113 protein-coding genes and 5 pseudogenes (1 of these 118 cut by a window edge) are annotated in these 115343 nt (G+C 42.0%); 83 read left to right on the plus strand and 35 right to left on the minus strand.

Annotation, left to right across the window (positions count from 1 at the left end; translation table 11 throughout):
- Positions 1-58 precede the first annotated feature (58 nt).
- Positions 59-1090: an IS30 family transposase gene (locus tag LC20001_RS02225; protein WP_169925059.1), complete on the plus strand. Its 1032-nt coding sequence runs from the start codon at positions 59-61 to the stop codon at positions 1088-1090.
- Positions 1091-1311: 221 nt separating this feature from the next.
- Positions 1312-2385 carry an IS30 family transposase gene (locus LC20001_RS02230; RefSeq protein ID WP_029507734.1) on the plus strand — a complete coding sequence of 358 codons (1074 nt, stop codon included), beginning with the start codon at positions 1312-1314 and terminating at the stop codon, positions 2383-2385.
- Positions 2386-2491: 106 nt separating this feature from the next.
- Here the strand turns inward: LC20001_RS02230 and LC20001_RS02235 are convergent, their stop codons facing one another.
- The 3 genes from LC20001_RS02235 to LC20001_RS02245 all read right to left on the minus strand — a co-directional run bounded on the left by LC20001_RS02235 (position 2492) and on the right by LC20001_RS02245 (position 5804).
- Positions 2492-3088 (minus strand): TetR/AcrR family transcriptional regulator, encoded by a 597-nt coding sequence (locus LC20001_RS02235; protein WP_010011545.1) that lies wholly within the window; start codon positions 3086-3088, stop codon positions 2492-2494.
- A 231-nt stretch (positions 3089-3319) separates the two neighbouring features.
- Complete coding sequence (locus LC20001_RS02240; protein WP_010011547.1) at positions 3320-4465, minus strand: AI-2E family transporter; 1146 nt, start codon at positions 4463-4465, stop codon at positions 3320-3322.
- A 154-nt stretch (positions 4466-4619) separates the two neighbouring features.
- Complete coding sequence (locus tag LC20001_RS02245) at positions 4620-5804, minus strand: amidohydrolase (RefSeq protein WP_010011548.1); 1185 nt, start codon at positions 5802-5804, stop codon at positions 4620-4622.
- A gap of 69 nt (positions 5805-5873) precedes the next feature.
- Between LC20001_RS02245 and arsC the strand changes: the two genes are divergently transcribed.
- Complete coding sequence (arsC, locus tag LC20001_RS02250; RefSeq protein WP_010011549.1) at positions 5874-6275, plus strand: arsenate reductase (thioredoxin); 402 nt, start codon at positions 5874-5876, stop codon at positions 6273-6275.
- A 76-nt stretch (positions 6276-6351) separates the two neighbouring features.
- Here arsC and LC20001_RS02255 read toward each other — a convergent pair whose 3' ends face one another.
- From LC20001_RS02255 to LC20001_RS02265, 3 genes are all read right to left on the minus strand, one after another.
- Positions 6352-7032, minus strand: coding sequence for a fructose-6-phosphate aldolase (locus LC20001_RS02255; protein ID WP_010011550.1), 681 nt, complete (start codon positions 7030-7032; stop codon positions 6352-6354).
- A gap of 17 nt (positions 7033-7049) precedes the next feature.
- Complete coding sequence (locus tag LC20001_RS02260; protein WP_010011553.1) at positions 7050-9479, minus strand: glycyl radical protein; 2430 nt, start codon at positions 9477-9479, stop codon at positions 7050-7052.
- Between the two features lie 392 nt (positions 9480-9871).
- The gene (locus LC20001_RS02265) at positions 9872-10618 is read right to left on the minus strand and encodes a DeoR/GlpR family DNA-binding transcription regulator (protein WP_010011554.1); all 747 of its coding nucleotides are present in this window, start codon (positions 10616-10618) and stop codon (positions 9872-9874) included.
- Between the two features lie 135 nt (positions 10619-10753).
- Here LC20001_RS02265 and LC20001_RS02270 point away from each other — a divergent pair, with 135 nt between their 5' ends.
- The 3 genes from LC20001_RS02270 to LC20001_RS02280 all read left to right on the plus strand — a co-directional run bounded on the left by LC20001_RS02270 (position 10754) and on the right by LC20001_RS02280 (position 14670).
- Positions 10754-11557, plus strand: a complete 804-nt coding sequence (locus tag LC20001_RS02270) for a glycyl-radical enzyme activating protein (RefSeq protein WP_010011555.1) — start codon at positions 10754-10756, stop codon at positions 11555-11557.
- Positions 11558-11782: 225 nt separating this feature from the next.
- Complete coding sequence (locus LC20001_RS02275) at positions 11783-13138, plus strand: uracil-xanthine permease family protein (RefSeq protein ID WP_010011556.1); 1356 nt, start codon at positions 11783-11785, stop codon at positions 13136-13138.
- Positions 13139-13281: 143 nt separating this feature from the next.
- Complete coding sequence (locus LC20001_RS02280) at positions 13282-14670, plus strand: MFS transporter (RefSeq protein WP_056943268.1); 1389 nt, start codon at positions 13282-13284, stop codon at positions 14668-14670.
- 48 nt (positions 14671-14718) lie between these two features.
- Here LC20001_RS02280 and LC20001_RS02285 read toward each other — a convergent pair whose 3' ends face one another.
- A complete protein-coding gene (locus LC20001_RS02285) occupies positions 14719-14934 on the minus strand; it encodes a DUF2187 domain-containing protein (RefSeq protein ID WP_010011561.1) in 216 nt (71 codons plus the stop codon).
- A 381-nt stretch (positions 14935-15315) separates the two neighbouring features.
- Here LC20001_RS02285 and LC20001_RS02290 point away from each other — a divergent pair, with 381 nt between their 5' ends.
- Positions 15316-16500: an MFS transporter gene (locus LC20001_RS02290; RefSeq protein WP_004562524.1), complete on the plus strand. Its 1185-nt coding sequence runs from the start codon at positions 15316-15318 to the stop codon at positions 16498-16500.
- 48 nt (positions 16501-16548) lie between these two features.
- Here the strand turns inward: LC20001_RS02290 and carB are convergent, their stop codons facing one another.
- Both carB and LC20001_RS02300 read right to left on the minus strand, forming a co-directional pair.
- Positions 16549-19572 (minus strand): carbamoyl-phosphate synthase large subunit, encoded by a 3024-nt coding sequence (carB, locus tag LC20001_RS02295; protein WP_010011562.1) that lies wholly within the window; start codon positions 19570-19572, stop codon positions 16549-16551.
- A 47-nt stretch (positions 19573-19619) separates the two neighbouring features.
- Positions 19620-20696: a carbamoyl phosphate synthase small subunit gene (locus LC20001_RS02300; protein ID WP_010011563.1), complete on the minus strand. Its 1077-nt coding sequence runs from the start codon at positions 20694-20696 to the stop codon at positions 19620-19622.
- Between the two features lie 401 nt (positions 20697-21097).
- Between LC20001_RS02300 and argC the strand changes: the two genes are divergently transcribed.
- The 5 genes from argC (at position 21098) to argF (ending at position 26598) form a co-directional block, all read left to right on the plus strand.
- The gene (gene argC, locus LC20001_RS02305) at positions 21098-22123 is read left to right on the plus strand and encodes an N-acetyl-gamma-glutamyl-phosphate reductase (RefSeq protein ID WP_010011565.1); all 1026 of its coding nucleotides are present in this window, start codon (positions 21098-21100) and stop codon (positions 22121-22123) included.
- A 147-nt stretch (positions 22124-22270) separates the two neighbouring features.
- Positions 22271-23467 carry a bifunctional glutamate N-acetyltransferase/amino-acid acetyltransferase ArgJ gene (argJ, locus tag LC20001_RS02310; protein WP_010011566.1) on the plus strand — a complete coding sequence of 399 codons (1197 nt, stop codon included), beginning with the start codon at positions 22271-22273 and terminating at the stop codon, positions 23465-23467.
- Positions 23468-23525: 58 nt separating this feature from the next.
- Entirely contained in the window at positions 23526-24281 is a 756-nt protein-coding gene (argB, locus tag LC20001_RS02315; protein WP_010011567.1) for an acetylglutamate kinase, read from the plus strand.
- Positions 24278-25414, plus strand: coding sequence for an acetylornithine transaminase (locus tag LC20001_RS02320; RefSeq protein WP_010011568.1), 1137 nt, complete (start codon positions 24278-24280; stop codon positions 25412-25414). The genes argB and LC20001_RS02320 overlap by 4 nt, the downstream gene beginning before the upstream one ends.
- Positions 25415-25578: 164 nt before the next feature.
- Positions 25579-26598, plus strand: a complete 1020-nt coding sequence (gene argF / locus LC20001_RS02325; protein WP_010011569.1) for an ornithine carbamoyltransferase — start codon at positions 25579-25581, stop codon at positions 26596-26598.
- Positions 26599-26649: 51 nt separating this feature from the next.
- Here the strand turns inward: argF and LC20001_RS02330 are convergent, their stop codons facing one another.
- The 7 genes from LC20001_RS02330 to LC20001_RS02360 form a co-directional block, all read right to left on the minus strand.
- Positions 26650-26958: a DUF960 domain-containing protein gene (locus LC20001_RS02330; RefSeq protein ID WP_010011570.1), complete on the minus strand. Its 309-nt coding sequence runs from the start codon at positions 26956-26958 to the stop codon at positions 26650-26652.
- Positions 26959-27137: 179 nt separating this feature from the next.
- On the minus strand, positions 27138-27998 hold the full coding sequence (locus LC20001_RS02335) for a DUF4097 family beta strand repeat-containing protein (RefSeq protein WP_010011571.1): 861 nt from the start codon (positions 27996-27998) through the stop codon (positions 27138-27140).
- Complete coding sequence (locus tag LC20001_RS02340) at positions 27995-28603, minus strand: DUF1700 domain-containing protein (protein ID WP_004562517.1); 609 nt, start codon at positions 28601-28603, stop codon at positions 27995-27997. The genes LC20001_RS02335 and LC20001_RS02340 overlap by 4 nt, the downstream gene beginning before the upstream one ends.
- A complete protein-coding gene (locus tag LC20001_RS02345; protein ID WP_004562516.1) occupies positions 28603-28920 on the minus strand; it encodes a PadR family transcriptional regulator in 318 nt (105 codons plus the stop codon). The genes LC20001_RS02340 and LC20001_RS02345 overlap by 1 nt, the downstream gene beginning before the upstream one ends.
- A 128-nt stretch (positions 28921-29048) precedes the next feature.
- Positions 29049-30209, minus strand: a complete 1161-nt coding sequence (locus LC20001_RS02350; protein ID WP_010011572.1) for a GNAT family N-acetyltransferase — start codon at positions 30207-30209, stop codon at positions 29049-29051.
- Between the two features lie 8 nt (positions 30210-30217).
- Positions 30218-31309, minus strand: a complete 1092-nt coding sequence (locus LC20001_RS02355; RefSeq protein ID WP_010011573.1) for a DUF871 domain-containing protein — start codon at positions 31307-31309, stop codon at positions 30218-30220.
- A 216-nt stretch (positions 31310-31525) separates the two neighbouring features.
- Complete coding sequence (locus LC20001_RS02360) at positions 31526-32452, minus strand: SPFH domain-containing protein (RefSeq protein WP_010011574.1); 927 nt, start codon at positions 32450-32452, stop codon at positions 31526-31528.
- Positions 32453-32680: 228 nt separating this feature from the next.
- Between LC20001_RS02360 and dhaK the strand changes: the two genes are divergently transcribed.
- The 6 genes from dhaK (at position 32681) to LC20001_RS02390 (ending at position 38558) form a co-directional block, all read left to right on the plus strand.
- On the plus strand, positions 32681-33685 hold the full coding sequence (gene dhaK / locus LC20001_RS02365) for a dihydroxyacetone kinase subunit DhaK (protein ID WP_004562512.1): 1005 nt from the start codon (positions 32681-32683) through the stop codon (positions 33683-33685).
- A 23-nt stretch (positions 33686-33708) separates the two neighbouring features.
- Entirely contained in the window at positions 33709-34236 is a 528-nt protein-coding gene (locus LC20001_RS02370) for a hypothetical protein (protein WP_010011576.1), read from the plus strand.
- 23 nt (positions 34237-34259) lie between these two features.
- On the plus strand, positions 34260-34847 hold the full coding sequence (gene dhaL, locus LC20001_RS02375; RefSeq protein ID WP_004562511.1) for a dihydroxyacetone kinase subunit DhaL: 588 nt from the start codon (positions 34260-34262) through the stop codon (positions 34845-34847).
- Positions 34844-35212, plus strand: coding sequence for a dihydroxyacetone kinase phosphoryl donor subunit DhaM (gene dhaM, locus LC20001_RS02380; protein ID WP_010011578.1), 369 nt, complete (start codon positions 34844-34846; stop codon positions 35210-35212). Before dhaL ends, dhaM begins: the two co-directional genes overlap by 4 nt.
- Positions 35213-35694: 482 nt before the next feature.
- Positions 35695-37077, plus strand: coding sequence for a group II intron reverse transcriptase/maturase (ltrA, locus tag LC20001_RS02385; RefSeq protein ID WP_069700543.1), 1383 nt, complete (start codon positions 35695-35697; stop codon positions 37075-37077).
- Positions 37078-37727: 650 nt separating this feature from the next.
- Positions 37728-38558 carry a Cof-type HAD-IIB family hydrolase gene (locus LC20001_RS02390; protein ID WP_010011817.1) on the plus strand — a complete coding sequence of 277 codons (831 nt, stop codon included), beginning with the start codon at positions 37728-37730 and terminating at the stop codon, positions 38556-38558.
- Between the two features lie 16 nt (positions 38559-38574).
- Here the strand turns inward: LC20001_RS02390 and LC20001_RS14655 are convergent, their stop codons facing one another.
- Complete coding sequence (locus LC20001_RS14655) at positions 38575-38700, minus strand: hypothetical protein (protein WP_010011818.1); 126 nt, start codon at positions 38698-38700, stop codon at positions 38575-38577.
- Positions 38701-38843: 143 nt separating this feature from the next.
- On the opposite strand from LC20001_RS14655, the gene LC20001_RS02400 reads away from it, so the two are divergent.
- Positions 38844-39407 (plus strand): TIGR01440 family protein, encoded by a 564-nt coding sequence (locus LC20001_RS02400; RefSeq protein ID WP_056943352.1) that lies wholly within the window; start codon positions 38844-38846, stop codon positions 39405-39407.
- 173 nt (positions 39408-39580) lie between these two features.
- Here the strand turns inward: LC20001_RS02400 and LC20001_RS02405 are convergent, their stop codons facing one another.
- On the minus strand, positions 39581-41029 hold the full coding sequence (locus LC20001_RS02405) for a DDE-type integrase/transposase/recombinase (protein ID WP_099267101.1): 1449 nt from the start codon (positions 41027-41029) through the stop codon (positions 39581-39583).
- Between the two features lie 175 nt (positions 41030-41204).
- Here LC20001_RS02405 and LC20001_RS02410 point away from each other — a divergent pair, with 175 nt between their 5' ends.
- A complete protein-coding gene (locus tag LC20001_RS02410) occupies positions 41205-42071 on the plus strand; it encodes an SPFH domain-containing protein (protein WP_056943369.1) in 867 nt (288 codons plus the stop codon).
- A gap of 14 nt (positions 42072-42085) precedes the next feature.
- Here LC20001_RS02410 and LC20001_RS02415 read toward each other — a convergent pair.
- A protein-coding gene (locus LC20001_RS02415; RefSeq protein WP_086989537.1) for an IS5-like element ISLpl3 family transposase occupies positions 42086-42861 on the minus strand; the annotation gives its coding sequence in 2 pieces (ribosomal slippage) (positions 42086-42537 and positions 42537-42861; 777 coding nt in all).
- Positions 42862-42952: 91 nt separating this feature from the next.
- Positions 42953-43312: an AP2 domain-containing protein gene (locus LC20001_RS02420; protein WP_056943377.1), complete on the minus strand. Its 360-nt coding sequence runs from the start codon at positions 43310-43312 to the stop codon at positions 42953-42955.
- Between the two features lie 338 nt (positions 43313-43650).
- Here LC20001_RS02420 and LC20001_RS02425 point away from each other — a divergent pair, with 338 nt between their 5' ends.
- A complete protein-coding gene (locus LC20001_RS02425) occupies positions 43651-44973 on the plus strand; it encodes an IS1380 family transposase (protein WP_099267102.1) in 1323 nt (440 codons plus the stop codon).
- Between the two features lie 315 nt (positions 44974-45288).
- Positions 45289-45915, plus strand: a complete 627-nt coding sequence (locus LC20001_RS02430) for a recombinase family protein (RefSeq protein WP_010011865.1) — start codon at positions 45289-45291, stop codon at positions 45913-45915.
- Between the two features lie 273 nt (positions 45916-46188).
- Here LC20001_RS02430 and LC20001_RS02435 read toward each other — a convergent pair whose 3' ends face one another.
- On the minus strand, positions 46189-46725 hold the full coding sequence (locus tag LC20001_RS02435; protein ID WP_003677674.1) for a dihydrofolate reductase family protein: 537 nt from the start codon (positions 46723-46725) through the stop codon (positions 46189-46191).
- 394 nt (positions 46726-47119) lie between these two features.
- Between LC20001_RS02435 and LC20001_RS02440 the strand changes: the two genes are divergently transcribed.
- The 13 genes from LC20001_RS02440 (at position 47120) to LC20001_RS02500 (ending at position 57162) form a co-directional block, all read left to right on the plus strand.
- Positions 47120-48076 (plus strand): hypothetical protein, encoded by a 957-nt coding sequence (locus LC20001_RS02440; protein WP_010011863.1) that lies wholly within the window; start codon positions 47120-47122, stop codon positions 48074-48076.
- Between the two features lie 4 nt (positions 48077-48080).
- The gene (locus tag LC20001_RS02445; protein WP_010011862.1) at positions 48081-48767 is read left to right on the plus strand and encodes an NAD-dependent protein deacylase; all 687 of its coding nucleotides are present in this window, start codon (positions 48081-48083) and stop codon (positions 48765-48767) included.
- A 65-nt stretch (positions 48768-48832) separates the two neighbouring features.
- Complete coding sequence (locus LC20001_RS02450; RefSeq protein WP_010011861.1) at positions 48833-49120, plus strand: chorismate mutase; 288 nt, start codon at positions 48833-48835, stop codon at positions 49118-49120.
- A 33-nt stretch (positions 49121-49153) separates the two neighbouring features.
- Positions 49154-49636 carry an NUDIX hydrolase gene (locus tag LC20001_RS02455; protein WP_010013330.1) on the plus strand — a complete coding sequence of 161 codons (483 nt, stop codon included), beginning with the start codon at positions 49154-49156 and terminating at the stop codon, positions 49634-49636.
- 291 nt (positions 49637-49927) lie between these two features.
- Complete coding sequence (locus LC20001_RS02460; RefSeq protein WP_010011858.1) at positions 49928-50395, plus strand: Rrf2 family transcriptional regulator; 468 nt, start codon at positions 49928-49930, stop codon at positions 50393-50395.
- A 67-nt stretch (positions 50396-50462) separates the two neighbouring features.
- Positions 50463-50786, plus strand: a complete 324-nt coding sequence (locus tag LC20001_RS02465) for a hypothetical protein (protein WP_010011857.1) — start codon at positions 50463-50465, stop codon at positions 50784-50786.
- Positions 50787-50807: 21 nt separating this feature from the next.
- Positions 50808-51650, plus strand: coding sequence for a DUF72 domain-containing protein (locus tag LC20001_RS02470; protein ID WP_010011855.1), 843 nt, complete (start codon positions 50808-50810; stop codon positions 51648-51650).
- Between the two features lie 18 nt (positions 51651-51668).
- Positions 51669-52223: a DNA-3-methyladenine glycosylase I gene (locus LC20001_RS02475; RefSeq protein WP_010011853.1), complete on the plus strand. Its 555-nt coding sequence runs from the start codon at positions 51669-51671 to the stop codon at positions 52221-52223.
- Between the two features lie 111 nt (positions 52224-52334).
- Positions 52335-54365, plus strand: coding sequence for a methionine--tRNA ligase (gene metG / locus LC20001_RS02480; protein WP_010011852.1), 2031 nt, complete (start codon positions 52335-52337; stop codon positions 54363-54365).
- 206 nt (positions 54366-54571) lie between these two features.
- Complete coding sequence (locus LC20001_RS02485; protein ID WP_010011851.1) at positions 54572-55345, plus strand: TatD family hydrolase; 774 nt, start codon at positions 54572-54574, stop codon at positions 55343-55345.
- A complete protein-coding gene (gene rnmV / locus LC20001_RS02490) occupies positions 55342-55914 on the plus strand; it encodes a ribonuclease M5 (RefSeq protein ID WP_010011848.1) in 573 nt (190 codons plus the stop codon). The genes LC20001_RS02485 and rnmV overlap by 4 nt, the downstream gene beginning before the upstream one ends.
- The gene (gene rsmA, locus LC20001_RS02495; protein WP_010011847.1) at positions 55907-56797 is read left to right on the plus strand and encodes a 16S rRNA (adenine(1518)-N(6)/adenine(1519)-N(6))-dimethyltransferase RsmA; all 891 of its coding nucleotides are present in this window, start codon (positions 55907-55909) and stop codon (positions 56795-56797) included. Before rnmV ends, rsmA begins: the two co-directional genes overlap by 8 nt.
- Positions 56798-56904: 107 nt before the next feature.
- Entirely contained in the window at positions 56905-57162 is a 258-nt protein-coding gene (locus LC20001_RS02500; RefSeq protein WP_003677658.1) for a Veg family protein, read from the plus strand.
- A 94-nt stretch (positions 57163-57256) separates the two neighbouring features.
- On the opposite strand, the gene LC20001_RS02505 is transcribed toward LC20001_RS02500, so the two are convergent.
- The 4 genes from LC20001_RS02505 to citD (LC20001_RS02520) form a co-directional block, all read right to left on the minus strand.
- Complete coding sequence (locus LC20001_RS02505) at positions 57257-57514, minus strand: hypothetical protein (protein ID WP_010011846.1); 258 nt, start codon at positions 57512-57514, stop codon at positions 57257-57259.
- Between the two features lie 131 nt (positions 57515-57645).
- Entirely contained in the window at positions 57646-59202 is a 1557-nt protein-coding gene (gene citF, locus LC20001_RS02510; protein WP_010011845.1) for a citrate lyase subunit alpha, read from the minus strand.
- A gap of 12 nt (positions 59203-59214) precedes the next feature.
- Positions 59215-60126: an aldolase/citrate lyase family protein gene (locus tag LC20001_RS02515; RefSeq protein WP_010011843.1), complete on the minus strand. Its 912-nt coding sequence runs from the start codon at positions 60124-60126 to the stop codon at positions 59215-59217.
- A complete protein-coding gene (citD, locus tag LC20001_RS02520) occupies positions 60123-60422 on the minus strand; it encodes a citrate lyase acyl carrier protein (RefSeq protein WP_010011841.1) in 300 nt (99 codons plus the stop codon). Before citD (LC20001_RS02520) ends, LC20001_RS02515 begins: the two co-directional genes overlap by 4 nt.
- Positions 60423-60666: 244 nt before the next feature.
- Between citD (LC20001_RS02520) and LC20001_RS02525 the strand changes: the two genes are divergently transcribed.
- From LC20001_RS02525 to LC20001_RS02540, 5 genes are all read left to right on the plus strand, one after another.
- On the plus strand, positions 60667-61533 hold the full coding sequence (locus LC20001_RS02525; RefSeq protein WP_010011840.1) for a LysR family transcriptional regulator: 867 nt from the start codon (positions 60667-60669) through the stop codon (positions 61531-61533).
- Positions 61534-61536: 3 nt separating this feature from the next.
- On the plus strand, positions 61537-62583 hold the full coding sequence (gene citC / locus LC20001_RS02530; protein ID WP_010011839.1) for a [citrate (pro-3S)-lyase] ligase: 1047 nt from the start codon (positions 61537-61539) through the stop codon (positions 62581-62583).
- Positions 62584-62606: 23 nt separating this feature from the next.
- Positions 62607-62720, plus strand: a complete 114-nt coding sequence (locus tag LC20001_RS14715) for a peptide-methionine (S)-S-oxide reductase (RefSeq protein WP_220094100.1) — start codon at positions 62607-62609, stop codon at positions 62718-62720.
- 72 nt (positions 62721-62792) lie between these two features.
- The gene (locus LC20001_RS14755; protein ID WP_425319777.1) at positions 62793-62993 is read left to right on the plus strand and encodes a peptide-methionine (S)-S-oxide reductase; all 201 of its coding nucleotides are present in this window, start codon (positions 62793-62795) and stop codon (positions 62991-62993) included.
- Positions 62994-63221: 228 nt separating this feature from the next.
- Positions 63222-64544 (plus strand): IS1380 family transposase, encoded by a 1323-nt coding sequence (locus tag LC20001_RS02540; RefSeq protein ID WP_099267102.1) that lies wholly within the window; start codon positions 63222-63224, stop codon positions 64542-64544.
- A 277-nt stretch (positions 64545-64821) separates the two neighbouring features.
- On the opposite strand, the gene LC20001_RS02545 is transcribed toward LC20001_RS02540, so the two are convergent.
- From LC20001_RS02545 to LC20001_RS02560, 5 genes are read right to left on the minus strand one after another with little or no spacing between them, the layout of a single operon-like run.
- A complete protein-coding gene (locus LC20001_RS02545; protein ID WP_010011834.1) occupies positions 64822-66216 on the minus strand; it encodes an oxaloacetate decarboxylase subunit alpha in 1395 nt (464 codons plus the stop codon).
- A gap of 22 nt (positions 66217-66238) precedes the next feature.
- Positions 66239-66361 (minus strand): OadG-related small transporter subunit, encoded by a 123-nt coding sequence (locus LC20001_RS14660; protein ID WP_010011833.1) that lies wholly within the window; start codon positions 66359-66361, stop codon positions 66239-66241.
- A gap of 19 nt (positions 66362-66380) precedes the next feature.
- A complete protein-coding gene (locus LC20001_RS02550; RefSeq protein ID WP_010011832.1) occupies positions 66381-67502 on the minus strand; it encodes a sodium ion-translocating decarboxylase subunit beta in 1122 nt (373 codons plus the stop codon).
- Positions 67503-67533: 31 nt separating this feature from the next.
- Entirely contained in the window at positions 67534-67917 is a 384-nt protein-coding gene (locus LC20001_RS02555; protein ID WP_010011831.1) for an acetyl-CoA carboxylase biotin carboxyl carrier protein subunit, read from the minus strand.
- A 10-nt stretch (positions 67918-67927) separates the two neighbouring features.
- Entirely contained in the window at positions 67928-68263 is a 336-nt protein-coding gene (locus LC20001_RS02560) for a hypothetical protein (RefSeq protein ID WP_010011830.1), read from the minus strand.
- Positions 68264-68651: 388 nt separating this feature from the next.
- Here LC20001_RS02560 and LC20001_RS02565 point away from each other — a divergent pair, with 388 nt between their 5' ends.
- The 8 genes from LC20001_RS02565 to LC20001_RS02600 all read left to right on the plus strand — a co-directional run bounded on the left by LC20001_RS02565 (position 68652) and on the right by LC20001_RS02600 (position 75386).
- A complete protein-coding gene (locus tag LC20001_RS02565; RefSeq protein ID WP_056943325.1) occupies positions 68652-69995 on the plus strand; it encodes a CitMHS family transporter in 1344 nt (447 codons plus the stop codon).
- 28 nt (positions 69996-70023) lie between these two features.
- Positions 70024-70719, plus strand: a complete 696-nt coding sequence (locus LC20001_RS02570; protein ID WP_056943324.1) for a GntR family transcriptional regulator — start codon at positions 70024-70026, stop codon at positions 70717-70719.
- A gap of 43 nt (positions 70720-70762) precedes the next feature.
- Entirely contained in the window at positions 70763-71056 is a 294-nt protein-coding gene (gene citD / locus LC20001_RS02575) for a citrate lyase acyl carrier protein (RefSeq protein ID WP_010011828.1), read from the plus strand.
- Between the two features lie 2 nt (positions 71057-71058).
- The gene (gene citE, locus LC20001_RS02580) at positions 71059-71970 is read left to right on the plus strand and encodes a citrate (pro-3S)-lyase subunit beta (protein WP_010011827.1); all 912 of its coding nucleotides are present in this window, start codon (positions 71059-71061) and stop codon (positions 71968-71970) included.
- Positions 71951-73501: a citrate lyase subunit alpha gene (gene citF, locus LC20001_RS02585; RefSeq protein ID WP_425319778.1), complete on the plus strand. Its 1551-nt coding sequence runs from the start codon at positions 71951-71953 to the stop codon at positions 73499-73501. The genes citE and citF (LC20001_RS02585) overlap by 20 nt, the downstream gene beginning before the upstream one ends.
- A 92-nt stretch (positions 73502-73593) precedes the next feature.
- Complete coding sequence (citX, locus tag LC20001_RS02590; protein WP_099267103.1) at positions 73594-74130, plus strand: citrate lyase holo-[acyl-carrier protein] synthase; 537 nt, start codon at positions 73594-73596, stop codon at positions 74128-74130.
- 7 nt (positions 74131-74137) lie between these two features.
- Positions 74138-75007 (plus strand): triphosphoribosyl-dephospho-CoA synthase CitG, encoded by an 870-nt coding sequence (citG, locus tag LC20001_RS02595; RefSeq protein ID WP_010011823.1) that lies wholly within the window; start codon positions 74138-74140, stop codon positions 75005-75007.
- A 97-nt stretch (positions 75008-75104) separates the two neighbouring features.
- On the plus strand, positions 75105-75386 hold the full coding sequence (locus tag LC20001_RS02600) for a TerC family protein (RefSeq protein WP_056943323.1): 282 nt from the start codon (positions 75105-75107) through the stop codon (positions 75384-75386).
- On the opposite strand, the pseudogene LC20001_RS02605 reads toward LC20001_RS02600, so the two are convergent.
- Positions 75383-76261, minus strand: a pseudogene (locus tag LC20001_RS02605) (IS982 family transposase). The gene LC20001_RS02600 and the pseudogene LC20001_RS02605 sit on opposite strands and share 4 nt — an antisense overlap.
- 105 nt (positions 76262-76366) lie before the next feature.
- Between LC20001_RS02605 and LC20001_RS02610 the strand changes: the two are divergent.
- A pseudogene (locus tag LC20001_RS02610) lies at positions 76367-76744 on the plus strand (TerC family protein); the annotation flags it as partial.
- Between the two features lie 232 nt (positions 76745-76976).
- On the opposite strand, the pseudogene LC20001_RS14760 reads toward LC20001_RS02610, so the two are convergent.
- A pseudogene (locus tag LC20001_RS14760) lies at positions 76977-77174 on the minus strand (YhcH/YjgK/YiaL family protein); the annotation flags it as partial.
- Between the two features lie 137 nt (positions 77175-77311).
- Here LC20001_RS14760 and LC20001_RS02620 point away from each other — a divergent pair.
- From LC20001_RS02620 to LC20001_RS02630, 3 genes are all read left to right on the plus strand, one after another.
- Entirely contained in the window at positions 77312-78340 is a 1029-nt protein-coding gene (locus LC20001_RS02620; RefSeq protein ID WP_169925060.1) for an IS30 family transposase, read from the plus strand.
- Between the two features lie 272 nt (positions 78341-78612).
- Positions 78613-79287: a helix-turn-helix domain-containing protein gene (locus LC20001_RS02625; RefSeq protein ID WP_035456673.1), complete on the plus strand. Its 675-nt coding sequence runs from the start codon at positions 78613-78615 to the stop codon at positions 79285-79287.
- The gene (locus tag LC20001_RS02630) at positions 79284-80177 is read left to right on the plus strand and encodes an IS3 family transposase (protein WP_099267105.1); all 894 of its coding nucleotides are present in this window, start codon (positions 79284-79286) and stop codon (positions 80175-80177) included. Before LC20001_RS02625 ends, LC20001_RS02630 begins: the two co-directional genes overlap by 4 nt.
- A gap of 77 nt (positions 80178-80254) precedes the next feature.
- Here LC20001_RS02630 and LC20001_RS02635 read toward each other — a convergent pair whose 3' ends face one another.
- Positions 80255-81280, minus strand: coding sequence for an IS30 family transposase (locus LC20001_RS02635; protein ID WP_056943364.1), 1026 nt, complete (start codon positions 81278-81280; stop codon positions 80255-80257).
- Here LC20001_RS02635 and LC20001_RS02640 point away from each other — a divergent pair.
- The 20 genes from LC20001_RS02640 to LC20001_RS02730 all read left to right on the plus strand — a co-directional run bounded on the left by LC20001_RS02640 (position 81272) and on the right by LC20001_RS02730 (position 103172).
- The gene (locus LC20001_RS02640; RefSeq protein ID WP_204773050.1) at positions 81272-81955 is read left to right on the plus strand and encodes a PTS system mannose/fructose/sorbose family transporter subunit IID; all 684 of its coding nucleotides are present in this window, start codon (positions 81272-81274) and stop codon (positions 81953-81955) included. The genes LC20001_RS02635 and LC20001_RS02640 overlap by 9 nt on opposite strands.
- Positions 81956-82040: 85 nt before the next feature.
- On the plus strand, positions 82041-82583 hold the full coding sequence (locus tag LC20001_RS14550) for a Gfo/Idh/MocA family protein (RefSeq protein ID WP_235804478.1): 543 nt from the start codon (positions 82041-82043) through the stop codon (positions 82581-82583).
- Between the two features lie 38 nt (positions 82584-82621).
- The gene (locus LC20001_RS14555; protein WP_225358950.1) at positions 82622-82984 is read left to right on the plus strand and encodes a hypothetical protein; all 363 of its coding nucleotides are present in this window, start codon (positions 82622-82624) and stop codon (positions 82982-82984) included.
- Between the two features lie 102 nt (positions 82985-83086).
- On the plus strand, positions 83087-84454 hold the full coding sequence (locus tag LC20001_RS02650; protein ID WP_099267106.1) for an IS4 family transposase: 1368 nt from the start codon (positions 83087-83089) through the stop codon (positions 84452-84454).
- Between the two features lie 371 nt (positions 84455-84825).
- Positions 84826-85398, plus strand: a complete 573-nt coding sequence (locus LC20001_RS02655; RefSeq protein WP_056943371.1) for an HTH domain-containing protein — start codon at positions 84826-84828, stop codon at positions 85396-85398.
- A gap of 66 nt (positions 85399-85464) precedes the next feature.
- Positions 85465-86838 carry an IS701 family transposase gene (locus tag LC20001_RS02660; RefSeq protein WP_145955951.1) on the plus strand — a complete coding sequence of 458 codons (1374 nt, stop codon included), beginning with the start codon at positions 85465-85467 and terminating at the stop codon, positions 86836-86838.
- 1 nt (position 86839) lies between these two features.
- Positions 86840-88165: a BglG family transcription antiterminator gene (locus LC20001_RS02665; RefSeq protein WP_040473047.1), complete on the plus strand. Its 1326-nt coding sequence runs from the start codon at positions 86840-86842 to the stop codon at positions 88163-88165.
- Between the two features lie 21 nt (positions 88166-88186).
- On the plus strand, positions 88187-90103 hold the full coding sequence (locus tag LC20001_RS02670; protein ID WP_056943322.1) for a PTS fructose transporter subunit IIABC: 1917 nt from the start codon (positions 88187-88189) through the stop codon (positions 90101-90103).
- Between the two features lie 23 nt (positions 90104-90126).
- On the plus strand, positions 90127-91089 hold the full coding sequence (locus LC20001_RS02675) for a ketose-bisphosphate aldolase (protein ID WP_010009389.1): 963 nt from the start codon (positions 90127-90129) through the stop codon (positions 91087-91089).
- 262 nt (positions 91090-91351) lie between these two features.
- Positions 91352-92593 (plus strand): ROK family protein, encoded by a 1242-nt coding sequence (locus LC20001_RS02680; protein WP_010009387.1) that lies wholly within the window; start codon positions 91352-91354, stop codon positions 92591-92593.
- 111 nt (positions 92594-92704) lie between these two features.
- Complete coding sequence (locus tag LC20001_RS02685; RefSeq protein WP_010009386.1) at positions 92705-93370, plus strand: transaldolase family protein; 666 nt, start codon at positions 92705-92707, stop codon at positions 93368-93370.
- 9 nt (positions 93371-93379) lie between these two features.
- Positions 93380-94036 (plus strand): DUF4867 family protein, encoded by a 657-nt coding sequence (locus LC20001_RS02690; protein ID WP_010009385.1) that lies wholly within the window; start codon positions 93380-93382, stop codon positions 94034-94036.
- Positions 94037-94051: 15 nt separating this feature from the next.
- Entirely contained in the window at positions 94052-95386 is a 1335-nt protein-coding gene (locus LC20001_RS02695) for a hypothetical protein (protein ID WP_010009381.1), read from the plus strand.
- Between the two features lie 14 nt (positions 95387-95400).
- Entirely contained in the window at positions 95401-96273 is an 873-nt protein-coding gene (locus tag LC20001_RS02700; protein WP_010009380.1) for an NAD(P)-dependent oxidoreductase, read from the plus strand.
- A gap of 13 nt (positions 96274-96286) precedes the next feature.
- The gene (locus LC20001_RS02705) at positions 96287-98314 is read left to right on the plus strand and encodes an alpha-glucosidase (RefSeq protein WP_010009379.1); all 2028 of its coding nucleotides are present in this window, start codon (positions 96287-96289) and stop codon (positions 98312-98314) included.
- Between the two features lie 101 nt (positions 98315-98415).
- Positions 98416-99294 carry an IS982 family transposase gene (locus LC20001_RS02710; RefSeq protein WP_010500113.1) on the plus strand — a complete coding sequence of 293 codons (879 nt, stop codon included), beginning with the start codon at positions 98416-98418 and terminating at the stop codon, positions 99292-99294.
- A gap of 37 nt (positions 99295-99331) precedes the next feature.
- A complete protein-coding gene (locus tag LC20001_RS02715; protein ID WP_056943372.1) occupies positions 99332-100075 on the plus strand; it encodes a sulfite exporter TauE/SafE family protein in 744 nt (247 codons plus the stop codon).
- Between the two features lie 138 nt (positions 100076-100213).
- Entirely contained in the window at positions 100214-101245 is a 1032-nt protein-coding gene (locus LC20001_RS02720) for an IS30 family transposase (protein WP_004270929.1), read from the plus strand.
- Between the two features lie 143 nt (positions 101246-101388).
- On the plus strand, positions 101389-102789 hold the full coding sequence (locus tag LC20001_RS02725) for a glycoside-pentoside-hexuronide (GPH):cation symporter (RefSeq protein WP_010009378.1): 1401 nt from the start codon (positions 101389-101391) through the stop codon (positions 102787-102789).
- A gap of 59 nt (positions 102790-102848) precedes the next feature.
- A complete protein-coding gene (locus LC20001_RS02730; protein ID WP_010009376.1) occupies positions 102849-103172 on the plus strand; it encodes a hypothetical protein in 324 nt (107 codons plus the stop codon).
- A 233-nt stretch (positions 103173-103405) separates the two neighbouring features.
- On the opposite strand, the pseudogene LC20001_RS02735 reads toward LC20001_RS02730, so the two are convergent.
- Together LC20001_RS02735 and LC20001_RS02740 are read right to left on the minus strand one after the other, a co-directional pair.
- Positions 103406-103513, minus strand: a pseudogene (locus tag LC20001_RS02735) (mannonate dehydratase); the annotation flags it as partial.
- A gap of 56 nt (positions 103514-103569) precedes the next feature.
- Positions 103570-104748, minus strand: a pseudogene (locus LC20001_RS02740) (IS256 family transposase).
- Positions 104749-104847: 99 nt separating this feature from the next.
- Between LC20001_RS02740 and LC20001_RS02745 the strand changes: the two are divergent.
- The 11 genes from LC20001_RS02745 to LC20001_RS02795 all read left to right on the plus strand — a co-directional run.
- Entirely contained in the window at positions 104848-105501 is a 654-nt protein-coding gene (locus tag LC20001_RS02745) for an SLC13 family permease (RefSeq protein WP_225359001.1), read from the plus strand.
- Between the two features lie 378 nt (positions 105502-105879).
- A complete protein-coding gene (locus LC20001_RS02750) occupies positions 105880-106059 on the plus strand; it encodes a hypothetical protein (protein ID WP_010009368.1) in 180 nt (59 codons plus the stop codon).
- A complete protein-coding gene (gene tnpB, locus LC20001_RS02755; protein ID WP_003679178.1) occupies positions 106049-106408 on the plus strand; it encodes an IS66 family insertion sequence element accessory protein TnpB in 360 nt (119 codons plus the stop codon). The genes LC20001_RS02750 and tnpB overlap by 11 nt, the downstream gene beginning before the upstream one ends.
- A 47-nt stretch (positions 106409-106455) precedes the next feature.
- Positions 106456-108009 carry an IS66 family transposase gene (gene tnpC, locus LC20001_RS02760; protein WP_035457925.1) on the plus strand — a complete coding sequence of 518 codons (1554 nt, stop codon included), beginning with the start codon at positions 106456-106458 and terminating at the stop codon, positions 108007-108009.
- A gap of 389 nt (positions 108010-108398) precedes the next feature.
- Complete coding sequence (gene istA, locus LC20001_RS02765; RefSeq protein ID WP_099267108.1) at positions 108399-109961, plus strand: IS21 family transposase; 1563 nt, start codon at positions 108399-108401, stop codon at positions 109959-109961.
- Positions 109948-110706 carry an IS21-like element helper ATPase IstB gene (gene istB / locus LC20001_RS02770; RefSeq protein ID WP_003680852.1) on the plus strand — a complete coding sequence of 253 codons (759 nt, stop codon included), beginning with the start codon at positions 109948-109950 and terminating at the stop codon, positions 110704-110706. Before istA ends, istB begins: the two co-directional genes overlap by 14 nt.
- Positions 110703-110888, plus strand: coding sequence for a hypothetical protein (locus LC20001_RS02775; RefSeq protein WP_056943351.1), 186 nt, complete (start codon positions 110703-110705; stop codon positions 110886-110888). The genes istB and LC20001_RS02775 overlap by 4 nt, the downstream gene beginning before the upstream one ends.
- Before the next feature lie 268 nt (positions 110889-111156).
- Positions 111157-112695, plus strand: coding sequence for an L-lactate permease (locus tag LC20001_RS02780; RefSeq protein ID WP_010009366.1), 1539 nt, complete (start codon positions 111157-111159; stop codon positions 112693-112695).
- 165 nt (positions 112696-112860) lie between these two features.
- Positions 112861-113727, plus strand: a complete 867-nt coding sequence (gene ispE / locus LC20001_RS02785; RefSeq protein ID WP_010009364.1) for a 4-(cytidine 5'-diphospho)-2-C-methyl-D-erythritol kinase — start codon at positions 112861-112863, stop codon at positions 113725-113727.
- A 201-nt stretch (positions 113728-113928) separates the two neighbouring features.
- Positions 113929-114756, plus strand: coding sequence for a pur operon repressor (purR, locus tag LC20001_RS02790; RefSeq protein ID WP_010009362.1), 828 nt, complete (start codon positions 113929-113931; stop codon positions 114754-114756).
- 4 nt (positions 114757-114760) lie between these two features.
- Positions 114761-115343 carry the 5' portion of a VanZ family protein gene (locus LC20001_RS02795; RefSeq protein ID WP_010009360.1) on the plus strand. Its footprint extends 557 nt past the window's final position, so the window shows 583 of its 1140 coding nt (coding positions 1-583); the start codon lies at positions 114761-114763; its stop codon lies beyond the right edge, outside the window.

The following is a 115343-nucleotide window of genomic DNA, read 5'->3' on the forward strand; positions in this document are numbered from 1 at the left end:
ACAAATCTCTGTTATCATTGATGTTCCTACACAAACAATGAAAGAGGTTATTGTCTTGATGCAAGAACAGAATACCACAGTCAGAAAAAAAGGTCAGCACCTAACTTCGTTTGAACGAGGCAGAATTGCTACGCTGCACAGCCAAGGCTATTCCAATCGTGCAATTGCCAGAGCGCTTAATGTTTGTCATCAAACAATCAATAATGAATTGTGCCGCGGCGAGATCGACCAAGTAAAAAAAGTGAATGGTCAACGCCAATATTACGCTGTATACTCACCAGAAACAGCACAAGCTAAGTACGAAGCTAATCGAGCCCACTGTCATCGACCTTTGAAACTCGTCGGTGTCGCTGATTTTATCGACTATTTTACGACTCATTTGCGTCAAGATGGTTGGTCGCCTGATGCAGCAGTAGGACGGGCCCAACTTGAAGGCTTATATCAACCTGAGGAGATGGTCTCGACCAAGACGCTATACCACTATATTGATGCCCAGTTACTTGAAGTCCGTAATCTTGATCTACTCGAAAAAACGCGCCACCGTGCTAAACATCATCACTCGATCAAGCACAAGCGTCTGGCCGGACGGAGTATTGATGAACGGCCTAAAAGTATCGACCAGCGCCAAGAGTTCGGCCATTTCGAATTGGACACCGTGGTGGGCAAGCGCAACGGTCAAGAGAGTGTGATCTTAACGCTGATCGAGCGTCAATCCCGCTGCCAAATTCTACGTTTGATCGATGGTCGTGATGCCGATTCAGTCAACTATGAGCTGGCCAAGATCTGTCAAGAATACGGATCAATCATGAAGTCAGTTACTGCCGATAATGGCGCTGAGTTCTCGGAAGTTGGCGCTGTACTTACCGGTGTCGCTGACCTTTATTATGCCCATCCATATCGTTCCTCTGAGCGTGGGACTAACGAAGCGCATAATCGAATGATCCGCCGCGATGTACCCAAGGGTCTATCCATGGATATTTTGGGTCCTCATGATATCCAAGCAGTTGAGTCAAAGCTAAACAATTTACCGCGCCGGCAAACTGGCTATCAAACACCCAAAGAGCTTTTCTCCGCTGCTTCCGCCGGTTAAGTTAAGTCCATAAAATATGAATATTAATGAAAATACTGATTTAATAGGATTTATCGTGTGGCTAATTTGTTCTTGCAATTTGGGACCATAATTTATTATGGCATGGTCTCTCTAAATTACAATCGCGCGTTTTATAATTAAGTTAGCCACCAAGCCAAAATGGTAAAAAAAAGACACCAAGACGAAAAATTCAGGTATCATTGAAGTTCCTACAACAAACAATGAAAGAAGTTTTCGTCTTGATGCAAGAACAGTCTATCACACCACGCCCAAAAGGTCACCATTTATCGGAAATCGAACGCGGTCAAATCGCCGCTTGGCACATTGAAGGATGCTCAGCACGGCAAATAGCGATTCGATTAGGCGTCTGCCACCAGACCGTCAATAATGAGCTCAAGCGTGGTCGAGTCACGCAAGTTAAACGCGTTAATAATCAGAAACACTACTTTGAAATTTACAGCCCTGAAGCCGCTCAGAATCGCTATGAAATAAAGCGGCAAAACTGTGGACGTCCATTAAAATTTAGCCAAGTGACGGCCTTCTTAGCCTACTTTGATGATAAGTTCTGCCATGAGGGCTGGTCGCCGGACGCTGCTGTTGGTTATGCCCGTAAGCACCGGTTATTTAAGCCGGCCAAAATGGTCTGTACGAAGACTTTGTACAACTATATCGATGCGCAACTATTGGAGATCCGTAACCTTGATCTGCTGGAAAAAACAAAACGCCGGACGACCCAACACCACTCGCACCAACATCAGCGCCTACTCGGTCGTAGTATTGAAGAACGGCCAAAGCGAGTAGAAACGCGCCACGAGTTTGGTCATTTTGAGATCGATACTGTCATTGGCAAACGTGCTGGTAGCGAGAGTGTCCTATTAACGTTTACCGAACGTAAAACGCGCTATGAGATTGTCCGCTTGATCGAGGGTAAAGACGCTGAATCTGTGGCTTATGCCATGCAAAATATTACGGCTGAATTCGGTGACGTTATGCGGACAGTTACGGCGGATAACGGAACAGAGTTCACCACGCTAACGGCTGCGCTTGAGGGTGTTGCCGAGACTTATTATGCCCACCCTTATAGCTCGGCCGAACGCGCCACTAATGAGGTCCACAATCGTATACTCAGACGTTACTTTCCTAAGGGGCAATCACTCGATCTAGCTACACCCAGTCTGGTCCGTCAAGCTGAATCTCGGCTCAACCATCTCCCGCGCCGCTTACTTAAGTTCTGTACACCAGCTGAAGTATTTCGAAAGGAATTAGCACGTGCGCGCAAAGGCCGAGCCGCCTAATCCTGATCCACCTGGAACTCCCATGAGCCCTTTCGTCTGTGTGCTTTATCGGCACTGGCTAACTTACTATTGCAATTTGCGTCTAAATTACAATTGCTTTAGGCTGCTAGAGTGTCATATCGACTTCATTGGTCAAGCTAGCCACTTGACTGGTGGCGTTGAAAATTCGGGTGACGCGCGCCTGCCAGAAATCGTCGGGAACTTCTTCGGCGAACATGATCTGCAAGACTAAGATCATTTGATGGGCTAACACTTGTGCCGTTAACGAATCAGTTAGACGTTGCTCGATCAAGGCCGCTTGGATCTGCGTTTCATAAGTGGCCCACATTTGTAAGCGGCGATTGCCTAGCTCTGGATTGCGAATAACGTTGGCCATTAATTGGCGCATCGCTTCTAGCGCACCTTGAGTGGCCTCATCAGTTGGCAATTCTTCAGTGAATTGGTGAAAGGCCGGCCACAGATTTGCGATCGATGTTTGTTGCTGAATTAAATGACGAATTCCGCTAAGCAGAATGGTTTCGTTATGAAACATAATGTCATCTTTACTTTTGAAGTAGGTAAATAGCGTTTTTGGTGCGATACCGGCTTGCTTGGCGATCTCGGCAACAGTTACTTTATCGAAGCCCTTCTGATCGAATAGATCCATCGCGACGGTAACGATCTCTTGACGCTTGAGCGCTTTTTTGCGTTCGCGCAGTCCCATAAATAATGCCCCCAATTGTTTATATAATAAAGTGGACGGCTACGTATTAACAGCCCAAAGGCAGGTTTCCTAGCTAACACGTAATCACATTACCAAATTATACAGCAGAAGGGTAATTCATGTACAAATTCTGAGTAGATTTAGCAAAATATAGGCAAATTCTCATTGACTTCCCATTCTAGCGCAAGGCTGAAAAAGCACTAATTTAAGTTGCAACTTTTTTAAGATACACTAAGCTTCGTCGTCAGTGTGTGGATGATACCAGCTTGAGCGCTTACGATACCAATTGAACAAGCGACTGATGATGATCTTTAGCACCGCATAGCCGGGAATCCCTAGAATAACGCCGACTAAGCCAAATAATTTTCCGGCTGTTAATAAAACGATTGCGATTGTCACTGGGTGCATCGCCATATTGCTGCCCATGACTAGTGGTGAGATCACTTGTGTTTCTAGTAACCATTCGATGAAAAAAACGACGATGACGGCGATAAACATTTGTAATGAGGTCAACGCACCTAAAATTAAGGCGGGAATCATCGCCAGTGTTGAACCCAAATAAGGGATTAAATTCAATGGTCCCGCTAATAAACCAAGCACCAGCGCAAATCTTAACCCAATCACGCTGTAGCCGATCATAAAAATGATCGAGACGAAAAAGGCAACTGTCAATTGGCCTTGAATGTATTGGCCAACTTTGGTACTGATCTCATTGAGTAAATCCAATAAAGTTGCTTGGTAGCGTTCCGGTAATAATTTAGCGATGTACTTAGGAAAATTAGGGCCATCTTTCAACATAAAAAATAGCAAAAAGGGTGCCGTTGCGATAGTGATCACAACGTTGCCGACAGTGCTGAGAATTGAGCCGAGTTGGGAGAAAGTACCATCGACTAAGTTACCGCTTTTGCCACCGAAGAAAGCAGTTAGATCTTTACCAATTTGATTCATGTCGATAAAATCGGGCCAGTGTTGTTCATCGGCAATATTAGTTACGATTTTAGTCAGCTCACGCCAGTATTGGGGTGCGGCACTGGCAAAACTACTGATCTGCTGCTGAACGGCAGGAATAAATCGCCGCATGCCGAGACTGATCAAAATAACTAATACGATGAATAAAACGCCGATCGTCAATGAACGGTTAACGTGCCAATGACGTTCCAATAAGTTGACGAGGGGAACGAGTAAATAGTACAGAACACCAGCGACAATGATCGGCGGGGCAACAATGGCTAGAAATTGCCCCACCGGCTCTAGTATCCAAGTGAGTTTGCTGGCGATCCAAATGACGAGTAAACCGAGTAAAATATTTAATAAGTAAATCGTTGCTTTGTTATTCAGAAAAAGTCGGTTAAACCAGCTCGTTGGTTTATTAGGCATAAAGTGCGCCTCCTTGGTTAAACGATGAGTGACTAATTGTAGCTCTATCATAGCATTATTGCTGTAATAACACAGCTAAAGCGCTGGTATCAAACCAGAGTAGATCAAAAAAGCGTTCATAGTATGAACGCTTTTCTAGCCTGGCCGTAATTAATTAGGCGGATAAATAATCTAGTGCCACCGTACCGGCTGCCTTGGCCGCAATCAGCAGGCTCTTTTCATTGAGTAGGAAGTCAGGGCTGTGATGGGGATGATTGGCGTGATCATCTGGCATGCAACCGACGTAGAAAAAGCAGCTCGGGACTTGTTGTGCATAATAAGCGAAGTCCTCTGAAGGGTCTTGCGGGCCGTAATCGGTAACGGTGCTGATCTCCGGTAAATTAGCTTGCTCAAGAACGCTGACAACATGCTGGGTCAATTTTGGCTCGTTGACTAAGACGGGGTAGTTGTCGTCATAGTCGAGTTGCGCGGTCACGCCAAACATCGCTTCAACGCCGTGAATGATTTGTCCCACTTGTGCCCGAACTAGTTGGCGCGTACTTTCTTGCATCACGCGCACGTCACCCTTGATGGTGATACTTTCTTTGATTGCGTTGAAACTGCCGGCGCCATCAAATGAGCCAATCGTAACGCTAGCAGTATCGAAGGGATTGATCCGCCGCGCAACGATCGTTTGTAGCGCGGTGACGAAGTAACTGCCAGCAACGATTGCATCATTAGCTAATTGCGGCATTGAGGCGTGACCACCTTTACCGGTAAACTTAACTGTGAAGTTAGAACGGCCGGTTTGACTTTCACCTAAATGGTAACCGATCGTGCCGGTGGGCATGGAAGTCATCACGTGGAGGCCGATCACATTAGTGACATCACTCAAGCAGCCAGCAGCAATCATGCCTTTAGCGCCACCGGGCGACACTTCTTCAGCTGGCTGATGTAAAATGCGTAATGAGCCATGTAGTTGTGCCTTCAGTGCAATTAAATTTTTGGCTAGTACCATTAAATAAGCTGTATGGGCATCGTGTCCGCAAGCGTGCATGACGCCGGGGTTTTGTGATTTAAATGGTAACTGATTAGCTTCTTGAACCGCCAAGGCGTCAAAATCTGCGCGCAAAGCGAGTTTTGGGCCTGGATAACCCCCAGCAATATCAACGACGATACCATAGCCATCACCGCAATCACTTACCTGACAGTCAAGGCCCTGATAAAATTGTTTAATATAAGCTGCGGTTTCTTTTTCATGAAATGATAGTTCTGGGTGCGCGTGCAAATGACGCCGAATTGTGATCATTTCATCTTCAGCAGCGTCTAGACGTTGCATTAGTTCTGTTTGTAAAGTCATTTTTGTCATCCTTTCATTGAGCTTTCTTTTCCAATATAGCATAATGAAAGCAAAAAGGAGTTGAGTGCTATGCCGCAAATTTATTTTCTCTGTACCGGCAATTCTTGTCGCAGTCAAATGGCGGAAGGTTTTGCCCGACAATATTTTGGTCAGCAGTGGCGAATCGCTAGCGCCGGGATCGAAACTCATGGGCTCAATCCGCGCGCAGTGCAAGTGATGGCTGAAAAAGGGATCGACATCAGCCAATATCATTCCAAACTGATCGATATTGACTATTTGAACAGCAGCGATTTAGTGGTCACCTTATGTGGTGATGCGCGCGATCGTTGTCCCGTTACGCCACCGACAGTTAAAAAGCAACATTGGCCGCTACCTGATCCAGCACAGGTGCAAGGCAGTGAAGCGGAAATTTTAACCGTTTTTCGTCAGGTGCGTGATGAGATCGAACGGCGTGTACAAGCGTTAGTTTAATTTAAAATAAGACTAAAACAACTTTGAATGAAAAAGGCGACCGCGGTATTTCTGCCGCTGGTCGTCTTTTTTATAGTTATAGATCATGAATAGTTTGTTGTGGCCCATAAATGCTTTCCCAATCACTGGTGAAAGCTTTAACGGCTTGATCAATAGCAGGCATTTGCAACGCAGCTTGAATAATATCGACGCCCATTGTGGCTGCCTGTGCACCATTTTCGAATGCGGTGTTGACTTGACCGATATTGTGAAAACTAGCTGCTAAAATTTTAGTATTAGCATTGTTTTGTTGAATTAGTTTGGCAAATTCAGCTACAGCAGTAGCGGCATCTAAATTCATATTTTCCATCCGATTGTAATAGGGGGCAATATAATCAGCGCCAGCGGCAATTGCCAAGTAGCCTTGGAATTTAGTGTAGATTGCAGTGGCAGTCACATGGTGGCCTTCAGCCTTTAATTGTTTAATGACCTGTAAACCAAGTTCGGTAGTTGGCACTTTAATGTAGACGGATTCATCGATGTTTTTTAAAATGGTGTGCGCATCGGCCAACATTGCTTCAGGTGTTTGACCAACAACTTGAACATGTAGCGTGGCCTTTGGTCCGATAAGTTGGCGGATTTTTCGCATATGTGGGAAAAAGTCAATTTTGCCTTCTTTCTTAACGATCGTTGGGTTAGAGGTTACCCCCGCTATCGGCAGGCACTTGGTGTATCTTTCAATATCAGCTAAATGAATGGTATCAAGCAGAAATTCCATAGTAACAGCTTCTTTCTCTATAATGGTTGTTCAGTCCGAGCGATAATATCGTCTTGGGTTTCTTTAGATAAGCCAACGAAAAAGGCGGAATAACCAGCGACACGAACAATCAAGTCGCGGTAATCGGCTGGCTTTTTCTGAGCGGCAATCAAAGTATCTCGAGACACGATGTTGTATTGAACATGGTAGCCGTGTAGTCGATTAAAGAAGGTCCGCAATAGTGCGATCAGCTTTAAGCAACTTTCTTTGCTACGTAAGATTTGTGGCGACATTTTTTGATTTAATAGTACACCGCCAGTGATATCACCGGTTGATAATTTTGAAACTGATTTGAGAACAGCAGTGGGGCCGTCAATATCCATTGCGTGTTCGGGTGAGCAACCTTCAGCTAAAGGTGTCCGGGCGTTGCGGCCATCAGGTGTGGCTAAGGTGCTGTGGCCTTGACCAACGTTAGCGGAGATCGATGAGGTGCCGGCGTAGCGCAGACCACCAATTGGACCGCGTCCATAGCGCGTATTTTTGTATTTAGCAATTTCATCGATATAAGGTTGGTAAGCAGCAACAATCAAATTATCAACGTAGTCATCGTCATTACCATATTTTGGTGCGTCATTGAGCAACATTTGTTGAATTCGTGCACCTTCAGTGCCAGCAAAATCATTTTGCAATGCGGTCCATAATTCAGTTGGGGTGATTTTGTGTTCATCGAAAACTAGTTTCTTGATTGCAGCTAGGGAGTCCGCTAAGTTAGCAATCCCAACTTGTAAACCACTGATAAAGTCGTAAACAGCGCCGCCTTCCTTGATTGTTTTACCACGACCAATACAATCATCAGTCAACGTTGAACACAGGATATCAGGATAGCCTTGCTCTAAAGCGAGATCGCAACTATTTTCAATGATGACGCTTTGACGAGTGATCTCGCGTAATGATTTGTTCCAGGCAGCGGTGAGCTCGGCATAACTTTGCATAGCTGTAAAGTTACCATAGCCAGGTAATACGCGTTTACCGGATTCTGGATCAACGCCATTATTCATGACGATCAATAGCGTCCGTGGGAAATTAATGAAGCTCATACCGGTGCAACGATAACCCCATTTGCCAGGAACCGCCGTTTCAACACAACCAATCGCGCTATAGTTATAGGCATCTTCTTTCTTGACGCCACGACGGATGAATGAAGGAATGATGATTTCGTCATTGTTAAAGGCAGGCATGCCTAGGCCTTGTTTGATCACTGCAACACATTCAAGCATAAATTTATCGCTAAGCCCTTTATGATACCGTACGGTCAAATTAGGCTGTGGTAAATGTGCTTGTGCGATTGCCCGCAAAATTAAGTAAGAAAGTGGATTGACGGCATCTTTTCCGTCCGGTGTTTGACCACCAATCGTGATATTTTGATAAAGTGGGCTACCGGCGGAAAACTCAGTGTGCGCCCAGGAACGAATTTTATTGATGGTCAGCGTTTTTAGACAGAGATTGGTCAATAATTCAGTTGCTTGGTCAGCAGTAATGATGCCGCTTTCAATATCGTGCTGATAAAAAGGATACAGGTATTGATCCAAACGACCATAGGAAACGGAATGACCATTTGACTCAATCTGTAGTACTAAGTGAACGAGCCAAACTGATTGTATTGCTTCGTAAAAAGTCGTTGCAGGTTCGTAAGGAACTTTCTCTAAAATCTGTGCTAATTTAAGTCGTTCATTTTTACGTTTAGTATCGGTAATTTTTTGTGCCTGTTGCCGAGCCAAAGTAGCATATCGTTGAGCAAAATCTTTGACAGCAGTGATCACTTTTAAACTGGCTTGATAGAAGTAAAGCTTTTTCTGATCGTTGATGTCCGTCAATTCTAGCTGCGCCATTGCGGTTTTAACACGCTGTTCATACCATTCTAGCCCTTTATTGATGACGTTCTTGTAATCGACGGCGATGTGGCCATCACCGGAAGTGATGTTGCCGTCTGCACCGATGATCCCTAAATCGTAGAATAAGCGACTTTCTGGTGGAAAGGCTGCGTAACCACGATCTTCAAGCGTGTTGTTTTGCCAGAAGGGCGCAATTTCACGTAATTGTTGCTTGGTTTCCTCAGTGATGTAAAAAACATCGCCGGGCCGTTTTTCAAACTGATCTAGTTCAGCGATCACCCAATTCATTGAATATTCAGGATAAATCGGTGCCCAGCGATTTTGCCGTGCTTGGTTGCCGGCTAGTAAAGTATCAGGTTCAATATAGATCGACATGTGTTCTAAAATATTGACTAGTGTTTCTGCGCGTAAAACATCGACTTGTTCATGCTGATGTGCTTTGTAGGCTTGGGTGGTGAGAATAGCGCGTTCTGCATCAACGTAGGGCTTAGCATCAAGGATCGTTTCCCGGTAGCGGGCCATCCGCGGACTTAAGCGACCAAAGTGTCTTTCAACTGTTTTTTCAGCAACTTGCATTTTAGTTTCTCCTATCGAACGAAGCTTAAATATCTTCTAACGAAACAAAAATAACATGATTATAATTAAAATGCAAAATAAAAAAGAGTGGCGTGTGAGCAGGATTCACTCTCAAGACTGGCTAAAAAGCCACGGAATACGCTAGATGTTACTCCATCAGGCCTACAGTTGAATTTAAAATTATTTTTTTGCGTAGTAGCGACTTTAGTTATAATACAAAAAACACCGATGAAAAATGATTCACTTTTCATCAGTGTTTTTGCTGGTAGATACGATTCAATTTTAAATTATCGAAATTATCGGTTACGCACCGGCACCCAACTAATTTTATCTTTGTACGCTTAATCACCAAACCTGAAAAAAATCTGGAAGCGGCCTTAGCGTGTTTTAAATTAAACCAGGTGTAATTTAATTTTTTGTTGTTTAAGTAAGTTAACGGTAGCAGTGGGAATTTGTGGGTCTGTGATGACTGCAGCAATTGCGGAAAGTGGCAATTGTTTAACGACGCCTAACGTTTTGAACTTACTAGAATCGGTTAGAATAATCGTTCGATCAGCTTGTTGGGCCATAGCTTGAACGATCTCAGCGCGCATTAAATCATTGCCGAAAAAGCCGGTGTCAGCGGCAAAACCATCGGTGCCGATGAATAATTGTTTAACGTGAAAATTGGGCAGTAACATTTTAGCTAGTGGTCCAACAACGACTTCGGCGCTAGGCTGGTATTTGCCACCGAGTAAAATCGTTTCAATACTATCGAATTTTTCAACAAAGTTGGCAATGAAATAGGAGTTGGTAATGATGGTGACGTGTTTTTTTTGTTGCCCTAATTGCTCAGCTAATAAAGCACAGGTTGAGCCAGACTCGATCATGATCGTTTCATTTTCGGCGACCTGTGCAGCGGCGGTACGCGCAATCTTGATTTTAGTATCGTAGTTTTGGGCTAGACGGAAGCTTAAATTATTCGGATTGTTAATAATAGCGTAACCGTGGCGGCGACGTAATAACCCACGTTGTTCTAAATCAGTCAAATCTTTGCGAATTGTGACTTTAGAAACTTGTAATAACTCGGCTAAACGATTAACTTCAATTTTTTTATTCTGGTTAACGAGCTCCAATAATTGTTCACTGCGTTTTGACATATTGACCTCCTGATCAAAACTTATTCACTTTATTTTAGCATAAATTTGCATTTAAAAAAGTTTCGTAAGAAATATAAATATTTACGTTAGAATATTTTGATGCTATGATATAAGCGAAAACGGAGGTGCGTAATGATGAAAACAACACAAAAGGCTGCTCCTAGTAAAGGTTTAATTTTTAATATCCAAAAGTTTAGCTTAAATGATGGTCCAGGTATTCGCACGGTTATCTTTTTTAAAGGTTGTCCGCTACGTTGTCAATGGTGTGCTAATCCAGAGTCACAATCTGGAAAGCCGGAGTCCATGTATGATGAACAAAAGCAAGCACCAACCATGATTGGCGAATACAAAACGGTGGCTGAGATTATGGCAGTGATCTTACAGGATCGCGATTTTTATGCTGAATCTGGTGGTGGGGTTACTTTTTCTGGTGGTGAAGTTTTGTTTCAGGCGCCGTTTGCCATTGAGTTGGCTAAAGCAATCCATGCAGCGGGGATCAGTGTGATCTGCGAGACAACTGGTTATGCGGCCCCAGCCGTATTTCAAGAATTTATGCAGCAAATGGATTTTATGTATTTTGATTGCAAACATTGGAATAGCGAGCAACATCGACGCGGTACTGGTGGCGGTAATGAGTTGATCCTCAAAAACTTACAGACGGCACTTGCCGCGCGGCAACCTTTAACGGTACGCATTCCGGTTATTCCACATTTCAACTATACAGCAGCCGATGCACATAAATTTGGTGAGCTGTTTCAGCATATCGGTGTGACTGCTGTAGAATTATTGCCATTTCATCAATTTGGGTTAAAAAAATACCATGATCTCCAACGTGATTATGCTCTAAAGAATGTTAGTCAATTGCAAAGCGACGATTTATTACATTATCAGACAATACTGGCCGATTATGGGGTGACAGCAACAATTAATGGTTGGTAAATCGATCAATCAAGATTTTTCAGAAAAGTGTACTAAATAAGCACTAGTTGCGCAAAGAATTGATACTATAACCGAACATTAAGTGCAAATTTGTTCTTGAATATTCCTAACTATAGTCATATACTGTTTTCAACCTATTTATTCGCTTATTACCGATGATAAACGAATAATAAAACTTTTTATAGGCTCTAATAGCGTAGAAAACGAACAATGGAGGGAATTATTTTGGCAAGCGAAAAAAATTTAATTGTCGGACCTGATGAACCATTGAAGAATCATACTGCAGCATTATTAGGGTTGCAGCATGTGTTGGCAATGGATGTATACGTACCACCATTCATCATTGCTGGTTTATTGGCAATGAGTATGGATGCTAAAATGGGTCTAATTCAAGCAACTTTTTTTGCGGCCGGAATCGGAACAATTTTACAAACAAAGTTTTTCATGAAGATGCCGATGACACAAGGACCATCATTTGTGCCAATTGGGGCAATTGCTGGAATCTACTTAGCTAATGGTGGTGGTCGTAACGGCTTAGCAACAGTGTTTGGTTCGTTATTAGTTGGCGCTGTTTTAGTGATCCTATTCGGCTTAACTGGTTTTTTCCAAAAAATCATTCGTAAATTAGTGCCGTCATTGGTCGGGGGTACGATCATTACCGTAGTCGGTCTGTCACTGATTCCCTCAGCACTAAACGATAATATTTTTCAAGCTAGCGGTAACTTGAATCAAAACGTTTTGCTTGGCGTACTTACCGCCGCTATTTTGGTTTTATGTGTGGCAATCAGCCTGCGGTTTCCGCGGTTAGAACGTGTTTTTAAAGTGAGTTCGATCATCATTGCCTTACTTGGTGGGTCGCTGATTGCGGCGGCAATGGGCCGCTTTTCGTTTAAAACGGTGATCGATGCCCAGTGGTTTAGCTGGCCACATTTTGCGGTCACTAATTATGGTTTTCATTTCTCATTGTCAGCCATTTTAACCATGGTCGTGATCTATGCGGTACTATTGACGGAAACTTCTGGTACTTGGTTTGCCATGAGTGCCGTGTTGCATAAACCAATGTCCGATAAGCAATGGAATCGCGGTATTATCGGTGAAGGGATCAGTTGCTTGATTGCTGCTTTAGCTGGAGCCACACCGGTAACTGGTTATTCGACGAATGCCGGCGTGGTTTCGATCACTGGTGTTGCCAGTAAAAAAGCCTTTATTGCGGCGGGGATTTGGTTTATCGGTTTTAGCTTTATCGGTAAATTAGCGGCTTTCTTAGCCGCAATTCCTGCAGCAGTTATTGGTGGGGTTTTTGCAATTATTTGTTCAACCATTATGTTAAGTGGCTTGCAGGTGATTCGGCAGCAAGAGTTTGCTGAACGTGATCTGTACATCTTAGGTATTCCGATTATTATGACGCTGGCGTTGATTTTGATCCCCAGCCAACTAACGAAGGAAGCACCCCAGCTGATTCAATATTTGTTGAGTTCACCAATTGCCGTGAGTGCCTTGTTAGCAATCCTCTTGAATCAAGTCTTGCCTAAGAAAATGCCCGCTAAGACTGCTGGGCCAGTTGAAGATGAATTGATTTAGTTTTATAATAGTTACATTAAAGTGAATGAGTTTTGTTTTAAGTTAGTGACGTCACACTTGGAATGAGTGTGACTTTTTTTATTTTAAAATATTTCTGTTAGGCTTTAACGGATTATTAATTATTTTGAAAGCTGGGATGACAAATGCAGCAGCGTCTTTCCCGGGCGACAGTTTTAAGTATTATCGCTACGGGTTTATTGAGTTTTATGGGTACTTTAGTTGAAACGTCATTAAATGTGACCTTTGCGACATTGACTAAGCAAATGCAGGTTAATTTAGCCACGATCCAGTGGCTGACGACTGGTTATTTGCTGTTAACAACATTGACGATGATTGCTTCGGCACATTTGATCAAACGCTATCCGGTCAAAATGCTATTTTTGATTGCGATCACGTGCTTCACACTGGGTGATTTACTTAGTGCGGTGGCACCAAGTTTTCCAATTATTTTGTTGGGACGCTTGATTCAAGCTTTTTCTACAGGGTTATCGATTCCGTTGATGTTCCACATTATTTTGACGTCGGTACCACCACGGCGCTTAGCCACTTATAACGGAATGGCGGCAATGCTGATTGCATTGGGACCGGCGTTAGGGCCGACATATGGTGGTTTGTTAACGGCGACTTGGTCGTGGCGGATAATTTTTTGGCTATTGTTACCGTTGATCGTAATCGTCTTTTTTCTTGGTATTTTTAATCTCAAGCTCCAACCCTTTGCCAAGGAAGATCGCTTTGATTTCTGGGGTTTTGGCTTGTTGGCTTTAATTTTGTTTTTGGTTGATTATACTTTTAACCGGGCCGCTAAGGTTGGTTTTCTTAGCTGGAATTTCTGGGGCTTACTACTGATCAGTGTACTTTTGATGGTTGGCTTTTACGTTTATAATCGCCATTCTAGCCGTCATTTAGTGGATTTCTCAATTTTTAAAAATACCATCGTTAGTTGGCATTTATTAGGCTACTTTTTATTGCAATTCATCAATATTGGCTTGTCGTTTGTCATTCCGCAGGTGGCGCAATATATTCTTGGTCAAAATGCCTTTGTTGCCGGGATGATCTTATTGCCTGGCGCACTATTAGGTGTGGTGGTGGCGCCACTTGCTGGTCGCTGGATGGATCGATTGCAGACGCCATTACCGATCGTAGTTGGTCACGTCATTTTTCTGATTGGTGCAGCACTATTTATTATTTATGATCAGCAGTTGACCGTCGCATTATTGATCGGTTTTTACTTCCTGTTGCGGTTAGGCTTCAACTTAGCGTTTGGCAATACGATCAGTCATGCCAGCGTACAAGTCCAACCAAAACAAAAGGCGGATATCAACGCTACTTTCAACATGACGCAGCAATACGCGGGTTCGTTAGGTACCAATATTTTTGCTGCAATCATCGGAGTCTATCAGTTGCAGCACATTAATTTGCGCATTAGCACAGCCCAAGGCGCCTTAACGGACTACTGGTTGATCGCTGTTTTGGCGATCATTGGTCTGTTTGCTGCTTGGATCAGTTACCGGCAAACGATACAGAAAAAGTAAAAATCGGCAGTACAACGAATAATTTCGCTGTACTGTCGATTTTCTTTTTTAACTCACTTTTTTCAATTGTTTCAAACTCACGACGATTTTATCATGTAAGGCTTTAACGTTTAGTTCATCACGGGCATCATAATCGGTGATCGTCAGTAAAGCGGCGTTTTCGTAGACTTTTTCGATGCGACCTTTAAATGGGGCTTGCATATCTTCGGTGGCTTTAACGGTGACGATCATACCAACTTTTGCATTGCTTTTGCTCACTGTCATTGCGGTGACCTCCTATGCTAATTTTTCATCATTAGCATAGCGGCAACTGATTTATTTGGCAAGCGAAAAGATTGTGCAATTTAAATCAGCCAAAACGTTAGGTGCGGCGTGGTGGATTTGAATTATTATTATCGTGATTTTCATGAAACTATTGCTGTACTAATATTGTAGTGCAATCTGTTTTTGAGTTATACTAAGCATTGTTGCTAAATTATGCCAGCTAAGCAGAACGATTTAGCGACAGTTTTTTAAAATGGAGGTTGTAGCGTCGTGTTGAGCAAGCGATTATTTCATTGGTTAATTATGCGCATTGAAAACCCCTTTTCGGTATGATCGGAATTTTAGTGAGTTAAAAATTTTGATTGCAGAGAAGGTATTGATTTGAATTCAGAAAAAACATTGTCTGGTAAAACAGTTCTATTAATGGCAATTGCTGCTGGTGTTATTGTGGCGAATCTCAATTATATTCAGCCAATTGAGGGGTTGATCGCAGCTAGTTTCCATGTTTCGAAAGCAACCGTGGGGATAGTTGCGATGTTGACGCAATTAGGTTACGCGTTTGGTTTATTGTTGATCGTACCACTAGGCGATTTGTTTAATCGTTATCATTTGATCCAAGCAATGCTGGTTTTATCGATCATTGTTTTATTAGTAGCTTTCTGGTCGCCATCAATCGTTGTTTTTGGTATTGCGTCGTTGCTAGTAGGTGTTACTTCAGTCGCGCCACAAATTATCATCCCTTATGCAGCTTCTTTAGCACCGGCTTTGCATCAAGGTAAAGTGTTGGGCAATGTGCTAAGTGGGTTGCTAACGGGGATTTTATTATCGCGCTCAGTTAGCGGTTTGTTAGGCAGTGTTATGCGCTGGCAATTTGTTTATTTGTTCGCAGCTGCGGCTGGCGTCATTTTACTAGTGGTCCTGCATCGTTATTTACCCCGCGACTCCCGGCAACAGCCTAACTTACAGTATTTAAAGGTTTTAGGGTCGTTACCCACATTATTGCGGCAACAACGCTATCTGCAAAGTGCTGCGATCAATGGCTTTTGTTTGTTTGGCGTTTCTAATGTCTTGTGGTCAACGTTAGCTTTTTACCTGGCGGCCCAGTATCATATGGGCAGTGATGTTGCTGGATTATTAGGTTTACTGGGAATTACAGGGGTATTATTTGCTTCGATCATTGGTCAGTTAGTTGATCGTTATTCGCCACGGTTAACAATTAGTTTAGGGATTGTCTTTTCAACGGTTGCTTTTCTTGTTTTTGCAGTCTTAGGCCACTTTTTTATTGGCTTGATGGTGGGGATCGTTTTGCTGGATCTAGGGACGCAATTCAGTCAAGTTTCTAATCAGGCAATCGTGCAGTCGTTGAATCGTAAAGCTAGCAGTCGTAATAATTCAATTTTTATGTTTAGTTATTTTTTAGGCGGTGCGCTAGGGACTTTCTTTAGTACATTTGCCTGGAGCCACTATGGTTGGGGCGGCGTTTGTAGTGTAGCCGCAATTTTTCTGGTGATTGCAGTTTTAGGACATTTGATTTTGCGTGAGCCTAAGCAGTTGCGCAACGTGTAATAGCATAAAATGAACCGCACATCCAAAAAGGGTGTGCGGTTCATTTTGTTAATTCACTGTTAGTGCGGCAAGTAGCGTATCCTTGGCGGTGAACAGCGGGATATTCTGACTGAGAGCAAAATAGTTCAGCGGGTCAGCGGCAGTTTGGTGATCGTTGGTATTGGCTACCAACGCCACTTGTTCTGCCGCCACTTCGGGAACTGTATCGGCAGTCAGGACTTGCGGTACTAACTGGGCGTGCGCAATTTCTTGAAGTACAGTCGTATCTGCAGCTAGGGTAGGTGTTAGCAAGACGAATTGCCCAGCGTGACTGCCATGAAAATGATAACTGTCGGTCAATGCTTTGCCTAGCGCCGTGGCGTAATCGTTGGCAATACCGATCGATTCGCCGGTGGATTTCATTTCTGGACTCAACGCAGTACTGATGCCCGGTAACTTAGTGAAGGAGAATACCGGCGCTTTAATGGCAACTAAGTTCGGTGGTGTCAACAACCCTGGTGTTAGGCCTAATTCTGCAAAGTTTGCACCCAGGATCAAACGCGTCGCAATTTTAGCTAAATGCAATTTAGTCACTTTGCTCATAAAAGGTACTGTCCGACTAGCCCGGGGGTTGACCTCGATGACGTAGACTTGATCAGCAACGATAAATTGAATGTTCATCATGCCAATACAATGGACGTTTTGCCCGATTTTAGTGGCGATCGATACGATCTCAGCTTGTTGCGCTGCAGTCAAGCGCTGCGGTGGGTAAACGGCGATCGAGTCGCCAGAATGAATGCCCGCACCTTCGATATGTTCCATGATACCGGGAATAAAGACATCGTGACCATCGCTGAGAATATCGACTTCGCATTCTAACCCTTGAACGTAATGATCAATCAGGATCGGCTGCTCTGGTGCCGCGTGTAAGGCGTTGGTCAAATAATGAGCCAATTCCGTTTTGTCATGAACGATCGCCATTGCCCGGCCACCGAGGACAAAGCTTGGCCGTACCATCACGGGATAGCCGATCTTAGCGGCAATTTTGCTGGCTGCTGCTAAGCTAGTAGCAGTGTTACCGGCCGGCTGTTTCACGTTTAAGTGTTGTAAAAGAGCTTCAAATTGATGGCGGTCCTCAGTTTGTTCGATGCCATGTAAGGAAGTACCAAGAATTTTTAGCCCGTTGGCCACTAAACCTGCAGTCAAATTGATCGCTGTTTGACCACCGAATTGGACGATCACACCTAGTGGTTGCTCTAATTCGGCGATGTGTAGCACACTTTCTAACGTTAACGGTTCGAAATATAGTTTGTCGGAGATCGAAAAGTCAGTCGAAACCGTTTCTGGATTGTTGTTAACGATGATCGCGTGGTAGCCAGCTTGTTGAATTGCTTGGACACAGTGAACGGTGGTGTAGTCGAATTCAACGCCTTGGCCGATCCGAATTGGGCCTGAGCCAATTACTAGAATGCTGTTGCCAAGCGGTTGGCTTTCGTTTTCACTGCCAAAATAAGTACTGTAAAAATAAGGCGTGCTGCTGGCAAATTCGCCGGCACAAGTGTCGACCATTTTGTAAACTGGCGCTGATCCGGGCAGCGGTTCAGTAGTGACGGCGCTGATCATCGCATCGTTAAAACCGAATTTTTTGGCGGTGGCGTAATTTGTAGTTAGATCTTGCGCTAATTGTTGCTGCAAGGTGACGATGTGGGCTAACTTGTCCAAGAAAAAGCGGTCGATCTGCGTCAGCGTTTGAATTTTATCCACGCTATAACCAGCGCGTAAGGCCGCAAAAATAACCAGCAATCGATCGTCAGTCGATGTGTGCAAAGCAGCAGCTAGATCTGGTGTGACGGTGCTAGGTTTAAGCTGATTGATCGCTGCTTGGTCGATCTCCATTGATTGCAACGCTTTTAACAGCGATTCTTCGATCGTGCTGCCGATACCCATGACTTCCCCAGTGGCTTTCATTTGTGTGCCTAATTTCCGTTCGGCAGTGTTGAATTTATCAAAGGGAAAGCGGGGGATTTTGGCGACAACGTAATCTAATGCTGGTTCAAAGGCAGCGTAAGTGGTTTTAGTAACGGGATTGCGCAGTTCGCTTAAATTCAAACCAACGGCGATCTTGGCGGCAATCTTGGCGATCGGATAGCCAGTTGCTTTTGAGGCTAACGCGGACGAACGGCTGACTCGCGGATTAACTTCGATCACGTAGTAGTGTTCGCTATTGGGATCTTGAGCTAATTGGACGTTGCAGCCGCCTTTGATGTCCAGTGCATCGATGATATCCAATGAAGCTTGGCGCAAAGTCTGGTATTCGGTATCGTTCAGCGTCTGGGAAGGCGCAAAAACGATCGAATCGCCGGTGTGGATGCCAACTGGATCAAAGTTTTCCATGTTGCAGACGGTGATCTTGTCGCCCAGGTTGTCGCGCATCACTTCGTATTCGATTTCTTTAAAGCCGGCGATGCTCTTTTCAATCAAGCATTCGTTGGCCGGTGACATGCTAAGACCGCGAACCATGATCTTTTGCAATTCTGCCGTATTGGCAGCGATTCCGCCACCAGTACCGCCAAGCGTGTAAGCTGGCCGTACGATAACTGGGTAGCCAATCTCGTGAGCAAAATCCAACGCAGCTTGGACGGCGTGGACCGTTTTGCTGGCGGGAATCGGCTGGCCGATTTTTTGCATCAATTCTTTAAAGCTTTCCCGGTCTTCGGCCTGTTTGATCGTTGCTAGACCTGTGCCAAGTAATTGAATGTTGTACTTGGCTAGTATACCTGCGTCGTCCAATTCAACGGCTAGATTTAGCCCAGTTTGACCACCGAGTGTGGGGAGCAACGCGTCAGGCCGTTCTTTGGCTAGAATCGCGCTGACTGATTCTAAGGTCAATGGTTCTAAATAAACTTTATCGGCAATTTCATCGTCGGTCATGATCGTCGCTGGGTTAGAGTTGATCAAAACAACCTGGTAGCCTTCTTCTTTTAAACTCAAGCAAGCTTGGCTACCAGCATAATCAAATTCAGCGGCTTGGCCGATCACGATCGGACCAGAGCCGATGACAGCAATTTTATGAATATTAGTTAATTTCGGCATTTGCATTCTTCCTTCACGATTTAAGATCAATTTATTCGGTTAAAGCGCTAAGCCACGCTACTTTTCTTCGTTTTATTGGTGTTCATTAGGGTACAAAATTCAGTGAAGAAACCCAGTGCATCCGTTGGACCAGGGTTAGCTTCGGGATGATATTGGACCGAAATTACGGGTAAACTTTCGTGGCGCAGGCCTTCAACGCTGTGGTCGTTTAATTCGTAAGCGGTCATCTGTAAAGGCGTGTCAGCCAATGAATCAGCTGCCACCGCGTAGCCATGGTTTTGGCTGGTTAAAATCGTTTTGCCGGTGGCAATATTTTTAACCGGGTGGTTCAAACCACGGTGGCCGTACTGCAATTTATAAGTTGCGGCGCCATTGGCTAAGGCTAATAATTGATGGCCGAGACAAATGCCAGCGAGCGGGTATTTAGTTTGTAAGGCTTGGATCAGTGGCAAAGCCGCGTGATAATCGGCGGGATCATCGGGACCATTAGATAGGAAGATGCCATCTGGTTGTAAGGCGTCAATGGCCGCTAACGAAGTCGTATAAGGGACAACATCAACGTTACAATGTTGCGCTAATAATTGATCGATGATCGCTTGTTTAGTACCAAAGTCGATTAAAACCACGTGTTGCTGTGCCTGTGGTGTGGTAAAAGTCGCGCGTTCTAGCGGGGATTTTTTTTGTTTGATCATGGTGTAAGCTTCCATAAAAGGAACCGTCAGGGGCTGAGTCGTTAAAATGGCTTTTAATGTGCCTTGTTGGCGAATATGTTTGGTCAATTGACGGGTATCGATACCCTGAATACCTGGGATGTTTTGCTGTTGTAAAAATTCATCCAGATTCATTTGTTGGGCGTAATGATTCGGCAGCTCGGCTAATTGGCGCACGATAATTGCGGAACAACCCGCCACCTTGGCCTGATTGTGCGCAGCGTCAACCCCGTAGTTGCCAATTAAAGGATAAGTAAAGGTGATCAATTGATTAGTATAGGAAGGATCGGTGATCGCTTCTTGGTAGCCTGTCATACCGGTATTAAAAACAACTTCACCAGCAGCGGCAATGTGGGCGCCAAAAGCGTCGCCGGCAAATGTTAAACCATCTTCTAAAGTAAGATAACTTTTCATTCGTTTTCATCCTTTCACATAAAAATGCAAATATATTTTGACTTGATTGTCATCAAGTAAACCGCATTTTAAGTTATAAGTCAACTGAAAAATTCAAAATAAATGTATATTTCTAAATATATACGCATATAATATGCAAATTCAAAAGAATATATGCATAAAAATTGAAAAAAGCTTGCATTTCCAAAATGGCAGGTGTAAGCTGTTGGTCAATGATAGCTTGATTAAAAATTCATTGGAAAAGTATAGAGTGTTTGAAAAAGCGTATATGCGGGTTGACCTTATGTGTTTGAAAGTTATGACTATCAGCAACCTAGTGTAAATGTGATTGAAAAAGCAGATTATTACATATAGCTAAACGCTTTTTCAATACACTCTTAAAATTAAAGGCGGTGAGGGACATGAACGTAGCTTTAGTCGGCGTTACCGGTTATAGCGGTATGGTTTTATATCAATTATTACAACAACATCCTGAGGTGGCGACGGTGCGCTTGTTCGGCCATCCCGACAGTCAACCGCAACCATTAATGGAAGCAGTGCCGAACTTTGTCGCTGATCAAACGCTGATCGAACCATTGGATACCGCCACCGTGATGGCAAGTTGCGATGTGATCTTCTTCGCAACTTCTGCCGGTGTGACCACTGAATTGGCCGGGCCATTTATTGAAGCCGATTTTCCGGTGATCGATCTATCCGGCGATTATCGTTTACAGGATCCGCAGACGTTTACTAAGTGGTACCACAAGCCGGCACCAGCAACGGCCGCGTTGCAAAATAGTCACTACGGCCTAGTTGAGTTCGCTAATGCGGCGGGCCATAATTACATTGCTAATCCGGGTTGTTACGCGACGGCAACGCTGCTTGGCTTGGCGCCATTGGTACAACAGCAGTTGATCGACCCGGCAAGCATCATTGTGGATGCTAAGTCAGGGACGTCTGGCGCCGGCAAGAAGTTAGCTGCCAGCACACATTTCAGTCAAACTGATGAAAACTTACAACTATATAAAGTGAATCAACATCAACACATTCCCGAGATCATGCAACAATTAAAAATTTGGAACGCAAACGTACCAGCAATTCAATTTACCACCACTTTATTACCAATCGTGCGGGGAATCATGGATACGATTTACGCCAAATCAGAGGCTACTGCGGAACAGTTGCAAGCCGCCTTCACTGCGACTTATGCGGATTCTCCTTTTGTCCGGGTATTGCCGGCGGGGCAACTGCCGACTTTGAAGGAAGTCGTTGGGACTAACTATTGTGATTTGGGCATCAGCTACAATCCGGTGACCCACACGGTTCTGGTGATTAGCGTGATCGATAACTTGGTCAAAGGCGCTGCGGGACAGGCGGTGCAAAACTTCAATCAACATTTTGGCTTCGATGCAACCGCCGGCTTACAGTTAGCCACGGTATTACCATAAAATTAATTGTGCAGTGGAGATTAAAGCCATGCTTCAACTTGGCGCCTTTCGCCCTTAGTTGAATGGCCATCGCCACGAACATCAAAAGTTTCTTAGCGGGTTTTGCTAAGAAACTATCATTAATAAGTGAGATAGAGGAGAAATATGATGGAAACAAAATATACAGAGATCCCATTTACTTGGCCCCAAGGTTTTAAAGCCGATGGTGTCCACGCTGGGTTACGTAAAGCAAAATTAGATATGGGGTGGCTGTATTCGGCACAACCTGCGGCAGCAGCCGGCGTCTACACGACCAACCAATTTCAGGCGGCGCCGACTAAGTTGACTAAAAAAACGATCAACCAGCAGCATCAATTGCAGGCGATCGTTTTGAACAGTGCCAACGCCAATTCGTGTACTGGCGCGCAAGGTGAACAGGATGCCGCGCAAATGCAGCAGTTGGCGGCGATTAAATTAGGTTTAAATGCTGACTTGGTCGGTGTGGCTTCCACGGGAATCATTGGTGAACTGTTGCCGATGGACGTGATCGCTGCGGGAATTGAACAGCTACAATTAACGGATAACACTAAGGTCACCGAAGCCGTTTTGACCACCGATACCCACGCCAAAACCGTCGCGGTCACCTGCCAAATCGATGGCAAAACCGTCACGCTTAGCGGTTTTTGTAAAGGCTCAGGGATGATCCACCCGAATATGGCGACGATGCTCGGCTTCGTGACCACCGATGCGGCTATTGATGGCATGTTATTGCAGCAGTTACTCAGCCAAGCCACCGACACCACATTCAACCAGATCACCGTTGATGGCGATACATCGACCAACGATATGGTGACGGTACTTGCCAACGGTGCAGCCGGCAACACGCCATTGACCACTGCTTCAACTGACTATGAGACGTTTGTGGCTGCCTTTACCTATGTGCTCGGTGAATTAGCCAAAAAAATCGCCGCTGATGGCGAAGGTGCAACTAAATTAGTTGCAGTTACGGTCGCCGGTGCTTGGTCTGATTTTGAAGGTCAGCAAGTTGCTAAGGCCATCGTTGGTTCGAATTTAGTTAAGGCGGCCATTTACGGCGAGGACCCTAATTGGGGGCGGATCATGGTCGCTATCGGTCAAACCGATGCTCATTTGGATCTAACTGCAGTCGACGTTACGTTAAACGAATTGCCGTTGATTCAGAATAGCCAAGCAGCCACCACAGAAGTTAGTAAACTGACAGCCGCTTTGGCTGAAAAGGTGATCAATGTGGCCGTCGAGCTACATAATGGCACCGGTCAAGGGCAGGCCTGGGGTTGCGATCTGACCTACGATTACGTCAAGATCAACGCCACTTATCATAGTTAAAGTGGTTAACACGTTTACACTAAAAATTATTTTCAAAATAGCTTAAGGAGAGAGTCATATGAAGCAAATCATCGTGATAAAAATTGGCGGCAATGCAGTCGCCCAGTTGCCGGATAGTTTTTTTCAACAATTAGCCTGCTGGCGCCAACAAGGCCAGCAGATCCTGATCGTGCACGGTGGTGGGCCGAAAATCTCCCAGTTAAGTGAGGAATTACATTTAACAGTTAAGAAAATTGCTGGTGTACGGGTGACCGACGCTGCGACTTTAGAACTGACTAAGGCAGTTTTGCTAGGTTTAGTCCAGCCGGAATTGCTGAGCAAACTGAGTGCGCATGGTCTACCAGTGATCGGCCTGAATGCTGGCTGCAATCATTTATTACAAGGTCATCATTTAGACCAGCCAACTTACGGCGAAGTTGGTGTGCTGGACCAATTAAATACCACTTGGTTAGAACAAATCTTGAGCCGGCAGATCGGCGTATTGGCACCACTGGCACAAACAATCGACGGACAATGGTTAAACGTCAATGCCGACACGGCTGCAGCCGAGATCGCCACCAAATTAAACGCTAGCAAATTAGTTTTATTAACTGATGTGCCGGGCGTGCTATCAGCCGGTGAAGTCTTGCCAGAATTGTCGCAGCAAAAAGCCCACGCCTTGATCGCCACTGATGTGATCAAAAGCGGCATGACACCAAAAATCAAAGCAGCGTTTGCGGCACTGAATCATGGCGTCCAACAAGCATTTATCACCGATGACTTGACCCACACTGGAACCACATTCATTACACAGAAAGCAGGGATCACTCAATGAGTAAATTATTTCCAACCTACGCGCGTTATCCCTTTGATATCGTGAGCGGTCATGATTGCTATTTGACCGATGATCATGGCAATACTTATCTTGATTTCACCAGCGGTATTGGCGTTTGTAACCTTGGCTACAGTAACGCTGCTGTTCAGGCTAGTGTGGCTGAACAAGCACAAAAAATTTGGCACACGTCGAACCTTTATCAAAGTCAATTGCAGGAGCAAGTCGCTACTTTGCTGGTCGGCGACGCGGATAAATTAGTTTTCTTCTGCAACTCTGGTACTGAAGCCAATGAAGCCGCGCTAAAATTAGCGCGTAAAGCTAGTGGTAAAAGCGCAGTGCTAGCTTTTAGCGATAGTTTTCACGGGCGGACGTATGGTGCGTTATCGATGACTGATAATCCGGCGATCCAAGTAGGCTTTGGACCGTTGGTGCCCGATATCCATTTTGCACCATACAATGATGCTGCTGCGTTAACGCAGATCACAACCGATTTAGCGGCGGTAATTTTGGAAGTTGTCCAAGGCGAAGGCGGCGTCAATCCAGCTAGTAGCGAGTGGCTACACCAGGTAGCAACTAAATGTAAGCAGGAACAGGTGCTGCTGATCATCGACGAAGTACAAACCGGCAACGGCCGTACCGGACAACTGTTTGCCTACCAAAATTATGATTTACAACCAGATATTGTGACGACTGCCAAGGGTTTAGCTAATGGGTTGCCGGTGGGGGCTTTGATTGGTAATGCTGACTTAGCCAGTGCATTTACGCCCGGCAGTCACGGCACCACATTTGGCGGGAATAAATTAGCCATGGCAGCGGCTAAAGCAGTCTTGACACAACTGACGCCAGCATTTCTCGCTCAAGTTCAGGCTAAAGCTGCTTATTTGGAACAGTTATTACAAACTGAAATAGCACCTTTATCGCAAGTTACCGGCATTACTGGCTTAGGTCTAATGCAGGGAATCCATTTGAACGTCGCGGTGGGGCCAGTTGTGACCGCGTTGCAGCACGCACAGTTACTGACGCTGTCGGCTAAGCACGATACGCTACGTTTATTACCACCATTGACGATCACAGAAGAACAACTTGCCCAAGGTGTGGCGACGATCAAACAAGTTTTACAGCCAGGTTTTTGACGATGACTGAAACGGCTTGAGTTGAGGAAACGCAGTTGCGGACTTTGCAACTACATACCACTTTCTGCCGCCGTCAAAATGGACAACCGTCTGTAACAGCAGAAATTTATTAGCGTACTTGGCTAATAAATTCACCTTAATTGTGAAATAAGAGGAGGCCAACTATGAATCATTTTGCTAATCAATCATTTCTGAAAGAAATCGACTTTACACCTAGTGAATTAGAATACTTCATCGATTTTGCCCTGCATTTAAAACAGCTAAAGCAACAGCATATTCCGCATCATTATTTGCAAGGTAAAAATATCGCCTTATTGTTTGAGAAAACGTCGACGCGGACGCGGTCAGCCTTTACCGTAGCGGCAACTGATCTCGGTGCGCACCCAGAATTTTTGGGCAAAGGGGATATTCAATTCGGTAAAAAAGAATCGACCGCTGATACCGCTAAAGTATTAGGTTCGATGTTTGATGGCATCGAGTATCGTGGCTTTGCCCAAGATACCGTGGAACAATTGGCGCAATATAGTGGCGTGCCAGTGTGGAACGGCCTAACCGATCAATGGCACCCCACCCAAATGATCGCTGACTTTATGACTTTAAAGGAACATTTTGGTCATTTACCAGGCTTGACCTTAGCTTACGTGGGTGATGGCCGCAATAATATGGGGAATTCATTGTTGGTCACTGCCGCTATGTTAGGCGTCAATATTCATATTGGCGCACCAACCGCCTTGCAACCAAGCGCGACCGTGGTGGCAATGGCGCAAAAAGCTGCCGCTAAAAGTGGCAGCAAAGTATTAGTGACGTCTGATCCTGTCGAAGCCGTTGCTGGCGCTGATGCGATCTATACTGATGTCTGGATCTCGATGGGTGAGGCAGTAGCGCCGCAGGAACGGATCAAGGAATTGTTACCTTATCAGGTCAACGCTAAGTTAGTCGCACAAACTGAAAAAGTCGATACGATCGTCATGCACTGCCTGCCGGCTTACCATGATAAAAATACGGAAGTTGGTAAAGTGTTAGAAGATGAGTTTGGCGTTACTGCCTTGGAAATCACTGACGAAGTCTTTAATAGCGACCAATCAGTGGTTTTCCAAGAAGCAGAAAATCGCCTCCATTCGATCAAAGCAATTATGGCGGCAACTTTAGGTGATCTATTTATTCCAGAGCAACTTTTTAATTAAAAATACCCACCAATGTCAGTAACACGACTGACATTGGTGGGTATTTTTAGGTTAGGCTTCTGCCTCACGTGGTAGCAGGATCGTCTGTTGAGTACCGCTATCATAGGCGAAGATCGTTGCTGGAAAATCACTAGTGTACGTAAATGGAGTATCAAAACTAGCGACGACTTCATGATCTTGCACATAATCATAAGTGACGTTGCCGTGATTGTTACTGATTTCAAAAACCAAAGTATGTGCTAGGGGAAAAACACCCTGCAAATTATTATCAATGATCGCCCAAATTGAATCGATCAATTCACCAGGGATGCTAGCAACGACACCATAAGATGCGAACCGACTTTGCTTACTATCAAACATTAACTCAGCCTTCTTCCTATACCGAATATTGCTCCTAATTCTCTATTATACGCCATTCGCACAAAAAATACCGCGTTGAATGTTTGGTCAAATTCGAAGAATATTTGCTGGATTGAAATTAAAAAACAGGCACACAAAGTTACCTTTCCTTGTGTGTCTGTTTCGTATTTCTAGTACCGCTATTCAATATCGATGTCACCGCTCGCTGAAGTTATTTCTAAGCGATCCGCAGCATTAGGTTCTTGATTGTAGGGAGAACTGTGCTCAGCGTCATGAACGCTGATATCACCGGAATCAGCTTTTAAGCGATAGCCAGTGGTATCACTATTGTTTAGTTCAACGTCGCCGCTGTGGTTAGTCAAACCGATAATACCGCTAAGTTTAGTGTGTTCAATATCAGTATCACCGCTGTTGTTAGTTGCATTAAATTCAGTCAGCGTGCTATTGTCGATCGATAATTCACCGGAGTTTAATTGGCCAGTCACTTTATTTAAAGTCACGTGGGATAAATCGATGTCACCACTGTTGTTTTTAAATTCACCTTGATTTGTTACCGACAATTGGTTGACAGTCATGTCGCCTGAACCAAGAGTGATAGTGGCAGTCTTAGCGGCCACTTGTTGGATCGACAGATCACCACTGTTGAGATTCAAGTCAAGTTGCGCCAATGTTTTTTGGGGTAAGACGATTTTGACATGTGGCTGATGATTGCTGACGAAATCAAAGCCAAAACTAGGTAAACTACTGTTTCGGCTGATAGTTAAAATACCAGCGCTCAAATTGACTTTAGTGGCTTTAACTTCGGGACCGGAAACGGTCACGCTAGCTTGTTGACCGGCGACTAATTCAACATCTGTATCGGTCACGTCTAAATTCAATTGTTTGACTTGACCAAGTTTATGGGTGATTGTTCCATTACGTACGATCCGAAAACCATGGTCAAAAGTAACGCTGTTAACGCCACCCATTAGTGCGCCGATCCCGGCAAAAAGCAGACCAACGATCAAAATCAGGGTTGCCCATTTAGCTATTTTTCTCATACGTGGTCAACTCCTTTCTGGTGGCGTTCTTGGAATTTATGGTAGATAAATTTAATCACGACAACGCCCATTTGGAGCAAGACTTTGACCACCATATAACCGATCAACATGGCTAAAACGCCTGCGCCTAAACCGGCTAACCCCATACCGATGTAGAAAATACCCGTGGCGAAGGACTGGATCAAAATAGCAAAACCACTGATCAAAGCAAAACCGCCCGCAAATAATAATGCGGCAACGACCATCATTGCCGCAAAAATAATTGCGCCTACTACCAATACGCCGGCAATCAACATGAAAATTATGGCGCCGGCTAAGGGAATCGCGATGGGTGAGGCAAAGAGGGCAAGTACAATGATCCAAATCAAACGGGCATTATGCCGCGGTGTTGCGGTAACGGTCTCAGTTTGGCGAATTGAATAATCGGCCAAGGTTTTGCGCGCCAACTGTTGTGGGGTACCCAGTTTAGCCGCGACCGCAGAATAATCAGCTAAATCGGCGTCTAAAATATATTCTTGATAATATTCAAGGACATCGTTAACTTCATCGACATTTAACCCAACTAGTAACTGTTCAAATTCTTTTAAATAATCAGCGGTGGTCATCAAATTTCACCTTCCTTTTTGAGTAGCCATTCAATGTTGTGTTTGTAGTCTTCCCAGTCATGGCGAATTTCGCCTAGTCGTTGCGTCCCCAGTGGTGTAATACGATAGTAGCGGCGGTTGCGACCTTTAAAGGGTTCATCATAGGTTTCTAGCGCGCCATCTTTTTTTAATCGGCGCAGTACCGGATATAGAGTTGATTCTGAAATCGTGATCGTTTGCTGGACCTGTTGGGTGATCGTGTAGCCATAATAATCTTTATCGGCTAACAAGGCTAAGACGCAACCGTCCAGTAATTCCGAACTAACAGGAATATTCATAACTATGCTCCTCACTATATTATATATCGTATAGTATTAATATAAAAATATCATATAGTTAATATAATAATATGTCAAGCAATAAAAAAATCTACCAAATAATTTTTGATAGACTTTTTTAACGTATTTTAAAAATAATCGATCAAGCATGGTGCCTCATGGACTAGCGCTTGATCTAGTTTTTGTGCCACTTGCTGGCTGCCACTGATCTCACCATAATGTAATAAATCAGTTAGGCGCCGATAACCAAAACTAGCTTTAGTTAAGCTTTGAATACTTAATTTGAGTTCGCCTGCGACGGTACTAGTGGCAATTTGCGTTTGGCCCTGTTGACGTTGTAACTGCCAAGTTGCTTGGTTAGCTGGTAAAATATCGTCGCTGACCTGTAAAGTAATCGGCGCAAAATCACAGGTAAATGGGTAACGCTGGAGGAAATCCTTTAAATTAACGATTCGTGCCATCATGTAAGGCACGGTTTTCGCCGTTAGTGCATATGGTTCAGTCAAGCGATCAAGCTGGGCTGCTGTTGGCGCGGCATAACTAAATTGTTGGTAGCTTGTGCCGTGTTTAGTGATAAACAACGCCAATTCTTGGTAAGTCGCACTGTCCACAAATTGCCACTCTTGGACATCGAAGGTTGTGGCCGTGCGTTGATAGATCAAATAGCCCGTCAACTGTTGTTGTGCATCAAAACGTAAGGCAACTTCCCATGCTGGATTTTTAGCACTTAAATACTGCCACCACCAATCAGGGCGCAAGAGCCCGCCACGCTGGCTACTTGGTTGAGCGGTATAAAAATCCTGTAATTGGGGCCAAGCTGTGGCTAAGGGAAGTCGCTGAATTTGACCATGAACATCGATTTTAAGTCGTGGTAAATCCGCGCTCGCTATTTGATAAAGTGTGTGATCAAAGACTTGCTCATAACCGAAGCGCCGATAATAACGGAAAGAAAACGGTGCTAAGCAGGATAGTGTGACGCCTTTAGCCGCCATTTCCGTTAGTGCTGTGCGCAATAATGTGCCGGCACCACCACGACCAGCAAACTCTGGTGCGCTCATCACGTCACCAATACCATTCATTTGATAGATGACTTGATGGAAATTGACCTGAAAGGGAATGATATAAAGACCGCTGACTAAACGTTGTTGTTCCTTTAGTCCGTAGACCCACGCGTGTTGATAACGCTGACTGAAAAAAGCGCGCCGCTGCGGGCTATCTGGCTTGTTAAATGCGTAAAGATACAATTGATAAAAATCTACCTCATCGGTTGTGTTTAAACGATAATTCATAGGCACACCTAGTTGTTAGCGACTAATTTAAAGTCGGCCCATGGTTTTAAGTGTTTTAACAAAATTTGATCGGCAGCGCTGATATGCCCAACCACATTGATGCGGCCATCGTTGGCAAAATCCTGGCGGGCGATTTGCAATTCGCCTTTGTACTGACCGTAATCGTCATTGTCGATCAATAAATCACCAGCATAGATCGGTGTCGTATTGTTGGCGGGAAAGGCAGCATCTTTGTAGATGACACGAGTCATAGTTGAGCGAATGACATAATCAGAGAAGTCACCACGGTACGTCTGACTTTGGTCAAAAAGCACTTTACGTTCAGTGGCGGTGGCTGTTGGTTCTACATCAACGTGCAAAATGGGTTCTGGTGCGAAAAAGGCCTCACTGGCCGCTTTTAATTCGGCTTCACTCGCATAGGCATCACCAATCAAAACATCATCAATCAAGCCGCTAAGCCGTAAATGCTGAACTTGTGTTGAAATTGGTAAGTTACGGTGTTCCTCTAAAGTACTTAATCCGTCAGCCACTGGCCAAGGTCCAAAAGTTGCGCTTGGTGCAGTCACAAAGGCAGCCGTATTGATTGCGTATTGACGGTAGTTTTCGCAACAAGCTTTGAAATAATCGTAGCCTAAGCCGGTAAATTTTTGGGGATAAAAATTGTGTGAGCCCAGCAAATTATCGCGATTTGGTGAATAATCCATGATCGTATCTAGGTAATGGGTTCCTTTAGACATGTTGACTTCAATTTTTAAACCATAGGGATTATGGGTCATCCGTGCTTCTTCTTGGCCGGTAAAGCCTAGATCTAGCCGTACCCCCCAAGCACCTAACTCCTTGAAAAAGCTTAAGTCTTCATATGAAATACCCAGTTGTTCAAAAAGGTTAGGGTTCATATCGACCATTACTTGCATGCCTAAACTATTGGCGTACGTGATCACTTGCTTAAAGTGCGCTATAACTTCTTGTTGGTCACCAGTGATCTCTAATAATGATGTGAAGACACGTTGAAAGCCATACTTGTGTGCTAAATCTAAATAAGCCTGATCCTGTTCAAAAGTTGCACGTTCAGGATAGACGGAAACGCCTAATTTGCTCATAAAAAACTCTCCTTTAGTTATCTGTAACGTTCGCGACCCAATTGTTAGCGGTCAGCTAATACCGCGAAAACTGGGGTTTAATTTAATAATCCGCTTACAGTATAGCATAGTTAGATATCTGTCTAGACCGATTGCCGGCTAATGGAATTTGTTGCTTAGGAAAAAACAAACCCCGGAACAAAGCAGGTGGCTTCGTTTCGGGGTTCACTTAAAATGTTATTTAGTTGCGGCTGCTTTATTCTTAGCTTTATCAACGGTCAATAAATCACCAATTACTGGTAGTTGACCTAAACTATCGGCAGTTGCGTTAGGCAATACAACTGTATTTGCAGGACTCTTTGCTAGATCGCGAAAAGCGTCAATGTTCTGTTGAACAAAGTAGTTTTGCCCGGCGTCAGCCAAGACCACATTTAATTGTTGTGTTTGGTAAACTTGCGCATCAGTAGTTGTCCGGAGCGCAGTTGCTTTAGCGGTAGCAGTGTTGACCAAGACTTGGTTATTCGCTTCGTTGGTCTCCAGCAACGCCTGATTATTCGCTTGATTTTCTAACGTGATCGAGCGCGCTTTACCTTCAGCGCTGGCAATGGCCGCGTCACGTTCACGAGTCGCTTGCAGTAATTTATTCATAGAAGCTTGGATATCGGCTGATGGGTTGACTGAGTCAATGTTGATCCGATCAACATTTAAGCCGTAGCCGGCGGTGACTGATGAAATTTCTTTGAATAATTCTTTGTTGATCTCTTGAGTGCCGTTAAGGACCTCATTTAATTCTTTGTTACCAATGATTCCCCGTAAAGCTGCTCGTGTGTCCTGAACCATTGAACGGACGGAATCTTCGTTTTTAAAAACGAAGTCTTCAATATTAGTCACGTGATACTTTAAGGAAATCTTCACAGAAATTTCTGCGTTATCTTTAGTGATCACCACTTGTTGATTCAGATCGACCGGCGTTTGTGCAGTACCGACAGTAATAATGTGTGAAATAAATGGTTTGATCACGTGGATCCCCGGTTCTAAAATACCATCAAAGCGGCCTAACGTTACGACGACGCCCTTGTTTGGTTGATTGACGATTTTGACCGTCAGTAGTAATAACGCAACCACTAAAATAATAATGATCCCAAGCAAAATCAATGTACCCATAATAAATTCCTCCAATCAGTTATTACCTCCAAGTATACCTGATTTTGCTAGTGAATTGGGTTTCATTTTACCGGAATTATTTTGACCAAAAAAGAAGCGATCGGCGGAATAAATCTGGGAGGTTAGTGATGTTTAAGTTTAATTAAAAGACGGTTGCTTAATCTTGTAACCGAGTTCAGAAAACGGTTATACTGAATGTGAACGTAATCAAAATTGGAGGCCAGATTGATGAAAAAAATTATGAACGATCCACAAAACATTGTGCCGGAAATGGTAGCTGGTTTGGTCCAAGCCTATCCGCAATACGTTGAGCGCTTGCCCGAAACTGAAGCGTTAGTTCGTCATGATAAAGCATCGATGGAAAACAAGGTTGGTGTGATCAGCGGTGGCGGTAGCGGTCATGAACCGACCCATGCTGGCTTTGTTGGTGCCGGAATGCTGTCGGCCGCTGTCGCTGGTCAAGTTTTCACCTCACCAACACCAGATCAGATCTACGCAGCAATCAAGGCTGCTGATCACGGTAAGGGTGTATTTATGGTCATTAAAAATTATTCCGGCGACGTCATGAATTTTGATATGGCCAAGGATATGGCGGATCTTGATGATATTCAAGTAAAATCGATCGTCGTTGATGATGATATTGCGGTTGAGAACAGCACCTACACACAAGGTCGTCGTGGTGTTGCCGGGACAATTTTCATGCATAAAATTATTGGTGCTGCGGCTGATCAAGGTGCTTCGTTGGATGAACTAGAAGCATTGGCTAAAAAAGTTTTACCGAATATCAAAACGATCGCAGTGGCACTATCCGGTGCGACGGTACCAGAAGTTGGCAAACCTGGATTTGATTTAGCGGATGATGAAATTGAATATGGAGTCGGAATTCATGGCGAACCCGGTTATCGTAAAGAAAAGTTACAACCCTCTAAGGCACTAGTTACTGAACTTCTAGGTCGTTTAAAGGCTGAATTTAAGTATCAAGCTGGTGACCATTTTGCTGTTTTGATCAACGGGATGGGGGCAACGCCATTAATGGAACAATATGTCTTTACCCATGATGTGTTGGATCAATTAGCAGCTGAAAAGATTACTGTTGATTTCACTAAGGTCGGCAACTATATGACTTCGTTAGATATGGCCGGTATTTCGCTAACTTTGTTTAAGTTGGCAGACGATGCTTGGTTAAAGGGACTACAATATCCGGTAGATACGATTGCTTGGACGCAGAAATAAACCTAACTTGAGGAGGAAATTTCATGTACACGCTGGAGCCACAATTATTTTCTGGTGAACGCGCGCCAGCAACTAAGGATATCGCGACTAAAATCAATACGCATTTGACGCCATTGACTTTCAGTTTTACCACCGCTGGCGTCACAGCGAGTACTTTGATTTTAACTAAAGCGCAAATTGCACTGCGTGATGAGCGAGGTGTAACTTTTCTGCAAGAATCATGGGATGCGGTTGGTTCGGTGCAACTAGGCTATTTACGCGCGGGTAATTTAGCGGCAGATACCACTGCGCTATGGTTGTTACTTGTGTTTAAGATCGCCGGGCGGCCGTATTACATTGTCAGTCGTGATTTTCAGTCATTACCGCAACTGATTGCAGTCTTGACTGCCCATGATGTTGACTTAGATGACCCGTTGGATCTACTGCCACAGGTGTTGTCAGCGCCTAAACCACTGACGCCACAGTTTACGGCTGATTTATTGGCTGCTTATCCGCAGATGATCCAAGGCACTGACTTTCCGACTAATGCGCGTTGTTTAGCCGAAATTTAATTTAATGAAGGGAAGATCAATTGATGACATTAACTTTAGAAGATACCTTGAAATGGTTGCACGGTTTCGATGCGACTGTAACTGCTCAGAAAGCTTATTTAAGTGAATTAGACACGCCAATCGGTGATGGCGACCACGGTAATAATTTGGCGCGTGGGGCTGCGGCAATCGAAGATGCATTAAGTAAGCAAGCGCCAGCTGATTTAACTGCAGCATTGAAGACGATCGCAATGGCTTTAGTCAGTAAAGTTGGCGGTGCGTCGGGCGCTTTATACGGGACCGCGTTTTTAGAAATGGCTAAAGCTAGTCGCGAGACACAAGATGTTGCTGAACTTTTGGCGGCTGGTTTAGCGGGTATTCAAAAGCGTGGCGGCGCGACAACTGGTGAGAAAACGATGGTTGATGTGTGGGCGCCAGTCGTTGCGGCAGCCAAAGCCGGCAATTTAACTGAACAAGTGATCACAGATGCGGTACAGGCAACGGAACCGATGAAAGCCACTAAGGGCCGGGCGTCCTATGTTGGCGATAATTCGATTGGTCATCTTGATCCGGGTTCAGTTTCCAGTGGCTATCTATTCAGTGAATTATTGAAAGCGGGGGTGACTGCATGAGTTTAGGTATCGTGATCGTTTCACACGTTGATAAGATTGCAGCTGGTGTGCAAACGCTGATCAGCCAAGTCGCCGCTGATGTTTCGGTGACAGTGGCTGGCGGAACTGACGACGGTGGTGTTGGTACTAGCGTCGAAAAAATTCAACAAGCAATCAGCGATAATGCTGGTACCGAGATTTTGGCTTTTTATGATTTAGGTAGCGCCAAAATGAATTTAGAATTAGCACAAGATTTTAGTGATAAGCCGGTGCACTTGTATGATGTTGCGTTAGTCGAAGGTGCCTATACGGCGGCAGCTTTATTGCAAGCTGGTGTGGATCGTTCAGCGGTCGAAGCCCAATTAGCTGACCTAAAAGTAAAATAAATTTTGGCTAGGAGTGTGAAGCTCCTAGTTTTTTTGGTGCGCCCGGCATGGGCGTCAACTAGGTGGTGAAAGTCCACTGCGGGCCGTAGTAGTCGGAACCGCTAGCCAAAGGCAAGGCCTTTATCGTGAGGTGAAGACTGAAGGAAGCCTGATGAGCAAAGTACTGCACCGATGAACAAGAAGCAGCTATAAGGCCGGAAGTAACTGGATAAGGTGGCCAAACACACTGAAGTCCGATACTACCCGAAGTTACGACAGTAAAGCTGACGGTGACATGGTACGAAAGTTGACGTTCTTACCCGGGGAGACCTGTACACACAATCCTGATTTTCTTAGGGAATACCCAAATGACAAGGAAATATGAGTTCAAAGCAAGTCAGAAATGGCTGGTTAAGTGTACAGGAGTCAGCCGAGGTCATAGTAGTGGGTAACCATGAAGGACCAAACAATAATAACTCATATTGCGACTGGAAGTGAAGACGATGCGAAAATCGCAGAAAACAGAACAAGCTGACCGCCAGCGGATGATAGGTCTGGAAGACCAAAGACAAACTGGGGCGCGTAGTATCGCCTCCGGTGAAGGAGAAAAGATGAGTGGCACTCAGTTTCAAGCATTAGTTTTGGCCCGCAACAACCTGAATTTGGCTTATCAACGTGTGGTCAGGAACAAAGGGGCGGCCGGAGTTGACGGTATGACCGTTGATGAATTGAAACCGTACCTGAAAGTACATCGCGAAGAATTACTCGCAGAATTGGCCAATGGGACTTATAAACCGGCACCAGTCAAGCAAGTCTCAATTCCAAAGCCCAACGGTGGAACGCGTAAGCTTGGCATTCCGACCGTGATCGACCGGCTAGTCCAGCAGGCCGTGGCCCAGGTCCTTTCGCCGATATATGAACAGATCTTCGCCAACAATAGTTTTGGTTTTCGACCCCAACGCAGTGCACATGACGCAGTTCAACAGGTCGTTCAGCTAGATAATGCGGGTTATCACTATGTGGTTGATCTGGATTTGAAGGCCTACTTCGATACGGTTAATCATGACATGCTTATGAAGTTTCTCAAGCAGCGAATTAGTGACCGCTGGATACTACGGCTCATTCGCCGTTTTCTGACTAGTGGCACCATGAATGGGCAATTGTTTGAACGCAGTGAGAAAGGCACACCGCAAGGCGGGCCGATCTCGCCACTGTTAGCGAATATTTATCTCAACGAATTCGACCAAGAACTAGCTAGGCGCGGTCATGAATTTGTCCGTTACGCCGATGACTGCAATATCTTTGTTAAAAGTCCACGCGCGGGCCAACGAGTCCTCGCTAGTGTGACTCGTTTTCTCGAGCATGAGTTAAAACTCACGCTCAATCAGGAAAAGACACAAGTGGTCGCCACCAACAGAATGAAGTTCTTAGGTTTTACGTTGGGCCACACTAAAGGCAGGGCTTTTCCCTATCCGGTGTGGTCAGCGAAGCAGCGAGTTAAACAAGCATTGAGGCGGCTGACTAAGCGTAATCGTGGTGTATCCGAAGACCAAATAATGGCAGAGATTCGTCAAAAGATGCGCGGTTGGTTGCAGTATTACAGCTTGGGTAGAATGAAGCGGTTCATCACGGAATTAGATGCGTGGCTGCGGTCACGTATTCGCCAGTACATTTGGAAACAATGGAAGAAAGCCAAAACTAGAGAGAACAACTTGAGCGGATTAGGATTTACGAAAGATGAAGCTAAGCTATCCGCTAACACGCGTAAAGGGTACTGGCGGACAGCGCATAGTAAAACGCTGTGCCGTACCCTAACTAACAAAGAGCTGGAACGTCGTGGACTCATTAACTTGAGTCAGACGCTCCAGCAAATTCAGAGTGCTTAAATTATTGAACCGCCGTATACGGAACCGTACGTACGGTGGTGTGAGAGGACGGTAACTTACAATTACCTCCTACTCGATTGCTGACGTGCGTTAGAATAAAGAGGTGTAGTTCAGAAGTAGCGTCATCTCTTTGCGGCATGCTTTACGCCACAAGAATGGCCACTGTCGCTGTTTTTTTTAACCATACTGGTTAGCAAGTATCAGATATTAACCTTATTTGCCAAACCGTACTTGCTTGCCGATGTCGATTGGACTAATGCCAAGGTATGGCAAGTCCAAGTCGCATCGCCCGTAACATCAAAAATTTTTGGTACAAAATTAATCAATAATTGTGAAGTAGAGCCATGTTTCTTGCGGCATGTTTTACGCCACAAGAATGGCCATCGCCCGTAACATTAAAAATTTTTGGTACAAAAATTAATCAATAATTTTGAAGTAGAGCCATGTTTCTTGCGGCATGTTTTACGCCACAAGAATGGCCATCGCCCGTAACATTAAAAATTTTTGGTACAAAAATTAATCAATAATTGTGAAGTAGAGCCATGTTTCTTGCGGTATGTTTTACGCCACAAGAATGGTCATCGCCCGTAACATCAAAAATTTTTGGTACAAAAATTAATCAATAATTGTGAAGTAGAGGAAGTGGCTCGATGATAAAATTAGTGGTAACCGATATGAATGGGACGTTGCTCAATGCAGCGCAGCAGGTGGATCATACACGCCTTGCTCGGCTACTACAGCGTTTGGCGCAACAGCAAGCCTATTTTGCGGTTTGTAGTGGTAACCAGTACCGCCATTTACGTGAAGTGCTGGCGCCGTTGACGGCTGATAATTTAATTTATGTCGCAGAAAATGGCGCCTCGATTTATTGGCAGGATCAGCAAATCTTTGATGGTGCGTTGACGCAACAACAATTGGCGGACTTTTTAGCGGCGTACCAGGCGCAGGTTCCGGCGTTACAACATGCTTATGTTATTTTAACCGGTAATGAGCGTTCATACACTAATCAAGGGGTAGCACCGGATTTGTTAGCTCAAGCAAGTAAGTTTTACGCCAACTTACAGCCAACTGATTTAACTCAAGTTACTGAGCCGATCAAGAAAATTAGTTTGGCTTATCATGGTGGAGTTGCGGCTGAACATGTCACAGCGTTGAATGATTATTTTGCTGGTAAATTAGTTGCCCATGACAGCGGGTATGGTGTAATCGATGTTGTGCGTGGCGATGTTAGCAAGGCAGCGGCGGTGGCGTTTTTACAGCAACGTTGGCAAATTACCTCAGCTGAAGTTGCTGCGTTCGGCGATGGCGCTAATGATATTGAAATGCTGCAAGTCGCTGGTCAAAGTTATGCGATGCAAAATGCTCCTGACTTTGTTAAAGCCGTGGCGCAACAAGTAACTGAACTTGATGCGGAGCACGCAGGTGTTTTAGCCACATTGGAACAATTATTAGCGGTATCAAAAAAGAGTCAGGAACAATAATTGTTCTTGGCTCTTTTTAATGCCCATTGCGGCGCGTGCCGCGCTTATGTGCGCTTAGTTGATTGGCTTGTTTCTTGAACTTTTCCCAAGTTTGATCACGTTGGGTGCTATTAGTGTTGCGATGCTGTTTGGTGTATTTCATTTTATTCACCTCCAAATAATAGTGTGTTCTATTATACCGCAAACTCAGTACGTGTCTAGCCTAACTTGACCGACTGTATACGACCGCGCATAATGTGGACAAATATGTCTTTTGTTAGTGGCCAAATAAAAGGAGGTAAGCGGATGGTTGATCTAACTGAAATTGCAACGCAGATCAAGCAAGGTGCCAGTGAATTATTAGCTGTTGCTCAGCTAAAGGCCGGCGATGTTTTTGTGGTTGGTTGTAGTACGAGTGAAATTCAAGGGGAACACATTGGTCAAGATTCAAGTCGTGAAGTTGGTCGGGTAGTCGTTAAGACGCTGCAAGACTTGTTAGTACCGCGGAGGATTCATTTAGCAGTTCAAGGTTGTGAGCATTTAAATCGTGCTTTGGCAATTGAACGTGCAGTTGCCGAAGCACATAATTGGGAGATTGTTAGTGTCGTACCAGCATTACACGCTGGTGGTGCAACGCAAATGGCAGCATTCGAGAATTTTAAGGATCCAGTGGAAATTGAGCATATTACGGCACAAGCAGGAATGGATATTGGCGATACAGCAATCGGGATGCACGTTAAATTTGTGCAGATTCCTGTACGTACAAGCATTAAAACAGTTGGCGCTGCTCACACAACTTATTTACGCAGTCGACCCAAGTTGATTGGTGGCGAACGGGCGCAATATAAGGTAACGTCAAAAGTTCTATGAAAACCGTGGTTCAGAAGGTGGTGTAGATGCAACTGTAGAAATCGACTTAAGGATTGAGTGGTCTAGTTGGTTAGTTCTGTACGCGCACAGTATTAATCCGGCCAATCGCCCGTTTCGAGGCAACACAAAGTCAGCTTAGACAAGTTTGATTCTAGTCCTAAACTAATGCTTGCTTATGCAGTTGGTAATTGGCTTTGTGCTAGATCAATCAAGGCCAACCATTTATCGTACATGCGCGGTTTATTGTCCAGCTCTGGTAGGTGTACCGGCACCTTATAATCTAGCGCTTCGTGCGGGCGTAAAAAGTTATAAGCCGCTGAATATAAGGCGGTATAACTGGCTGAACCGGTTGGTGAGTTAAAACCAGTGGCCGACCGATAATTGCCCTTAAAACTACGGTTTAAACGCTCAATTGTTTGTTTCAAGAAACGATACTCTTTACTGATTGGATCTTTGTTGGTCAACCCTACTACTTGCTTGATTTTAAAATTGATCCCTTGTTGAGCAAAATAAAGTTGTGCTACTTGATAAATGGGATTGGCGTCGACTACGAACTGTAGGTCGGCTGGACGTTCGGACATCTTCTGTAGGACTTGATTGATGGCAACGACCGCTGATTCAGTTGTGCGGTTGGGCGTTATATAGTCGGCTAGAATTAGCTTTTTAACCGCGTCGTAAAAGTAAAAGATATAGTTCCACTTACCTTTGACCTTGACGTAAGTCTCATCACCAACTAATTGGTTGGAAAGTTCGTAAGGATAGTTAGCCCAGAATGGTCGAATAACGGTCGCTACCGCCTCTTCGTAGTTGTGAATGGTTTGGTGGGAGATCTTAACGCCGTGAACGTCGTACATGATGGCTGCGGTACGACGGGCCGACAGGCCATAGTTAATGTGATAGGTCAGGGCAAGCCCTAAAACCTCAGGGCTGGCTTGGATCTTACTCAAATCGACCTTGGCTTGAACTGGCGAACTAGCCGCTAAGCCTTTGAGATCGAATTTAAAGTTACGGAAAGTGTAGCGTACTTTGAAGCTAGATGGCTGTTCCTTGAATTGTTTGGCTTCAGCTACGGATAACTGCTTGATTTGTTTTAAACGAAATGAACATTGGTCATTAGGACAACGTAACACATCGAAGTTACTACGGTGGTGATGAGCTTCCAATCGATGTTGGCAGTATGGGCAACGAAGTACCACCGCTTTCTTCTTCTGCGCATCACCATTTTGGAAGCTAAAAGCGCAGATCTTACACTTAAGCTGATTACCTTTACCGTTATTAGCGTATAGATAGTCGCTTGGGGCATTACAGCGTGGGCAACGTTGGTTCTGGAACGTGATCACGGTGCCTTGTCGGCGCCGAATTGGTTTTAGATCTTTGCCGGTTTTGGTCATGTAGTCAATGATCAGTTGCTCATAATTAAGTGATTCTGGACCAATATCGGCTGCTAAAATTGGTAATTTATCGTCAACTTGAAATTGATTAAAGCGTTTATAGGTTGGTTTATCGGTGCTGGGCAAGCGCGAATGGTCAAAAATATCAATCAGCTGGGCCAACAAAAAGATGATCAATGCACGTTGGAACTTGATTATTTGGACTAAATAAGTTAATAATGGTGTAAGCACTCGGATCTCCTTCTTTCTTGGAATTCTTGTTGGTTGCACACCAAGGATAACAGAAGAATTGGTCCGGGTGTTTTTTAATTTCACTTAGATAATACAAAACCATTAGAAACAATAATTAAAACTAGACAAAATCGGGTACGTTTGACAGTACCCAATATAAATGGGGGTCAGAAAAATGAATGAGAAAAAAGCGTGGTATATTAATGGTTATCTCGGAATCGTACTCTTGATCATACTGACGTTGGTTGGCGGTGGATTGATTGTTTTGGGTGTTTTTCAACAGATTGTGTTTAGCATTATTATCGGTATACTGCTTTTAGTGGTGGCGCTATTCTTTTTCAGTGCCTTGACGATTATTGCGCCAAATGAAGCACAAGCGCTGACCTTCTTTGGACGTTACATTGGCTCAATAAATGAAAGCGGCTTGTTCATCACTGTGCCACTGACTAACAAACAACCCATTTCACTACGAGTGCGTAATTTTAATAGCGACATTTTAAAGGTCAACGATGAACAAGGTAATCCTGTAGAAATTGCGGCGGTAATTGTTTTCCGTGTAGTTGATACAGCGAAGGCTTTGTTTAACGTTGATCATTACGAGGAGTTTGTACAAATTCAAAGTGAAGCCGCCGTACGCCATGTGGCTAGTCAATACGCTTACGATACTTTTGCGGATGTTGATGCGATCACTTTACGTGGCAATACGACCGAAGTATCACAAAAATTGACCACTGAATTGGAGGAGCGCTTGCAGGTTGCCGGCGTGGAGATCATCGAGACTCGGTTGACACATTTAGCCTACGCTACAGAAATTGCCAGTGCAATGTTACAGCGGCAACAAGCAGCGGCTATTTTAGCGGCACGGAAGATCATTGTTGAAGGGGCCGTTTCTATGACTGAAGATGCGCTGAGTCAATTAGAAGCAAATGACCAGCTCCAGCTTGATGATGAGCGTAAAATGCGGATCGTGAATAATTTGTTAGTTTCAATCATTACCGATCGAGGAACGCAGCCGGTGATCAATACTGGCGAAACCGACTAGGGTCCGTCTGAAAACTACTTAAGTAAGATGCAAATTGAGGCAATGTAGACCGTAGCCAGATAAACATGAGCGAGCTTATCATAACGCGTTGCAATCCTACGAAAGTTCTTCAACTGATTGAAGAAGTTCTCAATCAAATGGCGCTCACAATAAACGTGGTAATCACAGGTCCACTTGTCTTTGGTATTTTCCTTTGGCGGAATGGTATAGACGCCTGCTTTATCTTCAATATACTGGCGAAGTTTCGCGGTGCCATAGGCTTTATCCGCGATAATATTTGATTGAGAAATATCGAAGCCTTCCAGCAACTCACTGGCAACTTGGCTATCATGTACTTGACCACCTGTTAGGCGAAAACCCAAGGGATTCCCTAATCCGTCAACGAGTGCGTGAATCTTGGTCGTTCGGCCACCTCGACTTAGTCCAATAGCTTGATTTTCGACCATACATTCGGCGTTTTTTTTGCCCCAGTGGCCTTTTGATGCGCTCGAACGATCGTTGAATCTAAGCTCAAGTTTTCCATGTCGGGATCGTCAATCAATTCGAGAAAAACCTGTTCGAACAAGCCTGAACTTACCCAGGCTCGGAAGCGACTATACACCGTTTTCCAAGAGCCATAGCGTTCAGGTAGATCACGCCAAGGAGCCCCGCTGCGCATGAGCCAGAGGATAGCGTTGAGGGCGGTACGGTTGTCTAGGCTTGATGGACGGCCAGTCCGGTATGGCGGGAAGTATCCTTTGATTCGGTCCCACTGAGCATCTTCCAGTTCGTATCGTTTAGGTGTTGTCATCGGAATGCCTCGATTCGTTTTTCCTCAGATTATACCTGAATTTTTAGTTTTCAGACAGTCCCTAGTAAGCTATCGGTAAATAGAAATGGACTTAACTGCTAAAGCTAGCGGTTGAGTCCATTTTGCTATTTTGGGGATGTAGATAGGCGGCTTCGGCCTGGCGCCGTGCTGCAACGGCTTCGTCGTAACTTTTAAAGCTTTTCAATAAAACATAATGGTGATTGACCATTAAACGAGCAAACCAACACTGACGTTTCTGATCGAAGGAAACGCCGATCACACCACTTTTGTTGCGCTTACTTTTGACTAATGAATTTAAGAAGATACCATTAGCGTGTATTAAGTTACTTGGGTTGCCGATACGACGCTGAAAGGCTGCATTTTTGCGACTATTTTCGCGACTTGTAGCTTGGCGTAAGCAACCACAACTCCGAGTTTGACCAGAGCGCAACCGATAGCCATCAACGACGATTTGGCGACCACAATCACAATCACAGAGCTACTGAATATTTCCGTTGGCGACTTTTTTGTCCGCACGTGCGATAACCATCAGCCGACCGAAACGTTGACCCAACATTTGTCGCATGTTTCTCAGTCCTTTTTTTTCATATTATGCCGCTAATTATGCTAAACCTGAATTATGCATATCTTTTCCTAAACCTTAACGAGAATGCTGCTACACCATCGTTTTACCTTTGATTGAGGGTTTCACCAAAATGGTGTACCAAAAAAGCACCTTCCGTGTTATTGTTATAGCGACCAAACAATAACGAACACAGGAGATGCCTCATGACTAACTTACACGAAACCCAACTGCGATTCAACCCTAAAATCAAAATTAAGACTGATGATGTTCAACTTTCAAATAACGCAGGCCTGTTGTTTTACGCCGAATTTAAGCACGCAGCTGGTCTTGACCAAACTATTGATCAAGCGGCGGCACAATTAAGCGAAAAACGTATTGGCCCTCATTATTCTAAAACTAGCTTACTCAATCAAATGCTGGAACTGAATATTGCCGGTTACGGCAATGATGTCGCGGCCGACGCGCTACAACACGACCCAGTCATGAAACAGGTCCATGGGACGACTGATTTAGCACCACAACCGACTATTTCTCGTTTTTTAAGTGCGCTAACTTGTGATGATGTTCTGCACTTGAACCGTTTGATTTTAACCTTGGCGCTCGATTATATCAGGACTAACCATATTGACACGGTCATGCTTGATGTTGATTCGACGCATTGTGATACCTTTGGTCATCAAGAAGCTGCTAGTTTCAATGCGCATTATGGGGTTACTGGTTTCCATCCGCTAGTGGCCTATATCGCGCAGCTGAATTTGCTTTTAGGAATCAAGCAACGTCCAGGCAATCAGTACACCAGCACTGGTGTCAAAGAATTCTTAGCCCCGATCTTTGCGGCTTTTTGCGAATTGCCGTTTGATGTTCAGTTGATTTTACGCGGTGATAGTGGTTTTGCGACGCCTGAGCTTTATACGCTCTGCGAATTTTATGATGTAAAATATGTGATCCGCCTGAAGCGAAACGCCGCTTTAGACCAACTAGCTGATGAATTCACACCAGTAGTGCCCAAGCATTTTGATCAGAATTCGGTCATCTATGGTGAATTCAACTACGCGGCCAAGAGCTGGTCGATTGATCGGCGCGTCCTAGTAAAATCGACGCATCAAGTAGGCGAACTATTCTTTGAACGGCAATATGTGGTCACTAATATGACTGAAGCCGGGGTCAAATTATTGTACTTAGCCTATCAAAAGCGTGGGGCCATGGAAAACTTGATCAAAGAAAGTAAAGCCGGCTTTTTTATGGATAAGACGAATAGCCACACCTTTACTGCCAATGCCGCACGGGCAACTATCAGCGGCATTGCCTATAACTTGATTGCCTTGATGAAGTTAATGGCCTTACCAAAAGAGCAGCGCAACACGACCATTAGTACACTACGCTTTCAAATCTTTCACGTTGCTGGAAAACTAGCCCGTCACGCCGGAAAAATAATCATTCATCTGGCGCAAAGCAACGTCTTTAGCCAGCAGATCGAAGCCTTATTAGCTAACATTCACACGTTAAGCCCCTTAGTGACCAACTAAGAAAATAGCGCAGTTACTTTTAAAATTATTGTGTTTGACCAAGGGATTAGTGGCTACTTTTTTGACGCGATCAAGTATGAAAACTAATCAAACTAACTAAATTAAGTCAAACTTGGCTAGTCATGACTAGCCCAAGTCGTGAATATAGAGAAATTACGTAAAACTGATAATTTGGCCAATCAATTTGATGCATATGCATAATTCAGGCTAAATTATTTTATATAAATGTACTTTTCGGGTACACCTTAAAAGGATAGTTAATTCATTACTTCATCTTATGTAATCATGAGCGGTTTTATATTTAGAGGTGAGAAAATGAGGTATGGATATGCGCGCGTCAGCACAAAAGATCAAAATCTAGCTCGACAAATCGCAATCTTGAATGCTTACAATGTAGAAAAAATATTTAATGAAAAAGAGTCTGGTGCTAAGCTGAGACGACCAATTTTCACTAAAGTCTTGACCTTGTTAAAACCGGGGGATGAATTGATCGTTTCTAGCTTAGACCGTTTAAGCCGTGATGCAGACCATTTAACGTTGTTATTACTGGAGATTAATTTAAAAGGTGCCAAACTTTTAGCGCTTGATGTGCCAGATTTTAACGAAGTGAAAAATCAGAATATTCAGCGTTTATTGCGTTCGATGCTATTAGAAGTTAAAAAATTTATGGCCGCTGAAGAGCGGATGCGAATCTTAGAGCGGCAACGACAAGGAATTGAGTTAGCCAAAAAACGAGGTTCTTACCATGGCCGGCCGTTACTTTATGGGCCAAACGTCCCTGATTCTGAACGGCGCAAAACTTACTTTACCATTAAAGAGCTACTAAAAAGCGGTTTATCAATTACAGAAATCCAACGACAAACAGGTAAAAGTCGTAACTTAATTCGCCGGATCAAAAACGAATGTGATTGCGACGAACAAACCGGTCCATTGAATATCTAATTTTTAAATATTTTAATTATAATAATGACTTTATTTAGTGGGGTATACTTATAATTTGGTCGAATGATTTGAATTTAGAAATAAACAATTAATAGTTGTCTGGTTTTATGATTTGTTGTACTTTTAAGGTGTACCCAAAAAGGACAGTCACTCCAGAAATCACGGCGGTACTAAACATTATAAGTAGAAAAACAAGTATCGTAAAATCAGGACAGCATAAAAGGATCCGCGGAAAACAATTATTGTTTCCGCGGATCCTTTTATGTCGGGTGCTTAATGCTGATCGACCGCGTAAGTTAATTCAACTAGGCGACCGATTTTTTTAGTTGTGATCAAGTTTAATGGGACATCCTTTAAATTCGTATTCAGTAACGGGGTGCCACTGCCAAGTAAGACTGGGGCTATCGAAATGATCAATTTATCGATCTCATGTGCTTTTAGCAGTTCGGCAAATAAATCGGGACCACCAACCAACCAAATGTCGCCGCCTTTTTCTTGCTTTAATTGGCGAACGAATTCGACGACGTCGCCAGCAACAACGGTGGCGCGATCTTCGGTGTCGTGCATTGTGGTTGAGAAAACAAAACTTTGTTTGTCGCTATAGGGATAACTACCAGCGCGCTGTGTCGCTCGCGTATAGGTTTTGCGACCCATGATCACCGTTTCAACCCGGCTGTAGAAATTTTGAAAGGCGCTGTCAGCTTCAGTGGTGTTCAATTGTTGTAGCCAAGTCATGCTGCCGTCGCTTTCAGCGATATAACCGTCGAGACTTTGGATCAAGTATAAAAGAACATTGCGTGTTTCTGCCATAAATTTCACCCCGTTAATTTTCTTTTACTGCTAATATCGGCAATATAAAAACTAATTAAATAGTTCGAATGCACCGATACTTGAAGATAAGTTAAGTATATCACGAAAGCGCTTTGATTAATATATTCAGCGTTATGCGGGTTTAGTATTGAATTATGAAGTAAGCAAATTTTCGGCTACGTCAAAATGCGATAAATCATAAAGAGACGCTTAGTTCACAAGTGGGGGTCGCTTTGCTAGAATAGATACAGGCACATGTTTCTTACGGCACATGCTTTACCGCAAGAATGATCGTAATTTTAAATAAAATAAAAAGTAACAGTTAATATGATGAGCAGGGCTACACCGATTTGGACAGTAATTACACTAATGATGAAGTGAAGGGACGCGCAACATGACAGAAAAATTTGCACCAGCAGTGATGAATTTACTTGATGAAACACAGCAATTAAGCGGTCGAAGAATTCAGGTTGAATTAGGCACAAAACAGGTCGGTTATATTCGTCATGGTCAGTCACGACAGATTGATAATGACGATGGTAGTCTAACCATCGCGGTGACGGATACGACCAATGTTGATTATACGGTCAGCCATGAATTATTGCATTTATTGCTAATGCAGCGCGGCTACCCGCAGATCCGCTTTAACTTGACTACCGGTGAGGAAATGCTGGATCGCCAACTGTGGGCAACGGCAATTGAACTCTATAATGTCGTTAGCCATGTAGTGATCGGTGCCGAGCAACAGCAATTAGGGTTGGTTGATGCTCAGGTGCAAGAACAATATTTAGCCGGCATCTTAGCGGAAGTGCCAGCAGAAGAAAAGGCAGATCGCCTAGTCGTTTTTCGTACCTTGGCTTTATTGGATACCTTAGTTTTTTATCAAGGGGCAACCACTGCGTTTGCGCAAAAATTTGAGCAACGCTATCCTGCGGCTTATCATGGTGCTCAGTCCTTATATCAAGTGATTGCAGCTAAAACGATCGATTCACCATTTAGTTTTCGCCGCGCAGTTGTGAACTTGTTTGCGGCCTTTGATCCTTGGCTTGCTAGTGTTGGTTTGGCAACGACTAACCACAATCAATTGATCACGTTGGATGGCGTCTTTTCTGAACGGCAACAACGTTTAGAAGTACGCCAAGTTTTTGAAATTTTGCATTCAGAGCTAACTGTACGTGAAGGCGGTGGCTCAGCCTATATCGGTTTAGGTAAAAACGACCACCAGAATACCTTTGTGATCACAGCACCAACTGATCAGGATAAAAGTGCCGCCTTTTTCAAGCAAATTTATGGCGAGTCAGTGCAAACGTTTATGCAACAGCAGCAGATTCCATTTATGGAAAGGAAATGAGTTGATGCTAGATCTACAAGCAACGATCAAAGCAGCTAAATTTGTCATGTTTCTTACCGGCGCTGGGGTTTCAACGCCATCAGGTATTCCAGATTATCGCTCCAAAAATGGGCTCTACGCTAATCAGCAATCACCTGAATATTTGCTGAGTACAGAAAACCTACAGCAGCATCCGGCCGATTTTTATCAGTTTGTTAAGGAAAATATGTATTATCCCCAAGCAAAACCGAATGTGATCCACGAAAAGATGGCGGCGATCAGTAACGAAAAAGGCGCGATCGTGACCCAAAATGTAGATGGCTTGCACAAAGCGGCTGGGGCAAAACATGTGGTAGAATTTCACGGCAATTTATATCATATCTATTGTCAAAAATGTCATCAAAACTTCGGTTATCAACAGTATTTAACCAGTGATCGCCATGCCGCTGATGGTGGTATTTTACGTCCAGATATTGTGCTGTACGGTGAGGCTTTGCCGGAACAAGCAATCAGTCAAGCCGTGGCAGCAGTAAATCAAGCGGACTTGATCATTATCTGCGGCACATCATTTCGGGTGGCACCATTTTCATTGTTGGTCAATTACGCCCAGCCTAATGCTCGTGTGATTGCAATTAATGAAGAAAAGTTGGAGCTACCGTTTCCGTTTGAAATGGTCCAAGCTAATGCGGTTGATGTTTTTCAGCAACTCTAACCTTGTTTTGCAGTAGTAAATTGCTTAAAATTATAATTAAATAAATTTTAGATGGAGCGTGTGAAATGTTAGAAGCAGAACGCCAAGAAATCAATGAAATCGATGCCCAATTAACCGCCTTATTTGAAAAGCGGTTAGCAGTGGCACATAAAATCGCAACGGTGAAGTATGAGAATAAAATTCCGCTAACTAATGTTTTGCGCGAACAAGAAGTGATCAGTCAACAAACAGCGGCTTTAGCCGACCCAACCCTGGCTCCTTATCTGACTGACTGGTATCGCAGCACGATGTTGATTGCAAAACAATACCAAGCCCACGTGATCAAAGGGCTGCAAAACGGTAAGTCGGTCTAAGCTATGGTAAACTTTAGATAGAAAGAGTTGTGAATGATGGCTTACAAATACACGCTTGCGTTGTTGCATTATCAGGATCAATTGTTAGTGTTGAATCGGCGCAAGCCACCTTATCCTGGTCAGTGGAATGGAATTGGTGGTAAATTAGAAATAGGTGAGACACCAGTAGCAGCGGCCCAGCGGGAAATCTTTGAGGAAACTGGTATCGCTAATGATGCTTATCAAATGAAAGCAGCTGGTGTGATCGATTGGTTTATTGCTGGTCAGTACGTTGACAGTATTTATTTATATGTTGCTGAATTGCAGCAAATCGATTTAGATGCTTATCCACAACAAATGCGCGAAGGTGTGCTTAACTTTTTCCCAGTAACGTGGCTGACTCAAACCGCTAATTTGGGCATTGTTCCTGATTTTAAACGGTTGATCGCACCTGTATTGGCGGGTAAACAGCAGCGCTACATCACTAATTTTGTTGATGAACAGCTGGTTGATTTTTGGGTGAAGCCGTTAGATTAGTGTGCATTTTCAATACATTCTGGCCTACGTTTCAAAGTTGATTTTTACCGCTAATTTAGCATAAACGTGGTTGAAAAAGTCTTTGGCAACACTGCTTAGCAAGTATCCAATTTGATGCGTGTTCGCTAGACGGAGCTTGCTTTCCAATGTCGATTGAACTAGGCAAAATCCGCCAAGTTCTAGTCGCAGATTATGGCGTGTCACTACGCTAGTCATATTGTCTAGTTAGATTGCACGCTATAATCTGGGCGCTTTTTCAACTCACTTAAAAAATAGAAGGGGAGCGTTGGTATGCGTCTGGATTTTTCAGTTGCTGCGCATAGTTTACTTTATTTAGAACAGAAAAAACCGCGCCTGGTGTCCAGCCGTGAACTGGCTGCTTCCATGACTACTAATCCTGTCATGATCCGCAATATTTTATCTGTGTTGCATAAACAGCATTATATTCGTGGCGTGGTGGGAAAAAATGGTGGTTATCAGCTGGATCGTGAGCTTGCACAGATCAATATTGGTGATTTATATGATTTAACGATTCCACCGACCTTGAGTTATGCGCGGTTTACGACGGGTAATACTGGTGCGGTTGGTGAGGGCAATGATATTAGCCGTAATATTGAAGAAACGTTGACTGATTTATTTACCCTAGCTGATGAAGGGTACCGTGCTTTTTATCATCAGTTTACGATGGCTGACTTAAAACGTGATATTGAACAGCATGGCTATTTCAAATCAATTGCACAGGCGCCCTTTAGTAAGTGATATTCTAGGTGGCGATTAGATAAGATAATGTGTAGAAGGTAAAGGTTAGTTAGTGGGGAGGCGGCATATGGTCCGCGAGGATTTGGTGTTAGCACTACAATTGATCACACAACGGATGCGTAACGTGAGACGGATTCAATTTGTTGTTGACTTTTTATTTGCTTATGTCTTGTTACGGGTAGCGTTCAGTGGGTTGCAGCTGACGATCTTCGCAGTATCCTTTACACGCGGGCGTGCGATGGCAGTGGCTTTTCTACTTGCATTGATCGCGGTGGCACTTAACTATATTCGACGCAATTACCGGCATAATGGGCAACGCGTGGTATCGGCACTAGGTCAGCGTTTAAGTCAGCAGGAACTATGGCTGGTGCAGCAATTTCAACGTTATTGAATTTGTGAATGGAGGGAAACTATGATCACACTGGCATTAACTACTTGGAGTGAACACGGCAGTTTGCTGCATGAAGGTCGTGAACGTAAATTAACTTTACCTGAGTATAGTCAATTTTTACCTTGTGTTGAGTTAGACACCCCATTTTATGGTATCCCGCGGCTAAGTTCTTTTGCAAAATGGGCCGAAGAGACACCGGAACAATTTCAATTTATTGTTAAAGCAAATCAGATCATGACGCGGCATCGCGGTCCGGAGACTGCCGGGGCTTTAAGCGAGCGAGAGGTATTTGACCACTTTAAACAAAATAGTGCACCATTGGTAGCTGCTGGTAAATTAAAAACGATCTTGTTTCAATTTCCACCGTTTTTTGGTGTGACCAAAGAAAATATCAATTACTTGAAAAAAGTACGCGATTATTTAGGCGACTTACCGGCGGCAGTCGAATTTCGTAATCAAGTCTGGTATCAAGAAGCTTACCGGCAGCAGATGCTTGATTTACTGCGCAAGTTGAATTTCAGCCATGTGATCGTTGACGAACCGCAAACACCGACGGGCAGTGCACCGTATTTTCCGGTGGCAACTAATCAGTTGGCTGTTTTTCGCTTGCACGGGCGTAATTTTGCCGGTTGGGCCAACCAAGGTAAGGACTGGCGCAGTCAGCGTACATTATGGCGTTATAGCCGTAATGAATTGCAGAGCTTTATTCCGGACATTCAACGTTTGACTCAGGAAGCCAAAGAAGTCTGTGTGATCTTTAACAACAACTCCGGCGGGGATGCGGCTGATAATGCAGTGATGTTACAGCAAATGTTGCATCTGGAATTTACTGGTCTAGCGCCGCAACAGATGGATCTATTTTAGTGAGGAGACGGCGGTAGCATGGCAGATAAACAACGGTGTAGCTGGGCCAATTCTAGTCCAGCGATGCAAGCGTATCATGATAACGAATGGGGACGACCAACGTATGACGATCATGAATTGTTTGAGCGGCTATGCATGGAAACTTATCAAGCTGGTTTGAGCTGGGCGACTGTACTAAATAAACGGGCGGCCTTCCATCGTGATTTCCATAATTATCGAATTGAAGCCGTGGCAGCGATGACTACAACCGAGATCGACGCGGCAATGCAAGATGCTGCGATTATTCGTAATCGGCGTAAGTTGGAAGCCACCGTCAATAATGCCCAGGCCTTTTTAAGAATAGTTACTGAATTTGGTAGCTTTGCTACGTATTTTTGGACGTTTGTCGGCGCACCGCAGCAAAATACTTGGACGGATTATCGTGATGCACCGGCACAGACACCGACATCAGCGGCCTTAGCCAAAGATTTAAAAAAACGTGGCTTCAAATTTTTAGGCCCAGTGGCGGCTTATGCATTTATGCAAAGTGTTGGGGCAGTCAATGATCACGAAATAAATTGCGCTTGGCGCTGAAACGCGAACTGAATTTAGTTTTCGCGTTTTTTATTACCACCAAAACGCCCAACTACGTTCTTTTATGCTATAATTTTGGTAACTATCTACACAAAAGCGAGGAATATAAATATGGCAGCAGACACTAAACCGACTTTCTATATTACATCACCAATTTATTATCCATCTGGCCGTTTACATATCGGTAATTCATACACGACAATCGCCTGTGACGTTTTAGCCCGCTACAAACGCTTATCCGGCTATGATGTGTTTTATTTGACCGGAACTGATGAACACGGTTTGAAAATTGAACAAAAAGCCGAAGAAATGGGGATCACACCGCAAGAATACGTGGACAACATGGCGGCTGATGTTAAAAAATTATGGCAATTATTGGAGATCTCCAACGATAAGTTTATCCGGACAACAGATGATTATCACGTTAAGGCTGTCCAAAACATTGTTGACCGTTTGATCAAGCAAGGCGATGTTTATTTAGGTGAATATGAAGGTTGGTATTCAGTTTCTGATGAAGAATACTTTACTGAATCGCAATTAGCTGAAGTTTACCGGGATGATAACGGTAAGGTGATCGGCGGCAAAGCACCAAGTGGTCACGAAGTTTCTTTGGTCAAGGAAGAATCTTACTTCTTCAAAATGAGCAAATACGCTGACCGTTTAGTTAAGTATTATGATGAACATCCTGATTTCATCCAACCAGCGTCCCGGAAAAACGAAATGTTGAAAAACTTTATCGAACCTGGTTTGGAAGATTTAGCAATGTCACGGACAACCTTTAACTGGGGCGTTCCCGTCAAAGGTAACGACAAACACGTAGTTTACGTGTGGGTCGATGCGTTGCTCAACTATATCACTGCACTTGGGTACGGCACGCCAGATGATACGTTGTTCAAACGTTATTGGCCAGCTGATGTTCAGTTAGTTGGTAAAGAAATCGTTCGTTTCCATACGATTTATTGGCCAATTATCTTGATGGCGTTGGATATTCCGCTGCCTAAGAAAGTCTTCGGTCATGGCTGGCTGTTGATGAAAGATGGCAAGATGTCTAAATCTAAGGGTAATGTGGTTTATCCAGAAATGTTAGTTGAACGCTACGGCCTTGATGCGTTGCGCTATTATTTGATGCGCGCAATCCCATTCGGTAACGACGGGGTCTTCACGCCAGAAGACTTTGTTTCACGGATCAATTATGATTTAGCTAACGATTTAGGGAATTTGTTGAATCGGACGATCGCGATGATCAATAAATATAATGGTGGTGTTGTACCAGCGGCGTCAGCTAACGTAACGGCAGTCGATGCTGATTTGAAGGCTGTTGCAGCTGAAACTTTGGCTAAATATGAAGCGTTAATGGATGATTTACACTTCTCTGACGCCTTGGATGAAGTTTGGCGCTTGATCAGTCGGGCGAACAAATACATTGATGAAACTGAACCATGGCGTTTGGCTAAGGATGAAACTAAGAAAGCCGAATTGGCCAGTGTATTGGGTCATTTAGCTGAAAGCTTACGTTTGGTTGCCTTATTATTACAACCAGTAATGACCCACGCACCAAAACAGATCTTTGCACAATTAGGTCTTGATTTTGATGATCAGGCAAACCAAGAATTTAGTTTTGGTCATTTTCCAGCTGATACCAAAGTAATTGCTAAAGGAACACCGATCTTCCCACGTTTAGACATGGATGAAGAAGTGAAATACATCCAAGAACAAATGAAGATGACCGTTGGCACTAACAAAAAAGAACAAGAAAAAGCTGACGCACCAACAGGCTGGAATCCTGAAGAGACTGAACTAGCGATGACGAAAAAAGCCATCAAGTTCGACGACTTCGATAAAACCGAATTGAAGGTTGCGGTGATCAAGCATGTACAAAAAGTCGCTGGTGCAGATAAGTTACTGCAATTCCGTTTGGATGCTGGCGATGGCGAAGATCGGCAAATTCTTTCTGGTATCGCTGAATTCTACCCGAACTTCAGTGAATTGACGGGCAAGCACGTGATTATTGTCGCTAATTTGAAACCACGGAAAATGCGTGGCCAGATCAGCCAAGGGATGCTACTTTCTTCTGAAAAAGACGGTAAGATCACCTTATTAACTGTCGATGAATCAATTCCAGCTGGCGCATTAGTCGGCTAAAGTTGTGCGAGTGTGTTGAAAACGCGCCTAGCTATACGTAATAAGCTGCTGTTTCAACCACGTTTCAACTATATTGTCTGAAAAAAGCAAAAAAAGGGCCGCGACAATTACTTACGTCACAGCCCTTTATTTTTTGAAAGTGTTTGAAAAGGGTGTTCAGATCAGAAAGCGTGATTGCGACACTTTTTTATACTTTGGAGGTAATTATGCAAATTTTTGATTCCCATACGCATTTAAATGATGAACCGTTTGCGGGGCAAGAAGCGGCGTATATACAGCATGCTCGTGAACTAGGGGTTACAAAAATGGCCATCGTCGGTTCAGATGCTAATTTAAATCAAGGAGCGCTGGACTTGGCTGCGCGTTTTGATAATCTGTACGCGATCGTTGGCTGGCATCCCGAATACGCTATGGATTATACGCAGCAGGTCGCTGATAAATTGCGCCAGCAGTTACAGCAGCCAAAAGTGATTGCGGTCGGTGAAATCGGCTTGGATTATCATTGGGATAGTGAACACCATACTCAGCAACAAAAAATTTTCCGCGAACAAATTGAGTTGGCACACGAGCTACATTTGCCGATCTCAGTGCATACTCGGGACGCGCTAGCCGATACCTACGAAATCTTAAAAGATGCTCACATCGACGAATATGGCGGTGTGATGCATAGTTTTAACGGTAGCGTTGAGTGGATGAACAAGTTTTTAGATTTAGGGATGATGATCTCGTTTAGTGGGGTGGTCAGCTTTAAAAATGCGCCATTAGTTCACGCAGCTGCAAAAGCTGTACCTGCTGACCGGATGATGGTGGAAACGGATGCGCCGTATCTGACGCCAACACCGTACCGGGGCAAGCAAAACGAACCTGGCTACACACGCTATGTAGTCGAAGCAATTGCTAAGTTACGCAATGAATCAGTTGAAACAATTGCGGCGCAAACTTATGCTAATACCACTAACTTTTTTAAGGTGACACCATGACAGAAAAAATAAAAGAAGTGATCGTGGTCGAAGGCCGTGATGATACGCGCCGCTTACAAGATGTGGTCAATGCGGATACGATTGAAACTAATGGCTCAGAAATTAGTGACGAAACGCTGGCTGAGATTGCGTTAGCACAAGAAAAGCGGGGCGTGATCGTTTTGACCGACCCTGATTTTCCTGGCGAACAGGTGCGCAAGATTATTACCCGTGCAGTTCCTGGCGTTAAACATGCCTTCTTGCGCTCTGGCCAAGCACAACCAGCCGATCATCACAGCAGTTTAGGGGTTGAACATGCTAGTAACAAAGCTATTTTAGCCGCACTAGCCAAGCTGTATACCCCAATGCCAGAAGCACCGGCAGTGATTTCCCGACAACAATTACAACAAGCACGACTAACTGCGGGTGCCAATGCCCGTGCGCGGCGCCAACGGCTTGGCGATATTTTGCACATTGGTTACACCAATAGCAAGCAACTTTACAAACGCCTGCAACTATTTCAAATTTCCACCGCTGATTTTACAGCTGCGGTGGCGCAATTAGATAGAGAGGAACAACTTAATGACTGAAGAACAAAAACCGATCGGTAGTCGCGAGCGCACCAGGGAAATTTTGGCGGCGTACGGCTTAACGTTTAAGAAAAGTCTAGGCCAAAACTTCTTAACGGAACCCACAATTTTACGCCAAATTGCTAGCGCGGCTGAATTAACTACAGCTGATGATGTGCTGGAAATCGGTCCTGGTATTGGTAGCTTGACCGAGCAACTCGCACAAAATGCCCATCAGGTACTAGCCTTAGAAATTGATCAACGCTTGTTACCGATTCTAGCTGATACATTAGCACCTTATGATAACGTGACTGTGCTGAATCAAGACGTGCTAAAAAGTGACCTGGCAACGTTGATCCGTGAACATTTTGACGGCCAACATAAAGTTAAAGTGGTCGCTAATTTGCCCTATTACATCACAACACCAATTTTGTTGCGGTTACTGGAAAGTGGCGTTGCCTTTGATCAAATCGTCGTCATGATGCAAAAAGAAGTTGCTGAACGTTTAGCAGCCGCTCCTGGCAGTAAAGCGTACGGTTCACTATCCGTGGCGGTCCAGTACCAAATGACCGTTAAATTGGCATTTATCGTACCGAAGACGGTTTTTGTACCGCAACCAAACGTGGACTCAGCCATCGTATCACTCACGCGCCACGTGACGCCACCAGCAGTCGCTACTGACGAGAAAGTGTTTGCCCGCTTAGTCCGTGGCAGCTTTGCCCAACGCCGCAAAAGCTTGTGGAATAATTTAACAGCATTGTACGGCAAAGATGCAACCACAAAAGCCGCACTGACTGAAGTTTTAGCAGCCGAAAAAATTGATCCTGGCATCCGTGGCGAACGACTGAGCGTAACCGATTTCGTCCGCTTGGCTAACGCAATTAGCGACCACGCCAAACTTTAATGTTTTTCGCTAAGCTTTTTGTTGCGCTGAATAAAAGCTTGTGGTATAATTGCAAATTCTGCTGATTCGTGATATACTAGTGGTTATCTTAAGAAGAGGTGAAGCAGATGCCAATTACACTAGCGAGCATTAAAGCAAATCTCGATAGTAAAGTCGGAAAGAAAATGATGGTCGTTGCGCAGGCAGGACGGAAGAAAGTTACTAGACGCAAAGGAATTTTGCACGAAACGTATCCTTCCGTTTTCGTTGTCGACTTAGATCAAGACGAAAATGCTTTCGAGCGCGTTTCCTATAGCTATGCCGATCTACTCACAAAAACCATTAAAATTGAATTTGATGATGACAAGCAAACTGCTGCATCCTAAAAAGAATTTTGACTCAGGGCTGAATAAGTTCTGAGTTTTTTTAGTGGCTTGAATTAAGAATAAAATAAAAAAGCCTAGTAACAGGCTTTTTAGCTTACCAGTCACCAAACTTCTCGTTTGCCATTTGGGCAAGTAGCGCTTGATATTTTTCTTTGTCGCCGTTGGAACCGCTACCAAATTCTTGCGTTTCAAGCTGATCAAATCGTTCAGCGAGGTAATACGCGGTCAAATACAAAGTTAATTTCCGCTTAACGATTGCTTCAGGGTCGAGGTCATCAGAGACTTGATGAGAATTGATCACTAATTCTGCGAATTTGTGCGGATCAAGCTGTAATTCATTATTTTGGGCCATATGACGCCTCCTCATATTACTGAATCTTATAATAAAACCATGTTCATTTTACCATATAAACATCGCGTCATCAGTCAAAAACATTTAAAGAACAATCTTCGGCTAATACAATTTTTTCGAAGATAGGTGTATTAAAGTTTTAGCGGCTTTACTTGTTTCACAACATCCAATAACGTACCATCACGAGCTTCAACTACGGCAACGATTTTATCTGCCCATTCAAGTTTGTCAGGAGTACCGACTAAGTTGTAGGCTTTTTCTTTTAGCGCTTCAATGGTTACGTGTGGAATGCCGGCAACATCAAGATTCTTGATCAAATCAGGGCGCAATGGATTAACTGCAATACCGTAATCGGTGACTAATACGTCTACACAATCGCCGGGAGTGGTAACCGTGACTACAGAATCACAGACTGTGGCCATCCGACCACGAGTCAATGGGGTGACGATGATACAACATTTACTACCAGCGGCCGTATCGGGATGTCCACCTGGTGCACCACGTAAAATGCCATCAGAACCAGTAATGACATTGACGTTAAAATTAGTATCGATCTCAAGCGCGGCCAGGACAACAAAATCAAGCTTGTTAGCATAGGAACCTTTATTGGCCGGATTTGCATATTCGTTTAAATCGATTTCGTGATGATTAGGATTGTTAAAGATATGCGTGCTTGCACCCTGATCGAAATCCTGTGTATCTAAAATATGGTCGACTAATCCTTTATCTTGAAGTTTACAAATTGCGCTGCTAGTACCGCCTAATGCAAAACTCATTTTGATGTTCTTAGCAATCATTTTGGCTTCTAAGAATCTATTTACGGCAAGTGAGGGACCGCCAACACCAGTCTGAAAAGAAAAGCCATCCTTGAAGTAGGGGGTTGCGGCGATAACATCAGTTACGTTCTGAGCCATCATCAATTCGCGCGGATTGTCAGTGATGCGGGCTTCCTTTGTGGCAATTTTGGTTGGATCACCAATATTATCGATCACGCAGACACAGTCAACATCGGCCGCCGCAATTGAAGAAGGCAGGTTTGGAAAGGTGGCCAATGTGTCAGTAATAATAACCGTATGGTCGGCATAATGAGCATCTTGAATGCCAAAACCCATAGAACCGCAATTGTTTTTTCCACCAACACATTTAGCGTTACCAAATTCATCTGACGTTGAAGCGGCCAAAAAAGCAATATCAATGTGAACATCGCCTAATTCAACTGCGCGGGCCCGGCCACCATGACTGCGAATAATCGCTGGTTTAGCTAATTTACCTGCAGAAATAACTTCGCCTATTTTACCCCGGACACCGGAAGTTTGAACCCCGGTGATTTTGCCTGCTTCAATATAGTCGGCAATTATTTCTTGTGCATTACCTAATGAAGTTGCGGCAACGGTAATATTCTTTAACCCCATTTCCTCAACTAAAACTTTGGCCACTAAGCTGGCAACGTAATCACCATCTCTAAACTCAGTGTGAAAGGAAAAGGTCATTCCATCATGGGCACCGCATGCGACACACGCTTCACGAATAGAGGCCATTAACTTAGTTGTGCGTGGTTTGATCATGACTTTAGTTGTTGGCGCGTCGTGTTTAACATACTTGCCATCCATATAGTGTTTACCCTGATAAATCTCTTGACCATTTACTAACAGTTCAGCCGGAATTTCTCTATTTACAGCATTTAACATACTACTTTCCCCCTATAGATCACCTTTGTAGACGCCCATTGATTTAGCCAGATCGATAACTCGTTGTGCGTCAACAATAAATGGAATGTCGATCATTTTACCGTCAACTGTGTAGACACCGACACCGGAGTCCGCCTGTTCGTTAAATGAGCGAACTAATTTTTCCGCGTAATGAATTTCTTGCTCGGTTGGCGCAAAGGTTTCGTGTACAAATTGAATTTGTTTTGGATTAATAACGGACTTGCCATCAAAGCCCATTTTGCGATTTTGAATCACTTCGGCTTTGAAGCCAGCCATGTCATCTAAATTAGAGAACATGGTATCAAAGCATTGGACCCCGGCCGCTCGTGCTGCTAATAGCATTTGTGCGCGTGCAGTCAGCATTTCAATGCCACCGACTTCAACCTTAACGTGCATTGCTTTTCGAAAATCGCCGCCGGAGATCGCACAACCGAAGATACGATCAGAGGCAGTAACGATTTCATAAGCATTCATGATGCCTTTAGGACTTTCCAGTGCGGCCATCAAAAGCGTACGGCCTACTTCAACACCGAATTCTTTTTCAGCCTTAAGTACATACTGATCGACCAGTTTAACATCGGCAGCACTTTCACACTTGGCAATTCTGATACCATCGACACCAGCAGCGACAACACAGCGGATGTCTTCTTTCCAATGTGGCGTATCCAGACCATTGATACGTACAATTACTTCAGTATTGCCATAATCGATACTTTTCATGGCATTAAATAGCGAAAAGCGTGCAGCATCCTTCTGATTTTCCGCCACGGCGTCTTCGAGATCCAAAATAATACTTTCACTGCCATAAATATACGCATCTTTGATCAAAGCTGGTCGCTGTGCATTCATGAACATCATCGTTGTTCTTAAGCGAAACTTTTCTGGCTTTTTACGTGTGATCATTTTAGATCCCCCCAAGGAATATTTTTTGTTGATTGACCACAGCTTCTGAATACTGCGCCTTCGACCCTTGCTTTCAACGTACAGTCTAGCGCGCCTTTATCCACAACAACTATTTTGCCATTTTTAACATTCAGATTATTGAGTGTGTCGAGGATCGTTTGTTTGATTTGACGACCAAAACGATTCATGACGCTGCTTTGAATATTTAAGTCGACACCATTAGTAGCCGGCATAACGGTTACTTGCGCATCGCTTGATTCTAAGGTGCCAGCAATTGCACTCTTTTTTATTTCCATAGTTATAAACATTCCTTTCTAGACCTTTGATATTTTCAATCTAGCATTAATAACTAACGATTGTAAAAGTCAAAGTTAACCATGATCGTTATGCCATATTTGAATGGTACTGAGACTGTCTTTTTTAAAGAACAATTGAATTGAATAAAAAGATAGTCTTTCTGCCAAGGCAGGCTTTATTATGATAGTAGTAAGAAAAAACGGTTTATGATTCCTGATCAGAATCTAAAAAGGGGTGTCGATGATGGATGAACGTGATTTTGAGTTATTGTTAGTTCTAAATAAAACGCGAAATATTACGCACGCGGCAGATCTACTGTATGTATCACAGTCATCATTGTCTAAACGTATCGCTGCTATTGAAACTGAATTAGCGACTAAAATACTGATCAGGTCACGGAAAGGGGTCCATTTTACGCCTGAGGGTGAGGAAGTTGTGAAGTACGCGACGTTAGTTAGTGCACGTTTACAAGAAATGCGGCAAAGGATCGATTTTTCAAAAAACATTATCTCAGGGTTTTTGCGCGCCGGCATTTCGCTTAATTTTACGCTATTTCGCTTGTCACCAATTATAAATGAATATCATAAGCGCTTTCCGGAAGTGGGGATGCATATTACGACGGAGCATAGTGCTGAATTACATAAGCGTTTATTGGAGGGAACACTGGATGTTGCGATCATTAGAGGCGAATTTCCTTGGAATGGTGAGCGAATATTGATCGAACGGGAGAATATTTGTGTGATTTGGAATCAAGAATTAAAGGATACGCCATTGCAAGATTTAACTTACATTGGCCGTAAAACTGATCTGGTTTTTGAAAGTCAATTAGTAAAATGGCTGCGTGAAAACCAACTTGAGCCAAAGAATGCTAATGTCTATGTAGATAATATTACGACCTGTGTGGATATGGTTAAGGCAGGTAATGGTTGGTCGGTCGTACCAGAAATCGCATTAGATCACTTTACAGGTGACGTTGTACCATTGAAGTTTGCTAATGGTGAGCCGTTTGTACGCTCGACTTATCTTATGTTTTCGGCGGATATATTGAAGCTACCACAAGTATTTGAATTCATTGAACTAGTTAAGCATTTTAATAAAATGGAGGTTTAACAGATGAACAACTATACAATTTCGACGATCTATCCAAGTGAGAAGCTGGTTAATCAACAAGTTGATGTATTGTTAGAAGCAGCAGGAATCAGTCGCGACAGAAATTTGGATTATACCTGTGGTATTTTTGATGCCAGCGGTCAACTGATTGGTACTGGTAGTTGCTTTGGTAATACGTTGCGCTGCTTAGCTATTCGTCACGACCATCAGGGTGAAAGCCTGATGAATACACTAGTGAGTCACTTAGTCAGTGTTCAGTACGAACGCGGCAATACGCATCTATTTGTTTACACCAAAGTTAAATCGGCCCCTTTTTTTAAAGATTTGGGCTTTACAGAAATCGCACGAGTAGCGGATAAACTAGTATTTATGGAAAATCGTAATGACGGTTTTTTTAATTATTTGCATCAATTGAAACAATCGAAATTAGTATCAAAAAAAATTACTAGTATAGTGGTCAATGCCAATCCGTTCTCATTAGGCCATCAGTTCTTAATTGAAAAGGCTAGTGCGGAAAATGATCTCGTTCATCTTTTTATTGTCAGTGAAGATAGCAGTTTGATTCCGTTTTCGGTAAGAAAAAAATTAGTAGAACAAGGGACTACACATTGGACCAATATTATTTATCATACAACGGGTCCTTATATTATTAGTAATTCAACATTCCCTAGCTATTTTTTGAAAGATGAAGAAACTGTTATTCGTACGCAAGCTGCCTTAGATATTGAACTATTTATCAAAATTGCGCAGCAATTAAACGTGACTAGCCGGTATGTTGGTGAAGAGCCTTATAGCCAAGTAACACATATTTATAATGAAGTTATGTTGGATAAATTGAACCAGGTAGGCATTCAATGTAATGTGATTCCACGCCTAAAAATCGGTAAGGAGGTAGTTAGCGCCTCTAAAATAAGACTTGCTTTAAAGCAGGGAGACTTAGCCTCTGTTAAAGAAATGGTGCCAGCATCAACATATGAATTTTTTCTAACGGATGAAGGTAAAAATATTATCGATAAAATTAAGCAAAGTACGCAAGTTGTACATTATTAACATAACGGAGGGATATATTTAGCATGGAGACTATTTATTTTGTTGGTGGTTGTTTGTGGGGTGTACAAGCCTTTATGCAGACGTTATCTGGTGTGGTCGACCGAGCAAATGGGGCCGACCAACACTTTAGACAGTGACTATGATGGTTACGCTGAATGTGTTAAAACTGATTTTGATCCTGATGTAGTATTTGTAACCCAATTGATGGCATATTTTTTGAAGTTATTGATCCTTGTAGTCTCAATCATCAAGGGGAGGATATCGGCGTAAAATATCGGGCTGGTGTTTATAGTCGACATTTAGTACTTGCAAGCGACTATATTCAAAACCAAGCAAACTATGAACAGATCGTTGTAGAAACATGCCCACCAACCCAACTATGTTGTAAGTGCACCAGAACATCAAAATAGATTAACGAGATATCCTGAAGATTATCGCTATTGTTATATTCCACAACGACTATTAAATAAATATAAATAATCCTGAATTATGCATATCTTTTCCTAAACCTTAACGAGAATGCTGCTACACCATCGTTTTACCTTTGATTGAGGGTTTCACCAAAATGGTGTACCAAAAAAGCACCTTCCGTGTTATTGTTATAGCGACCAAACAATAACGAACACAGGAGATGCCTCATGACTAACTTACACGAAACCCAACTGCGATTCAACCCTAAAATCAAAATTAAGACTGATGATGTTCAACTTTCAAATAACGCAGGCCTGTTGTTTTACGCCGAATTTAAGCACGCAGCTGGTCTTGACCAAACTATTGATCAAGCGGCGGCACAATTAAGCGAAAAACGTATTGGCCCTCATTATTCTAAAACTAGCTTACTCAATCAAATGCTGGAACTGAATATTGCCGGTTACGGCAATGATGTCGCGGCCGACGCGCTACAACACGACCCAGTCATGAAACAGGTCCATGGGACGACTGATTTAGCACCACAACCGACTATTTCTCGTTTTTTAAGTGCGCTAACTTGTGATGATGTTCTGCACTTGAACCGTTTGATTTTAACCTTGGCGCTCGATTATATCAGGACTAACCATATTGACACGGTCATGCTTGATGTTGATTCGACGCATTGTGATACCTTTGGTCATCAAGAAGCTGCTAGTTTCAATGCGCATTATGGGGTTACTGGTTTCCATCCGCTAGTGGCCTATATCGCGCAGCTGAATTTGCTTTTAGGAATCAAGCAACGTCCAGGCAATCAGTACACCAGCACTGGTGTCAAAGAATTCTTAGCCCCGATCTTTGCGGCTTTTTGCGAATTGCCGTTTGATGTTCAGTTGATTTTACGCGGTGATAGTGGTTTTGCGACGCCTGAGCTTTATACGCTCTGCGAATTTTATGATGTAAAATATGTGATCCGCCTGAAGCGAAACGCCGCTTTAGACCAACTAGCTGATGAATTCACACCAGTAGTGCCCAAGCATTTTGATCAGAATTCGGTCATCTATGGTGAATTCAACTACGCGGCCAAGAGCTGGTCGATTGATCGGCGCGTCCTAGTAAAATCGACGCATCAAGTAGGCGAACTATTCTTTGAACGGCAATATGTGGTCACTAATATGACTGAAGCCGGGGTCAAATTATTGTACTTAGCCTATCAAAAGCGTGGGGCCATGGAAAACTTGATCAAAGAAAGTAAAGCCGGCTTTTTTATGGATAAGACGAATAGCCACACCTTTACTGCCAATGCCGCACGGGCAACTATCAGCGGCATTGCCTATAACTTGATTGCCTTGATGAAGTTAATGGCCTTACCAAAAGAGCAGCGCAACACGACCATTAGTACACTACGCTTTCAAATCTTTCACGTTGCTGGAAAACTAGCCCGTCACGCCGGAAAAATAATCATTCATCTGGCGCAAAGCAACGTCTTTAGCCAGCAGATCGAAGCCTTATTAGCTAACATTCACACGTTAAGCCCCTTAGTGACCAACTAAGAAAATAGCGCAGTTACTTTTAAAATTATTGTGTTTGACCAAGGGATTAGTGGCTACTTTTTTGACGCGATCAAGTATGAAAACTAATCAAACTAACTAAATTAAGTCAAACTTGGCTAGTCATGACTAGCCCAAGTCGTGAATATAGAGAAATTACGTAAAACTGATAATTTGGCCAATCAATTTGATGCATATGCATAATTCAGGATAATAGATAAAAATGGTCCAACTGAAAATATTCGTTTTCAGTTGGACCATTTTTATACATGATTTCGCACTAGCCAAGATCAATTGTTACATCAACTTTCTGCACCGGCACATCATAAAATGGATCTTCGCGCCGCCCCAGAAAGTCTTTCGCCTGTTCTGGGAACAAGGCGTACATCAATACATCCTCAGTCGAATGAGCATAGTCACCGATTTCTTTGCGGAACTGCGCCATTTGCGGCTTGATCAAATCAGCGGGTCTGACTGTGATCACATCGGTATCATCGCCAATGATTTTATGACGAATTTCATCTGAAATTGGAACTGGTGGGCGGCCATAATAACCTTTGACATATTCTTTGATCTCTTTGGGTACTAATTTGTAACGTTCACCGCTGATGACATTCATCACAGCCTGGGTACCGACCATTTGTGACAGCGGCGTGACTAATGGTGGAAAACCAAGATCAGCACGAACGTTGGGCACTTCTTCCAAAACTTCTTGATAACGATCCTCTAGGCCTTGTTCTTTTAACTGATTCAGTAAATTAGATAACATGCCGCCGGGCACTTTATACAATAGTGTCCGTGGCTCAGTGTCCTTAACTTTAGGGTTGAGTAAGCCTGCCTTGCGAAAACGATCGCGAACCGGGTTGAAGTGGGCGGCAATTTTTGACAATTGGGTCACGTCTAAGTTTGTGTTGTAGCCGAGATCCGATAAGGCGATTGCCATCGATTCCGTACTGGGTTGACTGGTGCCGCCAGAAAAAGACGAAATTGCCGTATCGATAATATCGGCGCCAGCTTCAACCGATTTCAAGTAAGTCATTTCGGCAATGCCGCTGGTGGCGTGGGTATGCACCTCAAGCGGGACACTAACCGCTGCCTTGATTTCACTGACCAAGGCATAGGCATCGTTGGGTGTTAATACACCGGCCATATCTTTAATGGCAATCGAATCCGCGCCTAGCCTTTCTAGTTCCTGGGCTAATTGAACAAAGTAGGGAATCGTATGAAAGTCACTAGTGGTGTACGAAATCGCTGCTTGGGCTTCGCCGCCAGCTTCTTTAGTAGCTTTAATTGCGGTTTCGAGATTACGCGGATCGTTTAAGGCATCAAAAATACGGATAATATCAATGCCGTTTTCAACTGATTTATGCACAAATTCAGTCACCACGTCATCAGCATAATGTTTGTAGCCGAGTAAGTTTTGCCCCCGAAGGAGCATCTGTAGTTTAGTTTTTTTTACGTGTTGGCGGATCATTCGTAGCCGTTCCCAAGGATCTTCGTTCAGGAAGCGAATGGCCGAATCAAACGTCGCCCCACCCCAAACTTCGAGGGCGTGATAGCCAGCATGATCCATGGTTTCGAGGATCGGTAGCATATCACTAAACGGCATCCGGGTCGCAATTTGACTTTGTTGACCGTCACGTAAAACAGTTTCCATAAAGCGAATGTTTTTCATGAGTTAATCCAGTCCTTCATTTTTATTTAGCGGGGAAGATTTTAATTAAAACTTGTGAGATCAGATAAAGCAGGAAGAGAACTAAAAAGACACCGACCATGCCAAAAAGCATGAGTTCACCTGCTTGGATCAAGGCATTATTCATATTTTGCTCCTAACTTTGACTAACTAAAGAATGACAACAACAGACCACCGGCGACAACGGAGGCAATCTGACCAGAAACATTGGCACCAACGGCATACATCAAGACAAAGTTTTGTGGATCTTCGTCAGTGGCCATTCGTTGAATGACCCGGCTGGACATAGGGAAAGCCGAGATTCCGGCGGCTCCGATCATCGGATTGATCTTCTTTTTGCGGAACAGATTGAGCAACTTGGCGAACAACACCCCGCCGATCGAATCCATCACAAAAGCCACGAGGCCAAAGGCAATGATCATTAAAGTTTGTACGTTTAAAAATTGACTTGCCACGAGCTTGACGGAAATCGTCAGCCCTAACAATATTGATACGATATTGACTAATTCATTTTGGGCTGATTGTGATAGCCGATCTAACACACCACATTCACGTAATAAGTTACCAAACATCAAGAAACCGACTAATGGCAAGGAGATCGGCGCGATAAAGCCGGCAACGATCGTAATGGCGATCGGGAATAAAATCTTAACTGTTTTCGAGACGTCCTCGGCTTTATATGTCATGCGAATCTGCCGTTCTTTCTTGGTGGTGACGGCCTTAATCGCGGCTGGTTGGATGATCGGCACTAACGCCATATAGGAGTAGGCGGCTACCGTGATCGGTCCTAAGAGTTTCGGCGCGAGCTGACCAGAAACGAAGATTGAAGTTGGCCCATCGGCGGCACCGATGATACCGATTGAAGCGGCCTCTTTAATGTCAAAACCGAATAAAACGGCGACGATAACGGTGAAGAAAATACCAAATTGTGCTGCAGCACCGAACAATAGCATAAATGGATTCTGCAATAACGGACCGAAATCGATCATAGCGCCGATGCCGATGAAAATCAGTAAGGGAAAAAGTTCGGTGCTAATGCCAGCACTAAATAAAATATCTAAAACCCCTTTAGATTGATGTCCACCAACAATTTGGGTCAGGACACCACTGCCAGGGATATTAACGAGAATCGCCCCCAAACCCATGGGGACTAATAAAGTTGGTTCATATTCTTTTTTGATCCCTAAGTACATTAGCAAGCCGCCGATCAACATCATCACGATTTCTTGCCAAGTAATTGAAGTGATCCCTTGAAGTAATGTTTCCAAATTATAAGCTCCTCTTCCAAAAATATAACGTCTATTGAATCGTGATCAAGGCGTCGCCAGCATTGACGTTTTCACCGACTGTGACGTTGATCCCAGTCACCTTACCAGCATGATTAGACACCACTTCATTTTCCATTTTCATGGCTTCTAAAATAATCAGCGGCTGATTTTCTTTGACTTCATCGCCAACCTTAACCAAGAGCTTTAAAATCGAGCCGGGCATTGGTGCGGGTAACGTGTCACCAGCGGCATTTTGTGGCGCTGCAGGTGCAGGAGCTGGCGCTGCCGGTGTGACTGGGGTCGGTTGCGGGGCTGATGTAGCTACTGGTACCGCTGGGGCCGGTGTACCACCAATTTCTTCCATTTCAACTAGGTATTCAGTACCATCGATTGTGATTTTAAATTTACGTAACATGTGTTTTCTCCTAATCTATTTTGCGTTGAACTGACTTAACAATAAATTTCTTGTCGGGGGCATCACCAGCAGCGATACTAGTTGCGATCAGGGTCACCAACTTAAATTCAGGATTAAGCTGCTGGATACGTTTAACTTTAAGACGACTAGAACTGTTTTCACCAGCCGCAATCGCTGTTGTAATGATCGAAATAATTCTGTTTTTAGCGTGATCGTCAGAAGGGACAAATTTACCTATATTTAACCAGCTAGGTGAATTTTCAACTTGCGGTTCCACTGTTGTGGTACTAAGAGCTGCGGATACAGATCCTAGTTCCTTTCCAAATAATTTTTTAAAAAATCCCATATCATCACTCTCCATATCATGTTGTATTAATCATTCCTACTTGGTACTATTATATTAAAAAATTCACGAGCATAGCTGATTCTAGATGTTCTTAAGCTGTTCTTTTTATAATGATTGATATCAGCAAAAACATGCAATCGCTTTCTTTGGGAAAATTGATTTAGCGCTGATTGCAAAAATTTATTATTTCACATTTAAATAATCCTTGTTTTATTTGAATGTTAAGTGTTTTCTAAATGTTTTTTTGTCTTAATTAGTGACAAATCAAACATTAGATACGTTACACTGATTATAAATTTTAAAAATATTTCATTTTCATTCCTACTTTGATCATATGGTCACAATGATACTTTTAAAATAAATTTTATTTACGAAGGGAATTACGACAATGTTAATTACAATATTTGCCTACCTGATGGTTATTGTTTTCATGGTTATGATCATGAAGAAATGGATGTCACCATTAAGCGCCTTAGTAGTAGTACCCACAATTTTTACAATTGCCGCAATGATACTAGGTATTGCTAACAAAGGGACATTAGGAAAATGGGTATTAGCTGGGATCGATACAACTTCTCAAACTGGTATCATGCTCTTATTCGCCATTTTATATTTTTCAATTATGTTGGATGCCGGTTTGTTTGATCCAATCACGAAGAAAATGATCCATTTTGCTAAAGGTGATCCGATGAAGATCTTAATGGCAACTGCGATTGTCTCGGCTGCCGTCTCAATGAACGGTGACGGTACCACGACAACATTGATCGTAGTTTCAGCCTTTTTACCAATTTATCAAAAATTAGGTATGAAATTAATGAACTTGGCTGTACTACTGATTTTACAAAATACAATTATGAATTTATTGCCGTGGGGCGGACCAACAGCCAGAGCAATGGCCGTCTTCCATGTTGGCGCCAATATTTTGACCTACTTATTACCAGGAATGATCATTTCGCTACTATATGTTATTTTCATTGTTGCACGGGGAATGGGAAAAAAGGAGCGTGCCCGTCTAGGCGTCACGCAAATGACAGACTTAGAGATCGATGCGTTAGTTAAAGATGATGATCCGGAAAAGGCCAAAATGAAACGGCCTAAGTTGTTTGCTTTTAACGGAATTATGACTTTAGCCTTGATTGCTTTATTGGTTATTGATTCTTTCGTTGATTTGGGCTTACCACCATTGTTATTATTCTTGTTAGGAACAGTTATTGCGTTGCTGGTTAATTATCCTAATCTAAAGGAACAGTCAGCACGGATCGGCGCAAACGGTGGCGATGCAGTTCAAGTCGTTATCTTAGTGTTCGCGGCAGGTGTATTTATGGGCTTATTCCAAGGCTCAGGAATGGCAACTGGCTTGGCCAAAAGTTTAACCACGATCATCCCGCAATCATGGTCTGGTTATTGGGGTCTGATCATTACTGCTTTATCGGCGCCAGGGACATTCTTCCTTTCTAACGACGGTTGGTACTTCGGCGTAATTCCTGTGCTACGGGAAGCTGGATTACAGTACGGCTTTACCGATATGCAAATGGCGTTGGCTTCATTAATGGGTCAAGCGTTCCATTTATTGAGCCCATTAGTTGCCTTCATCTATCTATTACTTCGTTTGACCAAGCTCGATATGGGTGAATGGCAAAAGGCTACTGCTAAGTATGCCGTCGTTGTCTTTGCGATTTTCGTTATTACCGTTTTAGCTTTAGGCCATATGCCGATCCACGTTGCGCAATAACTAAAATAAAACGTAGGGAGTCTAAGCAATGAATGACTTTATCAGAGAAACTAGCAATAACTTGGATTTATCAGATAATCGGCCGCTAAAGGAATTATTGTATGAAGCAATGCGCAAAACAATTATTCTGGGTGAAGTGGCAACCGGTGTCAGAATAAATGAAAAAGAAGTTTCTCGACAAATGAACATTAGTCGGACTCCGATCAGGTATGCGCTAAAACAATTAGAAAATGATGATTTAGTCGATCATGTTCAAGGTAAAGGCGTAATTATCAAAGGAATTAGTATCAAAGACGCTCATGAAATATACGCCATTCGAATTGCTTTAGATACTTTAGCTGAGATCACAGCAATGAATAATATGAGTGAGGCGGATTTTGATGCGATGAACCAATTATTAGTTGAGACTGAACAGGCTAATGAATTAGATGATGTAGATATGGTCATGGAAAAGATCGCTGAATTTAATAATATGCTTTATAACGAAGCAAATATGCCACGATTAAAATCAATTATTTATAAATTACGTGAATACTTGATCTATTTTAGAGACATTGCTATTCGTGCACGCGTTCGACGCGATAAAGCTTTGTTAGAGCATCGAATTATTTATAGCAGTATGCGACTTAAAGATAAGGATGCACTAGAGCGGATCACGCGACAACATTTGGAAGCATCGCAGGTCTTCATTATTAAAGAAATGGAGAAACGTAAAAATAATTAGTTTTAGCGGATTTTTTGTGGATATGTGAAGGGAATGTATATTAATGGAAATCAAAAAGACAGCTACGGCTGGAACTTTAGAATCATCAGATATTCAAATTATAATCGATAAGGGTAGCGATGGAATAAAGATTCAGTTAGATTCTGACGTTAAAAAAGAATTTGGTGAACAAATTGAGTCAGTCATTCGACAAACATTAGTCGCAAACCATATTGACCAAGCTAACGTTAAAGCCGTTGATAAAGGGGCTTTAGATTGTGTCATTAAAGCGCGGACTTTAGCTGCTGCAAATCGTGCGCTTGATACCGCTGATAAACCATCTTGGGAGGTGCTGTAGCAATGGTTGCAACTGAAGAACGACTAAGAAGAACAATGATGTTTGTGCCTGGGAATAACCCGGCTATGCTAAAGGACGCAGGTATCTACGGTGCTGATTCGATCATGTTTGATCTGGAAGATGCCGTTTCGTTAGCTGAGAAAGATGCTGCTAGAATTTTAGTTTATGAAGCACTGACAACCCAAGATTATGGTGATGCTGAGCTGGTTGTACGGATTAATGGTCTGGACACGCCATTTTGGGAAAATGATGTTACGGCTATGGTAAAAGCGGGTATTGATGTTATCCGGCTTCCGAAAACGGAGTCAGCAGCAATGCTTCAACAACTAGAGAAAAAAATTGTTGCGGTTGAAAAACAGTTTGAAATTCCGATTGGCACGACGCATATGATGGCAGCCATCGAATCTGCTAAAGGCGTTTTAAATGCAGCAGAAATTGCTGCGGCTTCCGAGCGGATGATTGGGATCGCGTTGTCAGCTGAAGATTATACGACTGACCTAAAAACACATCGTTATCCTGATGGTGCGGAGTTAGCATTTGCGCGGAATATGATTTTGAATGCCGCTCGTGCTGCCGGTATTGCGGCATTTGATACTGTTTTTACTAATATTGATGATGTTGCAGGTTTTAAACGCGAAACAGAGTACATCCATCAATTAGGTTTTGATGGTAAATCATTAGTGAATCCACGACAAATTCCAATGGTCAATGCAGTTTACGCGCCAACTGTTAAAGAAATAATCAATGCTAAGAATGTTTTGGCCGCAATTGAAGATGCACGGATCAAAGGATCTGGGGTCATTTCATTGAACGGTCAAATGGTAGATCGGCCAGTTGCTTTACGGGCACAACGAGTAATGAAATTGGCAAAGGCATCAGGGTTAGTAGATGAGGATGGTGTTATTCTTGAATAATAATATAAAACGTAATTTATCAGATGATGTTGCAGCTAAATTAGGTTATCAACCCTTTAAGTCTGCGGTGATTCCTGACTCTGTAGTTGAGCGCACAACGCATCAAGTTTCCATTTCAACTGGTGATGATAAGGTGTCGGCGTCAGTCAAAGAGATCGTTGCAAAAACGGTTAAAGATGGAATGACGATCTCGTTTCATCATCATTTTCGCGAAGGTGACTTTGTCTTCAACTTGGTTATGCAAACGATTATTGATCTAGGCATAAAGGACCTAACTTTAGCGCCATCTTCTTTGACCAATGTGATGAACGATATGGTCGTTAAAGCAATCAAAGCTGGTACGGTCACTAATATCACTTCTTCAGGCATGCGAGGTAGCTTAGGCGATGCAGTCTCACATGGTGCGCTAGCTAATCCAGTAATTTTTAGATCTCATGGTAATCGTGCCCGTGCAATTGAACAAGGCGATATTAAGATCGATGTTGCGTTTTTGGGTGTTCCTAATTCTGACCGACTGGGTAATGCAAATGGGATGGACGGTGACGCGGTGTTTGGCTCATTGGGTTACGCGTTGATGGATGCCCAATATGCCAATAAAGTCGTTCTCTTAACTGATAATATTGTGCCGTATCCTAATACACCTGCCTCCATTAAACAGACGCAAGTTGATTATATTATTCAAGTAGACAAGGTCGGTGACCCTGAAAAAATTGGTTCAGGTGCAACGCGCTTCACTAAAGATCCTAAAGAATTAAAAATCGCTGCAACGGTTAACCAAGTTATTACCAACTCACCATACTTTAAAGATGGTTTCTCTTTCCAAACAGGTTCTGGTGGTGCTGCATTAGCTGTTACGCGTTACTTACGGGAAAGTATGAAGCAAAATGATATTCGTGCTTCATTTGCCTTAGGTGGTATTACTAAACCGATGATCGATTTACTTGAAGAAGGTTTGGTTGCTAAAATAATGGACGTACAAGATTTTGATAAAGGTGCCGCTGAGTCAATGCACAATTCAAAGAATCAACAGGAAATTGATGCTTCCTGGTATGCTGATCCATATAACAAAGGGGCGATGGTTGATCAACTTGATGTCGTTATTTTAAGTGCGCTAGAGATAGATACAAAATTTAATGTCAATGTTATGACGGGATCGGACGGTGTTATTCGTGGCGCTATTGGTGGACATCAAGATGCCGCAACCGCTAAATTGACTATCATTTCTGCACCATTGGTTCGCGGACGAATCGCAACCGTCGTGCCTGATGTCACAACTATAGTGACACCTGGTGAATCAATTGATGTTTTGGTTACTGAAGTTGGAATCGCGGTTAATCCTAAACGCCAAGATTTATTAGCAACGTTGCAAAAAGTTCCGGGCTTACCTATCTTTACAATTGAAGAACTTCAACAAAGGGCAAGCAAAATCGTTGGTCAACCAAAACCGATCGAGTACACGGATCGGACCGTGGCTTTGATCGAATATCGGGATGGCACATTGATAGATATGGTGAAACAAGTTAAAGATTAATTATTACGATGGAACGAATTATTAACTTTTACTCGTTTGCGAGTCTAAGTCTAAAAATTCGTTCTTTTATTATTTGAAGCGTGAGGGGTAGGATGATGGAGAATATTTTTAAAACAGGTATCGCACAGTCGCTAACTGACGTGATGAATAGCCGTGATATGCGCAACCAATTACAAAATGAACTAATTCAGCGTTATCCAACGGCAACAGTGCTGGCAATTAAGCTAAATATTCCTGGACCAATCAAAAATAATCAATATTTGATTGATTTATTTAGACAAGGCTATCGAGAATTTAGAAAGCAATTAAGCGATAACGCAGTGCAAGTGATTACTGAAATTGATTGGACACGGGATACTGGCCGCGAATCAATTCTAGTAGTTGATTCAGGAGCACTAGCTTTAAAACAAATCGCAATCGAGTTTGAAGATAACACGAACTTTGGTCGTTTATTCGATATTGATGTGTTGAGTTTAAGCGTAGGTCATTTATCGCGTGCGGATTTAAATCTGCCTGTAAGATGCTGCTTAATTTGTTCGCGACCAGCGAAGGAATGCGCGCGCTCACGCCAGCACAGTATTGAGGAGCTCCAAAATAAAATTTCAGCGATCTATGTCGCTTATAGGTGATTTTATAATGACAAATGAGGTAAGAGCTAAAAAAAATGTCCATAATGCGCTTAAGTCACTTTTATATGAGGTTTCGGTTACACCTAAGCCAGGCTTGGTCGATCCGAGCAGTCATGGTGCGCACCCAGATATGACAGTTTTTACGTTTATCGACAGTTCACTTAGCTTGGAGCAGTATTTTTATGAATGTGCAGCGGCGGGCTTTAACTTTACAGGAACCGATTTAACGCAGTTATTTCGTAAACTCAGACCATTAGGGATTCAAGCTGAAAAAGAGATGTTTTTAGCTACAAAAAATATTAATACACATAAAGGTGCTATTTTTTCAGTAGGCATTGCAGTGGCAGCGGTCGGCTATCTTGAGCAAACAAACAAAGCCTTAGATGCATTTCTGATCAGGACTACGATTCGGGATATGTTAGTTGATTTGATTTCAACAGATTTCAATAATTTAACCGATAAAGCTGAAAATGAGTTGACCGCTGGTGAACGCCACTTTTTAAAGTATGGTAAGTCAGGTATCCGTGGAGAAGCACAGGCTGGCTTTCCGGTGGTCTTTGAGCACGCTTTGCCTTTTTTTAAAGCAAGCTCAGGTCCAATTAATGAGCGTTTACTAGATACATTGATGATTATTGCCAGAAATTCTGAGGACTCTAATCTAATCAAGCGAGCAGGAAATTTAGCCATTTTAGATTGGTTACATGAGCAGATTGATTGCTTTTTTGACTTAGGCGGAAGCCAAACTAGTGCTGGTAAGGCGTTTCTTAGACAATTAGATGTCATTTTTTCGGAAAAGCAGCTCAGTCTGGGCGGCTCAGCTGATTTGCTAATTTTGACCGTTTTCTTGTCACTAACGCTAAGCACTGCTAACCAATAAAATGTACTTACGCGTACAGCAGTTCTAGATAATAAATTTATCGATCAGTAGGAGGTGTTTCAACATCGAATTCCTATCTAAATTATTTTCAATCATTGTGTTGAACTTAATATTAAGTGGTGATAACGCAGTTGTTATTGCGTTAGCAACTAGAAAATTAGGGTCTAATAAACGTAATCAGGCTATTATTATTGGAACAGCAGGCGCAGTTATTTTACGGATAATTTTAATGTTGGTTGCTATTCAGTTATTAGCCATTCCTTTGGTCAAAGTGGTAGGCAGCGTATTGCTATTTTATATTGCTTATGATTTAGTGAAACCTAATTCTGATACAGAAATCGATAAGGTTAAAAGTGGGAATACATACGCGTGGTGCTAGTTCGTCATAAAATCAAAAAAGCCTAAATTGTATACCAATATCGTCAATTCAATCTTTAATTGAAAACCAAATAGACTACGGGTGAGATTGGTTTCAATCCCAAATTGCTGGGCTAAAATTGAAAAGCGTGACTCTATTGTCCGCCGTAACGCCTTGAGTTGACGCTTATTATGCTATTTAGCACCTTTCATATTAGAACGATAAGGCGTCCATAAGTTATAGCCTAGGGCCCTAAAACTGGTCTTGAGTTTTTTCCCAACATAACCAACATCGGCCAAAATATTGGGACAAGGACAACCGCTAATTAGCTCAGGCGCTACCTTAGCATCATGAACTGAGGCTGCCGTGATCACATAATTCAGAATATAGCCATTAGCCGTGACGACCATGTGGGTTTTAAACCCATAAAATGGCATTTTCTTGGTGGCATTATAGCCAATGTTGGCCTTCCCAGCAAAAATTCTAACTCTGAAATTACGAACTTTGGCACATAGTGGGTTGGGTAAACTGTCGATAATCGCTAGGTCGCCCGAATGAGCATAATCCTTAGTGATACCTGAGCGAATGGTATTGACTACTGCCAGTAATTGTTGCGCGCGGCGGTTGAAACGTGAACGTGATACCACCATTTGCCGCGGCATAAGCGCTGCCATCAGATAATAGAAGCGGCGTTGCGATTGAATTCCCAGTGTGACTTGTAAGCACAGTAAAGCTAAAAGTTTAATATCAGTAATTTTAGTATGTTCAACGTTGCGCCGCTCAATGACGCTACGCGGACAATAACGCTGATAAAGCAATGAACATAACTGGTAAAAGTAATGGAAACTAACTTGTAATTCGTGACGATTTTGCTTAAACTTGAGGTGGTTCAACACAGTTATTACTCCTTTTAAGTTTTGTCACTTATGAGTCTAACTGGGTTGGACTTTTTTGTTAAATTTCTAAATGTTACAAACTAGCACCACACGTGGAATACATTTTTAGCAGCAGTATGGACGATTATTATCGCTGATTTAGTGATGAGTTTGGATAATGTATTAGCGATTGCAGGGGCTGCTGATGGAAGTACATTACTGGCTGTTATTGGAATCATGATCAGTATTCCAATTGTGGTTTTTGCTAGTCAGTTTATTGTGATACTAATGAACCGTTTCCCTATATTAATCTGGATTGGGGCACTGTTGGTCGCCTATACTGCTGGATCGATGATCATTGAGGATAGATTAGCAGCCCAATGGTTGAATAATCATATTGCCGGAATCAGTCATACGCATCTGATTCCCATATTGGCCTGTGGCTTGTTGATTGTGGTTAGCTTAGTAAATAAAGCTACAAAGCAACAACATGCAAAAAACTAATCAAGTAGCTGATTTTAGATGCTTACAATACAGTTGGATAGCTTCCCTGATATAAATACAGCGGTGTGAATAATTGAATATAATAAAAGACACCTGTTTAAAGTGAGTCTCTGAAAATTGAATAGTCTAATTTCAGTGAATCATTTCACAACAGGTGCTTTTACTTAGTATGCTACTATGGAAAATTATTAACTTAATGAGTAGAAAATAAGTTAGCTAAAATTATTTTTAATTAGCTGATAAATTCGCTTACAGGTAGTTTTATAACTGCTTTCTTTACAGACACCTGTTTGTGGACATTTAGGCAGGCCTCATGTGCGTCATCTGGAGTTAGGAGTAGATAGTCACCTGTTTGAAGGAGTACATTAGTCGTTTTTCCTGTATATTTTTCATAATAAAGTGCATCTTTTTCAGCTAGCGCGTTTGTTTTAACGGTAAGATTTTTTCGCGCGTTTTATAATCAAGTTAGCCAATTAGATCCAGCTAATTGAAAAAATAAAAAACACCAAGACAAATCTCTGTTATCATTGATGTTCCAACACAAAAATGAAAGAGGTTATTGTCTTGATGCAAGAACAGAATACCACAGTCCGAGAAAAAGGTCACCACCTAACTTCATTTGAGCGCGGCAGAATCGCCACGCTACACAGCCAAGGATACTCTAACCGCGCAATTGCTAGAGTTATCGGCGTTTGTCATCAAACAATCAGTAATGAACTACGCCGTGGTGAGATCGACCAAGTTAAAAAAGTGAACGGTCAACGGCAATATCACCGCGAGTACTCGCCAGAAGCGGCACAGGCCAAATACGAAGCTAACCGAATGTCCTGTCATCGACCTTTGAAACTCGCTGGTGTCGCTGACTTTATCCACTACTTTACGGCCCATTTGCACCAAGACGGTTGGTCGCCTGATGCCGCGGTGGGCCGTGCTAAACTTGAAGGCTTATATCAACCTGAGGAGATGGTTTCGACCAAGACGTTATACCACTATATCGATGCGCAACTACTTGAAGTCCGTAATCTTGATCTGCTCGAAAAAAACCGGCGCCGCACCAAACACCACCATTCACCCAAGCATAAGCGTCTGGCCGGACGAAGTATCGAAGAGCGACCTAAAAGTATTGATCAGCGCCAAGAGTTCGGTCACTTTGAGTTGGATACCGTAGTCGGTAAACGTAACGGCCAAGAAAGTGTTATTCTAACGCTGATCGAGCGCCAATCTCGCTGTCAGATCCTGCGTTTGATTGATGGCCGTGACACCGATTCAGTCAACTACGAACTGGCTAAGATCTGCCAAGAATACGGGCACATCATGAAGTCCGTTACCGCTGACAACGGGGCAGAGTTCGCAGCGGCGGGGACGGTGCTTGACGGCGTTGCCGACCTTTATTATGCCCACCCTTACCGCTCTTCAGAACGAGGCACAAATGAGGCGCATAATCGAATGATCCGTCGTGATGTGCCTAAGGGCCTGTCCATGGATACTTTAGGCCCTAGTGATATCCAAGCAGTGGAAGCCAAGCTAAACAACTTACCACGCCGGCAGTCAGGTTACCAAACCCCAAAAGAGCTTTTCTCCGCTGCCGCTGGCTAAAGATTGAATCTTTAAAATATGAATATCAATGAAAATACTGTCTTGCCGGGATTTATTGCGTGGCTAATTTGTTCTTGCAATTTGGGTAAACTTAAATTTTACAATCTACCAAAAGTAAAAATAATATTGATGTGCTGGTACGTCATGAGGTGACCGCAATTGATCCAGCAACTAAATCGGTAACTGTTAAAAATTTGACTACTGCGATAATCCCTTTGTGGTTGTCAGATGAAATACAATAATTCATCTGATGATTATGGAGGGATTTTTGTATGTCCAGATCTAAGTTCACAGTTCTCGAGAAGCTCAATTTAATTGAAGATTATCAGCAGTCGGGGCTCCCTAGGGCTACTTATGAAAGGCGGCATGGAATCGGTAAAGATACACTTAGAAGTTGGTTGATACGTTATCAAAGAGATGGTCTAGAAGGCCTGCAAGAAGCAAAGAAGAATATTCACTATAGTAAGGAGTTGAAGCATACAGTTGTCTTTGCGTACTTAAATGGAGAAGGTACATTTGGTGAGTTGGCGGACAGATATGGTCTGCGTAACGCTACCCAAGCACAAAACTGGGTTACCAAGTATAATGAGGACAAACCTTTGACGGCATCGCCGTCCAGAAAGCGGGTCCCCACTATGCCTAAGAAGACAACTTTCGAAGAACGAATTGAAATCGTTGAGTACGTAGTCAAACATAAACATTCATACGCTGAGGCCGCAGAGCACTTTCAAGTCTCCTATCAGCAAGCACGATCTTGGGTGCTTAAGGCCAAGAACGGTGGTTATGAGGCCCTCGTCGATAACCGTGGTCATCACAGGGACGAGTCTGAATTGACTGATCTCGATAAGGCAAATCTTCGCATCCGCCAGCTGGAAGCTGAGCTTAAAGATAAAGAATTGGTGGAACAATTCGCAAAAAAATTGCTGGAACTTCAGCGCAAGGGGTGAATAAACAGCATCAACTGGCCTACGTCGCAATCAAAGAGGTCAGTCAAGGCAAGCGCGGTGCGCTTACCAAGTTATTAGCCGTTGTCGGCGTAAGCCGGCAGGCTTACTACAAAGGCTTAAAGCGTGAAGAAACAGCTTGGGAAGTTCGTGATCGTCAACTCAAGGAACGGATACAATACTGGTTTGATTTCCATCATCAGGGCATCGGTGCTGGGAATCTCTTAGTGAATCTACAGCATGATGAATCGATTACGTTTGAAGTGACCTATAAAATGGTTCGGCGTGTGATGCGAGAGCTTGGACTGAGGTGTCAGATTCGAGTCAAGAAACACAGTCGTCAAAAAGCTAGTGAGCAGTACGTCCAAGACAATGTCTTAAACCAAAATTTTGATACGGACGCGCCTAACAAAGTTTGGTTGTCTGACTCGACTGAATTGAGATTCGGCCCGAATGGTGAATACAAAATTCGACTGAGTGGCGTTCTTGATCTCTATGGACGCCTTCTCTTGGCACACAACCTCAGCATTACCGAAACCTCAGCTGCGGAAATCGAAGTGTTCCAACGTGCATTTGATCGTGTTGGAGACGTTCATCCATTGATTCATACGGATCGCGGCTCAGCTTATACATCTGGTGCCTTCAACAACTTTCTAGGCCGTTACGATGTGATACGCAGTATGTCTCGTCCAGGTACACCATACGATAACGCGCCGATGGAACGTTGGTGGAATGAGTTTAAATTGCGTTGGATGGAGCGTCATCCGATGCCTAAGACCCTTCAAGAACTCGAGAAGCTGGTTGAAGAAGGTATTGAATACTTTAATCACCACAACCGTTCGGCACAAAGAAACGGCCTCACTCCAGATGAATACTGGAATGAAGCCGCTTAGAAACAGATTCAATTCCCGAATTGTCAAATCAAGTGCAACACTTGCTAAACTTCACTTATAAGTGGTCTAGGTGGTGGTCATGCGAGTAGCTGCTCAGCCATGAATTCATTGGCTGATTTATAACCAAATAGTTTACGTGGCCGTTGGTTAAGTGCCGCGGTCGCTTGCTTAATATGATCATCACTGAAATGGGTAATTGATTGACCTTTAGGGATAAATTCTCTTAGTAGCCCATTAAGCTGTTCGTTACTGCCCCGTTCTGACGGCGTATAAGGATGAGCAAAATATAGGTTGGTCCCAGTGACCTCACTCAGCGCAGAAAATTCTGCACCATTATCAAAAGTGAGTGACTTAACCACCTCAGCATCAAGTTTATTCACAAACTGTTGAACTGCAGCCTTACAGGTTTCAGCCTGATAGTTGGGGATTCTGATCACGACTTCGTAGCGCGTCATTCGTTCAGTTAGGGTGAGCAGTGCCGGTTGATCGCTGGTTCGCTTGCCTTTGACTAAATCACCTTCCCAATGACCAAATTCAGAACGATCATTAGCCGCTACTGGTCGCTGTTCAATTGAAGTCCCCAAGATCTTTTTATTTTGGCGTACACGACCCGTACGGTGCTTTTGGTGACGTTTGACCTGTTGTGGTAAATCGATATTGGCGACAGCTAGTAACCCACGATCAATGTAACGATAAACAGTGGGTGTTGCGGGGCAATATTCAGCTGGATGGTGACGTTTATAAGCACCGACAAAGCTATCTACACTGTGCACCCGGAACTTAGCTTTAAGCGCAGTGGTCAATTGGTTAAAGAATTCCGGATTATGTTCGAGTAGACTTTTGCGATGGCAATTTAAACGGCGTTGTTCGTATTGAATTTGACCGCTATCGGCAAAATAACGCTGGGTATAAACGCCATAACTGGACATTTGCGTCACGGTGCCGCGCTTGATTTCACGGCTGATCGTGCTGGGATCGCGGGCTAATCTTTTAGCAATCGCCCTGATCGAATAATGATCTTCATAAAGACTCTGGATTTGGCCACGCTCCTCACTTGATAGTTGCTTATAAGATTTTTTGATGGTATCTTTAGATTGGGTCATGAAGTCCGTCCTAACTTATTGGTTTTGTCACTTATAAGTTTAAGGCTTCATGGCCTTTTTGGTCTAGTTATTTTGGTGTTGCACTTACATTGTAAATCCGGCAAACAGATTCAATTTTTTATTATTTCATCTGTCAACTTGACAGGGCCTAGTGCAACCAAAGCAAGTTTGATGGGACCATTTTCTGGGATTGGCGATACCTTATTCTGGGGAATTCTACGGGTAGTTGCTGCAGGAATTGCTATGACATTTGGAACACAAGGCAATATTTTAGCACCAATCGTCTTCCTAATTGTTTATAATGTACCATCATTTTGGTGCCGGTGGGAGCTGACAAAGTTAGGCTATTCTTTAGGCTCTCATTATATTGAGGATATGTATGAATCAGGCATGATGGATATACTTACAAAAGCGGCCAGTGTTTTGGGATTAATTATGTTGGGAGGGATGACAGGTAATTTAGTGACATTTAAATCAAAAATGATTTTCCATCTTGGTGGTGGTCAAACATTACAATTACAATCAATTTTAGATCAGATTTTTAAGGGAATTATACCTTTATCGTTGACACTAGGATGTTTCTATCTATTATCAAAAAAGAATGTAAGTTTTACAGTATTAATGATTGGTGTTATCGTTCTTAGCTTAGTATTGGCTTTCTTCGGCATTGCGTAAATTATTGAAGTTATAGTTAAAATAATGCTATTTAAATTTGAATGCTTAAAATGTAAGTTAGAGTTGTAATTGGTCATAAAGGATGATGTTGAAATTAGGTGTTATTGGAACTAATTGGATTACAGAACAATTTATCCAAGCGACAAAAATAACAGGAAAGTATCAGTTGAATACTGTATATTCAAGGAGTAAGAATAAGGCACAAACAATAGCAAATAAATACCATGCTAAAGAAATTTTTACTAATTTGGAATCCTTTTTTTCTAAAGGAGATTTTGAAATTGTCTGTATTGCCTCACCAAATAGTTTACATTTTAAACAAGCTAAATCAGCTATAGCTGCCGGAAAACACATTATTGTTGAAAAGCCAGCTTTTTCTAGCCCTAGCGAAATGTTGGTCATAAATAATTTATTATTAAAGAATACAGGACTGTTTTTCTTTGAGGCGGCACGTCGTATTTATGAACCTAATTTTAAAGCCGTTCAAGCGGCAGTTACTCAGTTAGATAAATTGCAAGGTGTTACTTTGACATATATGAAATATTCCACTCGATATGATCAAGTGCTTGCTGGCGGTGAACCAAATATTTTTCCCTTAAGTTTTCTGGTGGTGCCCTACAGGATTTAGGTGTATACGATGCTATATCATGGTTTGAAGTGCCAGAGATGGTGTATTATTATACGACATTTTTATCAATTGGTATTGATGGTAAGGGGATAGCTATTCTACGATATAAAGATTTTGATGTAACATTAATGATTGGGAAAACTGCTGCTACTTATCTACAGTCAGAAATCTATGGCTTACATGAAACTATCAGAATAGGTGAAAGTGCCGCTGACATTCATGAAATCAAACTATACAATCGTGATGAAGTGACCTTACTAAGTATGCTACCAACAAATAATCCAATGTTATATGAAGCGCAGGCTTTTAGCAGAATGATTGAAATGAATGATCATATTACTGCAGAAAAGTATTTATATTTGAGTAAACAACTAAACCGTGAAAGTTCAAAACCCAGCTAAACCCTGATTGCACTAAGTTATTTTAGCCCAAAATTAAACACAAGCAGCTCCTTGAAGTATACTTGAGTCGTCTAAACCACGATACAAAGGAGTGCTTGTGCTATGGCTAGTATACCGCAAAATAAAATTGAAAAATCAAGTTTTAAAATAATTACCCAATTTTGTGCCTTGGCGCACCTACCAGCTTTGGTCCGCTTGCTCAATGATCACCGCCATTCTAACGTTTCACTAACTGCAATCTTGATTTGGTTACTCAAGGTTATTTTCCAGCGGCGGACACTTTACCGAGCAGAAGCACCAGGCATGTGTACCAAACGCACGGTCTACAATATCTTGAATGACGGTCGGATCAATTGGCAACGGCTTAGTTGTTTATTGGCACAACGGGTGATTACTGGCCTAGCACAGTGGCTCGACGCCCGCAAAAGTGGTGCGCTGATCATTGATGACACCCTGATCTCACGACTGAATGCGAAACAAACCGAGCTTTTAGCCAACACCTTCGATCATGATCGGCAACGCTACTTAAAAGGTTACCGTGGTTTGACCTTGGCTTGGAGTAACGGCCAGCTCGTGTTGCCAGTCACGACGGCAGTTTTGTCGTCACAGAAAGCACGTAATCGGGTGGGCACACCAGCTAAAACTTTAGATCAACGCACCTTAGCCGGACAACGGCGGGCCCAAGCGATGCGGCCAATGCCAGCGGTCGCACTAGAACTGATCAAGCAAGCGCGGGCAAATGGGCTCAAAGCTAAATATGTGCTATTCGATAGTTGGTTTACCTCGCCTAAAATGTTTGCGGCGTTAAACGACCAAAAGTTGATCGGTATTGGCATGCTTAAACGGACCAAGAAGATCTATTACCGCTATCGTGGCCGCCAATACACCGTCAAAACGCTCTATCAGTACTTACGTCAGTCGCATCGTCAACCACGAGCCGACTATTTATATAGTTGCGTGGTTCAGGCCGCTACCGCAAAGTTACCGTTACGCTTAGTTTTTGTCGCTAAACGCCATTGCGCCAACGACTACCTGGTGTTAGCGACCACAAAAACCAATCTGACCCCGGCAGCGATCATTCAACTTTATAGTCGCCGTTGGCAGATTGAGAACTATTTTAAGGCCGCCAAACAATATTTACGCCTTGATCAGACTCAGATCCAGGATTATGACGGGCTTTGTGCGCATATGGCTGTGACCATGATGACCTATGATCTGTTGGCTTGGCAACAGCGGCGCCAACCAGGCGACCCAACGATTGGCGATATTTTCTATCAATTGGATACCTTACTGCCGATCATTGATCTGGCGACTGCAATCGGCCAGTTACTAGGTGAGTTGACTAACCTAAAGGTGACTAAATCACCTGCAAAAATGACTGCGCAGATCAAGACACTGATTGACCAATTTTTAAATGGCTTATCGATTCAAACTTCGGCGCTGATCACGCTGAGCATGAGCAATAGTTGAAGGTTAATTTTTAGGCTGTAAAGCTTGGTGGACTAAGGGATTACTCGAATTGGAACTTTCACGACTTAGTAAACAAGTAAATCAAGTCTTGTATGATTTACGAAGTTCTGCCGAAATAGAATTTGCTGCAGATATAGACTGCTAATCAAGTATGCAAAACTTATGCTTTTATTTTGTGCTTACCGTAATATGACTTTTATAATTAAACCAGAAACGACATAAGCTCTAAATTCAGAGCTTATGTCGTTTCTGGTTTTAGGACAAAAATTACTTTCCTAGCTTGGGCGGAAGAAAATCATGTTTGTATGGATATGAAATTTACCATAGGATAAACATGTAAGGTAAGTTGTCGAATGGAGGAAGGAAATAACATGAAGGATAAATATGCTAAACTTCTTCTTCAATTACAAAAGAGTAGAGGTGGTATTGGTGGGCAAGCATTGGCAAAAGACTTGAACGTTAGTACAAGAACAATACGAAATTACATTAAAGATTTAAATGAAAACTATTTAACTGAAGGTACGATCACCTCAGACAGCACTAAAGGTTATATTCTAAATGGATCAATTACTAATTTAACAGAAACAGATCAGTTAATTTTTGAACAGCGCGCTTTTTTTATCATTAAGTATTTAATGAGCGAATCTGATGTATCTTATGAAATATTAGCTAATAGATTACATTATTCAGTGCCGACAATTCGTAGCGATATTTATCGTATTCAAAAGATTATTGAATCAGAAAGACGAAACGTAAAACTCGAAGCAATTATTTTTCAAGGTGTATCACTACTTGGCGATGAGTTAGACTGTAGGCTGTTGTTAGATAGCTTTTTCAATCCACAATTATTGAATACTGAACAGTTTTTAATTGATTTTAATTTTTATTTTGATGGTTGGGCAAATATCAGCACTTTACAGCTTTTTAAAAAAATTTGGATATAAAAAGGCACGAATGCCTATTCTTTGCTAAAATGAGTTCGACAAAAAACCACTCAGAAAGAAGGATTCGTGTTGAACTCATTTTATCAAAAATCATCACTTTTAACCACCCTCCACGCCTATTTTTTTGATTTAAAAGCGGCTGGCTTGTCTAAGCCAATGGGCCTTAACTATTTTTGGTTGTGTCTAGCGTTGTTAGTGATCGGTGACCGCCACTCGATCCGCCACTTATTTGAACAATTTCTGGGCCGGGTGACGAAGCATTCTTTGAACACGTTTTATCGGGCTTTGGCAGTGATCGGTGACCACTTGCCACAGTTAGAAGTGCGCAACTTGACGTATTTACTGACCTTGATTCCCACTACTTGTCAGGACTTGCCCTTATTATTGGTTCTGGATGACACGGTCCAACCCAAGTTCGGCCACAAATTTACCGGCGTCAAATATCTATTCGATCACGCCGCACATACGGGTAAGCGGCTCGTCAATGCCCATGATTTCGTTACTTTAGGTCTGATGATCCCAACACAGCGGGACCAAGATGACCAGCCAGTTTATACGTTCTTACCGTTAGCCACGCACCTTTATCAGGCGGAACAGGCGACCAAATACCAGCAAGCGGCGCAAATGATCAAGACGACTTTGAAATCGATCGCCAGCGACCAACAAGTGTTCCTACTGTGTGACAGTTGGTATCCCAAAGCTGAGATCAACCAACTGGTCATGACGCAACCTAATCTAGCTATGATCGCCAATGTGCGTAAAGATACCGCCATGTTTGGCTTACCCAAACGCACCGGTAAGCGCGGCCGGCCGCGGAAATATGGTGACCAGATCCATTTGGGAAATATTGCATTAAATCTTTGTTCGGCCGGAGATCAGATCGGTATAGTGCGGTGTCTGACACGCTTGATGCCCCAGCCAGTTTACATGATCCGCGTACAACGCAAGACGACTTGTCGTCTGTTCATGGCGACGAGCGCGCCCGAAGAATTAGCGGCGATCACAACCGAAACCCTAGCCGTTGATCCGACCCAGCTCACCTATCGGACGCCGGAGACCAGCGCCCCTGCGCCAGCGCTACGAGCGTTGGCCTACTATCAAAAACGTTGGGCGATCGAGACCTATTTTTATGAAATGAAAACATTCTGGCACTTCGGTGATTACGCCGTGCGTTCAGTAGCCAAGATTGAAGCCGATCATCATTTATTGAATACGGCGTATACCTTGATGATCGTATTGCCATTGACCCAACCTAGTTTAGCTTTTTTGGTAACCAAAAGTTTGCGTGAACGCAAACTCTGGTTAAGTCGGCAAATTCAAGCGGCGCTGTTTTTGGCTAGTTTAGCGCGGCAAGTGCAAAGGCGGTTAAAAACAACACCGGCCAAAGTGGTGATTCAGTGGTTGGCTTCTTGTTGGTCGGGGGTCAGTGAAAAGCTGTAAAGTGCTGGCAAATATAGGATCCATTAAAAAATTATGTTCTTATATTTATCGAGAATTAAAGCGTAACAATATCAAATGTGATGTTAAATTATTACGTTCCGTATTAACTTATTTAGTAATTTCAGTTTATCGTAACGAGCATGATCATTTTTTGAATAATACTGTAACAAGTACTATGAATATCAATAAATCGGTGTATGTCTTAGCAGAAGCGTTATTTCATCAAACCGTTAGTCTTATTAGTGAGAATACACTAGTTGTGACTAAAAAAATTGAAAATTTTTATTGGTTTTTGATTAGTCAGGAGTTTAGCAGTACTATCGGTCAGCAGTATTATTCAATCAATTCGGAAATTTTGGATTGGGTTAAGGAAGCATTATCTCAAACGAATAAAATTCATCAGATTGATTTTACAAACGATCAAAAATTATTGACGGATCTGGCATTGCATATTTCGCGTGATATTTTACCATTAAAATTTAATTTCTTTATTGAAAATTCTTATCTCCATCATATTAAGACTGATTATGTTGTTGCCTATCAATATGCAGTGACTTTTACGGAATGTTTAAAGCAAGGAGCAGAAATCACATTACCAGAAAATGAAATCGGTTACTTAGCGCTGCATTTTGCTGCCTATATTGAACGTCATAAGCAGCGGGATATAGATGTAGCAATTATATATGGCGCACATGCGGTATCGGCGAAATTACTAGCTCATCGAATTGAGGAATTATTTTCTAATTTAAATGTTAAGCGAATTGTGCATATTTCAAATATAAAAAAAGTACAAGATATTGATTTTATTATTGCAAGTGATCGAATTGTTGTTGAAACAGAGATTCCATTTGTTTTGGTCAATGATTTGTTAACTAAAAATGATGTGAAGAAAATTAACTTACAAATTAATCAGCTAGTTTTATCCAATGTGTTAAAAAATAGCGTTTTAGTTCATGGACAATTTTCTAATAAAACAGAAGTTATTAAGCAACTTCTAGTTCAGTTAAAGCAACCAGAAATGTTGGACAATGTCATGGAGCGAGAACGGCTCTCTTCAACTGATGTTGGAACATTCACAGCTTTACCGCATCCATTGATTATGAAGACGGATTGCCCGTTCTCTATGGGAATCGCTGTTCTAGATAAGCCGATTCAATGGGGTGAACGTGAAGTGAGTTTAGTCATTTTACCACTACCAAACTCAAACAATCATTTAGAGTATGAACGAGTATTCGGTATTTTACAGAAGATCATTGTTAATGAAGATAATTTAGCTCAGTTAAAGCGTTTACAAGTACCAACTGATTTTATGAAATTAATTTTATAATGGAAATGAGGCGAATTATAAATGGAGATTTCTGAAGTATTAAGTCAAGATAATATTCAACTTGATTTACAGGGGGCAGGTAAGGATGATGTAATACGATCATTGGCTACATTACTCTATCAAAATGGTAGTATTAGTGATTTAGAGGGATATATTAAGGATGTTTGGAAAAGAGAAAAAGAGATTTCAACCGCTGTGGGTAATGGTATTGCGATACCTCATGCAAAGAGTAAGTATGTTAAGAAAACGGCAATTGCATTTGGTCGCTCATTAAGTGGCATTCAATATGGTGAAGAAAAATGTCAATTATTTTTCTTGATTGCTGCCGGTGAAAATGCGTCAAATGAGCATTTAAAGGCACTGTCAAAATTATCTGGTTTTTTGATGGACGATATCTTTCGTGCACATTTAATATTAGCACAAAGCAATGCTGAAGTTCTTGATTTAGTTAATGAAAAAGAAGTAGATGAAAAAACTGATTCATCTGATGTAATTGCAAAGCCAAATGATAGCCAAAACTTTATAGTTGGTGTGACAGCGTGTACAGCCGGGATAGCCCATACTTATATGTCCGCCAAAGCTCTAGAGGATGCTGGTGAAAAACTTGGTATTAAAGTTAAGATTGAAACAGAAGGATCTAGCGGTACCGAAAATGAATTGACAAGTGATGAAATTAAACAAGCAAGTGGTGTTGTAATTGCCGCTGATCGCACGATTGATATGTCACGCTTTAGTGGAAAGCGTGTGTTACAAACTTCGACTAAAGCCGGTATTAATGATGCTGAAAACTTAATTAGAACTGCAAATTCAGCACCAATTTATCAAGGTAATGATGGTGATAATGCAATAATTGAGCAGCAAACCAGTGCAAAATCTATTGGTTTTGGTATCTATAAACATCTTATGAATGGTGTTTCGTTTATGCTACCTTTTGTGGTTGCCGGTGGTATTTTGATTGCAATATCGTTTATGTTTGGTACCGGTTCTGCAGATCCTAAAAGTGCAGATTATAATGCACTAGCTGCTTTTTTAAATATGGTTGGTAGCAAAGCCGCATTTGGATTGATGGTACCTATATTTGCTGGTTATGTTGCATATAGTATTGCTGATCGTCCTGGGTTGGCACCTGGTGCAATTAGTGGTATGGTTGCATATTTAGGTGGTTCAGGTTTCTTAGGTGGGGTAGTTGCTGGATTTTTAGCAGGCTACATCATTTTAGGCCTGAAAAAAGTATTCAGTAAATTACCACAATCTCTGCAAGGATTGAATCCGGTACTATTATATCCAGTTTTTGGTACATTGTTTACAACATTAATTATCCAATATTCAATTAATGGTCCGGTTAGTGGGTTCAATAAGGTATTAACTGCTTGGTTAAGTCATATGGGTGGTACTAATGCTGTATTAGTCGGCTTTATTCTGGGTGGTTTATTAGTGAGTGATATGGGTGGTCCGTTAAATAAGATAACGTATGCGTTTGGTATTCAAATGTTAACTACAGGAGTAAACGCGCCAATGGCAGCAATTATGTGTGGGGGGATGATCCCGCCAATTGCACTAGGACTTGCAACCACAATTTTTAGAAATAAATTCACGTCTCAAGAACGTGAAACGGGTAAAGTTGCATATGTTTTAGGTGCTTGCTTTATTACTGAAGGCGTTATCCCATTTGCCGGTGCAGATCCATTAAGAGTTATTCCAGCAAACATAGTGGGTGCAGGAGTTGGCGGTGCATTATCGATGGCCTTTGGAATCACACTTTCAGCCCCACATGGTGGTATCTTTGTCATTCCAATTGCCATCAATAAACCATTATTATATCTTGGATGTATTTTTGCTGGCGCAGCAGTTGAATGTTTGATTGTTGGTTTGACTAAGAAAAGTGTAGCAACTGATGAAGTTAAAGATACAAAATCAGATGCAGTTTCATTATTTTAGATAATCGAAAGGAAGTACTAGTTATGGTATTAGTTTCAGCAAAGGTATTGGTTGATAAAGCTTATCAGAATCATTTTGCAGTAGGTGCTTTTAATGTTGGCAATAGTGAATTTGTTAAAAATATTCTCGCTGTTGCTGAAGATTTAAAATCACCAGTTATTATGCAGATTCACCCATATGAGTATGATTTGATGGGGAGTGATATTGTTAAATATGTACGCGAGGCCGCTATGACTGCCAATGTCCCAGTGGCGATCCATTTAGATCATGGTCGTGATATCAATGATGTTATGCGAGCTTTGCGCGATCAAATGAATTCCGTTATGATTGATACTTCAGGCTTGCCATTTGCCGAAAATTTAGCAACGACTAAGCAGGTCGTTGATTTGGCACATCGAATTGGTGTCGCTGTTGAGGCTGAACTTGGTAGTATTGGTAATCGTAATGCAACAGCTGATAATAATATGGGTCGTGTTTATACTGATCCAAAAAGTGCAAAAGAATTTGTTGATCAAACGGGAGTTGATGATTTAGCAGTTGCCATTGGTACCGTTCATGGACCATATCCGAGTGGTGATAATGACATTAAAATTGACCGGCTTGATGCGCTAAATGAGGTATTACACATGCCTTTAGTACTACATGGTGGTTCTAATAATCCTAATAATAAAATTAAGGAAGCAATCGCGCACGGGATAGCCAAGGTTAATATTTCAACTGATATTAAGATGCCATATTATCATGCAATTAAAGATACTGTTTTAGCAAAACCAGATCAGTATGAGCCTTGGATCATGACACCAGCAGCCGATGAGGTGCAGAAACAAGTTTTACGTGATAAGATGTTGCTTTTTGGCAGTGATGATAAGGCTAAATTGTATTTTAACGATCCAGAAACATTGAAGCCATTATATCCGTATGATAGCGATATTGTGGATGAAATTATTTATGATCAACAGACTGATGAAACATTAGTTGCTCGGTAATATATCAGTGAAAGCTTAAGAAAAAAGTATGAAATTAAAAGGATGAATGTATAAGAGCAAGCGTAAGCAAATTTTTTACTTACGCTTTTTTGTGTTTTCTTGTTAAAAAAAGTGTATTAATAATGATATGATGGAATATACTAAAGCTAAGTAAAGAGAGAAGGCAAACCTTATTTATAAGATAAAGGGTGTGTCTTATCGTGTAATGTGAATATGAGAAAAGCTTTATCATACATCTCATATATTTATGAGGAGCAGCGATATGATTACTAATTCAAAAAAACGAGTTAAGCGCGAAAATCAATTGCGTATAATCAAATTATTACAATGTAAAAAAAAGATGTCCCGTAAGCAAATTGCAAGTATGTTACAGCTGACACCAGCAAGTATAACTCAACTGACTAGTGATATGATCGAAGCTGGTATTTTACAGGAAGTTGGAACAATTGAGGGGCGAAAAACAACTTCTGGTCCCAGAGAGATTCTATTGAATATTAATGAGAATTATAAATATTTATTAGGAATTGATATTGAGATAGATAATGTCTCTTTAGGGCTTGTTACTTTGGCCGGACGATCAATCATCAAACGATCATTTAAATTTAACTTAAAGTCATTAAGTCAAGATTCACTACCTACCTTAGTAAAAAAAGTAAAATCAAGAATATTACAAGTTCTTAATAAAAAGCAACTAGAATTTCGGGATGTTTTATATTGTGGTATTGGTATGGTAGGCAGAGAATATTATTATCAAAGTCGAGGATTAGCAATACCACCAATGTTACATTTGAAAAATGAGCTGATCAAATTATTAAGTAAAGAAATAGCAATACCTATGTACTTAGAAAATAATGTTCGTGCGTTGGCAATAGCAGAGTCTAATTTTCATCAGCATGAAGCGACTTCATTTTTGTTCATTAAAGTAGGCCCAGGTATTGGTAGTGCTATTGTGTTAGATAATCAGCTATATTATGGTGAGCGCGGGCGTGCGGGCGAAATTGGTAGTTCGATTGTAACTTCATTTTATCCAAATAGTAATCAAAAAGAGGATATTTTTTTAGAGGACATTATTTCATTAGATTTTATTAAAGTAGAATTGAGTCAGAAATGGACAAAACAACAGTATCCATTATTGTATGCTAAGACAGCTGGAAAGTTAGATGAAATGACGATAAATGATGTTTATTATGCTTTAGCAAATAAAGAAGCAAATTTAATTGCATTGTATCAAACAAAAATGCATATTTTAGCAAGCAGAATTATTGATTATACTGATTTACTGGATTTGAAAATGGTTTATTTATTTTTTTCTGGTACTAAATCTAAGTTTTTATTCAATTTGCTCAATAAAGAACTAGAAACTTCTTTTAAACGGACTAATCGGGAAATCAGGCTAAGTAATATTGATAATAATCAAGCTTTTATTGGCGGAGCAGGAGTGGCATATATAAAATCTATAGAAATGCTAGCTAATTTGGATATTGATCTTATTGATTTAAGCTAGTTGAAATAATTGTGTTTTTTTTAACAAAAAGGGTTTACTTTTTCGTATAAAGCGATTACAGTATAGTTGTAATAATTAATTAACTTAATTAACTAATAGGAGGGTTTTACAATGAAGTTTTTCTTAGACAGCGCCAAAATTGATGAGATTCGTGAAGCACGGGATACATTTGGTATTGATGGTATTACGACAAATCCGAAGCATGTGATGGCATCTGGTAAACCATTTTTAACTGTAATTCATGAATTGGCTGAAGAATTTAAAGATAACCCTGACTTTCCAATTTCCGTTGAAATTAATCCGCATTTAACTAAGGCAACCGAAATTATTCCTGCTGCTAAAAAAATATCAGCTATTTCCCAAAACTTTGCAATTAAGATTCCATGCACAGTAGAAGGACTAGCTGCAGCTAGAGAATTAGAAAAAGCTGGTGTTAGGACGAATGTCACATTGGTTTTCTCGCCATCTCAAGCAATTGTTCCTGCAAAAATTGGTGCTAAGTTCGTTTCACCATTTGTCGGCTGGAAAGAGGATAGTGGTGATGACGGTCTTTCTTACGTACGTGATATTGTTCAAATTTATAAGAATTACGATTATAAAACAGAAATTATTGTGGCTGCCGTACGTAATGGGTATCAAATTGCTGAAGCTGCAAAGGCTGGTGCCGACATTGTAACGGCTGGATTATCGGTTTACAAAACTGCATTTGAACATCCGTTTACTAAGCAAGGATTAGGCGTTTTCCAGAATGCTTGGGATAATACAAAAACAGAATAGGGGATACTTATGTTTACAGCATTAAAAAAAGTAAATACGGATTTCCCGTTATTTAACGTTAAGGATGATGAGTTTAAAAAATATGGCCAAATTATAGACGATATTGACTCAGATAGTTTGCTAAAAGTATTAGCTGACAAAACAATTCCGGACGTTGGTAATACCTATGTTGCATCTGATGTAAGCTTGGAAAGTTTACCAATTACAACTACTATTAAAACGAATATTTTTGGTGGCCTACCGATTGAAGTAGGTTATTGTAACGGACACAGCCATCAACTAAATTGTCTTGAGTGGCATAATTCGCCAGAAGTAAATATTGCAACTGAAGATATTGTACTTTTCTTAGGACAGACTCCTAAATTACAGAATGATCATTATGATGTATCGGATATTGAAGCATTCTTTATTCCAGCTGGAACCATGATTGCTATTTATGGAACAACAATGCATTTTGCACCGTGTCGAACTTCTGACAGAGGATTTAAATGTTTAGTTGTATTACTCAAGGATATTAATGCTGATTTACCAGAAAACTTAGCTAAGCCTAAAACACTATTTAAGTATGGTAAATGGTTAATTACTCATCCAGATAATGAAAAGTTTACTTCACAAGGTGCATTTCCTGGAATAATCGGTCAAAATTATGAACTGAAATTAATGTGAGAGGTGGTAATTAAAGTGGCAATTCGCGTATTATATTTACCGGCTGCAAGGTTGACTTTCGATGGTGAACTGGCAAAAAAAGTATTTCAAGAAAGTCAAAAAGTCCTTGCCAGTATTAAGAATGTAGCCCTGACATCACCAGACGGACTTCTAAGTGATCCGGACGATCTGACTAAATTTATTCAGTCTCATGGGACTACTTATGATCTGGTAGTCTTTCAAGATATTACCTTTGTTGATGGTGAATTCATTAATAATACGATTGATTTAGTTGATGCACCGGTTATTATTTGGGGAGTTCGTGAACCAAGCGTTGGTGGTCGATTGCGATTGAATACATTAACTGGGGTTATGAGTACTGCTAATACTTTGCAGACTAATAATCGGCGCTACCTATATTTGATTGGTAATCCGAGTGATGCAGAAACTGTGCAGAAGCTAGAAAAACAAATTGATGTTTTAAATCTAGTACATCGTTTAAAGAGTATGAATATTGGTGTAGTTGGAAAGTATCCAAACGGTTTCTTTTTCTCAGATACCAATAATCAAGTTTTGCATGATACTTTTGGAATCTCAATTAAAAATTATGAATTAAATGATTGGTTTGATGAATCACGTAAGATTAAAGCAGCAGATTATCAGAATGAATTACAATTTGCAGAAAAAAATATTGTTGGTTTAAATAAAACTGACGATACTGTTAAACATTTTGCACAATTCACTACAGTTGCTAAGAAACATATTAATGATGATCAGCTAAATACGATTGCTATGCGTTGCTGGCCAGATTTCTTTGAACAGTTACATGCCGCTCCTTGTGGCGTATTCTCACAATTGACGGATCAAGGTTTTCCGACAGCTTGTGAAGCAGATATTCATGGTTCGCTATCAATGTATATTTTGCAAGAATTAACTCATGGTACCGCACCTTATTTGGGTGATGTAGTCAATTTTATTCCGGAAGATAATTCAATTATTATGTGGCATTGTGGTTTTTCCCCATACTCCTTGGCTAATCAAAAAACTGGAGCTCAAGCAGGTGTTCATCCGAATCGTAAAATTGGTTTAGCGATGGATTTCGGCTTAAAGCCAGGGAAAGTTACTTTATTTAGAGTAAGCTATACACCAAAAGGATATCGTTTCATTATCACTTCTGGTGAGGTGTTGGATAAAGATAATCTATATAATGGGACTTCGGCGCAAATTAAATTAGATCCAGATGTTAATCAATTTCTTGATCAGTCAATTAAAGAAGGCTATGAACCGCATTTTGCTTTAGTATATGGTGATGTGACTGAACAATTAGCGGCAATGGGGCATATATTGAATCTAAATACAATTCAAATTTAGGGGTGCATATTATTATGAAAATTGGCTTTATTGGATTAGGTATTATGGGTGGCGCTATGTCAGCCAATTTAATTAAAAAGAGTAATCGAGATGTTTTTGTGTTTGATTTTGATGAGAGCAAGGTCGCAAAATCAGCCGCGATTGGGGCGCATGCCTGTGCTAGTAGCGCAGAAGTAGTGGAGAATGCTGATGTGATTTTCACTAGTGTTCCAAAAGCAGAACATGTTCGCGCAGTACATGAAAGTGTATACGATGTAATCAGATCGGGACAGATTTTTATTGATATGAGTACAATTGCACCTAAAGATTCGGTAACATTAGGCAAAAAAATTAATGAGTACGGTGCACAATTTCTTGATGTACCAATTGTTAAGTCAAAGCAACAAGCAATCGATGGTACGCTGGGTATTTATGTTGGTGGACCTAAAGAAGCGTATGAAAAAGTGAAGTCGTTACTTGAACTTTTAGGCAGTGATATCGTCTATATGGGTGAAAATGGTAAGGGTATTACTATGAAAATTTTACACAATATGTTAGTCGGTGAAATTCAAAATGGGGTCAATGAAATGATGTTGCTGGCTGAGAAAAATGGAATTGACTGGCAGACTTTTTTGAAAGCGATTTCTATCGGTGGCGCAAATAACTTCTATATTCAGACTAAAGCCGAAGTAATCGGCAAACGGAAATTTGATACTGCTTTTTCAGTAGCTAACATGCGTAAAGATGTTGGTATTGCCGAGGATATGGTAAATGATCAAGGAATTGATTTACCTGGTGTGAAATTAGTGAATGGTATTTATCAGCAGGCGATAGATCGTGATTTAGGAAACCTAGATTTCTCTGCATCATTTAAGGTTGTGGAAAGTAACGCAAAAGCTGCAGAGTAGAGGGGATGAAAAAATGGAGATTAGCAAGCAGGCTAATGTAGTTATCTTTAAAGATGGACGATTAACTTATAATAATCGTGTTATTTTGAGCGGAAATAATGACTCACCGATTCTATTTTTAGGTTCTGGTAAAGAGAATCTTAAAATGTATCGTGGCCATTTTAAGATTAAAGACTATATAGAATCTAGGATTCCACTGGTTATTGATAAAGTTGAGAATCAGAAGGATACAATTATTATTGCTTTCAAAAGCCAGGATACTACGTATATTAAACTTGCCGTTAGTTTAGATGATGAGGGACGATTAATAATTAAACCAATTTTAATGGATGGAAAATGGAATCGACTTTGGTTAAGATTGTATGCCAATCAAGATGAAAGAATTTATGGTTGTGGTGAACAAATGTCCTATTTTAATTTACGGGGCAAACATTTTCCTTTATGGACTTCGGAACCTGGTGTTGGGCGCAACAAGGAAACTCTTACAACTTTCTGGGCAGACGTAAAAGATAAGGCTGGAGGAAATTACTACACAACTAATTATCCTGAACCAACTTTTATTTCAACTCAAAAGTATTACTGCCATACAACTTCATACCAATATGCTGATTTTGATTTTAGGAATACTAATTTTCATGAATTACAATATTGGGGTATCCCAGATCAAGTGATTTTTGAAACAGCAGATAATTATATTGATTTAGTTGCTAAACTAACTAATTTGTTAGGCCGGCAACCTGTATTACCTGAATGGACGGATAATGGGGCTTTATTAGGTGTTCAAGGTGGTTCAAAACGAGTTGAAGAAATTACCCAAAGAATGCTTAAAAAAGGTGTTAAATTAGCGGGAATATGGTGCCAAGACTGGGAAGGTATTAGAATGACAAGTTTTGGTAAACGTCTATTTTGGAATTGGGAATCAAATGAAGAACTGTATCCAAACTTAAAAGAGAAAATAAAAGCTTGGAAAGGTAAAAATTTAAAGTTTCTTGCATATATCAATCCATATGTTGCTAATGATACAGAAATGTATAAAAAAGCGGATACGATGGGATTCTTTGCTAAAAATAAGGCTGGAAATACTTATTTAGTTGATTTTGGTGAGTTCTATTGTGGCGTCGTTGATTTTACAAATCCCCAAGCATTCTCATGGTTCAAAAGTATCATCAAGAAGAACCTTATTGATATTGGAGTTGTTGGTTGGATGGCTGATTTTGGCGAATATCTACCAACCGATATCGTGTTGAATGATGGATCTAATCCAATGGTTGCTCATAATGAATGGCCAATGCTGTGGGCTAAATGTAATTATGAAGCAGTTAAAGAGTCTGGAAAATTAGGCGAAGTTGTTTATTTTATGCGTGCGGGTGCAACGGGAAGTCAAAAGTATTGCACGTTACTCTGGGCAGGGGATCAGAGTGTTAATTGGAGCCTAGATGATGGACTTGCTTCGACAATTCCTGCAGCTTTATCAGCAGGAATGACTGGGAATGGATTAAGTCATAGTGATATAGGTGGATATACTAGTTTGTATGGAAATATTCGCTCCAAAGAGTTATTCATGCGCTGGGCAGAAATGGGGAGTTTTTTACCTTTTATGCGTACACATGAAGGAAATCGCCCGTCCGAAAATTTTCAAGTGTACGATGATGATGAAGCTATAGATCATTTTGCAAAATGCACTAATGTATTTGTTGATTTAACGGAATATCGTCATAAAATTATTGAAGAAAATGCAACTAAGGGAACTCCAGTTCAAAGACCGTTATTTATGCAGTATGAAAAAGATGATGAAGCTTATGAGGTTCAGTATGAGTACTTATTTGGACCAGATGTTTTGGTTGCACCGGTATATGAAGAAGGTAGGACAGATTGGTCTGTCTATCTACCAAATGATGAATGGATTCATCTTTGGAGTGGTAAAGAATATTCTGGTGGAGAAGTGAATATTGATTCACCATTAGGAAGAATTCCAGTATTTTATCGTAAAAAGTCTCGATTTAGCGATTTATTTAAAAGCATAACTAAAAAATATCAATAATTATGTTACGTGTGGTGCTAGTTTGTAACATTTAGAAATTTAACAAAAAAGTCCAACCCAGTTAGACTCATAAGTGACAAAACTTAAAAGGAGTAATAACTGTGTTGAACCACCTCAAGTTTAAGCAAAATCGTCACGAATTACAAGTTAGTTTCCATTACTTTTACCAGTTATGTTCATTGCTTTATCAGCGTTATTGTCCGCGTAGCGTCATTGAGCGGCGCAACGTTGAACATACTAAAATTACTGATATTAAACTTTTAGCTTTACTGTGCTTACAAGTCACACTGGGAATTCAATCGCAACGCCGCTTCTATTATCTGATGGCAGCGTTTATGCCGCGGCAAATGGTGGTATCACGTTCACGTTTCAACCGCCGCGCGCAACAATTACTGGCAGTAGTCAATGCCATTCGCTCAGGTATCACTAAGGATTATGCTCATTCGGGCGACCTAGCGATTATCGACAGTTTACCCAACCCACTATGTGCCAAAGTTCGTAATTTCAGAGTTAGAATTTTTGCTGGGAAGGCCAACATTGGCTATAATGCCACCAAGAAAATGCCATTTTATGGGTTTAAAACCCACATGGTCGTCACGGCTAATGGCTATATTCTGAATTATGTGATCACGGCAGCCTCAGTTCATGATGCTAAGGTAGCGCCTGAGCTAATTAGCGGTTGTCCTTGTCCCAATATTTTGGCCGATGTTGGTTATGTTGGGAAAAAACTCAAGACCAGTTTTAGGGCCCTAGGCTATAACTTATGGACGCCTTATCGTTCTAATATGAAAGGTGCTAAACAGCATAATAAGCGTCAACTCAAGGCGTTACGGCGGACAATAGAGTCACGCTTTTCAATTTTAGCCCAGCAATTTGGGATTGAAACCAATCTCACCCGTAGTCTATTTGGTTTTCAATTAAAGATTGAATTGACGATATTGGTATACAATTTAGGCTTTTTTGATTTTATGACGAACTAGCACCACGCGTAATTATGTTATTTGAAAGTAGGTCGTAATGGATAATATAATAATTTCTATCGCGATTTTTTGTTTGGTTATTATCTGTTCCAATATAATTCAGGGAATTACTGGGTTTGCAGGTACTTTAATAGCAATGCCATTTTTAATTATGTTAGTGGATTTAGAAACTGCCAAGCAGGTTTTAAATCTACTAGGAATTTTGGCAAGTTTGATGATTGTTGTTAAAGACTATAAATTAATAAAAAAAAAGCAACTTCTAATAATTCTATTTTGGATGACAATAGGGCTAATCATAGGAATGATAATTTACAAAATTGCACCTAGAAGAATATTGTTAATTATTTTTCCGCTATTTGTTTTAGCAGTAGGTATTAAAGGTATTTTGAAAAATAATAATGGGACTACGGTTGACTCAAATAATGATAAGACAACAATTATCGATGCCCTTTTGTTATTATTTGCAGGGATCATACACGGTTTATTTGTAGCAGGTGGGCCATTATTAGTTATTTATGCCACAGAAAAAATAATGGAAAAGAATTCTTTTCGTGTGACATTATCTGCAGTTTGGATTTTTCTAAATAGTATTATGTTGATTCAAGCGATTACAGCCAATACTATAACAGTTTCAATATCAAAATATATGTTAATTTCGATTATACCAATGTTTGCTGGTGTAATTATTGGTAATTATCTGCTAACTAAGTTAAGTCAACGATTTTTTATGAAGTTATCATATACACTATTGATTTTGTCAGGTATTAGTTTATTGCTGTAACTCTATTTTATTTACACGCGCGTTTTATAATCAAGTTAGCCAAATACTTTTAGCTAATTGATAAAATAAAAAACACCAAGACAAATCTCTGTTATCATTGATGTTCCTACACAAACAATGAAAGAGGTTATTGTCTTGATGCAAGAACAGAATACCACAGTCAGAAAAAAAGGTCAGCACCTAACTTCGTTTGAACGAGGCAGAATTGCTACGCTGCACAGCCAAGGCTATTCCAATCGTGCAATTGCCAGAGCGCTTAATGTTTGTCATCAAACAATCAATAATGAATTGTGCCGCGGCGAGATCGACCAAGTAAAAAAAGTGAATGGTCAACGCCAATATTACGCTGTATACTCACCAGAAACAGCACAAGCTAAGTACGAAGCTAATCGAGCCCACTGTCATCGGCCTTTGAAACTCGTCGGTGTCGCTGATTTTATCGACTATTTTACGACTCATTTGCGTCAAGATGGTTGGTCGCCTGATGCAGCAGTAGGACGGGCCAAACTTGAAGGCTTATATCAACCTGAGGAGATGGTCTCGACCAAGACGCTATACCACTATATTGATGCCCAGTTACTTGAAGTCCGTAATCTTGATCTACTCGAAAAAACGCGCCACCGTGCTAAACATCATCACTCGATCAAGCACAAGCGTCTGGCCGGACGGAGTATTGATGAACGGCCTAAAAGTATCGACCAGCGCCAAGAGTTCGGCCATTTCGAATTGGACACCGTGGTGGGCAAGCGCAACGGTCAAGAGAGTGTGATCTTAACGCTGATCGAGCGTCAATCCCGCTGCCAAATTCTACGTTTGATCGATGGTCGTGATGCCGATTCAGTCAACTATGAGCTGGCCAAGATCTGTCAAGAATACGGATCAATCATGAAGTCAGTTACTGCCGATAATGGCGCTGAGTTCTCGGAAGTTGGCGCTGTACTTACCGGTGTCGCTGACCTTTATTATGCCCATCCATATCGTTCCTCTGAGCGTGGGACTAACGAAGCGCATAATCGAATGATCCGCCGCGATGTACCCAAGGGTCTATCCATGGATATTTTGGGTCCTCATGATATCCAAGCAGTTGAGTCAAAGCTAAACAATTTACCGCGCCGGCAAACTGGCTATCAAACACCCAAAGAGCTTTTCTCCGCTGCTTCCGCCGGTTAAGTTAAGTCCATAAAATATGAATATTAATGAAAATACTGATTTAATAGGATTTATCGTGTGGCTAATTTGTTCTTGCAATTTGGGTATTTTATTTACATCTCTCATCATGATAATTCTAAAAGTTATGGAAAGGATGAACTTTAATGGATATTAAAGCACAGAATGTTGAGGAGCCAACGGAATTTCCAAAGGTTCTTAGTTTGAAAGAGAAGATTGCCTATGGTGTGGGTGATTTAGGCAATAATTTTCTATTCGATATGGGTCAATTATATTTACTGAAATATTTCACGGATGTTATTGGGCTGCCCGCAGCGGCAGCAGGCGGTGTTTTTGCTATTGCAAAGATATGGGATGCTTTTGCAGATATAACGGTCGGCACTTGGGTGGATAATCGAAAAAAAATTGGAAAACGGGGTAAATTTCGACCGTTTATATTATGGGCATCATTGCCTTTGGCGCTATTGTTGATTGCAAACTTTGCTGTACCAGACTTTTCTATTACAGGTAAACTGATTTGGTCGTATATTACCTATATGATTTTTGGTACTGTTTATAGTATTTCAAATGTGCCGTTTGGATCAATGCAACCGTCAATGACAAAGAATAGCGATGAAAGATCTGAATTGGCCTCTTGGCGTAATATAGGTTCTAATTCAGGTGTTTTAATTGCGACTGTTGCATTTATGCCTATTGTATTAATGTTTCCAACTGAGAAAATTGGTTATACTATTACAGTCGTCTTTTTTGCTATTGCTGGTGTAGCTTGTCAGTTATTTTGTTATAAAAACGTTAAAGAGAATTATCAAGTATTACCTAAGGATCCAGTGGGTGAGAAGCGTAGCATTAGAGAAATATTTTCAGGATATAAAGCAGTATTTAAAAATGGTCCATTATTAATTCTCTGCTTGGCCAATTTATTTACGTTTTCTGCTTACAATGTTAAATTAGCAGTTCAATTCTATTTTGCGCAATATGTATTACATGATATAAAAATTGTTTCCTATATGAGCTTTTTCACAGTTGGTTTTTCAATTTTAGCAGCAGTAGTAATGCCGTCAATTGTGAAAAAAATTGGGAAAAAACATACTTATATTTTAGGAAGCCTTATCTGGCTTATTTCTGATTTAATTGGATTCTTTGTAACTAACTCAGGACTGACATTTGCAATTTTTACAAGCATCTCATATTTTGGTAATGGTATTCTTACTGCTTTGAATTGGGCGCTTATTTCTGATGTTGTGGAATATGGGGAATGGAAAACGCACGTTCGTTCAGAAGGAATTGTTTATTCTTCATATACTTATTTTCGCAAGTTAGCAACGGCCGCTGCTGGTTTTATCCCAGGCGTGATTCTGTCTGTTGTTGGGTATGTTCCTAATCATGAACAAACAGCACAGGCACTACTAGGTATTAGAGGAATTACCTTTATTTATCCTGTTATTGGTGCGGCACTTACAATAATATTAATGTTGTTTTATCCAATTACTGAACAGAAGTATTCTGAAATTATTGCAGAATTGAGAACAAGACACCAAAATGATTGATAAAAAATGAGTATATTCAATTAACTAGGTATAAATTGTCCCTAATGAGGAATGGTAATATGATTAAAACCGATATAGCTACAAATTTAATTAATGAGATTGAACATTTATTAGGCCAGGCAAATGAACTTTGCAACTCAGTAGTCATGAATAATACGCTAATTCAAAGCCGATTAATTCTTCTAAAGTTGCAGGAGCTTATTGTTGATACGGATAATGATCAACTTATGAAGGCGTTTATTGAGTTTTGTGCATCATTTGATAAATACAGTGATGAAGCTTTTATTATTATAAACGAGCCTTTATTTCGTGATTATGATAATTTTAATAATAGATTCAAGGAGTTTATGTCTGCTTCTAAAGAGCTCAGGATATCCTTATAATCTTACTATGGCTGTTGAAGTGAGTATAGCAGTTTAGTCAAAATGAAGGAACCATATGTTGTTTTTAGTGTTAGCCTTGGATATAAAATTAGGATACTAATGAATAAATAGGAGTCCCTTAATTTTAATGTTAAGGGGCTCCTATTATTTTCTGACTATTGATAAAAGTGATAATCACTCAAATTTTATAATGTAATTAATACTTATTTTTAGGATATGCAGGTGCGTAATTCTTAATCTTCGTTTTTCTCCAACGCTTCCCACAAGCCATTAAGATACGTAATACCAAGCGCACGATCATACAATCCATATCCAGGTCGACCATCTTCACCCCAAATATTGGGAGTGTCAAGAAGTTTGTGTAAATGAAAATCCCTTCTCCTGGCAAAATAATGTATTAATCGAAAAGTGATTCTAACGTGTCTTTGACTTGACCAAATCCGCGATGGCTACGATTGAAGTACTTTTCGTTATAGCTTATGACTTGAACTCCAATGAAATTGTCTAAAGATTTTTCGTTTGGAAATTGTTCCTTTGGTTTGGTCTTGCGTTTGATTCTTTTGTTCAGTGATTCTAAGATATTGGTTGAATAAATTGTTGGTCGAATGGCCGGGGGAAAACTCAGGAAAGCTAATAGTTCATTTTCAATGGATTTAAGTTGCTGGATCAGATTGGAATACGATTTCCCCCATGCACCATAAAAATCATTTAAGATCTTGTGTGCTGCAGTTACATCGGTCGCTGAATGCAACTCTTTAAAGTCATTTAAGATCGCCTCACGATCTTTTAAACGCACATGCGAACCAATATTGCGCATAACATGTACTAGGCATCTTTGAAATTTAGCTTTCGGGAAAGCGTGCAATAATGCTGGCTGCAGACCAACCATTCCATCTGCAATGATCAACTGGACTTGTTCTAATCCACGTTTTTTAAGATCTTCTGCCATTTCTGACCAAACTCCTGCATTTTCACTTGGAGCGATTCGATAATCAAGAACTTCTTTGATGCCGACAGATGTAATACCTAAAGCAATATAGACCGCTTCTCTTTGAACTTAATCGCGGCGCAAAGGTAAGTAAGTTGCATCTAAGAAAAGACAAACATAGTTTGCCTTAATAGTTCGTTGATGAAAAGCTTCAATCTGTTTTGTTACCTGAGCAGTGATATTAGAAACAGTAGTAGGTGAATACTAAGAGCCATACATTTTTTCAATCAAATCTGTAATTTCACGGGTCGTAACGCCCTTGGAATAAAGCTGAATGATTGTTGTTGCTAAAGCGTCCTGACGACGAGAATAGGCTGGAAGCAGGTGGTTATGAAAATGGCCTTTACGGTCACGCGGCACAGCAATTTTCAACTTACCATATTCAGAGTCAATTAAACGATAATACTGGCCATTACGAGAATTGCCAGTATTAAAGCCACTGCGGTCATAAGGATCATAACCAAGTAAGGCCGTTAGTTCAGCTTGCAAGATGTGATTAATAGCCGTTTCGAGTTGTTGACGAAAAAGTTCTTTAACATCGCCATTTGACAATAGAGTTTTGGTTAGATTTTTGGTAAACTGATCCATGGGGAATTCCTCCGTTTTGGTTTGATTTGGATGATTTAATCATACGGGGAAGGGATTCCCTTTTCAACAGGACTTTTATTCATTTACACAAACTATTTTATACTCTCGGAAACTAAGGGAGGCAACTTTTTAGCAGAAGCAACATTACCTAAGTGGAAAGAAAACGTCGTATACTTTGTTTTTGTCGTTGCTGTTATTGGTATGCTTTTCCAAGGTAAAATTGGAGATGCTGGTTATGCAATTGCAGGACTCTCAGTGGGCGTTATTCTTGTAATTGGCGTTTTGAACTTTGATGAGATTCGCGATGCAATAGCAGCCCCAATTATTCTGATGTCCGCTGGTGTCATTGGTGTTGCAAATGCTTTAGGTAGTACTGGTTTAACGAAACTGGTCGGTAAAACTGTTGCCGGACTGCTTGGTACTAATATCAGTGCTTTTGCCTTAGTTTTTATTTTCTGTATCCTGACGAGTTTATTAGCAACTCTGACTGGCACTAATATTGGAACTGTTTATGTCTTTGCACCTCTAGTTATTGCTACTTGCCACAGCCTTGGTTTTGATCCTAGGGCGGCTGCTAGTGCAGTAGTTCTTTCTGCATGGTGTGGGCATTTTCTGCCAATCGATGGGATGCCAGCTTTAATTCTTGGTACCGAGAAATATTCGGCTAAAGAGTTCTGGAAATTCACGATCCCACAGTATTTTATACGGTTACTTTTCCTGACGGTTGGGTCACTCTTAGTCTTTCCGGCGTGAGTATTGCGAATGCAAGTGATCGTTACTTATCTTAAGATTAAGGGATACGTTTAAATACGGTGCTTTTCATTATAAATTAGTATTTACAGCGATTCTTTAAAATGTGAAATTTATTTAAATTCGACTACCTACTGGTTGGCAGTTATCATGTTTCTGCCAAATGCTGGTAACTTTCTTAACTTTTAAATCCATTCGCCACCAATTTCACATTTAACTTCAGACTCAGGACAAAACCTGAGTTTTTTGGTATCTGAAAAACATAAATATGTACTGATTAATACAGCTATAAATAGGTAAGCACCCAATAACAGACCGACTATAAATAGCGTATCGGCTGCGGTATGATAGCCTCATCATAAGAAATGGTGAGGTGTTTTTATGCTCAATAAACCGGAAATCGTTCAAGTTAAGCTGGACGACGGTCAACGACAGCCAAGTCCAATATCAAAGGCCTTTCAAATCAAACGTAATGAACATGAAACAATCATTGTTTACAATCATATCAATGGATATATTTTAGACGCCCTAGTCAAGGCGGTGTTCACTGATGCTCATTGATTTACGCCAACTCAAGGGTATTTATTTGATTTGTGGCAAAACTGACTTGCGGCGTGGAATCGATGGTTTAGCCGCTACGATCACTGATCAGTATGAACTTGACCCCTACAGCCGGGCGTTATTTCTTTTTTGCGGTACCCGTAAAGATCGTTTTAAGGCCCTATATTGGGCCGGTGATGGCTTTCTCTTACTTTATAAACGAATCGAAAATGGCCGCCTGCAATGGCCAACCAATCAAAATGAGGTGAAGCGACTACACGCCAAACAATTACAACGTTTATTATCTGGCTGGGGGCTTGAAGCAACCGTGCATCAGACCAACCGACCCAAAAAAGCTAGGCTTAGCTGACTAATCATGGTACACTCAGGACAATCCTAGTGAATGAAGGCGATTCCATGGCAACGACCGTCGAACAACTTAAGCAAGCCCAAGCGCAGAATCGTGAGTTACTCAAAGAAATAAAGGCCTTGACCGCAACTGTCCAAACTTTGACGGAAGAAGTCGCCTTTTTTCAGCGCCAACTTTTTGGCAAGCATTCGGAAAAAATAACTGATCCTAACCAGTTATCCCTATTGGCAGATGACAATGGGGTTTTTACCGACCCAGAGCAAACTGGGAACCAAAGCGAAACGACAGTAACAACAGTCGTCCATAAGCCAAAGCGTAAGCGTTGCGAATCAGTTGATCCCAATCTACCGATCGAGACCACCGTGATCCGCCGCGAGAACTTGAGTTGCGATCATGGTCATCAACTGATACCAGTGGGCAAGCACTTTGTGCGTGAAGTCGTGCATCAAATTCCTGGTCGCCTCTATCGCGAACAGATCTTTGAACAAACGTATAAATGTGCCGCTTGTGAAACGAATGATGGCGTTTCACACTTATATCAGGGGACTGCGCCGCAGGCGCTGATCCCCCATAGTTTAGCGACCTCATCGTTAGTCGCTGAGTTGTTGTACCAAAAATATGCCTTAGGGACACCACTTTATCGTCAAATGAAAGCCTGGCGGCGGGCTGGTTTGATTTTAAGTGAAACGACCATGACGAATTGGGTGATCAAAGCAGCGACGATCGTTCAACCGCTGTATACATTACTGCACGAACAATTATTAACGCAACCTTACCTGCAAGGCGATGAAACACCGTTTCAAGTCTTGCGTGAGGTGGGTAAAACCGCGCAAAGCAAGTCTTATATCTGGATTGCTCGGAGTATTCGCTTAGCTGCGCATCAAGTTGTCTATTATACGTATAGCGACAATCGTGCCGGCAAAACTGCCCAACAACTTTATGGTGATTTTACGGGTGTCCTACAATGTGACGGTTATTCTGGCTATAATCTACTGGGCGCGACGGTGACGCGGGTCGGTTGTTGGGCGCATGTGCGGCGAAAATTCTTCGATGATGCCTGCAAGATCAAGGGGCAACCGACGATAACGCCACCCTTAAAATTGCTTGATCAAATGTTTCACCTAGAACGGGGCTGGCGTGATCTAACACCAACCAAGCGCAAAGAACTGCGCCAGGAACAATTAAAGCCAGTGATCAAGCAATTTTGGCAGTGGTGTGATCAAGCGGTGGCCACCCCGAAATCACGTTTAGGTCGTGCTTTGACCTATGCCCAAAACCAACGGTCTGCACTTGATCGTGTGCTCGATTACGGCGAAATTGATCTAAGCAATAACGCCACCGAACGAAATGTGAAGTCCTTCGTGATCGGACGCAAGAATTGGCTTTTCGCCACCAGTCCCGCAGGGGCACAGGCTAATGCGATTTGGCTGACCTTGATTGAAACTGCGAAGGCTAATGGATTGGATCCACGGCAATATCTCGAATATCTGCTTAATCAATTAGGGCAACTACCCGTTTTTCCAACTGAGGAAGAATTGGCGGTCTATTTGCCATGGCAACAAGTGCCAGACAAAAAGGTTTGGCGTGATCAAGAAGCGTAGACCCTTGGCTAATTTAAAATCAAACAGCGCTACTGATTCGAACCAAAAAGTTTCGGATCAGTGGCGCTGCTTTTGATTACGGTTGTTTATTGGGTGCTTACATAAATAGTCAGTTGTACACGGATTCAGTCACCGCATCCTGCTTAGTTTGTGTTCCATTATGCAAATAAGGGAAAATACCAATTAAAAAATGCGAGCAAAAAAAGATTACAAACAAAATGGAATCGGTGATGACAGCACTCTCATTTACCCCCTTCGGCATAAAATTTTACCCCATTAAGCGAAGAAATTGACCAAGTTCTGCAAAAGAGATTGACCAGCCCTAAGGTACCTCTTGTATAATGTGATAGCGCATACATTGCGTAATTATATTATACAGGAGGTTTTCTATGTCCATTCAGTATCGTAAGATTCTTGAGCTCCATGCTCAAAAGGTCGTACAACGAAATATCGCCGCAGCTACAGGTAATTCACGCCCTAAGATTGCAGAGATCGTCAAACGGGCAAAAGAAGAAGCGTTAGTACCACCGTTCACTGATGAAATGGATGACGAATGGTTCGAAGCGCTACTTTTCCCGCATAAAAAGCGTGAGGCTAAAGGTAGACAACTGCCAGATTTTGAACATATTCATACAGAACTAGCTAAGTCTAATGTGACGTTGTCACTACTACATTATGAATATGAGGCAATTTGCCGTCAAAATAATGTTATTCCCTACGCTTACCGCACATTTTGTCAGTATTATCACGAATATGCACAAAAGTATAAAGCGACTATGCGCATAAAGCGTAAGCCGGGAGAAACTATGGAAGTAGATTGGGCAGGTACAACATTGTCTCTAACTGATTCAGATACAGGAGAAATTGTTAAAGCTTATTTATTTGTCGCCACACTACCGTGTAGCCAATATGGCTACTGTGAGGCTCGCTTGTCAATGAAACAAGAAGATTGGTTAGTTAGTCATATTCACGCTTATAAGTACTTTGGTGGGGTTACGGAAATCCTTGTCCCAGATAATTTAAAAACTGGTGTTACCAGGCACCAAGCTGGAGAAGCTGTGCTTAATTCGACTTACCGCGAATTGGCAAGTCACTATAACACGATTATATTGCCGGCACGTGTCCGAACACCTAAAGATAAGGCCAACGTCGAGGGTAGTGTAAAGATCCTTTCAACTTGGATTATCGCTGCGCTACGTAACGAAAAGTTTTTCACATTAATAGAATTAAATCAGGCTGTTAGGGAAAAATTAGATGAGTTTAATTTGCGACCATTCACCAAGAAATATAAAAAAGGTAACCGTAAAGACGCTTTTATTAGCGAAGAGCAGTTCGCATTACAGCCTCTACCACGGGTACCTTATAAAATGGCAACCTGGAAAACTGCCACTGTACAATTAGATTACCACACTAATGTGGAGAATATGTTTTATTCTGTTCCTTACGAATATATCCAGAATAAAGTTGATATTAAAGTTACGAAAGATCTCGTTGAGATCTTTTACAAAGATAGTCGTATTGCCTCACACAAACGACTTTATGGCAAGCTTGGTCAATTCTCGACTAATCATGATCATCTACCAGAGAACCACCAGTTGTATCTTGATTACACCCCAAAAGAAGCAATTAAGTGGGCCGAAAGTATTGGTGAAGCAACAACGGAAGTCGTTCGTTATTTGCTTAAATCGGCAAAAGTGGAAAAGCAAGCACTGAAAGCAACCCTTCGTTTAAAGAATTTTGGCCGTAAGTACTCCAGTGAAGCGATTGAGCAGGCTTGCCAAGATATTATAAAAATTGCCTCAGCACCAACGGTGCCAGTAATCGAGCGTTTATTACGCAGTAACCAACAACAGGAGCAACCTCACAATGCAAGTGCACAAAACACTTATGGCTTCACGCGTGGCGCAGCCTATTTTGGAATCGAAGGGGAAAAAGATAATGACATCAGATGAAACTAAGCGTAAATTACGAGAAATGCGACTCAACGCTATGGTTGAGATTTTAGAAGTTCAGGAACAGCAACCAGAATACCAACAAATGGATTTTGAAGATAAGTTTGAATTAATTGTCGATGGTGCTTATGCCAGACAGCAATCTAATAAGCTTAGTCGGCTATTACACAGCGCTGATTTTCCGAGTATAGAGCCTGCGTTAGCCGAAATAGATTATTTGCCAGATCGCAAATTGGATCGTAAGCTAATCCAAAAACTAGCAACAGGGAACTACATTCGTGAGCATCATAATATTATTTTGATGGGCGCATCTGGCAATGGTAAAACTTGGCTCGCTAATGCCTTAGGCATAGAAGCATGTCGCCAATTTTATAAGGTGAAGTATGTTCGGCTGCCAGAACTTTTAGACGACTTAGCTGTAGCTAAGCATGAAGCTAATGGAAATTTTCATAAAATATTAGCTCGCTATAAAAAAGTTGATGTTTTAATCATTGACGAATGGTTGTTAACGGAGTTGTCTTTAGAGCAGTCTACCTATGTTTTAGAGCTAGTAGAAAGTCGATTACATCAATCATCAACCATTTATTGTTCACAGTTTGCGCCAGATGGATGGCATAATAAACTAGGTAATCCACAAATAGCCGATGCAATCCTTGATCGCATTATCCATGATGCCTACCCGATTTTAATTCAAGGCGATAAATCAATGCGTGAACGCTATGGATTACGAGGTGACTCTGTATGATTCCAGAAGATGTGCGCAATCGGCTCGCTAGTTACTACTTTCTTAACTCGATAGAAGAAAGCTTTGAAAATAAATTGGTTGATCGGTTAACAATGGCCATGCTTCAAAGCAATGAACAAATTAGTGAGAATGAGCTCGTTGATATTGGTATTAAATTGATCAAAGAATACCTAGAGCAATAACAATGTTTGAACCCACTTTAGTGGGTTCTTTTAGTCGTATGGTCAATTTTCTTCGCATAAGTTGGTCAATTCTTTCGCCGAGTGTGGTCAATTTTTACGCTCACTTGGTTAATTCACGATGCCGCCTTCAATCGGTTACAATTAGGCTGGTTATCGTATTAGAAGTAATTTGTATTGTTTCAGATATTAGTTTTTGAGCGACTGTTGGTAAATTCAAATTTAGGCTAATGAACAACTACGTTTTAGGAAGTAAAGGAGGTCCAGTATCATGCATTGGGGTTTATTTATAACGGCATTATTACCGATAATTTGGTTGATTTTTTCATTAGGCGTTCTTAAGATGGCTGGTAGCAAAGCTTGTACGATTGGACTTGTTTTAACTATTTTACTCGCAATATTTATTTTTAAGATGCCAATTATTGATAGTCTAACGGCGGCGCTGGAAGGTGCAGTGATGGGTATTTGGCCGATCGTTTATATTATTATTGCGGCGGTATTTACCTATAATTTAACCACAGCTAGCGGTAGTATGACGACAATTCGGCAAGGTCTATCGGGAATCACTAGCGATAAACGGTTGTTAGTATTGATCATTGCTTGGGGTTTTGGTGGCTTTTTGGAAGCAATCGCTGGTTTTGGTACGGCGGTGGCGATTCCGGCAAGTATTCTGATTGCTTTTGGGGTCAACCCGATTTTATCGGCCACAATTTGTTTGATCGCTAACACGACGCCGACTGCTTTTGGTGCGATTGGGTTGCCGGTGACTACTTTAGCACAGATCAGTGGGCTGGATGTGCTGCATTTATCTTACTTAGTGACGATTCAGTTGTTACCTTTGATCGTGATCATCCCGTTTGTAATGGTAGCGTTGATCGGTGGTGGTGTCAAAGCGATTCGTGAGGTCTGGGCACCAACGTTAGCTGCTGGTTTGGCCTTTGGTGTTCCGCAAATTTTTGTCGCGCGTTTTCTGGGAGCGGAATTGCCAGCAATCATTGGCTCGATCGTTTGTATCATTGTAACGGTTTGGTTTGCCCGGCGTTATGAGCGGCGCCATCCTAGCGCACAAAAGGCGGCGGTGGAAACGCCAAGTGTTAATAATTTTGTGTTGGCAGCAATGCCGTTTATTTTAGTCTTTGTTTTCGTGATGTTGGCGTCACCGTTAGTGCCGCCACTGAATCATTTTTTGACTGGCATTAAATCCGCACTTACCATTTACACGGGTGCTGGAGCCAATCCGTATGTGTTCAATTGGGTATCAACGCCAGGAACATTGATTATTTTAGCAACGATCATCGGTGGTTTGGTGCAAAAAATGAAGCTGGGACAGATCTTCAAAATTTTAGGTAAAACAGCGGTACAAATGGTGCAGACATTGATCACAGTGTGTGCGATCGTCGCTTTGGCAAAAGTGATGGGTTATAGTGGGATGATTGCAACGATCGCCGCGACTTTGGTAGGTTTATTGGGTGCTTTTTACCCAGTTGTGGCACCATTGATCGGCGCACTGGGCACCTTTGTTACCGGCTCTGATACTTCAGCCAATGTGTTATTCGGTAATTTACAACGGCAAGCGGCAGTGGCACTGCATGATAGCACTTATTGGGTTGTGGCTGCCAATGCGGTAGGGGCAACTGCTGGTAAAATGATTTCACCACAAAGTATTGCTGTGGCTTCGGCAGCAACCAACTTGCAAGGTCAAGAAGGCGAGATTCTCAAACAGAGTATGAAATATTTCTTGGGTTATTTGGTGGTGATTTGTATTTGGATCTTTGTTTCGGGCTTATTTATCCACGCGCTGCATATCTAAGTGTAGTAACACTAAGTCCTATATAGTAGGCGTAATTACTAGGTACCAGGCTGCTAAGTGCTGGTACCTTTTTTATGTGTGGGTAATTCGCGGTGATCACGGCTTTTAAGTTGGTGCAAAAGTTAGTATAATTGTAAACAAATCAAGTGATCAGGTGGAATGAGCATGGAAATAACGGAGAAGGCACCGGCAAAAATTAATTTAAGTTTAGACGCCCTTTTTCAGCATGCCGATGGTGAGCACGAATGGAAAATGGTGATGACCTCAGTCGATTTGGCCGACTATGTTGAACTATCAACGGTAGCGACGCGCCAGATCACAGTGACCACAGATAGTGGCTTCTTACCGGTTGATCAGCGCAATCTTGCTTTTCAGGCGGCCCGTTTATTGCAGAAAAAAGCGGGCGTGACTTACGGCGCACGAATCCACATCCGTAAACAGATTCCAGTCGCTGCTGGGCTAGGTGGTGGCAGCTCGGACGCTGCGGCCGTGTTGCGCGGTTTGAATCGATTATGGCAATTGAATTGGTCACTGGCTGATTTAGCCCACTTAGGCTTAGCGATTGATTCTGATGTGCCTTATTGTGTGTACTCGCAAACGGCGTTGGTGACAGGTCGTGGGGATGAGATCACGTTGTTGCCGAAATTACCGCCATTTTGGGTGGTACTGGCTAAGCCAAGCGCTAGCGTCTCGACACCAAGTATTTTACGGTCAATTTCGTATGATAAGCAACTTTATCATCCACCGATCGATCAAATGGTCGCGGCAATTCACGCCAATGATTATCCGCAGATTTTGGCGAATATGGGCAATACATTAGAGGAGATCACCAGTCAGCGTTATCCGCAGATCAAGCAATTACGCCAACAAATGCAACGTTTTGGTGCGGATGCGGCCCAGATGAGCGGCAGTGGGCCGACGGTTTTTGGTTTATGCGCCAAATATTCGCGGGCGCAACACGTCTTTAATAGTATGAAAGGTTTTTGCCACGAGGTTTATTTAGTTCGTCCGTTGTTAAACGGCCTAGGCTAAAAGCGCTGATTTTATCGGCGCTGCGATTTTTGAAGCCCGATTTAGGCCATATTTAGAATTTAAATCCAAGCTCTTTCCCGTTTTTATCGGCTTTTGACAATAAAAAACGAACTATTTTACTTAAACAGCGATAAATGCTAGTTTTTTTAGGGTAAAGTCTATATAATAGACAAGCGAATGTCTTGAAATGAGGTGGATTAATTGAAAATAAGACGAAGTGAACGATTGATCGACATTACCCGTTATTTATTGGAGCGGCCCCATACATTGGTCCCGCTAACTTATTTTGCTAAGCGTTATGAATCAGCTAAATCCTCGATCAGTGAAGATTTAGGTATTGTACGGCGGACCTTTCAAAGCCGTGGTACTGGTATTTTGGAAACGATCCCAGGTGCTGCTGGTGGTGTCCGTTTTATCCCGACAATCAGTAAGGATGAAGCAACCGAATTTATCGATGAGATGACGACAGAATTATCTGAACAAAGCCGATTATTACCTGGAGGCTACGTTTATTTATCTGATTTATTGGGTCAACCAGATGTATTACGTACCGTGGGCCGCTTGATTGCCACGCAGTACGTGGAACAACAAGTTGATGCGGTAATGACGGTTGCAACCAAAGGGGTACCAATTGCGCAAAGTGTTTCTGCTTATTTAAATGTACCGTTTGTGATCGTGCGGCGTGATTCAAAGATCACTGAAGGTTCAACGGTAAGCGTCAATTATGTTTCCGGATCATCGGAACGGGTAGAAAAAATGGAATTATCCAAACGCAGTTTAAAGCAAGGCTCGCGTGTTCTAGTCGTCGATGACTTTATGAAAGGCGGCGGCACTGTCAACGGGATGAAGAGCTTGATCGAAGAGTTTGAATCTGAATTAGTTGGTGTGACTGTTTTTGCTGAATCAGCGTTTGCTGGTGAACGAGCGATTGCCGACTACACAGCGCTGTTGTCGGTCGATAAAGTCGATAGCCGCGATAAGACGATCCACGTGGCACCGGGTAACTATTTAGCGCGTACTTTCAAATAAGCCGATGCGTGCCTATTTATATCCGATCAAAATCGCCATATTGGTATTTCCGTTCCTGGCTTTAGTAATTACGATTCCGTTTTTGGTTCGCCAATATCGTAAGTATGGTGCGTTAACTGGGTGGCAAGCTTTTGTTTTGTATACATTCGTCTTTTACTTGTTGACGGCGTATTTTTTAGTCATTTTACCGTTGCCACCACGGCATTTAGTTGCTTTATATACATCAGCACACTATAATTTGGACCCCTTTATGTTTGTCCGGGAATTTGTCGATAAAACGGTATTGCAGTGGCAAGTGCCACACACTTATTTGCCAGCGTTGAAGCAGGCTGCATTTGTGCAGCCGACGTTTAATGTGATTTTGACGATTCCATTTGGTGCCTATCTGCGGTATTATTTTGGCCGTCGTTTTCCGCAAGTACTGGCGTTGAGCTTTGCGTTGACTTTATTTTTTGAGACCACACAGTTATCGGGATTATATGGCATTTATCCGCGGCCATACCGGCTATTCGATGTTGATGATTTAATGCTAAATACGCTGGGCGGCGTGATTGGCTATGGACTGGCGCCATTTCTGACTCAGTTAT

This window comes from Loigolactobacillus coryniformis subsp. coryniformis KCTC 3167 = DSM 20001 (assembly GCF_002706425.1).
Taxonomy (GTDB): domain Bacteria; phylum Bacillota; class Bacilli; order Lactobacillales; family Lactobacillaceae; genus Loigolactobacillus; species Loigolactobacillus coryniformis.

Bases quoted from the DNA above. Each gene is read 5' to 3' on its own strand.
- LC20001_RS02750 (WP_010009368.1), top strand. From the start codon at position 105,880: ATGCTCAATAAACCGGAAATCGTTCAAGTTAAGCTGGACGACGGTCAA.
- LC20001_RS02515 (WP_010011843.1), bottom strand. From the start codon at position 60,126: ATGATCACACGTAAAAAGCCAGAAAAGTTTCGCTTAAGAACAACGATG.
- dhaK (WP_004562512.1), top strand. From the start codon at position 32,681: ATGAAAAAAATTATGAACGATCCACAAAACATTGTGCCGGAAATGGTA.
- LC20001_RS02475 (WP_010011853.1), top strand. From the start codon at position 51,669: ATGGCAGATAAACAACGGTGTAGCTGGGCCAATTCTAGTCCAGCGATG.
- LC20001_RS02560 (WP_010011830.1), bottom strand. From the start codon at position 68,263: ATGGGATTTTTTAAAAAATTATTTGGAAAGGAACTAGGATCTGTATCC.
- LC20001_RS02500 (WP_003677658.1), top strand. From the start codon at position 56,905: ATGCCAATTACACTAGCGAGCATTAAAGCAAATCTCGATAGTAAAGTC.
- LC20001_RS02715 (WP_056943372.1), top strand. From the start codon at position 99,332: ATGGATAATATAATAATTTCTATCGCGATTTTTTGTTTGGTTATTATC.
- citF (WP_425319778.1), top strand. From the start codon at position 71,951: ATGGTGTTATTCTTGAATAATAATATAAAACGTAATTTATCAGATGAT.
- LC20001_RS02245 (WP_010011548.1), bottom strand. From the start codon at position 5,804: ATGACTTTACAAACAGAACTAATGCAACGTCTAGACGCTGCTGAAGAT.
- LC20001_RS02485 (WP_010011851.1), top strand. From the start codon at position 54,572: ATGCAAATTTTTGATTCCCATACGCATTTAAATGATGAACCGTTTGCG.
- LC20001_RS02565 (WP_056943325.1), top strand. From the start codon at position 68,652: ATGTTAATTACAATATTTGCCTACCTGATGGTTATTGTTTTCATGGTT.
- argF (WP_010011569.1), top strand. From the start codon at position 25,579: ATGAATCATTTTGCTAATCAATCATTTCTGAAAGAAATCGACTTTACA.
- LC20001_RS02625 (WP_035456673.1), top strand. From the start codon at position 78,613: ATGTCCAGATCTAAGTTCACAGTTCTCGAGAAGCTCAATTTAATTGAA.
- LC20001_RS02335 (WP_010011571.1), bottom strand. From the start codon at position 27,998: ATGAGAAAAATAGCTAAATGGGCAACCCTGATTTTGATCGTTGGTCTG.
- LC20001_RS02270 (WP_010011555.1), top strand. From the start codon at position 10,754: ATGAAAACAACACAAAAGGCTGCTCCTAGTAAAGGTTTAATTTTTAAT.
- rnmV (WP_010011848.1), top strand. From the start codon at position 55,342: ATGACAGAAAAAATAAAAGAAGTGATCGTGGTCGAAGGCCGTGATGAT.
- LC20001_RS02620 (WP_169925060.1), top strand. From the start codon at position 77,312: ATGCAAGAACAGAATACCACAGTCCGAGAAAAAGGTCACCACCTAACT.
- tnpC (WP_035457925.1), top strand. From the start codon at position 106,456: ATGGCAACGACCGTCGAACAACTTAAGCAAGCCCAAGCGCAGAATCGT.
- carB (WP_010011562.1), bottom strand. From the start codon at position 19,572: ATGCCGAAATTAACTAATATTCATAAAATTGCTGTCATCGGCTCTGGT.
- LC20001_RS02650 (WP_099267106.1), top strand. From the start codon at position 83,087: ATGGCTAGTATACCGCAAAATAAAATTGAAAAATCAAGTTTTAAAATA.
- LC20001_RS02670 (WP_056943322.1), top strand. From the start codon at position 88,187: ATGGAGATTTCTGAAGTATTAAGTCAAGATAATATTCAACTTGATTTA.
- LC20001_RS02705 (WP_010009379.1), top strand. From the start codon at position 96,287: ATGGAGATTAGCAAGCAGGCTAATGTAGTTATCTTTAAAGATGGACGA.
- LC20001_RS14660 (WP_010011833.1), bottom strand. From the start codon at position 66,361: ATGAATAATGCCTTGATCCAAGCAGGTGAACTCATGCTTTTTGGCATG.
- LC20001_RS02465 (WP_010011857.1), top strand. From the start codon at position 50,463: ATGGTCCGCGAGGATTTGGTGTTAGCACTACAATTGATCACACAACGG.
- LC20001_RS02435 (WP_003677674.1), bottom strand. From the start codon at position 46,725: ATGGCAGAAACACGCAATGTTCTTTTATACTTGATCCAAAGTCTCGAC.
- LC20001_RS14715 (WP_220094100.1), top strand. From the start codon at position 62,607: ATGGAGACTATTTATTTTGTTGGTGGTTGTTTGTGGGGTGTACAAGCC.
- LC20001_RS02225 (WP_169925059.1), top strand. From the start codon at position 59: ATGCAAGAACAGAATACCACAGTCAGAAAAAAAGGTCAGCACCTAACT.
- istB (WP_003680852.1), top strand. From the start codon at position 109,948: ATGACATCAGATGAAACTAAGCGTAAATTACGAGAAATGCGACTCAAC.
- LC20001_RS02775 (WP_056943351.1), top strand. From the start codon at position 110,703: ATGATTCCAGAAGATGTGCGCAATCGGCTCGCTAGTTACTACTTTCTT.
- LC20001_RS02540 (WP_099267102.1), top strand. From the start codon at position 63,222: ATGACTAACTTACACGAAACCCAACTGCGATTCAACCCTAAAATCAAA.
- LC20001_RS02720 (WP_004270929.1), top strand. From the start codon at position 100,214: ATGCAAGAACAGAATACCACAGTCAGAAAAAAAGGTCAGCACCTAACT.
- LC20001_RS02700 (WP_010009380.1), top strand. From the start codon at position 95,401: ATGAAAATTGGCTTTATTGGATTAGGTATTATGGGTGGCGCTATGTCA.
- LC20001_RS02525 (WP_010011840.1), top strand. From the start codon at position 60,667: ATGGATGAACGTGATTTTGAGTTATTGTTAGTTCTAAATAAAACGCGA.
- LC20001_RS14550 (WP_235804478.1), top strand. From the start codon at position 82,041: ATGTTGAAATTAGGTGTTATTGGAACTAATTGGATTACAGAACAATTT.
- dhaL (WP_004562511.1), top strand. From the start codon at position 34,260: ATGACATTAACTTTAGAAGATACCTTGAAATGGTTGCACGGTTTCGAT.
- LC20001_RS02255 (WP_010011550.1), bottom strand. From the start codon at position 7,032: ATGGAATTTCTGCTTGATACCATTCATTTAGCTGATATTGAAAGATAC.
- LC20001_RS02320 (WP_010011568.1), top strand. From the start codon at position 24,278: ATGAGTAAATTATTTCCAACCTACGCGCGTTATCCCTTTGATATCGTG.
- LC20001_RS02400 (WP_056943352.1), top strand. From the start codon at position 38,844: ATGGTTGATCTAACTGAAATTGCAACGCAGATCAAGCAAGGTGCCAGT.
- LC20001_RS02680 (WP_010009387.1), top strand. From the start codon at position 91,352: ATGATTACTAATTCAAAAAAACGAGTTAAGCGCGAAAATCAATTGCGT.
- citG (WP_010011823.1), top strand. From the start codon at position 74,138: ATGACAAATGAGGTAAGAGCTAAAAAAAATGTCCATAATGCGCTTAAG.
- metG (WP_010011852.1), top strand. From the start codon at position 52,335: ATGGCAGCAGACACTAAACCGACTTTCTATATTACATCACCAATTTAT.
- LC20001_RS02330 (WP_010011570.1), bottom strand. From the start codon at position 26,958: ATGTTTGATAGTAAGCAAAGTCGGTTCGCATCTTATGGTGTCGTTGCT.
- LC20001_RS02460 (WP_010011858.1), top strand. From the start codon at position 49,928: ATGCGTCTGGATTTTTCAGTTGCTGCGCATAGTTTACTTTATTTAGAA.
- LC20001_RS02360 (WP_010011574.1), bottom strand. From the start codon at position 32,452: ATGGGTACATTGATTTTGCTTGGGATCATTATTATTTTAGTGGTTGCG.
- LC20001_RS02450 (WP_010011861.1), top strand. From the start codon at position 48,833: ATGTTAGAAGCAGAACGCCAAGAAATCAATGAAATCGATGCCCAATTA.
- dhaM (WP_010011578.1), top strand. From the start codon at position 34,844: ATGAGTTTAGGTATCGTGATCGTTTCACACGTTGATAAGATTGCAGCT.
- citD (WP_010011841.1), bottom strand. From the start codon at position 60,422: ATGGAAATAAAAAAGAGTGCAATTGCTGGCACCTTAGAATCAAGCGAT.
- LC20001_RS02730 (WP_010009376.1), top strand. From the start codon at position 102,849: ATGATTAAAACCGATATAGCTACAAATTTAATTAATGAGATTGAACAT.
- argB (WP_010011567.1), top strand. From the start codon at position 23,526: ATGAAGCAAATCATCGTGATAAAAATTGGCGGCAATGCAGTCGCCCAG.
- LC20001_RS02780 (WP_010009366.1), top strand. From the start codon at position 111,157: ATGCATTGGGGTTTATTTATAACGGCATTATTACCGATAATTTGGTTG.
- LC20001_RS02505 (WP_010011846.1), bottom strand. From the start codon at position 57,514: ATGGCCCAAAATAATGAATTACAGCTTGATCCGCACAAATTCGCAGAA.
- LC20001_RS02725 (WP_010009378.1), top strand. From the start codon at position 101,389: ATGGATATTAAAGCACAGAATGTTGAGGAGCCAACGGAATTTCCAAAG.
- LC20001_RS02675 (WP_010009389.1), top strand. From the start codon at position 90,127: ATGGTATTAGTTTCAGCAAAGGTATTGGTTGATAAAGCTTATCAGAAT.
- LC20001_RS02655 (WP_056943371.1), top strand. From the start codon at position 84,826: ATGAAGGATAAATATGCTAAACTTCTTCTTCAATTACAAAAGAGTAGA.
- LC20001_RS02470 (WP_010011855.1), top strand. From the start codon at position 50,808: ATGATCACACTGGCATTAACTACTTGGAGTGAACACGGCAGTTTGCTG.
- LC20001_RS02455 (WP_010013330.1), top strand. From the start codon at position 49,154: ATGATGGCTTACAAATACACGCTTGCGTTGTTGCATTATCAGGATCAA.
- ltrA (WP_069700543.1), top strand. From the start codon at position 35,695: ATGCGAAAATCGCAGAAAACAGAACAAGCTGACCGCCAGCGGATGATA.
- LC20001_RS14655 (WP_010011818.1), bottom strand. From the start codon at position 38,700: ATGAAATACACCAAACAGCATCGCAACACTAATAGCACCCAACGTGAT.
- LC20001_RS02265 (WP_010011554.1), bottom strand. From the start codon at position 10,618: ATGTCAAAACGCAGTGAACAATTATTGGAGCTCGTTAACCAGAATAAA.
- LC20001_RS02235 (WP_010011545.1), bottom strand. From the start codon at position 3,088: ATGGGACTGCGCGAACGCAAAAAAGCGCTCAAGCGTCAAGAGATCGTT.
- istA (WP_099267108.1), top strand. From the start codon at position 108,399: ATGTCCATTCAGTATCGTAAGATTCTTGAGCTCCATGCTCAAAAGGTC.
- argC (WP_010011565.1), top strand. From the start codon at position 21,098: ATGAACGTAGCTTTAGTCGGCGTTACCGGTTATAGCGGTATGGTTTTA.
- citF (WP_010011845.1), bottom strand. From the start codon at position 59,202: ATGTTAAATGCTGTAAATAGAGAAATTCCGGCTGAACTGTTAGTAAAT.
- LC20001_RS02280 (WP_056943268.1), top strand. From the start codon at position 13,282: ATGCAGCAGCGTCTTTCCCGGGCGACAGTTTTAAGTATTATCGCTACG.
- citD (WP_010011828.1), top strand. From the start codon at position 70,763: ATGGAAATCAAAAAGACAGCTACGGCTGGAACTTTAGAATCATCAGAT.
- LC20001_RS02690 (WP_010009385.1), top strand. From the start codon at position 93,380: ATGTTTACAGCATTAAAAAAAGTAAATACGGATTTCCCGTTATTTAAC.
- LC20001_RS02230 (WP_029507734.1), top strand. From the start codon at position 1,312: ATGAAAGAAGTTTTCGTCTTGATGCAAGAACAGTCTATCACACCACGC.
- LC20001_RS02430 (WP_010011865.1), top strand. From the start codon at position 45,289: ATGAGGTATGGATATGCGCGCGTCAGCACAAAAGATCAAAATCTAGCT.
- LC20001_RS02240 (WP_010011547.1), bottom strand. From the start codon at position 4,465: ATGCCTAATAAACCAACGAGCTGGTTTAACCGACTTTTTCTGAATAAC.
- LC20001_RS02425 (WP_099267102.1), top strand. From the start codon at position 43,651: ATGACTAACTTACACGAAACCCAACTGCGATTCAACCCTAAAATCAAA.
- LC20001_RS02440 (WP_010011863.1), top strand. From the start codon at position 47,120: ATGACAGAAAAATTTGCACCAGCAGTGATGAATTTACTTGATGAAACA.
- ispE (WP_010009364.1), top strand. From the start codon at position 112,861: ATGGAAATAACGGAGAAGGCACCGGCAAAAATTAATTTAAGTTTAGAC.
- argJ (WP_010011566.1), top strand. From the start codon at position 22,271: ATGGAAACAAAATATACAGAGATCCCATTTACTTGGCCCCAAGGTTTT.
- citX (WP_099267103.1), top strand. From the start codon at position 73,594: ATGATGGAGAATATTTTTAAAACAGGTATCGCACAGTCGCTAACTGAC.
- LC20001_RS02300 (WP_010011563.1), bottom strand. From the start codon at position 20,696: ATGAAAAGTTATCTTACTTTAGAAGATGGTTTAACATTTGCCGGCGAC.
- LC20001_RS02260 (WP_010011553.1), bottom strand. From the start codon at position 9,479: ATGCAAGTTGCTGAAAAAACAGTTGAAAGACACTTTGGTCGCTTAAGT.
- LC20001_RS02340 (WP_004562517.1), bottom strand. From the start codon at position 28,603: ATGACCACCGCTGATTATTTAAAAGAATTTGAACAGTTACTAGTTGGG.
- arsC (WP_010011549.1), top strand. From the start codon at position 5,874: ATGCCGCAAATTTATTTTCTCTGTACCGGCAATTCTTGTCGCAGTCAA.
- LC20001_RS02635 (WP_056943364.1), bottom strand. From the start codon at position 81,280: ATGACCCAATCTAAAGATACCATCAAAAAATCTTATAAGCAACTATCA.
- citC (WP_010011839.1), top strand. From the start codon at position 61,537: ATGAACAACTATACAATTTCGACGATCTATCCAAGTGAGAAGCTGGTT.
- rsmA (WP_010011847.1), top strand. From the start codon at position 55,907: ATGACTGAAGAACAAAAACCGATCGGTAGTCGCGAGCGCACCAGGGAA.
- LC20001_RS02285 (WP_010011561.1), bottom strand. From the start codon at position 14,934: ATGACAGTGAGCAAAAGCAATGCAAAAGTTGGTATGATCGTCACCGTT.
- LC20001_RS14555 (WP_225358950.1), top strand. From the start codon at position 82,622: ATGGTGTATTATTATACGACATTTTTATCAATTGGTATTGATGGTAAG.
- LC20001_RS02570 (WP_056943324.1), top strand. From the start codon at position 70,024: ATGAATGACTTTATCAGAGAAACTAGCAATAACTTGGATTTATCAGAT.
- LC20001_RS02410 (WP_056943369.1), top strand. From the start codon at position 41,205: ATGAATGAGAAAAAAGCGTGGTATATTAATGGTTATCTCGGAATCGTA.
- LC20001_RS02345 (WP_004562516.1), bottom strand. From the start codon at position 28,920: ATGAATATTCCTGTTAGTTCGGAATTACTGGACGGTTGCGTCTTAGCC.
- LC20001_RS02545 (WP_010011834.1), bottom strand. From the start codon at position 66,216: ATGAAAAACATTCGCTTTATGGAAACTGTTTTACGTGACGGTCAACAA.
- citE (WP_010011827.1), top strand. From the start codon at position 71,059: ATGGTTGCAACTGAAGAACGACTAAGAAGAACAATGATGTTTGTGCCT.
- LC20001_RS02350 (WP_010011572.1), bottom strand. From the start codon at position 30,209: ATGAATTATCGTTTAAACACAACCGATGAGGTAGATTTTTATCAATTG.
- LC20001_RS02555 (WP_010011831.1), bottom strand. From the start codon at position 67,917: ATGTTACGTAAATTTAAAATCACAATCGATGGTACTGAATACCTAGTT.
- LC20001_RS02445 (WP_010011862.1), top strand. From the start codon at position 48,081: ATGCTAGATCTACAAGCAACGATCAAAGCAGCTAAATTTGTCATGTTT.
- LC20001_RS02685 (WP_010009386.1), top strand. From the start codon at position 92,705: ATGAAGTTTTTCTTAGACAGCGCCAAAATTGATGAGATTCGTGAAGCA.
- tnpB (WP_003679178.1), top strand. From the start codon at position 106,049: ATGCTCATTGATTTACGCCAACTCAAGGGTATTTATTTGATTTGTGGC.
- LC20001_RS02370 (WP_010011576.1), top strand. From the start codon at position 33,709: ATGTACACGCTGGAGCCACAATTATTTTCTGGTGAACGCGCGCCAGCA.
- LC20001_RS02390 (WP_010011817.1), top strand. From the start codon at position 37,728: ATGATAAAATTAGTGGTAACCGATATGAATGGGACGTTGCTCAATGCA.
- LC20001_RS02355 (WP_010011573.1), bottom strand. From the start codon at position 31,309: ATGAGCAAATTAGGCGTTTCCGTCTATCCTGAACGTGCAACTTTTGAA.